The following is a 111,606-nucleotide window of genomic DNA, read 5'->3' as shown; positions in this document are numbered from 1 at the left end:
TGATGCTGGTCGGACCCTGGTCGAGCTTGACGTCGGCGATCACCGAGAGCGGCACGCCACCCTTCTCGCCGTGCTCGCCGAGCGGGACGCGCAGCTGCTCGAGCGTCTTGAGATTGCCGCGCGCGGCGTCCTCGAGCTGCACGCGGATCGGCACCAGGCGGTCGCCGACATCGAACTTGGCGAGCGCGGGGCCGACGTCGCCGATGGTCGCGACGCGGATGGTCTGTGACAGACTTTCGGTCGAGACGCCGAGCCGCGCGGCGAGATCGGCGCGCGGCTCGACGCGCAGCTCTGGGCGCTCCAGCGAGGTTTCCGAGATCACATTGGAGATGATCGGAATCCGCTTCATCTGCGTCGCAAGTTCGCTCGCGACGTTGTTGACGATGTTGGCGTCGGCGCCGGTGACCACGAGCGCGATCGCGCGCAGCCCGTTTTCGTCGAGGAACCAGAAGCGGATGTCGGGAACGTTCTCCATCTCCTTGCTGATCGAGAATTCGAGCTCGCGCTGGGTGATGTCGCGGTCGGCCTTGGGCACGTAGTTGATGATCAGGGCGGCGCGCCGGACTTCCTGAGTTCCCGGTGGAACGCGCCCGCCGTCGACGAAGATGCTCTTGACCTCGGGCCGCTTGCGCAGGCGCGCGACGATGTCCTCGGTGACCTTTTCGGTATAGGCGAGCTGGGTGCCCGGCGGCAGTTCGAGGGCAAGCAGCGAGCGCGCGCTGTCCTGCGCCGGCAGGAAGCCCTGCGGCAGCAGCGTGATGCTCCAGATCGAGGCGGCGAAGACACCAAAGCCGATCAGCACTGTGATGAAGTAGTGTTTCACCGACCAGGCCACGATCCTGTGATAGGACCGCAACACGCGGCCGGGCGGCGGCTCCTCATGCGTATGGTGCTTGAGGAAGTAGGCGGCCAGCACCGGCGTGACGAAGCGCGCCGCGAGCAGCGAGAAGAACACTTGCACCGACACGGTGATGCCGAACTGCTTGAAGAACTGTCCGGCGATGCCGGACATGAAGCTCGCGGGCGCGAAGATCGCGATGATGGTCAGCGAGATCGCGATGACAGCGAGGCCGATCTCGTCGGCGGCCTCGAGCGCGGCACGGTAGGGCGATTTGCCCATATTCATGTGCCGGACGATATTCTCGATCTCGACGATGGCGTCGTCGACGAGGATACCCGTCGACAGCGTGATGGCGAGGAAGCTGACGAGGTTGAGCGAGAAGCCGAGAATGTCCATCGCCCAGAAGGCCGGGAAGATCGACAGCGGCAGCGAGATCGCGGCGATGATGGTTGCGCGCAAATCGCGCAGGAACAGCAGCACGATGACGACGGCGAGGATGGCGCCTTCGAACAGGGTCGAGATAGCCGCCTCGTAATTGCCCTTGGTGTATTCGACCGATGTGTCGATCACCTTGAGGTCGACGTCGGGATAGGCGGCTTTCAGCGCGGCGACGCGCTTCTCGACGGCCTCGGCGACCTTCACGTCGCTGGCGCCCTTGGAGCGCTTGATGCCGAGCGCGACGATCGGCTCGCCGTTAAAGCGGGCGAAGGTGCGGCGGTCGGCGATGGTGTCGGTGACGGTGCCGAGATCGTCGATCCGGACCTCGCCGCCGCCGAACAGCGGGATCATGGTGCCGGCGAGGTCGCTCAACGTCTTGGCACCGGCCAGCGTGCGGATCGCCTGGTCGTTCTTGCCGATCTCGGCGCGGCCGCCGGCGACGTCGACATTGGTGCCGCGCAGGCTCTGGCTGACGTTGACAGCGGTCAGCCCCATCGCCTGCAGGCGGTCGGGATCGAGCGAGACCAGTATCTCGCGCTCGACGCCGCCGATGCGCTCGACCTGGGCGACGCCGCGCACGCCCTGCAGCGCGCGCTTGACCACGTCGTCGACGAAATAGGAGAGCTGTTCCGGCGTCTTGCCGGGCGAGATCGCGGCATAGGTGACGATCGGCAGGCCGATGACGTCGACTCGCTGGATCAGGGGCTCGGTGACGTTCTGCGGCAGGTTGGAGCGCACGCGCGTCACCGCGTCCTTGACGTCGTTGAGCGCGCGGTCGGTGTTGGTCTCCAGCGCGAACTGGATGGTGGTGACCGACAGGCCGTCGGTAATCTGCGAGGTGATGTGCCTGACGCCCTCGACGCCGGAGACCGCGTCTTCAACCGTCTTGGTGACCTGGGATTCGAGCTCGGCGGGCGCCGCGCCGAACTGCGACACCGCGACCGAGATCACGGGAATGTCGGCCGAAGGCAGCCGCGTCACCGCGAGCTTGGTGAAGGACACCCAGCCGAGGATCAGGAGGATGATGGAAAAGACGACCGACGGCAGCGGATTACGGATCGACCATGCCGAGATATTGAGAGCCATCAGCGTACCCGCGTGCGATCGAGTTCATCGGCGAACATGGTCTTGATCTGGTCGCCGTCATGGAGCGAAGAGCCGGCGTCGGCCACGACGATTTCGCCGACGTCGAGCCCTTCCAGAATTTCGGTCGCGCTGTCGGACGACAGTCCGACCCGCACCTTGCGCGTCTCGATCGTGTTGCCTTTGACGACCTGTACGATGAGATGGTCGATCGCGGTCTTGGGGACCGCGACGCCGCAGCTCCGCTTGGCGTCGATCGAGGCACGGGCGAACACGCCGACCTTCAGCGACGGATTGTTGGTGACACTGATGCGGACGCGGCCGAGCTGGGTGGCGCGGTCGATCTCCGGCGCAACCAGCCGGACCCGTCCGATCAGGTCAGTCGCGTCGTCGCGGCTGATGCGCACGGTCGCGCCGGGGCTGAGCTTGGGCATGTGCACGGCGGGGACCTGGGCGTCGAGCTCGATCTCGTTGTTGACGGCTATGCGGAACATCGGGCCGGCCTGCGGTGAGGCGGGCGCGCCGACGATGGTGCGAACTTCGGTGATGAGGCCCGGCGCAGGTGCCTTCAGCGAGACCGGGCCTTGCGGACCAGGCCGCTGCGGCTGGCCCGGGATCTGCGGTGGCGCCGTCAGGCGTGCCAGTTCCTGATTGTCGGTGACCATGGCGCCCTCTGTGACGAAGAGGTCGGTGACCCTGGAGCCTTCCTGGTCGGCGACGACCACGGCCTCGCGGCGAGGCACGAAAAAGCCGGTGACCCGCACCAGGTCGGAGAAGCAGGCATTGGTCGATTTCGTCACAATGACGAGCGCCTCGCTCGGCGTTTCCTTCGCCTCGGGGCGATGCCGATGCTCGAACAGATAATAGCCGACGCCGAGCGCAACGACGAACACTACGGTTCCGGCAGGCTTGAGATATTCGGAGACGTTCATCGCCGGATTGTCCTGGCCTGGCTCACGGCCATCCGCACGAGGCCTGCTGAGAGTGTTTCCCTGAAATGAAGCGGCGTCCCGCAAGGCTGCGGGACGCGCTCTGGTAGCAAGACTTTACACCACATCACGACTTGTCACTTCGATAGGATTGGGTCGTGCTTACTTCGATGCGGTGGTCTTGTTTTCCATGTTGACGACCTGCACGCGGCGATTGACCTCCGCCATCGGCTGGCTCGGGTCCTTCAGCTTGCTCTTGCCGTAGCCGACGGTGACCAGATCCGTCGCCGAGATGCTGTACTTGTCGACGAGGTAGCGCTTGATTGAATCCGCGCGGCGCTCGGACAGGTCCTGATTGTAGCCCTCGCTGCCGGCGGCGTCGGTGTGGCCGGCAACCACGAAGGTCGAGCCCTTCAGGTCGGGGCTGGTCAGCGCGCGGCCGAGCGCCTGCACCGAAGCCAGCGACTTGGCGCTGATATTGGCCGAGTTGTAGTCGAAGGTGATTTCGAGATCGATGTTCGGCTTGTCCTTGGCGGCCGAGGCGATCTCCTCGCGCTCAGTCGACGACAGCGAGCGCGTCGAACGGCCGCGCACGGACTGGATCAGCTTGGTCTCAACCGCGGTCGGCGCGGGATCGGCCTGCGGGGCAATCGAGAGGCCGCGGGTCAGCGGCTTCTTCGGCGGCGGCGCCAGTGCGCGGACGATCTCGTCCTCGGTGACGTTCTTGCTGTTGCCGTCGTCGCCGGCGAATGCTGGGGAGGCCGGCAGCGACAGGGCGGCGCCGATGGCCATGATGGACAGGATTGCGGTAAGTCCTCTTGCAGCCGATCTCATTGCCAGTCCCTCCTGCGCAGCCGACCTGCGCGGTTCTAAAATTCCTGCAATAGGCCCCCGAAAAGGCCGCCTGCGGCATCCGATTGTTAGTCTTCGCAGGGCCGCCGAGGGTTCGAGGCGTCGTCTGCCTCATTTCAAAAAAATACTAGCGTACTCCGTAGCTTGCGAATTCCTGAACGATGTTCGGGTCCATCGCCTTGGCATTGGCGATGTCGAGCGCGCCTTCCTGGACCGAGCCGTTGCGCTGCTTGGCGATTCCCCGCCCGAAGAGCGAGGAGGTCAGGCGCGGGTTGATCCTCAAAGCCGCGTCGAAATCGGCAATGGCGTTCTTGACCGCGCCCGATTTCAGATTCACGAGCCCCCGGCTGTCCAGCGCATCGACGAAATTCGGGCGGAGCCGCAGAGCCTCGTTGCAATCCTTCAGGGCGCCCTGGAGGTCGCCGATCACGGTGCGGGTCCAGCACCGGTTGTTGAGTGCCTCGACGTCCTTCGAGTTGATGCGGAGCGTGTCGTCGAAATCCTTGATGGCGAGGTTGTAGGCGCCCTTGCTGGCATAGACCTGGCCGCGCCGGTATAGCGCGTTCACGTCGTCCGGGTTGGCCGCGATCTTGGCCGTCAGGCCCTTGATGGTTGGGTCTTCCGCCAGCGCGGCCGCGCTCGGCCCGCTATCCATGCTTGGAGCGGGGGGGGTCTCGGCCGGTTTCACCGGCGGTGGCGGTGGCGGCGGAGGCAGGGCGGCCTCGACCTGCGGTTTCGGCGCCGGGGCCGGTGCGGGAGGAGGGGCAGGCGCCGGTGCAGCCGCCGTATCGGCCGCCTTCGGCGGCGAAGGCGGTGATGGCGGCGCGGCCGGAGCCGGAGGCGGGTTGTTGGCGACGACCGGCGGCGGGGGAGGCGGCTGTGTCGTCGCCGGTGGGCGCGATCCGCCGGCTCCCGGAATGAACGAGAAGTCTTCGGCGAGCGACGAGGATATCCACGGCACCTGCTCGCCGCGGGAAGCGCGGGTGACGCCCATCTTGGTGCGGTTCAGCGTCTCCTCCGCCATCAGATCGGGGACTCGGATTTCCTTCAGGAGCTCCTGGACGAACAGGCTGTGGTCGCCGCCGGCGTCGGATACCACCGAGGCCAGCGCCGCCGAGTACATCACCAGCGTGCCATTCGGCGCGATGACCGGGGTCAGGCCGGCCGAGAAGCTGCGGAACCGGCGCTCGAACGGGTTGCGCCTGGAGGCGTCGATCAGCGCGATCTTGACGCCGGCGCCGCGGGTGTTGAGCTCGCCGAGCACGGTTTCGAGGCTGATGCCGTCGCGGCGCACGTCGGATTCGGTCCAGATCTGCGCATCGACCGGCAACATGTAGCTCTGGCGCGCCGACTGGATGCCGAAGCCGCTGAAGAACACCAGCGCCACCGAGCCCGGCTTGATCTTGCCGTAGAGCTTGTCGAAGGCGCGGCGCATGCCGTCGCCGGTCAGGTTTTCGCCGATCTCGACGGAGAAGCCGTCGCGCTTGAGCTCGTCGGCGACGTCGCGCGCATCGTTGAGCGGTTCCTTCAGCGGGGCATCCGCATCAGGATATTTCGCGTTGCCGATCACCAGCGCAAAACGGTCGCTGGCGGCCAGCGACGACGCAGTCGGAACGAGCGAAACGAGCAAGGGCAGAAGAAAAAGGAAGCGAATTTTCATAATGAGCGCGGTCCAGCCAAAAAGGCGCCGTTACCAGCTTGCGCCGCGGCGACCTTAACTTACGCAATGTCCATTATCAAACCGGGGAAGGGGGGCGTCAACCGCTTGGAGATTCGGCGGTATCGCGACAATAGACTGCGACCCTCGAGAACGCTGCGAGGGGAATAATAGAGGGATTGTCACTGTTGCGCTCGACACGCTTGGGGTTGGGTCTTGCGGCGGACTTGCGAGGGCCGCCAAATCTTGAGGCAGCTACGTTTTAGGGCCGTTTTGGCGAAGCCAGTGTGATTGGTCTCACATTGCAGCTCTGCCCTTGTCGCAACGCGCGGTGTTTGACCTTTGCGGCGGACAATGGCTTGGTGCGCGCGATCATCCCGCACGATCCAAATTCAGAAAAAGAAAGACCATGGGAAACGCCTACGAAATCTACGCCCTGCGCTATGCGACAATGACGCCGCGCACCCCCAACATGAATTTCCTTCAGCCCGATCCGCACGATAGCGCAGCGCAGGACCTCGACTACTTCGTCTGGCTGATCCGCGGCGGCGGCCGCGATATCCTGGTCGATACCGGCTTCAATGCCGAGGAGGCGAGCGCGCGGGCGCGCAAGCTGACGCTCAATCCGGTCGACGCGCTGGAGCGCTTCGGCGTCGCGGCGCCGGCCATTCGCGACATTATCGTGACACATCTGCACTACGATCATGCCGGCAATCTCGACCGCTTCCCGAACGCGCGCTTCCATCTCCAGGAGCGCGAGATGGCTTACGCGACCGGACGCTGCATGTGCAACGGACTGTTGCGACATCCGTTCTCGGTCGAGCACGTCACGCAGATGGTGCGCCACGTCTATGGCGAGCGTGTCACCTTCTACTCCGGCGACGGCGAGGTCGCGCCCGGCGTCACCGTGCATCGTGTCGGCGGCCATTCGGACGGTTTGCAGGTGGTCAAGGTCGAGACCGCGCGCGGGCCGGTGGTGCTGGCGTCCGACGCTGCGCACTACTACGCCAATCTGCAGCGGCGCAGCCCGTTCCCGATCGTCCTTGATATCGGCGACATGGCGCAGGGCTGGGAGACGATCGAACGTCTCGCGGGGCATCCTGACCGGTTCATTCCCGGCCATGATCCGATCGTCACGGAGATCTATCCACGCGCCAGCGACAAGGTCGACGCCTGGGCGCTGCACCTGCCGCCGTCGCGGTCGTTTGCGAAATGATGCGATAGCGTCATTCCGGGCTCGCCGCTTTGCGGCGCCCCGGAATGACAGCGGAGACTAATACGCCTGCTTGGCGTCCGCCTCTTCGCTGGTCTGGATCAGGTCGAGGCTGTCCTCGATCTTGCCGAGCAGAGCCGATAGCAGCTTACGCTCTTGCGCGGACAGGCAGGCGAGGATCTCGTCTTCCCGCCGCAGCAATTGCGGGAACAGCTCCTCGTAGAGGGCGCGGCCCTTGGCCGTCAGTTGCAGGCGGAATTCGCGGCGGTCGGCCTCGTTCTCGACCCGCTCGATCAGCTTTTCGTGCAGCAGCGTCGTCACCGCGCGGCTGATGGTCGATTTGTGCGTGCGCGTGCATTGCGAGATGTATTGCGCGCTGCATGCGTCGTTGCGGAAGCCGAGCGTGGCGATCACGCGCCAGGCCGGAATGTCGAGGCCGTGGCGCTCCTGATACTCGACCGAGAGCGCGGCGCTCACCTCCGCGGCGAGCCGGTTGAGGCGGAACGGTACGAACTTGAACAGATCGAGCCGGGTTTTTTCTCGCGGAGAAGCCTCGCGAGCCTGCCGTGTCTTCAGGGCGATGTCGCTGGATGTCCTCGCCAAGCAGAGCGCTCCGAATTCCAGTTGACGGCCGGCTGGCTCCGGTCCAAAATAGTTGCACGTGAGACTATCTAGCAGATCAGTCTTGTTCTGACCAGAGCCGAGGTTAGTGTATGGCGCCGGCCAATACGGATCAGGCCAAAACCCAGTTCGGCTATCGCCGTCATCCCGACCAGGACCGAGCCGGCCAAAATCCGGCGGAGCATCCGGTCGTGATCGTCGGCGCGGGCCCGGTCGGGCTGTCGCTGGCGATTGATCTGGCCCAGCGCGGCCAGCACGTCGTTCTTCTGGATGACGCCGACCGCATCGGCGAAGGCTCGCGCGCGATCTGCTTCTCGAAACGTTCGCTGGAATATTGGGACCGGCTCGGCGTCGGCGACCGCATGGTCGACAAGGGCGTGGTGTGGAGCGTCGGCCGAATCTTTCACGGCGAGTCCCAGCTCTACCAGTTCAACCTGCTGCCGGAGGATGGTCACAAGCGGCCGGCCTTCATCAACCTTCAGCAATATTACGCCGAGGCCTATCTGGTCGACCGCATCGGCGATCTGCCTGCGATCGACCTGCGCTGGCGCAACAAGGTGACGGCGCTCGAGCAGCGTAACGACTCCGTCGCGCTGACCATCGAGACGCCGGAGGGCGCCTATCGCCTGCACGCGCAATATGTCATCGCCTGCGACGGCGCACGCTCCTCGCTGCGGCAGATGGTTGGCGCCGAGTTCGCCGGCCAGGTGTTCGAAGACCAGTTCTTGATCGCCGACGTCAAGATGACCGCGGAATTCCCGACCGAGCGCTGGTTCTGGTTCGATCCGCCGTTCCATGCCGGACGTTCGGCCCTGCTGCACCGCCAGCCCGACGACGTCTGGCGGATTGACCTCCAACTCAATCGCTATGCCGATCCGGTGGTCGAGAAGAAACCCGAGAACGTACGGCCGCGGATCGCGCGCATGCTCGGCCACGACAAGTTCGAGTTCGAGTGGATCTCGCTCTACAAATTCCAGTGCCGACGAATGGACCGCTTCATCCACGGCCGTGTCATTCTCGCCGGCGATTCCGCGCATCAGGTCTCGCCGTTCGGTGCGCGGGGCGCCAATTCGGGTCTCGAGGACGCCGAGAACCTGTCCTGGAAGCTCGATCGCGTGCTGCGCGGCAAGTCGCCCGCGAGCCTGCTCGAGAGCTACCATGTCGAGCGCAGCATGGCGGCCGACGAGAACATCCGCGAATCCACCCGCTCGACCGATTTCATGGCGCCGAACTCGCACCAGGAAGCAAGGCTGCGCAAGGCGGTGCTGTCGCTGGCCAAGGAGACGGAGTTCGGCAAGCGAATGGTCAACGGTGGCCGGCTCTCGGTGCCGTGCGGCTATGACTCGCCGCTGTCGTCGCCCGATGCGGATGCGTGGCGCGGCGGACCGTCGCCGGGACGTTCGATGCTCGATGCGCCGATCGCGGGCGAGAGCGCCTACTTGACGGACGCGTTCAGCAAGGGCGGAACGGAGTTCACCTTGCTGTCGTTCAGCAATGGCGCGGCGATCGAGACGCCCGATGGCGTCAGGGATATCCGCATCGGCGGCGCAGGCGGACTGGCCGATCCCTCGGGCCTCGTCGCGAAGCGCTACGACGCCGGGGCCGAGGCAGCCTATCTGCTGCGGCCCGATGGCTACGTTGCGGCGCGCTTCCGTCATCCGACGCGCGAGCTGGTTGCGGCGGCGTTGTCGCGCGCCCAAGGTTTGAATTGAGGACTGGCATGCCGCTCTCCACCAACTCCAATTTCGCGCGTCCTGACGATGCCTTCCGCGCCATCGTCGAAGCGCATCGCGGCCTCACCGATGAGCAGAGCGCGGATTTCGACGCGGCCTTGGTGTTGATCCTCGCCAACCACATCGGCGACCTCGACGTGCTCCGTGAGGCGATCGGGCTTGCAAAGCGCCGAATGATCGACGGCCAGCAGCAACAACAGCAACAACAATAACCTCGTGACCTAAGGATGAATTGATGGCGAAGAATTTCGCATCCACCGGCGATCTCTCCGAGAAGAAAATCACCTTCTCCGAGATTGGCCCCGATCTCTACGCCTTCACCGCCGAGGGCGATCCGAACACGGCGATCATCGTCGGCGACGACGGCTGCCTCGTGTTCGATGCGCAGTCGACGCCGGCGATGGCCAACAAGGTGATCGAGCGCGTCCGCACCGTCACCGACAAGCCGATCAAATATGTCGTGCTGTCGCATTATCACGCCGTGCGCGTGTTGGGGGCGTCCGCCTATAAGGCGCAAGGCATCGTGGCCTCGCAGGAGACCCATCGGCTGATCGCGGAGCGCGGCCAGCAGGATTGGGATTCCGAATACGGTCGTTTCCCCCGCCTGTTTCAGGATGCCGCCAGCATCCCGGGCCTGACCTGGCCGACTCTGACCTTCGAAGGCGAGATGTCGATCTATCTGGGGAAACGCGAAGTGCGCCTGATGCAGCTCGGCGCCGGCCACACCTCCGGCGACATCGTCGCCTGGGTGCCGGATGCCGAGGTCATGTTCTCCGGCGATCTCATCGAATATCACTCGGCCTGCTATTGCGGCGATGCGCATTTGCGGGAATGGCCGATGACGCTGAACGAGATCCGCAACTTCAATCCCAAGGCGATCGCGCCGGGTCGCGGCGATGCGCTCAAGGGCACAGCCACGGTGCGCGAAGCCATCGCGATGACGCGCGACTTCGTCACCTCGCTCTATGGGGCCGCCGAAATCTCCGTCGCCAGGGGGCGCACGCTGAAGGAGACGATGGCGGCGACGCGCGAAGTGATGGATCCGAAATTCCACAGCTTCGCCATCTATGAGCACTGCCTGCCGTTCAACGTGTCGCGCGCCTATGACGAAGCGTCGGGGATCGACGATCCCGTGATCTGGACCGACAAGCGCGACCAGGAAATGTGGGCCGCCCTGCAAGGAGGAGGATAGTCATGAACATCAATACCTCGCCTGATCAGATCATCCGCAGCTCGGCGCAGGTCACGCCAGGCTACATGTCAGGCTTCGGCAACAGCTTTGAGACCGAGGCGCTTCCGGGCGCCCTGCCGATCGGGCGCAACTCGCCGCAACGCTGCGCCTATGGCCTTTATGCCGAGCAGCTCTCGGGCTCGCCCTTCACTGCGCCGCGCGGCACCAACGAGCGCTCCTGGCTCTATCGCATCCGTCCATCGGTCAAGCACTCCGGACGTTTCGAGAAGGCCGATGATGGCTTGTGGCGCTCGGCGCCGTGCCACGAATACGATCTGCCGATCGCGCAATTGCGCTGGGACCCGGCGCCGATCCCGAAGGAGGACGTGACTTTCCTCGGGGGCGTGCAGACGATGACGACCGCGGGCGACGTCAACACGCAGGCCGGCATGGCCGCGCATGTCTATCTCATCACCAAGTCGATGGTGGACCAGCATTTCTACAATGCCGATGGCGAGCTGATGTTCGTGCTTCAGCAGGGCAATCTCCGCCTCGTCACCGAGTTCGGCCGCATCGACGCCGAGCCCGGCGAGATCGTGGTGATCCCGCGCGGCGTCAAATTCCGCGTCGAGATTCCGAGCGGACCGGCGCGCGGCTATCTCTGCGAGAACTATGGCGGCGCCTTCACGCTGCCGGAGCGCGGGCCGATCGGCGCCAATTGCCTCGCCAATGCGCGCGATTTCCTGACGCCTGTCGCCTATTACGAGGACAAGGACACGCCAACCGAGCTCTACGTGAAGTGGGGCGGCGCGCTGTTCAAGACGAATTTGCCGCATTCGCCGATCGACGTGGTTGCCTGGCACGGCAATTACGCGCCTTACAAATACGATCTGCGCACCTTCTCTCCGGTCGGTGCGATCGGCTTCGATCATCCCGATCCCTCGATCTTCACGGTGCTGACCTCGCCGTCGGAGACCGCGGGCACCGCGAATATCGACTTCGTGATTTTTCCAGAGCGCTGGATGGTCGCCGACAACACCTTCCGCCCGCCCTGGTATCACATGAACATCATGAGCGAGTTCATGGGTCTGATCTACGGTGTCTACGACGCCAAGCCGCAGGGCTTCGTACCGGGCGGCGTCAGCCTGCACAATTGCATGCTGCCGCACGGTCCCGACCGCGACGCCTTCGAGCATGCGAGCAATGGCGAACTCAAGCCGGTGAAGCTGACCGGCACCATGGCCTTCATGTTCGAGACCCGCTATGCGCAGAGGGTCACGGAGCATGCCGCGAAGTCGTCCACGCTTCAGGACGACTACGCGGATTGCTGGAAGGGTCTGGAAAAGCGGTTCGACCCGAACAGGCCGTAGTCAACTCCCACCGTCGTCATTCCGGGATGGCCTGAAGGGCCAGGCCCGGAATCCATAGCCACGATCGTGAGTATGGATTCCGGGCTCGCGCTCCGCGCGCCCCGGAATGACGGCGGAGCCCCTTTCAAGGAAATTCGGCAGGACACCAATGCCTCACCCCAACGATCCCAGCCTCCGCTCCTTCATCGAGGTCGATCCTGCCTCCGACTTTCCGATCCAGAATCTGCCCTATGGTGTGTTCTCGACCTCGGCAAATCCGACGCCGCGCGTCGGCGTGGCGATCGGCGATCACGTGCTCGATCTCTGGGCGCTGGAGCAGGATTCGCGGCTCGATGTCGGTCCGCTCGGGGTGTTCTCGGGGCCCTCGCTCAATCCGTTCATGGCGTTGGGGCCGAAGGTTTGGGCGAAGACGCGGGCGCGGATCAGCGAGCTATTGCGTCACGATCATCCGGAGCTGCGCGACAATGAAGAGCTGCGCAATTCGGCGTTAGTGCCGATGCGCGAGGCGAAGCTGCATCTGCCGTTCAACGTCTCCGGCTATACCGATTTCTATTCTTCCAAGGAGCACGCCACCAATGTCGGCGTGATGTTCCGCGGCAAGGACAACGCGCTGCAGCCGAACTGGCTGCATATGCCGATCGCCTACAACGGTCGCGCCTCAACCGTCGTCGTCTCCGGCACCGGGGTGAAGCGGCCGCGCGGGCAACTGAAGCCGCCGAATGTCGAGCTGCCGAGCTTCGGCCCGTGCAAGCGGCTCGATTTCGAGCTGGAGATGGGCGTCGTGGTCGGCCAGTCGTCGCCGATGGGCGGCATGCTGACGGAGCAACAGGCCGAGGAGATGATCTTCGGCTTCGTGCTGCTCAACGACTGGAGTGCGCGCGACATCCAGCAATGGGAATATGTGCCGCTCGGCCCGTTCCTGGCAAAAGCGTTTGCGACCTCGATCAGCCCCTGGGTGGTGACGCGCGAGGCGCTGGAGCCGTTCCGCCTGAAGGGGCCGGAGCAGGAGCCGGTGCCGCTCGACTATCTCAAGCAGACGAGACCCCAGAATTACAACGTTGAACTTGACGTCTCCTTGCGCCCCGGCGGCGCGAATGCTCCTACCAGCATCAGCCACACCAATTTCAAATACATGTACTGGTCCTCGGTGCAGCAGCTGATGCACCACGCCTCCTCGGGCTGTGCGATGAATGTCGGCGATCTCCTGGGCAGCGGCACCATCTCCGGCCCGGAGAAGGATCAACGCGGCAGCTTGCTCGAGATCAGCTGGAACGGCACCGAACCGGTCGAGCTTCCCGGCGGGGTCAAGCGCTCGTTTCTCGAAGATGGCGACAGCCTCGTCATGCGCGGCTGGTGCCAGGGCAACGGCTATCGCATCGGGTTCGGCGAGGTCGAGGGGACGATTCTGCCGGCGGAGTGATTGATCTTCGTCGTTCCGGGATGGTCCGAAGGACCAGACCCGGAACCTCGAGATTCCGGGTTCGATGCCGCGCATCGAGCCGGAATGGCGCCCTAAACTACCGCCTCTCCGGCGGGACATCCTTGATCTTCGCGCAATGCACCGCGACATCCTCCACGCTGTATTTCAAATGCACGCGCTTGTCCGACGGCACCTGTTTCGTCGTGCATACGCCCGGCCGCCATTCCTGCGTTGGCCTGATCGGGCGCGGCGCAAAGCCGCCACCGCAGTTCGGGCAGACGTTCGACAGCTTGGTCTCCACGCAGTCCGCGCAGAACGTGCATTCGTAGGAGCAGATCCGCGCATCCTTTGCATCAGGGGGCAGGTCGCGGTCGCAATATTCGCAGTTCGGTCGAAGCTGGAGGGCCATGGTTGAATCTCCGCAAGATGCCCTGATCATCGCAGACGGGGCGTGGCGCGCGAAGGCCGTAGTTCCCTCGATTTCAGCCAGCCTTCAAATCCTTCAGCGGCAGCCGCGAGCTCTCCTTCAGCCGATCGAGCACGATCGACGAGCGCACATGCGCTACGCTCTGGTGCGGCATCAAGACGTCATTGACGAGATTGGAGAGCCCCTTGAGGTCGCGCAGCACGGCCTTGAGCACGTAATCGGCGTCGCCCGTCAGCGAATAGGCCTCTTGGATCTCGTCGATGCGGTTGACCAGCGTGCGAAACCGCTTGGAATTGTCGGGCGAGTGGGTCGCGAGCCCCACCTGGATGAAGGCGATCACACCGAATCCGAGCGCTTCGCTGGAGAGATCGGCGTGGTACCCTGAGATCACCTTCTCCTCCTCCAGCCGCATCCGCCGCCGCGAGCATTGCGAAGCGGAAAGGCCTGCGATGTCGGCAAGCTCCTGGTTGGTGAGGCGGCCGTCATCCTGGAGCGCGGTCAAGATCTTGAGATCGAAGGCATCGACCGACATCATGCGCTATTTATCCATTTAATGCATAGATCGTGCATAGGATAGCCAATACGCGCCCCATTTGCACGCTCCTTGCGCGCCCAATGAAGGATAGTTCATGGCAACAGCAATCTGGAGAACACCATGGGTCCGTTTCCGCACGATGCACCGCCGGCCACGATCACCGCCGACAATCCGATGGGCACCGACGGGTTCGAGTTCGTCGAATACGCCCATCCCAATCCGGAAGAGCTGCACGCATTGTTCAAGCTGATGGGCTATGCGCCCGTCGCGCGCCACAAGAGCAAGCGGATCACCGTCTATCGCCAGGGCGACATCAACTATCTCGTCAACGAGGAGCCCGGCACCCACGGCCATGATTTCGTCGCCGCGCACGGCCCCTGCGCGCCGTCGATGGCGTTTCGCGTCGTCGATGCGAAGGCGGCCTACGACCGTGCGATTTCGCTCGGCGCGGAGCCTGCCGATGCTTCATCGGCGCAGAAGACGCTCGATGTGCCAGGGATCAAGGGCATCGGCGGCAGCCTGCTCTATTTCGTCGATCGCTTTGGCGCCAAGGGCTCGGCCTATGATGCCGAGTTCGAGTGGCTCGGCGCGCGCGACCCGCGTCCGGTCGGCGCGGGCCTGTTCTATCTCGATCACCTCACCCACAACGTCCATCGCGGCCGCATGGACGTGTGGACGGGCTTCTACCAAAAGCTCTTCAATTTCCGCCAGATCCGCTTCTTCGACATCGAGGGCCGCGCCTCCGGCCTGTTCTCGCGTGCGCTGACCAGCCCGGACGGCAAGATCCGGATCCCGATCAACGAGGACGCCAGCGATTCCGGCCAGATCGAGGAATATCTGAATATCTATCGCGGCGAAGGTATCCAGCACATCGCCTGCGGCTGCCGCGACATCTACGGCACGATCGAAGGCCTGCGTGCAGCCGGCTTGCCGTTCATGCCCTCGCCGCCAGAGACCTATTTCGAGCGGATCGACGCGCGCCTGCCCAAGCATGGCGAGGATCTCACCCGCCTGCAGAAGAACGGCATCCTGATCGACGGCGAAGGCGTGGTCGACGGCGGCCAGACCAAGGTGCTGCTGCAGATCTTCTCGGCGAACGCGATCGGCCCGATCTTCTTCGAGTTCATCCAGCGCAAGGGCGACGACGGCTTTGGCGAAGGTAACTTCAAGGCCTTGTTCGAATCGATCGAGGAGGACCAGATTCGGCGCGGGGTGCTGAAGGTGGATACGGCGGCTTAGGTCGCACTGCCGTAGGGTGGGCAAAGCGAAGCGTGCCCACCACGTCTTTCATAACTTTGAAAAACGGTGGGCACGGCGCTTTGCGCCTTTGCCCACCCTACGCAATCTTTGCCGCAGCTCGATCTATCGCTTCCACGCGCTCGTCACCGCGCCGATCTCCGCTCCCTCCGGCTCACGCACTGACGACGGCGTTCGCGAGAACCTTGGCGCCGGCGCGGGCTGCTTCACGCCGTGGCGCTCGACGAAGACGTTGCGGGCGACCATGTGCGGATGCTCGGTCGCCTCAGACATGGTCAGGACCGGCGCGAAGCAGATGTCGGTGCCTTCCATGATCTTGCACCAGTCCTCGCGCGTCTTGCTCTTGAAGACGGCCTTCAACTTCTCCTTCAGCGCGGGCCAGGCCTTGGGGTCCATCTGCGCGTCGAAATCGGCGTCGGTGAGGCCTGCGTGCTCGCGCAGCAGCGCGTAGAATTGCGGTTCGATCGAGCCGATCGAGACGAAATGGCCGCAGGCGCATTCATAGACGCCGTAGAAGTGAGCGCCGCCGTCCAGGAAGTTCCGGTTGCGGCCTTCGGTCCAGCGGCCGAGCGTTTTCATGTCGAAGAAGAACGACATCAGCGATGCCGCGCCGTCGCACATCGCTGCATCGACAACCTGGCCCTTGCCGGACTTCTGCGCTTCGAGCAGCGCCGCGAGCACGCCGACGACGAGATAGAGCGCGCCGCCGCCGAAATCGCCGACCAGGTTGAGCGGCGGCACCGGGGCCTCCTTGGTGCCGATCGCGGCGAGCGCGCCGGTGATCGAGATGTAGTTGATGTCATGGCCTGCAGCGTTGGCGAGCGGGCCTTCCTGGCCCCAGCCGGTCATGCGGCCGTAGACGAGTTTCGGGTTGCGCGCGAGCACGACATCAGGGCCGAGCCCGAGCCGCTCCATCACGCCGGGGCGAAAGCCTTCGACCAGCGCGTCGGCATTCGCAAGCAGGTCGAGCACCTGCGCAATCGCCGCCTTGTCCTTGAGGTCGAGCTCGATCACCTTGCGGCCGCGGCCCGCCACCGACTTCATGCTCTTTTCGCACCGACGCGGTCGAGCGTGACGACATCGGCGCCCATGTCGGCCAGCATCATGCAGGCAAACGGACCGGGTCCGATGCCGGCGAATTCGACGACGCGGAAACCGGAGAGCGGGCCGGAGGTGCGGACGGAAGCGGTCTGGGCTGGTTTGTCGAGCACGTTGTTGTTTCCTCGGGTCGCGGGCGTATGCCAGATGTTCTGGCAAATGCCTCTGACGTTCCTCTGCGGGGCGAGTTAATTGGCTGATTAACTTTTCCCGCCTTCGCGCCAGCGAGGCAAGCGCTTTTCATGCATGGGCGCATAATAAAAGCGGCGCGCATTGCTGCGCGCCGCGGAGGATTTGTGTTGAGACGCTAGAGCGCGACGCTGCGTCGCGCTTGAGCTAGGCGATCAGCCGGCGGCGGCCACCGCGCGCTGCGCCATCACCTTGATCAGGTTCGCGCGATACTCCGCCGTGCCGTGGATGTCGGCCAGCAGATTGCTCGCCGAAATGCTGACGCCATCGATCGCCGATGGCGACCAGTTCGCCTTCAGCGCCGCTTCGATCGCGGGCACCCGCATCACGCCGCTCTGCGAGGCGCCGGTGGCGGCAACACGAACCTCGCCTGACTTCGTCTTTGCGACGAAGACGCCGGTGAGCGCGAAGCGCGAGGCCGGATGCCGCATCTTCTCGTATCCGGCCTTCTCCGGAACCGGGAACGACACGGCTGTGATGATCTCGCCGTCTTCGAGGGCCGTGGTGAACAGGCCCTTGAAGAAATCCTCCGCCGCAATCGACCGCTTGTTGGTCTTCACGGTGGCGCCGAGCGCGAGCAGGGCGGCGGGATAATCCGCGGCGGGATCGTTGTTGGCGATCGAGCCGCCGATCGTGCCGCGATAGCGCACCGCGGGGTCGCCGAGCACCGAGGTGAGATAGGTGATCGCGGGGATCGCCTTCTTCACGTCGGCATTCTGCATGATATCGAAATAGGTCGTGCCGGCCTTGATGGTCAGCACGTCGCCCGAGAGCTCGACACCCTGCAGCTCCTTGATCTTGCCGAGGTCGATCACATCGGAGGGGCTGGCGAGGCGCTGCTTCATCACCGGCAGCAGCGTCTGGCCGCCTGCGAGGAACTTTGCTTCGCTGCCCTTGGCGAACAGGCTTACGGCTTCGTCGACGGAGGAAGCGCGATGATAAGTGGTCTGGTACATCTTTGATGTTCCTCTTAAGCCGCGTGGATCGTGCGCCACACCCTGTCAGGGGTTGCGGGCATTTCCAAATTGTTCGTGCCGATCGCATCCGTGATCGCGTTGATCACGGCCGCGGAGGCGCCGATCGCGCCGGCCTCACCGCAACCCTTGATGCCCAAGGGATTGCCCGGACACAGCGTCGTGGTGTGGGAGAGATTGAACGACGGCACATCGTCGGCGCGGGGCATGGCGTAGTCCATGAACGAGGCCGTGACCGGCTGGCCGCTGGCGTCGTAGATCGCGTGTTCCAGTAGCGCTTGCCCGATGCCTTGCACAAGGCCGCCATGAACCTGGCCTTCGACGATCATCGGGTTGATCAGCCGGCCGAAATCATCGGCCGCGACGAAGTTGACGAAGGAGGTCTTGCCGGTGCCGGGATCGACCTCGAGCTCGCAGATATATGTACCGGCCGGGAAGGTGAAGTTGGTCGGGTCGTAGAAGGCGCTTTCCTTCAGGCCCGGCTCCATCCCGTCAGGCAGATTGTGCGCGGTGTAGGCCGCCAGCGCGACCATCGGCAGTGCGATCGCCTTGTCGGTTCCGGTCACCTTGAACTCGCCATTCTCGATGACGATGTCGGCTTCGGAGGCTTCCAGCGCGTGCGCCGCGATCTTCTTGGCCTTGGATTCCATCTTCTCCATCGCCTTCAGGATCGCGGTGAGACCGACAGCCGCCGAGCGCGAGCCGTAGGTGCCCATGCCGAACTGCACCTTGTCGGTGTCGCCATGGACGATCGAGACCTGGCTGATGGGAATGCCGAGGCGTTCCGAGACCAGCTGGCAGAAGGTGGTCTCGTGGCCCTGGCCGTGGCTGTGCGAGCCGGTGAGGATCTCGATGGTGCCGACCGGGTTGACGCGCACTTCGGCCGATTCCCACAGGCCGACGCCGGCGCCCAGGCTGCCGACGGCCTTCGACGGCGCGATGCCGCAGGCCTCGATGTAGCAGGACACGCCGATGCCGCGCAGCTTGCCGTCGGCTTTTGCCTTGGCTTTGCGGGCAGCGAAGCCGGCATAGTCGATCGCCTTCATCGCGGCGTCGAGCGAGGCATTAAAGTCGCCGACGTCATAGGCCATGATCACGGGCGTCTGGTGCGGAAACTCGGTGATGAAGTTCTGCCGGCGCAGCGCGGTCGGATCGACCTTCAACTGCCGCGCCGCCGTCTCCATCAGGCGTTCGATCAGATAGCTCGCCTCGGGGCGGCCCGCGCCGCGATAGGCGTCGACCGGCGTGGTGTTGGTGTAGACGCCGATCACCTCGGCATGGATTGCCGGGATGTTGTACTGGCCCGACAGCAGCGTCGCGTAGAGATAGGTCGGGACCGACGACGAGAACAGCGACATGTAGGCGCCGAAATTGGCGTAGGTCTTCACCTTCAGGCCGGTGATCTTGTTGTTGGCGTCGAACGCCATCTCGGCATGGGTCACATGGTCGCGGCCATGCGCGTCGGTGAGGAAGGCTTCGGTGCGGTCGCCGGTCCACTTCACGGGACGGCCGACCTTCTTCGAGGCCCAGAGCGCCACCATCTCCTCGGGATAGATGAAGATCTTCGAGCCGAAACCGCCGCCGACGTCGGGTGCGATCACGCGCAGCTTGTGCTCGGGGGCGATGTTGTAAAACGCCGACAGCACGAGGCGGGCGACGTGCGGGTTCTGCGAGGTCGTGTAGAGCGTGAAGTGCTCTTCCGCCTCGTCGTAATCGGCGATCGCCGCGCGGGGTTCCATCGCGTTCGGCGCGAGGCGGTTGTTGGTGACGTCGAGCTTCACGACATTGGCGGCCTTCGAGAACGCGGCATCCGTCGCGCCTTCGTCGCCGATCACCCAGTCATAGACCTGGTTGCCGGGAGCTTCGGGATGCAGCTGCACCGCGCCGGCCTTGATGGCGGCGTGGACGTCGGCGACCGCGGGAAGTTCCTCATAATCGACGACGACTGCTTCGGCCGCGTCGCGCGCCAAATTCTTGCTGTCGGCGATCACGACCGCGACGGCCTGACCGACGAAGCGCACCGTTTCCGGCGCCATCGCCGGCCAAGCGCCCATCTTCATCGGGCTGCCGTCCTTGGACGTGATGGCCCAGCCGCAGATGAGGTTGCCGACCTTGTCGTCGACGATCTGCTGGCCGGTGAGCACCGCGACCACGCCCGGCATCTTCAGCGCGGCGGAGGAGTCGATTCCCTTCACCTTGGCGTGCGCGTGCGGACTGCGGATGAAATGGGCATGGGTCATGCCCTGCAATTTGATGTCGTCGACGTAGCGGCCCTTGCCGGTAATGAAACGCTTGTCTTCCTTGCGCACGACTCGCGCGCCGATGCCTTCAACACCCATTGTCTGGTCCTCCCGACCGGAATTGTCTTGACTGCGCTTTCCCTCGAAAGCGGCAGCGGTTGTTCTTTTTTCGAGGCGAGCCGCTTTACTCGGCCGCCTGCGAGACCTTCATGCGTCCGGCCGCGTCCAGCACGGCCTTGACGATGTTGTGGTAGCCGGTGCAGCGGCAGATATTGCCTTCGAGCTCGTGGCGGACGGTAGCCTCGTCGAGCTGGCCGCCGTGACGCTGAACGATGTCGATCGCCGACATGATCATGCCGGGCGTGCAATAGCCGCACTGCAGGCCGTGATTGTCGCGGAAGGCGGCCTGCATCGGGTGCAGCTCGTCGCCCTTGGCGATGCCTTCGATGGTGGTGATGTTGGCGCCGTCAGCCTGGCCCGCCAGCATGGTGCAGGATTTCACTGCCTTGCCGTCGACGTGGACGATGCAGGCGCCGCACTGGCTGGTGTCGCAGCCGACATGGGTCCCGGTGAGATTGAGGGTATCGCGCAGAAGCTGGACCAGCAGCGTGCGGTCCTCGACATCGACAGCAACGGCCTTGCCGTTCACCGTCAGTTTGACTGTAGACACGGAATATACCTCCCGGGGATTGATTTTGATTGTTTCTAATTAGAGACCGCCGCCCCCGGACTTTGCAACTAGGATTTTGGTCGCCCCGGTCATGGAAAGGTCATTGATCCGGTTGCGGGTGCAATGATTTGCCTTCGGGACTGTCCGGTGGCATGGCCGCCGGGGTGGGATGCCAGCCATCAGCGGGGCCGGTCGGCCTTTGGCCGATGAAGCCCAGGATTGCACCGGGCCTGCCGAATTTACCGCCCTTTATCCATTGTGCCCTAGTTTTGCGCAGCCGGGTTTGGAGGCGGGGCGCCTCCGAGCCACGGCTGAATAGAATAAATGGGGGTTGGGAATGTCCGGGCGTACCGCGTCGCCGTTGAAGCGTACAATATTTCCAACACTCCGGTTCCGCGCCAAGATCATTCTGGGCTTCGCCGCAGTGCTGGTGATCTCCGCCGGCAGCATGGCTTTCGCCTATTTCGGCTTCGAACGGGTTTCGGCCGGGGTCGGGTCCTACCGTAGCAGCGTTTCGGAGGCCGACCTCGCCCGCAACATCGACCGCGAGCTGCTGGCCTACCGCTCGGCCGTGAAATATTTCGTCGTCACCGGCAAGGAGGACGACGCCAAGGCGGCGCAGGACGCTCAGGCCAACCTGAAGAACGCCATCGACGAGGCCGTCAAGAGCGCCAAGCAGCCGGCGCGGCAGGATGGCCTCAACAAGCTCGCCAAGGAGTTCTCCAATTTCTCGACTACGTTTGCAAAGGTTCTTCAGGCCAAGCGCGACAGCACGCTGCTGGTCCAGAACCAGCTCATGCGCAATGCCAACCTCTTGAAATACAAGCTCGACGACATCGGCAACAACGCCTCCGATTCCGAGGCGCAGGCGATCGAGTTCGGCACCAAGCAGGTCAACGCCCAGTTCCAGACCGCGAGCGCCGCGGCGACCAATTTCGTGCTGACGTCCGACCAGGCGATCGCGACCAGCGCGCTGGCGCGGCTGAAATTCGTCGAGAACTCGCTCGGCGCAATCTATTCCATGGACGACAAGATCGTCGCCGGGCTGAAGGACGCCAAGGCGCTGCTCGTCGCCTATCGCGAATCGCTGGAGAAGCTGATCGCAAATGCCAAGCTGGTCGATGGACTCGTCACCGAGATGACCGGTTCGGCTGGTGCGATCCTCCAGGGCGCCACCGCCATGAAGGCGGACCTCGTCGCCGAGCAACAGCGGCTGGATTCCGAATCGGAAGCGACCATCGGGAAGACCGAGCAACTGGTGCTGATGCTGGCCTTTGGCGGTACGCTGCTCGGCGTGATCCTCGCCTTCCTGCTCGGCACCGGCATCTCGCGTCCGATGATCGCGATGTGCAAGGCGATGCGCGAGCTGGCCTCGGGTAATTTCGACGTCGTGCTGCCGGGTTTGGGGCGCAAGGACGAGATCGGCGAGATGGCCGGCGCGGTCGAGGAGTTCAAGGTTCAGGCCGTCGCCAAGGCCGAGCGTGACGCCGCCGCCAGTGAAGCCCAGAACAAGGAGGCGAGCGCCGCGCGCCGCTCCGAGCTGATTCGCTTTGCCGATGATTTCGAGAGCGCGGTAGGTGCCATCGTCTCCAACGTCTCGGCGTCGGCCGTGCAACTCGAATCGGCCGCGTCCACGCTGACCCGCACCGCCGAGACCACGCAGAGCCTGTCGAGCCAGGTCGCCGACGTGTCCGAACAGGCTTCTTCGAACATGCAGTCGGTTGCGACCGCGACCGAAGAGCTCTCGGCCTCGGTCGAGGAGATCGGCCGCCAGGTCCGTGACTCCAGCCGCATCGCCGAAGCCGCCGTGGTGCAGGCCAAGGAGACCGACAGTCGCATCGGCAAGCTCTCGCACGCCGCCCAGCAGATCGGCGAAGTCGTCAAGCTCATCACCGCGATTGCCGAGCAGACCAATCTTCTCGCGCTCAACGCCACCATCGAGGCGGCGCGCGCAGGCGAAGCCGGTCGCGGCTTCGCTGTGGTCGCAAGCGAAGTGAAGTCGCTGGCGAGCCAGACGGCGAAGGCGACGGACGAAATTTCATCGCACATCACCGGCATGCAGGGTGCGACGGCCGAATCGGTCGCCGCGATCAAGGAGATCGGCGCGACCATCGGCCAGATCTCGTCGATCTCGACCTCGATCGCCAGCGCCGTCGAGCAGCAGGGCGCGGCGACGCAGGAGATCGCACGCAGCGTCCAGACCGTCGCGCAGGGTACCCAGACCGCGGCCACCGACATCGGCCAGGTCAACCGCGGCGCCGCCGAGACCGGCTCGGCCTCGGAGGAGGTTCTGAACTCCGCCAAAACCCTCTCCAGCGAGAGCACGCGCTTGCGTGCCGAGCTCGATCGCTTCATGGGGAATATCCGGGCGGCATAAGGCTGCATTTTACTGCGTCTGCTCCAGCCGGATTTTCAGCATTGCTCGCGGGCGGCCCTCCCCGCGTCACCTAACCGCAAGTTGCGGCGCCGTAAATTTACCGCCGCTTATCCTTTGCCAATTACCGTGCGTACGAGTCGGGGAGCAGGCTGCTCCCAGGCTGCGCCTGGTTTTCCGCGAATGGAATGGGGTGGGGAATGTCCGCCAAGTCGAAGCCGAACAAATGGAAGCTGCTCACCTTGCGTTTTCGCGCAAAAATCATCCTCGGTTTCGTGGCGGTGCTGGCCATCCTCGCCGTCAGCATGGCTTTCGCCTATTTCGGCTTCGAGCGAATCGCCGGCGCCGTGGCCTCCTACCGCACCAGCGTGGCCGAAGCTGACCTCGCGCGGACGGTCGATCGCGATCTGATCGCCTACCAGGGGCTGGCCCGGGCCTACACACTTACCGGCGCGGTCGATGACGAGACCGCGGCCAAGGCGGCCGAAGAGAATCTGAAGGGCGCGATCACCAAGTCGATGGCCGCGACCACCGGCGCCGCGCGCCGCGAGCAGGTCGGCAAGCTCGAGGCCGAGTTCCAGCGCTTCACGAAGGTGTTCAGCGAGATCATCACGCTGACGCGCGAGAACAACAGGATCGCGACCGACGAGCTCAATAGCGTCGGCAACAAGATCCGCTTCAAGTTCGACGATCTCGCCGATACCGCGGCCCTGGCCGGCCTGAACTCGGTTCAGACCACGGCCAAGGACGTCACCTCGCAATATCTGGCGGTCTCCACCTCGGTGAGCGCCTTCGTCGCCAAGCCGGAGCCGAAGACCGCCGACGGTGTGATCGCCCGCATCAAGTTCCTGGAGACCCTGCTGGTCTCGATCTATGCCAACGACCAGAAGATCAGCGACCGCGTCACCGAGATCGGCAATCTCCTGAAGCAGTACCGCGCCTCCTTCTCGAAGCTGACCGAAAACGTGAAGATCATCGTCAAGTCGAATGGCGAGATGACCAAGACGGCGGGGACCATCCTGAAACTCTCGGCCGAGCTGCGGTCGGACCTGACCGCCGATCAGCAGCGCATCGAAGTGAGCGCCAACGCCACCATCGTCGACACCGAGCATCTGATGCTGATGCTGGCGCTGGGCGGCCTCGCCGTCGGCGCGGTGCTGGCCCTGATGCTCGGCAACGGTATCTCGCGTCCGATGATCGCGATGTGCAAGGCGATGCGTGAGCTGGCCTCGGGTAATTTCGACATCGTGCTGCCGGGTTTGGGGCGCAAGGACGAGATCGGCGAGATGGCCAGCGCGGTCGAGGAGTTCAAGGTTCAGGCCGTCGCCAAGGCGGAGCGCGACGCTGCCGCCAGCGAAGCTCAGAATAAGGAGCAGGAGGCCGCACGTCGCTCCGAGCTGATTCGCTTTGCCGATGATTTCGAAAGCGCCGTCGGTGCCATCGTCTCCAACGTCTCGGCTTCCGCCGTGCAACTCGAATCGGCCGCGTCCACGCTGACCCGCACCGCCGAGACCACGCAGAGCCTGTCGAGCCAGGTCGCCGACGTGTCCGAACAGGCTTCTTCGAACATGCAGTCGGTTGCGACCGCGACCGAAGAGCTCTCGGCCTCGGTCGAGGAGATCGGCCGCCAGGTTCGCGATTCCAGCCGCATCGCCGAAGCCGCCGTGGTGCAGGCCAAGGAGACCGACGGCCGCATCGGCAAGCTCTCGCACGCCGCCCAGCAGATCGGCGAAGTCGTCAAGCTCATCACCGCGATTGCCGAGCAGACCAATCTTCTCGCGCTCAACGCCACCATCGAGGCGGCGCGCGCAGGCGAAGCCGGTCGCGGCTTCGCTGTGGTCGCAAGCGAAGTGAAGTCGCTGGCGAGCCAGACCGCGAAGGCGACGGACGAGATTTCCTCGCACATCACCGGCATGCAGGGTGCCACCGCCGAATCGGTCGCCGCGATCAAGGAGATCGGCGCGACCATCGGCCAGATCTCGTCGATCTCGACCTCGATCGCCAGCGCTGTCGAGCAGCAGGGCGCTGCGACGCAGGAGATCGCACGCAGTGTCCAGACCGTTGCGCAGGGTACCCAGACCGCCGCCACCGACATCGGCCAGGTCAACCGCGGCGCCGCCGAGACCGGCTCGGCCTCGGAGGAGGTTCTGAACTCCGCCAAAACCCTCTCCAGCGAGAGCACGCGCTTGCGTGCCGAGCTCGACCGCTTCATGGGCACGATTCGGGCGGCGTGAGGCTCAGGCCGAGACTCATTCCCTCCCGAAGGCCCGTTTCAGCTCCGCCTTCGCCCGTTCCAGCCGCGTGCGCTGCGCCTTTGGCAGCGTCTTGCCCGCGCGGTTGATGTAAAAGGTCAGCATCGACAGCGCCGAGCGATAGGCGCCGGTCTTGCGGCGTGAGCTGCGCTCGGCCGAGTGCTTGAGCGAGGCGGCGATCTTCCTCGCGCTGGTCAGCTTGAACACACCTTGCTTGAGGTCGAGCGCGTCGCTCTCCTTTGTCACGCGCTGCGACCAGCGCTTTGGCGCATCACGCTTCGCGCTCTTGCGGGTCGTCGTGCTGCGACCTGTGCTTGTCGTACGGCGCGCTGTCTTGTGCCCGCCCCGCTTTTTCAAATGTGTCGTCTTTCTGACATGAGCCATGCGTCAACTCCTTGCGGCTCCATGGAAAACAGGCAGCCTCCCGCGCCGTTCCTGCGGGAACCTGCCCTTGCCGCAGACGTTGTCGCAGGTGGCAGGCGGAATGCCGCACCCGCGTGATCGGAACAACCCTGTCCACGTCATGTGAAGCGGGGCCGCTTTCATTTGGTCAAACCCAAAACGTGATGGAATTGCAGCAAAGCCCGGCGCTGAACTATGGATCTGACGTCTCGATGGCGGCCGCGGCCGATCGCATCATCGAGACCAGCATTCCTGCGCGGCTCGATGCGCTGCCGTGGAGCGGCTTTCACACCCGCGTCGTGCTGGCGCTTGGCATCACCTGGATTCTCGATGGGCTCGAGGTGACGCTGGCCGGTGCGCTCTCGGGCGCGCTGAAGCAGAGTCCCACGCTGCACTTCTCCAATCTCGATCTCGGTATCGCCAACTCTGCCTATCTTGCGGGTGCGGTGCTCGGTGCACTCGGCTTTGGCTGGCTCACCGATCGCATCGGCCGCAAGAAGTTGTTTTTCATCACGCTCGCGCTCTATCTGTCGGCGACAGCCGCGACAGCCTTCTCCTGGAGTGTCGCGAGCTACGGGCTGTTTCGTTTTCTCACCGGCGCCGGCATCGGCGGTGAATACACCGCGATCAACTCGACCATCCAGGAACTGGTGCCGGCGCGCTATCGCGGCTGGACCGATCTGGTCATCAACGGCAGCTTCTGGATCGGCGCGGCGATGGGCGCAGTGGCGGCCATCGTGCTGCTCGATCCCGGCGTGATCGGTCCCGATCTCGGTTGGCGGTTGGCCTATCTCATCGGCGCGAGCATCGGCCTCGTCGTACTGCTGATGCGGATGTGGATTCCGGAAAGTCCGCGCTGGCTGATGATCCACGGCCATCTCGATCAGGCCCACGAGATCGTCGACGAGATCGAACGCTCGGTGATTGGGCACGATCAGGATGCGAGTGACGGACGCTTCGCCAAAATCCGCCTGAAGATGCGCGACCATACGCCGATCAGGGAGGTCGCGCACACGCTGTTCTCCGCCTATCGCAAGCGTGCGCTGGTCGGCCTCGTGCTGATGAGCGCGCAGGCGTTCTTCTATAACGCGATCTTCTTTACTTTCGCGTTGGTGCTGACGGACTTCTACGGGATCAGCGCCGATCATGTCGGCTGGTATCTGCTGCCCTTCGCCGCCGGGAATTTCCTCGGCCCGCTGCTGCTCGGCCGGTTGTTCGATACGCTCGGCCGCCGTGTCATGATCATGTTCACCTATGGCATGTCGGGCGTGCTGCTGGCGTTGTCGGGTTATCTGTTCTCGATAGGGGCGCTGAGCGCACAGGGGCAGACCGTCGCCTGGATGGTGATCTTCTTTTTTGCGTCGCCCGCCGCGAGCGCGGCTTATCTCACGGTCAGTGAGACCTTCCCTCTGGAAGTTCGCGCACTGGCGATCGCGGTGTTCTATGCGGTCGGCACCGGCATCGGCGGCGTCGCGGGGCCCGCGCTGTTCGGCGTACTGATCGACACGGGATCGCGCAACAGCGTGTTCGCCGGCTATTTGCTGGGGGCGTCTTTGATGATCGCGGCTGCGATCGTGGGATGGCGCTATGCCGTCGCCGCGGAACGAAAAACACTCGAACAAATCGCGCGGCCGCTCGCCTTTATGGAGTAAGCTCATGAAATCGGAACTGGCGGAAATGCCGATGGTCGACCAACAAGCCGGGCGCAACGACAATGAGAGGCCGGAATCGGTGCCGGTGCCGCATGCGCTCGTCCCGCATCTCCACGAGACCGCGATCCTGCTCGACATCGACGGCACGCTGCTCGACCTGATGCCGACGCCGCGCGAAGTGTGGGTGCCGCCGGGCCTGTCGGAGACGTTGAGCCGGCTGACCGAACGCACATCCGGCGCGCTGGCGATGGTCAGCGGCCGCTCGCTCAACGACATCGACCTGATCTTCGCGCCCGAGGTGTTTCGCGCGGTCGCAGGTCACGGCGCGGAGATGCGCCTGTCGGTGGGCAACGAGGCTGACGAGGTGAACGCGCCGCCGATGGACAAGGAGTTGAAGCGACGACTCGCTGCGGTCGCAAAGCTCAGCCCCGGGATCCTGCTCGAGGACAAGGGCTATTCGCTGGCGCTGCACTATCGCCTCGCGCCCCATGCGGAGAAGGCGATCTATGAAGCGGTCTCGCTGATACGCGCCGACCTGCCCAATGCGCCGATCGAGGTGCTGCCCGGCAAGTTCGTCTGCGAGATCAAGCATTCCGGCTTCACCAAGGCGACCGGCGTGCGCGAATTGATGAAGCACGAGCCGTTCAGGGGACGCCGCCCGATCTTCATCGGCGACGACGTCACCGATGAAACCGTGTTCGCGATCATGCCTGACATGAACGGCCTCTCCTTCTCGGTCGGCCGCCGCGCCATCGGCGTCGATGGCCACTTCGATGCGCCGAGCGATGTACGCGCGTTCCTGGCACGGCTGCTCGACGACACAAGGTTGGAATAAGGCGTCGTCACCCCGCAGCCACATTGTCGTTCGCGAAACTCCTGCGAGCGCGCAATTCATGCTGCGCATCTCGGCCGGAAAAACCGCCTTTGTCGAGCTATATCGCCGGGTTCCGTCGATGGAAAACTGGTTCCAACGCGCATGCCTGATTTTGGTTTCAATCGGTAGAAATGATGACAGGAACCATATTGATGAACGGCAGTTAAATGGGGTGGAATGAACAGGAGGGGACGACCTGTGAACTTGATCGTCGTTTCAAATCGAGTTGCGCGCGGTAAACCCAACGAGCCGATGACGGGCGGCCTCGCTGCGGCCTTGCTTCCCGTCGTGGAAAATTCAGGTGCGATCTGGGTGGGTTCCTCCGGCCGCGTGCGCGACGGCCATCAGAAAGAGCCGTTCGCCGAGATCGAAGCACTCGGCTCGGGCGCGATCGCGACGTTGGATCTGCCGGCGGCGCATTACGGCGGCTATTATGAAGGCTTTGCCAATTCGGCGCTGTGGCCGGCGCTGCACTCGCGCAGCGATCTGATCCGGGTCTCGCGCGACGACTATGTCAGCTACCGCGAGGTCAACGCGTTCATGGCGCGCGCCTTGATGCGCTTCCGGAAAGACCAGACCGCGTTCTGGGTGCAGGACTATCATTTCCTGGCGCTCGGCGCGGAGTTGCGCGATCTCGGCGTCGATGATCCGATCGGCTTCTTCCTGCACACGCCCTGGCCCGTGGCTACGGTGATGCAGGGCGTGCCCAATCATCGCGAGCTGGTCACGGCGATGCTGGCTTATGATCTCCTCGGTTTCCAGACCGGCGAGGATTGCCAGAATTTTCTCGGCTATGCCGGCGGCGAACTTGGTCTCACCGTCGAGGATGGCGTCGTCATCTCGCAGAACGGCCGCACCCGTTGCGAAGTCTTCCCGATCGGCATCGATGCCGAGAAGTTTGCGCAATATGCCGCGAAGTCCGCCTCGCATCCGGACGTGTCGCGGTTGCGCCGCAGCCTCAACGGCGAACGGCTCGCGATCGGCGTCGACCGGCTCGATTATTCCAAGGGCCTCGTCAACCGTATCAGTGCGTTCGACCGGCTCTGGACCGAGCATCCGCAGTTCGCACGCAGCATCTCGCTGCTCCAGATCGCCAACCCGTCGCGCGGCGCGATCGAGGCGTATGGCAATCTGCAGAACGACGTCGCCCGGCTCGTCAGCGACGTCAACGGCCGCCATGGCGAAGTCGACTGGACGCCGATCCGCTACCTCAACAAGGGTTTTAGCCAGGCCGTGCTCGCGGGCCTTTACCGCACCGCGCAGGTCGGCGTGGTGACGCCGCTGCATGACGGCATGAATCTGGTCGCCAAGGAATATGTCGCCGCGCAAAACCCGGCCGACCCCGGCGTGCTGGTGTTGTCGAAGTTCGCGGGCGCCGCCAACGAGCTCGACACCGCGTTGCTGGTCAATCCGCACGACATCGACGGCATGGCCCGCGCGATCGCGGTCGCCGCCGCGATGCCGCTGACCGAGCGCAAGATGCGCTGGGAAGCGATGATGAAGAAGCTGCGCGGCCACACCATCCAGCAATGGTCGGCGGATTTCGTCGCGGAGCTGGAAAAGTGCCGGACCGAGAAGGCCGCAGTAGCCCCGCTGGCCGCCCAGCCGCCGCAGGCGCTGCGCTGGCTGAAGTCGGCGATTTCCGGTGTAAGGCTGATTTAGTTCTGTTCTCCCTCGCCCCATTCTTACGGGGAGAGGGGGAACGAGATCCTCAATAGCAATAAGACACGCCGTCCAGGATCGCGCATTGCCGCTTGTTCGGCGCGTTCGGATCATCCAGCGGCACGATGCCCTTGCCCTGGCCGACGAACACGCCGGGCCCGACATGCACCGAGCTCTTGTTGCCGATGATCACACTCTGATGCGGCGTCGAGCTCGATCGCGTCCCGTCGGGCCAGAGAATGGCATCGCCCGAAAGCATCCCGCGCCTTCCGTCGTCGCAGCTCACATCGACGCCCTGCCGGGTGCAGACCTGCGCCAGCGCGGGCCCGGCGAAGGCGGAGCCAAGAGCCGAAATCAAGCCCAGAGCAGCTATCGTCTTGCAGATGGTCATGGCGTCCCCGGTCGTGGTTGATGGCCTCGAGTGAATCGTCGCGCCATACCCGCCTCGGGTTCAGCCAAAGATCGGTTCCGTTGCCTCGACGTGCGCCATATATTCTCTTTAAAATACAATGGCTTGCGGAAAATTCGTCCGATTTCCCTGCGATCCCTTGCAAAATCCCCGGCGCCCCTTCAAGAGAGGGCGCTCCGGAGAGATGGCCGAGTGGCTTAAGGCGCACGCTTGGAAAGCGTGTGTGCGGGAAACCGTACCGTGGGTTCGAATCCCACTCTCTCCGCCATCAGCCCACCCAGCCACGATATTTCAGGCTGTCGGTACCGTTCCTCCATCGATGACATATTCGGTGCCCGTGATTGCACTGGCGCGTGGCGAAACGAGGAACGCGATGAGGTTGGCGACCTCGCGTGGGCTCGCCGGCCGACCGAGCGGAATGCCGCCGAGCCCCTGCATGATCATCGCTTTGCTGCTTTCGTAGTCCGTGCCGGCCTCTGCGGCGAGACGCTTAACGAAATGGACGGCAGCTTCGGTCTCGACCCAGCCTGGCGAAACGCGAACGACGCGGACTCCCTTTGGAGTCATCTCCTTCGAGAGGCTCTTGCTGTAGGTGGAGAGCGCCGCCTTCGCGGCCGCATACGCGGTCGTCGATTGCGGAAGCGGCAGCTGATGTTGGATCGATGTCACATGGATGATGACGCCGGAGCCTTGCGCGATCATCGTTGGCAGCAGCGCGCGATCGAGCCGAACCGCCGGCATGAGGTTGAGATTCATCTCACGCTCCCATGCATCGTCGTCAATGACGGCAAAACCACCTGCCGGCGTGCTCGAACCGCCGACGACGTTGACGACGATATCGATGCCACCAAGCAGATCGAGAACGCCTTTGGCGACACGCGCACAGCCCTGGCCTGTGGTCAGATCTGCGGCAATGCAGCTAACGCCGGGCGCAGACGTCGCCGGGACGGAGCGCGCCGTCGTCACGACGAGCGCGCCGGCCTGGTGCAGGGTTTCGACAACGGCAGCGCCGACGCCTTTCGTGCCGCCCGTGACGAGAACACGACGGCCGCGCAGTTCGAGGTCGAAATTCATGCCACGATCTCCAAATGGGCGATCTTGTCGCCTTCAAGAATGAAGCTGTAGCGCAGGTCGACCGGACTGCCGGGGAAGTTACCTGTGACGCGACTTGTCACGATCGTCCTCTCCGTGTCCTCCACGACGGCGAAGGGTTCGCTGACATAGGTGTATTTGGTGGACGCTTCCGCCTTCCAGCGACGGATCGCCTCGCGGCCGGCGTGGGTCTTTCCCTCATCTTTCACGACGGCGCCCTCGGTGAAGCAATCCGCAATGCTGGCGCGCTCCGTGCGGTCGGCGGCAAAATAGGCGGCAATAGGCTGTGGCAAGGTGACGGACATGGAAACTTCCCTCATGGCGCGTGGACCGTCCCGGTGACGGCGTTGCATGGCATGAGAGCTCGTCCTAAACTTGCCAGATGGCAAGAACGGACGAAAAAGTAAGGTACTCACCCGAAGGTAAGCAGTCTTCCGGCTACACCCGCGAAACAGCGGCTGAAGGCGTTGAACAGGCATTGAAGCTGCTCGAAGGGCGATGGAAGCTGACCATTCTCTTCCACCTGTTCGGTGGCAGGGTGCTGCGCTTTTCGGATCTCGAACGCGCCATCCCGGCGGTGTCCCAGAAGATGCTGATCCAACAATTGCGGCAGATGGAGCAGGGCGGCATCGTGCGCCGGATCGTCCACCATCAGGTGCCCCCGAAGGTCGAATACGCGCTGACGGATTGGGGGCAGGCGCTGTGCCCGGCGCTCGACGCGCTACTCACCTGGGCCGGACAGCGGAAGCCAGTTGGCGTTGCGAACGCGGCCGGAAACGACAGCGACGGCAGATGACGCGCGCAGCGCGCGGCCTCACTTCACCACCCTCCACCTCCCATCCCCCGCACGCTTCAGCGCCGGATCGCTCACCCGCACATGCTCCGCCAGAAAATCGATGAACGCGCGGACGCGCGCGGGCAGTGGTGCGGTGTGGCCGACATAGACGGCGTGGATGTCTTCGCGGTCACCGGGATTGTAGTTTTGCAGCACAGGCACGAGGCGGCCGGCTTCGATGTCGGGGCCGATGTGGAAGAGGGCGAGGCGGGCGAGCCCAACGCCGCCGAGTGCGAGCCGGCGTGCGGCTTCGCCGTCGCTGGCGCGCGCGGCGGGCGGCGGCCCAGCCTCTTCGGAATGGTCGCCGCGCTTGAACGGCCAGCCACGGATCGAGCGCGGAAAGGTCCAGCCGATGCCGCGGTGATCGGCGAGATCCGCTGGCGTCTTTGGTGTGCCCCAGCGCGCCAGATAATCCGGTGCGCCGACCACGACCATACGACTGCTGCCGAGCTTTCGTGCGACGAGGCGTGAGGCGCGCAGCGGTCCGACCCGGATGGCGACATCGGCGCGCTCCTGCATCAGGTCGATCAGCGTGTCGGTCAGCACCAGATCGAGCGTGACGTCGGGATGCTGTTCGAGGAAGCGCGGGATCAGGGGCATCACATGCAGCATGCCGAAGGGGACGTTGCTGTTCACGGTGAGGCGGCCACGCGGAGTGGCGCCTGAGGCGGCTTCGCGCTCCGCTTCCTCCATCTCGGCGAGGATGCGCACCGCGCGCTGATAGAAGGCCTGGCCTTCCTCCGTCAGCGTGAGCTTGCGCGTGGTGCGGTTGATCAGCCGCGAGCCGAGCCTCGCTTCCAGCCGCGAGATCAGCTTGCTGACGCCTGACGGCGTCAGGCGTAGTTTCCGCGCGGCCTGGGTGAATCCGCCGAGATCGACGATGCGGACGAAGACCTCCATCTCGGCGGAGCGGTTGGTGTCGAAACGGGCCATGTTGAATTCACGTCACAAATGATTGGATTGCGGACATTCTAATGCTTTTGCCGCGGCGCAGCTATCTGCGTGGCTCGTCTCATCCCTTGGAGCCACGCATGCCTCCCGCCGTTCTTGCCCTCACCGCCGGTGCCTTCGGCATCGGCACCACCGAATTCATCATCATGGGCCTGCTGCTCCAGGTCGCCGCCGACATGCACGTCTCCGTGCCGGTCGCGGGCCTGCTCATCTCCGGCTATGCACTCGGCGTGTTCGTCGGCGCCCCCGTGCTGACCCTGGCGACGCGGCGGATGCCGCGGAAAACCGTGCTGCTGGCGCTGATGGCGATCTTCACGCTGGGCAATGCCGCCTGCGCGCTGGCGCCGAACTACGAATTGCTGATGGCCGCGCGCGTGCTGACGTCGCTCGCTCACGGCACCTTCTTCGGCGTCGGCTCGGTGGTGGCTACCAGCCTCGTCGCGGAGGACAAGCGGGCCTCCGCCATTGCCACCATGTTCATCGGCCTGACGGTCGCAACCCTCCTCGGCGTGCCCTTCGGCGCATGGTTCGGCCTGATGCTCGGCTGGCGCGCGGCGTTCTGGGCGGTGACGGTGATCGGCGTGGTCGCCTTTGCCGTGGTGGCCGCATTCGTGCCCGGCCATGTCGGCAACGGCGATAAGCGGATCTCGCTCGCTGAAGAAGTGGCCGTGCTCGCCCGTCCGCAGGTGCTGCTCGGCCTTGCCATGACCGTGTTCGGCTTCGCCGGCCTGTTCGTCGTCTTCACCTACATCCAGCCGATCCTGACCCGCTTCACCGGCTTCTCGGAAGCTGCGGTCTCGCCGATCCTGCTGGTATTCGGTGCAGGTCTTGCGATCGGCAATGTCGCCGGTGGCAAGCTCGCCGATCGCGGCCTTGCACGCGCCCTGATCGGCACGCTCGCGGCGCTCGCCATCGTGCTGCTTGGTCTCGCCGCCGTGCTGTCGGTCAAGATCGCGGCCGTCGCGCTAATCCTGCTGCTCGGCATCGCGGCCTTCGCGACGGTCGCGCCGCTCCAGCTTCGCGTGCTCGAAGCCGCCGGCCCGAGCAGCCGCACGCTCGCCTCCAGCCTCAACATCGCCGCGTTCAATCTCGGCAACGCGCTCGGTGCATGGGCCGGCGGCGTCACCATCGATCGGGGGTTCGGCCTCTCCGCGCTGCCTCTGGTCGCCATCACGGCCGTCGGCCTCGCGCTGGCGCTGTGGAGCCTCCAGCTCGACCGCAGGCAGGCCGCTGTCGCTGCATGCCCGGCGGAATAGCCGGCTGCGACTTTCGCCGGGGCACCGGCTGCTGACGATTCGTCGCATTGGCAGCTGCCGCCAACGCGCCATGCAGAAACGCACCTGTACACGGTCGCGTGACCTCCATAACCTCCGCCGCGCAATTTCAGGAGATGCGACGTGGCGAAGAAGACGGCGACCAAGAAGAAAACTGCTTCGAAGAAGGCAGTGAAGACCTCGCGGAAGACGAGCACGGTCCGCAAGGGAGCTGTAGCGAAAGCGGCTCGGAAGACGGGCAAGCCGGCGGTGAAGAGGGCCGCGCCGCGCAAGCCGGCAGCGGCGCGCCGCCCGAAGGGGGCGGCCTGGCAATGGTCGGCGGTGGAGACCGCGGCGGCGATCCGCTCCGGCGCAATCTCCGCGATCGAAACCGTCGAAGCGCATCTCGAGCGGATGCGCACCGTCAATCCGAAGCTGAACGCGGTCGTCGTCGATCTCTCGGAGGAGGCTCTGGCCGCAGCGCATGCGGCCGACAAGCAGCGCGCCAAGGGCGGCGAACTCGGCTTGCTGCACGGCGTGCCCATCACGATCAAGGAGAACGTCGACTACGAGGGCCGGCCGAATTTCAACGGCGTTCCCGCCAACAAGGATTTCATCGCCCCCTCGGATTCGCCCGTCGTCCGCAACCTGAAGAAGGCCGGGGCGATCGTCATCGGCCTCACCAACACGCCGGAATTCTCCTTCCGCGGCTTCACCGACAATCCCCTGCACGGGCTGACGCTCAATCCCTGGGATCCGAACATCACCTGCGGCGGCTCGTCGGGCGGCGCGGGTTCGGCGGTCGCAGCCGGCATCGGGACCATTGCGCATGGCAATGACATCGGCGGCTCGTTGCGCTGGCCGGCGCATTGCAATGGTGTCGCCACCATCAAGCCGACGCAGGGCCGCATTCCCGCCTTCAATGCCAGCGCAACGGCCGAGCGGCCGATGCTGGCGCATTTGATGTCGGCGCAGGGGCCGCTCGCCCGTCACGTTGCCGACGTCCGCCTCGCGCTGGAGGCGATGAGCCAGCGTGATCCGCGCGATCCATGGTGGGTGCCGGCGCCGCTGGTCGGACCGAAGCCGAAGGGACCGATCAAGGTCGCGCTGGCCAAGATCCCCGAGGACATGGACGTCGATCCGTCGGTGCGCGCGGCGCTGCGTCAGGCTGCCGATCATCTGGAGCGTTCCGGTTATCGCGTCAGCGAGGTCGATGTGCCCGATATCAACGGCGTCTGGCAGACCTGGTGCGACATCATCACCAACGAGACGGTGGTGATGCAGGAAGCCGGCATGCTGAAGGTCACCTCCGAAGACTTCCACAAGGCGTGGAACGGCATGAAGAGCAAGGCCAATGTGCTCGACCTGCCGGCCTGGATGCGGGCTACCGCGGCGCGCAGCGGCCATATCCGCGCCTGGCAGCTGTTCTTCGAGGACTATCCGGTGGTGCTGGCGCCGACCACGGTGAAGCCGACGCCGGGGCCGCGCGACGACACCGTCAGCGCCGAGCGCGTGCAGGAGATCTTCTGGGGCGAGATACGCTTCATCTCCGCGATCAACGTGCTGGGCCTGCCCGGCGCGGTGGTGCCGGTGGCCTTGCATGATGGCAAGCCGATCGGTGTGCAGCTCATCGCCGGGCGCTATCGCGAGGATCTCGCGCTCGATGCGGCGGCCGCGATCGAGAAGCGCGCCGGCGTGCTCAGCCATCGGCTCTGGGAGACGATGGGCTGATCCAGCGTTCGAGGGCTTCGCGCGCTTGCGCGAGCCCTCCTGGCTGGATTTGGTCGCCAAATGCGAGGCTGCCTTCTCCAAATTGACTCAAATTTGAGCCAATTCACCAATAACCGTTAGGGTTACTTCCTCGATCTCTAAGCGAATTATTGTCCGCTTTACCCCCCGCCTCTAACAGGGGACGGCGGACAACGCACATGCCTCATACAGGCCAATAAGTGCGGCCCGCTCCACGCGGAGGTGGCACGATGCGCAACGAGACGATCGCTATTCACGCCGGCTACGAGCCCGAGGCCACCACGCACGCGGTTGCCGTGCCGATCTACCAGACAGCGGCCTACGCCTTCGACAGCGCCGATCACGGCGCGGCGCTCTTCAATCTCGAGGCCGAAGGTTACCGTTACAGCCGCATCGCCAATCCGACCAGCGCGGTGCTGGAGAAACGCATCGCCCAGCTCGAAGGCGGCGTCGGCGCGCTCGCGGTCGCGACCGGGCAGGCGGCGTTGCATTTCGCCTTCGTCAACGTCGCCGATCACGGCGGCAACATCGTTTCCGTGCCGCAGCTCTACGGCACCACGCACACGCTGCTCTCGCACATTCTGCCGCGACAGGGCATCAACGGCCGTTTCGCCGAGAGCGACCGGCCCGAAGCGGTCGAGAAGCTGATCGACGAGAACACCCGCGCCGTGTTCGCCGAGACCATCGGAAATCCCGCCGGCAATGTCTGCGACATCGAGGCGCTGGCGAAAATCGCCCATAAGCATGGCGTGCCGCTGATCGTCGACAACACGGTCGCAACGCCGATCCTGCTCAAGCCGTTCGACTACGGCGCCGACATCGCTGTGCATTCGCTGACCAAGTTCCTCGGCGGCCACGGCACCACGCTCGGCGGCGCCATCGTCGATTCCGGAAACTTCCCGTGGGCGAACCACGCGGATCGCTTCCCCGGCTACAACAAGCCGGACGCCTCCTATCACGGCCTTGTCTATGCCGAGCGTTTCGGCAAGACGGCTTATATCGAGCGCGCGCGCAGTATCTATCAGCGCACCATGGGTTCGGTGCTGTCGCCGTTCAACGCCTTCTTGCTGCTGCAGGGCATCGAGACGGTGGCGCTGAGGATGGAGCGCCACTGCGAGAACGCCCGCAAGGTCGCGGAATTCCTGCGCAAGGATCCGCGCGTCGCCTGGGTCAACTACACCGGATTCCCGGACAGCCCGTATTATCCGCTGGTCCAGAAATATCTCGACGGCAACGCTTCCTCACTGTTCACCTTCGGCATCAAGGGCGGCATGGAAGCCGGCAAGACCTTCTACGATGCGCTCAAGCTGATCACGCGCCTTGTCAATATCGGCGATGCCAAGTCGCTGGCCTGCCATCCGGCATCGACCACGCATAGGCAGATGTCGGCGGAGCAGCAGCGCGCTGCCGGTGTCCTGCCCGAGACGATTCGCCTCTCGATCGGCATCGAGCATTCCGCGGATATCATCGGAGACATCGACCAGGCGCTGGAAAAGGCCTGTCCGTCGGCGCGCCTCCAGGCTGCGGAGTAGGCGGCTGTTCCGATGACGATCTTGATCGACAGGGATCAAGGTATTTCGAGCCCGGCGCTGGTGCCGGCCGAAGGCGATCTCGCGCGCGATCATGGCGGCGCGGATCTCAACATCGGCCTGATCAACAACATGCCGGATCCGGCATTGAAGGCGACCGAACGGCAGTTCATGAAGCTGCTCCAGGCCGCCGCAGGCCCGCGCCGCATCCGCTTCCACTGCTTCTCGCTGCCCTCGGTGAAGCGCTCGCCCGAAGCCAAGTGGCATGTCGAGAGCGAATATTCGGAGCTCACTGAACTCAGGCGCCACAAGTTCGACGGGCTTATCGTCACCGGCGCCGAGCCGGTCGCGCCCGCACTCGACCAGGAGCCGTATTGGCGAGATCTGACCGAGCTGATCGAGTGGGCAAAGATCAACACCCGTTCGACGATCTGGTCGTGCCTTGCCGCCCATGCGGCGGTGCTGCATCTCGACCGGATCGAACGGCGGCGGCTGCCCGCCAAATGCCACGGCATTTTCGACTGCGATACGGTCACGAACGATCCGCTGACGCGCGCCGCGCCCGCCCCGCTCAAGGTCTCGCATTCGCGCCTGAACGAGATCGCCGAGGGCGACCTCGACGCGGCCGGCTACCAGGTGCTGACGCGTTCGGCAAAGGCCGGCGTCGATATCTTCGTCCGGCAATATGCCAGCCGCTTCGTGTTCTTCCAGGGTCACCCGGAATATGACGCGCTGTCGCTCCAGCGTGAATATCTGCGCGACGTCGGCCGCTATCTCGCGCGCGAGCGCGACGATTATCCGCACCTGCCCGTGAGCTATTTTGACGCAGCGACCGAAGAGAAGCTGGTCCGATTCGAGAAGCAGGCGAGGCACCAGCGCCATCCGGCGCTCACCAACGACCTCCCTGCGCTGAATTTGCGCGCCGATATCGCGGCCGGCAGCGTGGCGGCGGCGCTATTCCGCAATTGGCTGCAATTTCTCGGCTCGGAGGCCGAGGCGTCGGTGCTTGCGTGCTAGCCGTGGTGGCGTTGGTTCCGTGTTAGGATTACCCAAGCGTTAAGCTTGCCTCAACCGGCGCGCGAATGTTTCAGTACAGAAATACGGAATCACAGGAAATGCGGTCGTGTGGTCGGCACTTCAGGGACGCGTGAGCAATCGGCTGGCCCGGCATTTCCGGGCCGCGCCGCACCGGCTGCCTGCGCATGCGCCGATGGTGAGTTTCACCTTCGACGACGCACCTGATAGCGCTGCGGGCGAGGGCGCGTCGCTGCTCGAAGCGCACGGCGGCCGCGGCACGTATTATATCGCCGGCAGCCTGATCGATCGGCCTTCGGATCACTGGCACGGCCTCTCGAACGACGCCGTCGTCCGGCTCCACCGTGCCGGACACGAGATCGCCTGCCACACTTTCTCGCATCAGAGCGCGGTCAATCTCGACGAGGCCACGATGGCCCTTGAGATCGAGCGCAATCGCAATCATTTTCGCGACATCGATTCCTCGATCAAGCTGGAGAATTTTGCCTATCCGTATGGCCTCGCCTCGGTCTGGCGCAAGCCGCAGCTTGCCAAAATCTTCCGATCGGCCCGCGGCATCCTTCCGGGCGTCAATCGCGACGTGATCGACCTCCAGTTCCTGCGGGCCGCGCCTTTGGTCAATTTCGAGATCGATGCCGCCGGCGTCGACCGGCATTTCGACGAGGCGGCCGCGAGCGGCGGATGGCTGATCTTCTACAGCCATGACGTCGTCGATGCGCCGAGCCCCTATGGCTGTACGCCGGCCCTGATGCGTCACGCGCTGGAATCGGCCCAGCGACGTGGCATGCCGATCGTGACGGTTGCCGAAGCGCTGCGGCGAATCGGGGCGTAGCTTTCTGCCCTCTCTCCGCAAGCGGGGAGAGCGAGAAGATAGTCTTGCCATGCCCGCGCGGTCATGCGACTGGCCTTGTGACGAATCTCCTGGCCCGGTCCGCCACCCCATGTCTCCTCCGTCCACCGCTCCGCTTCCTGCGCCGTCCAACGGCCGCGATGCGCTGTCGGTGCTGCATTCGGTGTTCGGCCTGCCGGGGTTCCGCGGTGCGCAGGGCGAGATCATCCGGCATGTCACGAATGGCGGCAATTGCCTGGTCCTGATGCCGACCGGCGGCGGCAAGTCGCTGTGCTACCAACTCCCCTCACTGCTGCGCGAAGGCTGCGGCATCGTGGTGTCGCCGCTGATTGCGCTGATGCGCGACCAGGTCGCGGGCCTGCTCGAGGCCGGCGTCAATGCCGCGGCGCTGAACTCGTCGCTGACGCTGCAGGAAGCCTCCGACATCGAGCGGCGCCTGATCGCAGGCGATCTCGACCTGCTCTATGTCGCGCCGGAACGGCTGGTGACGCCGCGCTGCCTGTCGATGCTGGCGCAGGCCAAGGTGGCGCTGTTCGCGATCGACGAGGCGCACTGCGTCTCGCAATGGGGCCACGACTTCCGTCCCGAATATGTCGGTCTCTCCGTCATCGCTGAGCGCTTTCCAAATGTCCCGCGCATCGCGCTGACCGCGACCGCCGACGATCTGACGCGCAAGGAGATCGTCGAGCGGCTTAAGCTTGGCGGTTCCCCGCAATTCGTCTCCAGCTTCGACCGGCCCAATATCCGCTACGAGATCGTCGACAAGCGCAATGCGGTGTCGCAGCTCAAGGAGTTCATCCGGGAACGGCATGCGGGCGATGCCGGCGTGGTCTATTGCCTGTCGCGCAATCGCGTCGAGGAGGTCGCTGCCGCACTCGCGGATGCCGGCATCGCGGCGCTGCCCTACCACGCCGGGCTCGACAGCAGCGTGCGCTCGCGCAACCAGGACCGCTTCCTCAACGAGGACGGCATCGTCATCGTCGCCACCATCGCCTTCGGCATGGGCATCGACAAGCCCGACGTGCGCTTCGTCGCGCATCTCGACCTGCCCAAGAGCATCGAGGCCTATTACCAGGAGACGGGGCGCGCCGGCCGCGACGGCAAGCCCTCCGCGGCGTGGATGGCCTACGGTCTCTCCGACATCGTGCAGCAGCGCCGCATGATCGACGAATCCACTGCGTCCGACGATTTCAAACGCGTCTCGATCGGCAAGCTCGATGCGCTGGTCGGGCTCGCCGAAACCGCGCAGTGCCGGCGCAAGCGGCTGCTCGGCTATTTCGGCGAGACCCTCGATGGCGCAAACTGCGGCAATTGCGACAATTGCCTGACGCCGCCGCAGATGCGCGACGGCAAGGTGCTGGCGCAAAAGCTGCTCTCCAGCGCCTATCGCACCGGGCAGCGGTTCGGCGCGATGCACCTGATCGACGTGCTGATCGGACGCCTGACCGAGAAGGTCACTCAGTTCGGCCACGACAAGCTGTCGGTGTTCGGCATCGGCCGCGAGCTCAATGAGAAGCAGTGGCGCACGGTGCTGCGGCAATTGGTGGCGATGGGCCATCTGCAGAGCGACAGCGAAGCGTTCGGTGCGCTGAAGTTGACGGATTCCGCGCGCGGGGTGCTGCGCGGAGAGACAGAGGTGTGGCTGCGCGAGGAAGCCCCTAGCACCCGCATCCGCTCGAGCCGCGCCAAATCCCGCCGTGGCGATCTCGCGCCCGCCGCCAACACACCGCAGGGCGACGTCGATCCCGAGTTGCACGCGCGGCTGCGGTCTTGGCGCTCGGACATCGCGCGCGAACGCGGCGTGCCGGCCTATGTGGTGTTGCACGATGCCACCATCGACGGCATCGTCCGGGCCTGGCCGACGACGCTGGACGAGTTGCGCAACGTGCCGGGAATCGGCGACAAGAAGCTCGAGCATTACGGCGACGAACTGCTGCAGATTGTCAGGACGCGGTAGGCGCGCCGATTTCTCCACGCCGTTATCCCGGACAAGCGCAGCGAAGCGGAGCGCAGATCCGGGATCCATACCGCGGAATCTATCGATTGCGGTCGGTAGGAGTACCGAACGGCAAGTCTTCGCCAAACACCTCCCTGTGGCTATGGGTCCCGGGTCTGCGCTGACGCTTGCCCGGGACGACAGCGGAGAGGAGGTGAGCGCTACGCAGCCTCACCCGTTCCGGAACGCATAACCGTAGCCGTTCAGCGCCGGCGCGCCGCCGAGATGGGCGTAGAGAATCTTTGCACCCTTCTCGAAATGGCCCTTCTGGGTCAAGTCGATCAGGCCCTGCATCGATTTGCCTTCATAGACGGGGTCGGTGATCATTGCCTCTAGCCGTGCGGTGAGGCGGATCGCCTCCTTGGTCTCCTCCGACGGTACGCCATAGGCGGGATAGGCGTAATCCTCGATCAGCACGACGTCGTCTGCAACGATGTCCTTGCCGAGCTCGACCAGCTTTGCTGTGTTCTGCGCAATCGAGAGCACCTGCGCTTTCGTCTGCGCCGGCGTGAACGAGGCATCGATGCCAATCACCTTTCGCGCGCGGCCGTCGGCCGCAAAGCCGACCAGCATGCCGGCATGGGTCGAGCCGGTGACAGTGCAGACGATGATGTAATCGAACTTGAAGCCGAGCTCGGCTTCCTGCTTGCGCACTTCCTCGGCGAAGCCGACATAGCCGAGCCCGCCATATTTGTGCACGGAGGCGCCGGCCGGAATTGCGTAAGGCTTGCCGCCCGCCGCCTTCACCTCGTCGATCGCGTGTTCCCAGCTCTTGCGGATGCCGATGTCGAAGCCGTCGTCGACCAGGCGCACGTCGGCGCCCATGATGCGCGAGAGCATGATGTTGCCGACGCGGTCATAGACGGCATCCTCGTGCGGCACCCAGGCTTCCTGCACCAGGCGGCACTTCAAGCCGATCTTGGCGGCAACGGCAGCGATCATGCGGGTGTGGTTGGACTGCACGCCGCCGATCGACACCAGCGTGTCGGCGTTGGAGGCGATTGCGTCGGGAATGATGTATTCGAGCTTGCGCAGCTTGTTGCCGCCATAGGCGAGGCCGGAATTGCAGTCCTCGCGCTTGGCATAGATCTCGACATTGCCGCCGAGATGCTTCGACAGCCGCTCCAGCTTCTCGATGGGCGTCGGGCCGAAGGTCAGCGGATAGCGCGCGAATTTGTCCAGTATCATGGGGCACCCCGATTGGCGTTGCTGTCTGGGACCTGGCTAGCATTGCTCCCGGAGAAGGTGCTCTCGAATATTGCGCTGATGTTGCGCGTCATCTTGCGGTAAATTGGCAATATGATAGGGTTTCTTCCGGAAAACTGCTAATCTCCGGAAGATTCATTCATGTCGACCCGGCTCGACCGCATCGACCTCAAGATGTTGAGATTGCTGCAAAATAACGGCCGGCTCAGTAACGCTGAGCTGGCTGAAACCGTCGCCATCAGCCCCGCTACCTGCCATCGCCGAACCCAGCGCCTGTTCGAGGACGGCTTCATCGCCGCCGTCCGGGCGATGGTGGCGCCGAAGAAGGTGGCCAAGGGCACGCTGGTGATGGTGGGCGTCGTGCTCGACCGCTCGACCCCGGAGAGTTTTGCCACTTTCGAGCAGGCGATCGCGAGGCTGAAATTCGTGCTCGACTGCCATCTCGTCGCCGGCGATTTCGACTATTTCCTCAAGATCCGTGTCGGCGACATGGAGGATTTCAACCGCATCCACGGCGAGCAGCTGATCGCGCTGCCCGGCGTGCGCCAGACCCGCACCTTTTTCGTGATGAAAGAAGTGGTCGACAACGCGCCGCTGGAATTCTGAGCCGTAGCTATTGATGCGCAATTCGCATCATGAGAGATTCGTCCGATGCAGCCGCTTCCCTTCCGTCCGCACGATCCCGCCACGCCGGCCTACAGGCGCGGCTGGGTCGACGAGGCCGTGGCCGCGATCGAAGCCGACCAGTGCCGTACGGCCGACACCCATCTGATCCGGCTGTTCGTGCCGGCGCTATCAGGCATCGACCTTTATCTGAAGGACGAGTCCACGCATCCGACCGGCAGCCTGAAGCACCGGCTGGCCCGCTCGCTGTTCCTCTATGCGCTCTGCAACGGCCATATCCGCGAGGGCACGCCCGTCGTGGAGGCGTCGTCGGGATCGACCGCGGTGTCGGAGGCCTATTTCGCGGAGATGATCGGCGTTCCCTTCTACGCCGTCATGCCGCGTACAACTTCGGCGGAGAAGATCGCCGCGATCAAGCATTATGGCGGAAATTGCCATCTGATCGACGACGGTCGCGCGCTCTATGCAGAGGCTGCCATGCTCGCGGCCCGGCTGGGCGGTCACTACATGGACCAGTTCACCTTCGCCGAGCGCGCCACCGACTGGCGCGGCAACAACAACATCGCCGAATCGATCTTCTCGCAATTGAAGGGCGAGCGGCGCCCGCTGCCGGACTGGATCGTGATGGGCGCGGGCACCGGCGGCACCTCGGCGACGATCGGCCGCTACCTGCGCTACCGCCAGTATCCGACCCGGCTGTGCGTCGCCGATGTCGAGAACTCCGCCTTTTTCGACTGCTTCCGCTCGCAGGACCGGTCCCAAGTTTGCGAGCGCCCTTCGCTGATCGAAGGTGTCGGCCGCCCCCGCTGCGAGCCATCCTTCGTGCCGGGCGTGGTCGACCGCATGATGAAGATCCCGGATGCGGCGTCGATCGCGGCGATGAACGTGCTGTCGCGCCGGCTGCGCCGCACGGTCGGCGGTTCGACCGGCACCAATTTCCTGGCGTTGTGCCGACTGGCCTCGGAGATGCTCAAGGCCAATACGGCGGGATCGCTGGTGACGCTGATCTGTGATTCCGGCGAGCGCTACCGGCAAACCTATTATGAACCCGCCTGGCTCGCCGCGCGCGGTCTCGATCCGGCGCCGTTCGAGGCTGCGCTGGCGTCGTTCCTCGATACAGGACAGCCCTTGGCACTCACGGTCGAAGACGTCGTCAATCCGCAGAGCGCACGAAGCGTTGAGGCCTGATAGCTGACGTCTCCGTGCGGATTCGCAAAAGGGCACGGTCGTCACGGCAACTTCACTTGCCATGCGCACGGGCGCGGGCGACCTTTTGTCTTCTCAACGAGGAGACCTCCACCGTGCGCCTTCCCATTCTCGATCCGAAAGATCTGAGCGCCGAACAGAAGCCGCTCTATGACGACATGCGAGCCGGCATCACGGACCACTTCAAGGGCTTCGTGAACATGCGCGACGACGGCGCGCTGCTCGGGCCCTGGAATCCCTGGATCCGCGAGCCGCGTTTCGGCAAGCCGGTGTGGGAGCTGGTCAAGGCGATCGCGTCGAACCCGCTGCTGCCCGCGCCGGTGCGCGAGGTCGCGATCCTCGTCACCGGCTCGCATTTCCGTTCCGGTTACGAGCTCTATGCCCATGTGCTGGTCGCCGAGCAACGGGGCCTCTCCGACGAAAAACTCGCGACCATCGTCGCCGGCCAGCGGCCGGTGGATCTCACCAGGCAAGAGGCGATCGCTTATGACATGGCGTCCGCGCTGGTGAGCGGTGGCGTGCTGCCGGAGCTGACCTGGCGAGCCGCGGTCAAGGAATTTGGCGAACACGGCGCGGCCGAGCTGTCCTATCTCGTTGGGGTCTATTGCATGGTTTCGGTCACGCTCAACACCTTCGACGTGCCGGTGCCGGATTAGTTGCGCACGGCGTAGAGCGGTGTCCGCAACGTCACCTGATAGGACGGCTTTGGCATCCACGCGATCTGGGCGGTGATGCCGAACAGGCGGTTGTCGTTGTCGTCCATGCGGTCGAGGTCGAGCCGCAGGATCGGCTGGGTGAAGGACTCCGCCAGCGTCCGGCCGGCGATCTGTGCGCCGCCGAACGACTGCACGCCAAGGCGTCCCGTGAACTTCCAATTGCTCGGCCATTGGTAATAGCCGCCGGCATAAAGGATCGTGTTCGGCTTGATGCTGGCGAGCTGGCTGGCAATTTCGGTGTAAGTATATTGCATGCCGGCAAGCCAGCCGCGGGTCTCGTCCTCGTTCAGCGCGTAGTCGAGCTCCAGGATATTGTTGAACGTCGTCGTCATGCCCTGCTCGGTCGGCACCGACTGGGTCAGGGTCGATTGCAGCGTGATCGTCGGGATCCTGCCGCCGTTCTGCTGATAGAGGTCGGCCTGCACGCCGATGTTCCAGCTGGTGATGTCGAACGCCGACCAGCCGCCACCGATATCGGTCGTCGAGCCCGACACGCCGCCATAGAGCGACACGCGCTCGCTGACATCGACCGTCAGTGGCAGATCAATTGCGATCGATTTTGCCGCGGGCAGGCCACTGGGCATCGTGGCGCCGCGTCGTGCCGCCAGGGCTTCGAACGCCGCCGACAATGACGTGTTACCGAAACCGAGTCCGAGAGTGCCCGCCGGAATCGTCGCATAGGTCGTGCGCAGATCGAGGTAGATGTTCGGCGCAGTCGGCTTAGCCGGTGCGTCCCCATCGTCGACGGCAAAGGCGGCGCCCGCCGACAACGTTAGACAAAACAGTCCGATCGCAGTCGCGCGCAAAGCCTGAAGATGCGATGGGCCGTGATGGGGCACGTGACAATCCGACGCGTGACGATTTGATGGCGGAACGGTGGCTAGATGGGACGTGATCGCTCGTGCGGTCAAGCACTATCGCGTAAGCGATGGACTGTAGGGATGCGCGCGGTTACCCTGTCATGATCGCACTGACACACGCACCGGCCAGAGTACAAGCCGGACATTGGAAGGACATCAGCCCATGAACACGTCACGCCGCATCCTGCTCGCTGGTCTGGCTGGGCTCGCTGTTGCTCCGACCGCCGTGGCTGCTGCCGTGCCGTCTCCCGAGCCTGGCGACGTGACGGTCGCCGAGGAACGCTTCGCGCGCACGATCGCTGCAGCGCATGCACCCGACGTCACGTGCGCGCGGCAGGCGGAGCGGTATGCGGATGCGCACTGGCCGGAATATGTCGTGGCAGCCAGGGCCGTCCTCGACGCGCGCGTCTGATTCGCGCTTTTACCTCTCCACCGCCCGCCGCACCTGTTCGCCGATCTGCGACAGCACGAGCTGCGCCTGAGGCAGGATCGCGCCCATGGCGTGGAAGTTGTGGACCATGCCGTCATGGCAGACGTGCTCGACCGCGACGCCCGCGGCGAGCAGCTTGCGGGCATAGGCATTGCCCTCGTCGCGCATCGGATCGAATTCGGCGGTGTGGATGATCGCGGTCGGCAGGCCGGCAAGCCGCGTCGCCCGCAAGGGCGAGATGCGGGGATCGGCGGCATCGATGCCTTCAGGCAGATAGTCGGCGAGATCCGCCTCGATCGTGGCGCGATCGATCAGATGGCCCTCGGCAAAGGTCTCGCGCGACGGCGAGGTCTCCTCGAAATCCAGCACCGGGCAGATCAGGCATTGCGCGACGATGGAGAGGCCGGCGCTCTGCGCCGCCTCCTGGCACACGATCGCGGCGAGCGTGGCGCCGGCGGAATCGCCGCCGACCACCAGACGCCCGGCATCGATGCCGAGCGATGGGGCTTGCCGTGCCACCCATTCGGTGGCGGCGATCGCATCGTCGGCGGCCGCCGGAAATTTGTGCTCGGGCGCGAGCCGGTAGTCGACCGAGACGAGGCGGCAACCGGTCACATGCGCCAGCGCCGCGGCAATGCGGTCGTGCGTGGCGATGCTGCCGGCAACGAGGCCGCCGCCATGAAAGAACACAAAGCCCGGTGCACGCTCGCCGGCAGACGCGGGTGAATAGAGCCGATAAGGCAGCTCGCCGCCGGGACCGGGCAGCATGCCGTCGGACGTCGTCACATCTGGCGCATCAGCGCGCGCAAACTGCATCAGCTTCGCGAGCGATTGCCGCCGCGCCTCCACACTCGGCCGACTCCGTGCCTGCGGCGCAGCCGCAGCCATCATGGTCAATAAACGCTTTGCGAGCGGATCGAGCGGCATGGACCTATCCTCATCCCACGAGCCGAGAGGGTAACTCACCATTGCTCCGCAGGAAATCCTTTAGAAATTGGGAGAATAGTGCCCGGATAATTTCCAAGGGGAGGCCGGTCGTGGCCAACATCGCAAAACCCATCGCATATTCGCCGAGCTGGACGTTCTTCGAGGGCAAGTGGCACGACGGCAACGTCCCGATCATGGGGCCGCGCACGCATGCAGCCTGGCTCGGCTCCGTCGTGTTCGACGGTGCGCGCGCGTTCGAAGGCGTTGCGCCCGATCTCGACCGTCACGTCGCCCGCGCCAATCAATCCGCGATCAACTTCGGCCTGAAGCCGGTGGTCGATGCCGGCACCTGGCTCACGCTCGCAAACGAAGGCATCGCGCGTTTCGCAGCGAATGCCGAGCTCTATGTCCGTCCGATGTACTGGGCGCAGAACGGCTCGGGCGGCGGCGTGCTGTTCGACCCCGAGACCACCAATTGGTGCCTGTGCATCTACGAGGCGCCGATGCCAAAGCCCGTCGGCAATGCGATTACGCTGTCGCCGTTCCGCAGGCCCACCGCCGAATGCGCGCCGGTCGAGGCCAAGGCGGCCTGCCTCTATCCGAACAATTCCCGTGCGCTTTCGGAGGCAGCTTCCCGCGGCTTCCAGAATGCGCTGATGCTCGACATGCTCGGCAACGTCGCCGAGTTCGGCAATTCAAACGTGTTCATGGCCAAGGACGGCGTGGTCTTCACGCCGGTGGCGAACGGCACCTTCCTCAACGGCATCACGCGCCAGCGCGTCATCAATCTGCTGCGCGGCGATGGCGTCACCGTTGTCGAGAAGACGCTGCGCTATGCCGACTTCCTCGCCGCCGACGAGATCTTCTCAACCGGCAATTTTGCCAAGGTCGCGCCGGTAATCCGCATCGACGAGCGCGAGCTGAAACCGGGTCCGTTCTACACCAAAGCGCGAAAACTCTATTGGGATTTTGCGCATGCGGTGAAGCTGGCGGCCTGACGGAGCTAGCCTCGTCTGCGAAACCGGCTGAACTGAAACGCCTGCGTCGAATCCCACGGCGTGCGATGTGTCTCGCTCCGCGTTTCGACGGGCTCGAACTCCGGTCCGAGTTCTGCCGCGAGGCTCGCGCTGTCATGTCGCTGCACCGGCAGTCCGCTGCATTTCTCCGGGCCGTCGGGCGCGAACGTCGCGATGATGACCTGGCCGCCGGGTGCAACGGCCGACTCCAGGCGGTCGACGTAAGCCGCTCTGTCGCGCGGATCGATCAGGAAATGAAACGCCGCGCGGTCGTGCCAGACATCGTAGGTCCTGGCCGGCCGCCATGTCGTCGCGTCGGCAACGATCCAGTCGACCAGTGAAGCGGTCGGACCGATGCGTTTCCTCGCTGCATCAAGCGCGTTGGCTGAGAGATCCAGCACGGCGACATTGCAATATCCGGCTTGCAGGAGCGAATCGACCAGCCGGGATGTCCCGCCACCGATATCGATGACGGCCGCGCCATGATCCGGATTTGCGGCGCGGATCATCTCGATCGAGATCGTCGGGCGGTCCTGAAACCAGCTGACCTCGGCCTCGCTCTTGGCGGCGTAGACATTGTCCCAATGTGAGCTGCGGTTGGACATGGCGGCTCCGGCCCCTACCGGGACGAGAGCATGCAAGTGGTGGCACCCCCATACACCGGCAGCTTGCGCGCCCGCCGCGAGCGGACGCGTCGGTACGAACGTAAGGCTCTACTCTTCCTTCTTCGACATCTTCTCGAGGCGTTCCTGCATATCCTTCATCTGCTGGCGCAGATCGTCGATGTTGGTGTCCTTGGCCGGCTCAGCGCTCGCATCGGGCTCGGCCTCCGTGGTCGCCGTCGCCGGACGGCCCGCGGTGGGGACAAACGGCTTGAACATCGAGAAGGTCTGCTGGAACAGCTCCATGTTACGGCGAACCTGTTCTTCCAGCGGCGCGAACGGGGTTCCGGAGAGTGAGGTGGCGATCTGCTTGCGGAACTTCTCCTGCTCCTGGGTCAGCGACGCGATGGCCTGCTCCAGATATTTCGGCACCACCATCTGCATGCTGTCGCCGTAGAAGCGGATCAGCTGGCGCAGGAAGGTGGTTGGCAACAGGTTCTGGCCGGCCTTGTTCTCCTGCTCAAAGATGATCTGGGCGAGCACGGAGCGGGTGATGTCGTCGCCGGTCTTGGCGTCGTAGACCAGGAAATCTTCGCCGTCCTTAACCATGGAGGCGAGGTCTTCCAGCGTTACGTAGGTGCTCGTTCCGGTGTTATAGAGCCGTCGGTTCGCGTATTTCTTGATGGTGGTGGGTTGGTCTGATTTCGCCATGGGCTCTCACTTGCAAACGCTGAGAACGGGAACCTGCCGGGCTATGCCGCAGGGCGGGAAGAGTACGCAACGCAACAAAATAAGCATTTTCAACGGGCTCACGCTACCGTTTTGTGCGCCACGGTTAATTGCACAGCAAAAACGTGCTTGCGAAATCGCCAAGAACGCTATTTTGAATGCGGTGCGGCATGAATTCGGTCACCCGCCAATTGACATGCCGCAACGACGTTAACAGGATGCCGTCCGAGACTGGCGAGCCGTTTCCCCAGCCCCGTCTGCCCCATTCAACCTCTCAGGAGATGCCCATGTCAGACGATGTCGTCATCGTCAGCGCCGCCCGCACCCCGGTCGGAAGCTTCAACGGAGCGTTCGCGACCCTTCCCGCCCACGATCTCGGCGCCATCGCCATCAAGGCCGCGCTGGAGCGCGGCGGCATCGAGCCCGGCCGGGTCTCGGAAGTCATCATGGGCCAGATTCTGACCGCTGCTCAGGGCCAGAACCCGGCCCGCCAGGCCTCGATCGGCGCCGGTATTCCGGTGGAGAGCCCGGCCTGGGGCGTCAACCAGCTTTGCGGCTCGGGCCTGCGTACGGTCGCGCTCGGTTATCAGGCGCTGCTCAATGGTGATTCCGAAATCGTCGTCGCCGGCGGCCAGGAATCCATGAGCATGGCTCCGCACGCCCAGTATCTGCGCGGCGGCGTCAAGATGGGCCCGGTCGAGTTCGTCGACACCATGATCAAGGACGGGCTGTGGGATGCCTTCAACGGCTACCACATGGGCAACACCGCCGAGAACGTCGCCCGGCAGTGGCAGATCACCCGCGCTCAGCAGGACGAGTTCGCGGTCGCCTCGCAGCAGAAGGCCGAGGCCGCGCAGAAGGCCGGCAAGTTCAGCGACGAGATCGTCCCCGTCACCATCAAGACCCGCAAGGGCGACATCGTCGTCAGCGCCGACGAATATCCGCGCCATGGTGCAACGCTCGAGGGGATGGCGAAGCTGAAGCCCGCCTTCGAAAAGGAAGGCACGGTCACCGCGGGTTCGGCCTCCGGCATCAATGACGGCGCCGCCGCCGTGGTGCTGATGACGGCGAAGCAGGCTGCCAAGGAAGGCAAGAAGCCGCTCGCGCGCATCGTGTCGTGGGCGCAGGCTGGCGTCGATCCGAAGATCATGGGCTCGGGCCCGATCCCGGCCTCGCGCGCGGCGCTGAAGAAGGCCGGCTGGAGCGTCGGCGATCTCGACCTGATCGAGGCCAACGAGGCCTTCGCGGCGCAGGCCTGCGCCGTCAACAAGGACCTCGGCTGGGATACCGCCAAGGTCAACGTCAACGGCGGCGCGATCGCAATCGGCCATCCGGTCGGTGCGTCCGGCGCGCGCGTGCTGGTGACGCTGCTGCACGAGATGCAGAAGCGCGATTCCAAGAAGGGCCTCGCCACGCTGTGCATCGGCGGCGGCATGGGTATCGCGATGTGTCTGGCGCGTGACTGAAGGCAGCTTGCGCGTCGTTGACGCGTGCGCTGCACACAGCAGTGCGTGCGTTGCACGCGACTAAAAAGGCGGCGGTTGCAAATCAAATATTCTTCGCAACCGTACTAGCCTCGACTAAAGAGAAACGCCCGGCTCAACGCCGGGCGTTTTGTTCTTGATGTCCGTCAAACGTCCCCCATAATCCGTAGCTAAAAACGACACCCAGAAGCGTCCGAAGAGTCCAAGGGAAGGAATACGAAATGGCACGTGTTACGTTGGTGACGGGTGGTACGCGGGGCATCGGAGCTGCAATCAGCAAGGCGCTGAAGGCGTCCGGCTACAAGGTCGCGGCGAGCTATGCCGGCAACGATGCGGCGGCGGAGAAGTTCAAGGCCGAGACCGGCATCGCCGCCTACAAATGGGACGTCAGCAATTTCGAGGCCTGCGCCGAGGGCGTGAAGAAGGTCGAGGCCGAGGTCGGTCCCATCGACGTGCTCGTCAACAATGCCGGCATCACCAAGGACGGCGCCTTCCACAAGATGAGCCTCGAGCAATGGAACGCCGTGATCGGCACCAATCTCGGCTCGCTGTTCAACATGTCGCGCCAGGTGATCGAAGGCATGCGCGGACGCAAGTTCGGCCGCATCATCAACATCTCCTCGATCAACGGACAGAAGGGCCAATTCGGCCAGGTGAACTATTCCGCGGCCAAGGCCGGCGAGATCGGCTTCACCAAGGCGCTGGCGCTGGAGAACGCCAAGGCCGGCGTCACCGTGAACGCGATCTGTCCGGGCTATATCAACACCGAGATGGTGCAGGCGGTGCCGAAGGACGTGCTGGAAAAGGCCATCCTGCCGCTGATCCCGATCGGCCGTCTCGGCGAACCCGAGGAAATCGCGCGCGCGGTCGTGTTCCTCGCCGCCGACGAGGCCGGCGCCATCACCGGCTCGACGCTGACCGTCAACGGCGGCCAGTACATGGTGTGATGCGATCGCATCACGTTCGCCGCCGATCTCAGTGACGCCGTCATACCCGGGCTTGTCCCGGGCATCCACGTCCTTACAACGTCCCCGACAAGAACGTGGATGGCCGAGACAAGCCCGGCCATGACGAGAGTATCTGGCCGATGACTCCCCGCACCGCGACGCTGATCGGATTGACCGCGATCCTGATGTGGTCGCTGCTCTCCGTGATGACGGTGGCGACCGGAAAGATCCCGGCGTTTCAGCTCGCCGCGATGACCTTCGCGATCGGCGGCCTCGTCGGCCTCCTGACCTGGATCGGCCGCGGCGAGGCGGCGAAGAGCCTGCGTCAGCCATTCGCAGTATGGGCGGTCGGTGTCGGCGGCCTGTTCGGCTATCACGCGCTGTATTTCCTCGCGCTGCGTTTCGCGCCGCCGGCTGAAGCCGGTCTGCTCAACTATCTCTGGCCGCTGTTGATCGTGCTGTTCTCGTCGTTCCTGCCGGGCGAACGGCTTGCTGTTCATCACATCATCGGCGCCGTGCTCGGTCTCGTCGGCACCGTGCTGCTGTTCGCCGGCAACACCTCCGGCTTCACGCCGGGGCAATTGCCGGGATTGATCGCGGCCTTCGTCGCCGCGTTCGTCTGGGCGACCTATTCGGTGCTGTCGCGCCGATTGAAAGCGGTGCCGACAGATGCGGTCGCGGGATTCTGCCTCGCCACCGCTGTGCTCGCCACTTTGATACATGGTCTGCTCGAAACCACGGTCTGGCCGGAGACGACGCTGCAATGGCTTTCCGTCATCGCGCTCGGCATCGGACCCGTCGGTGCCGCCTTCTACGCCTGGGACATCGGCATGAAGCGGGGGGATATCCGCGTGCTCGGCGCCGCCTCCTATGCAACGCCGCTGCTCTCGACGGGCTTCCTCATCGCCGCCGGCTTTGCCAAGGCCAGCGCCAACATCGCCATCGCCGCGATCCTGATCGCCGGCGGTGGCCTGATCGCCGCGAAGGATATGGTGCTGCGGAAACGATGACGGTTTTGCCTACGGCTCCCAGCCCTTTGGCGCGAGCTCGAACTTCGCGAATTCGAACGCCGGCGCCACGGTGCAACCGACCAGTGTCCATTCGCCCGTCGTCTCCGCCATCTGCCACGCATTCGCCGGCACGATTCCCTGCGGCCGCTCGCCACCCAGCAGGTCCGTGCCGAGCCGCACCTCGTGCTGGGAGCAGCCGTCATGCGCGATGCGCAGGGTCAGCGGGCTGCCCGCATAATAGTGCCAGGTCTCGACCGCATCGATCCGGTGCCAGTGCGAACGCTCGCCGCGCGCGAGCAGGAAGTAAATGAGGGTTGACCGCGACCGGCCGTTGGTGTCGCTGGTCTGGTCGCGAAACGTCTCGCGGTAATGTCCGCCTTCGGGATGCGGGCGGAGTTCGAGGCGTGCGATGATCTCGGCTGCGGTCGGCATCGATCCCCGTCAGGATTTGTTTTTGCGCTCGCGCAGTTCGCCGAACACCGCGGCGGCATCCGCGCCCTTCATGTGTAGCCTGGCTGCGACCTCGGGCGCATCAGCCCGCAGGAACACGTTTGCTCGCTTCTCGTCACCAAGCAGTGAGGGAATCGTCGGCTTGTTATCGGCCCGCAGCTTCGTCACCTCCGCGGCGCGCGCCTGCAGCGCCGCGTTGTCCGGATCGACCGTGAGCGCGAACTTGACGTTCGACGCCGTGTATTCGTGACCGCAATAGAGCTTGAAGTCGTCGGGCAGCGCCCGCAGCTTCAACAGCGAGTCCCACATCATCGGGTAGTCGCCTTCGAACACGCGGCCGCACCCGATCGAGAACAGCGTGTCGGCGGCGAACAGCGTCTTCTCGTTGTCGAACACATAGGAGATGTGATCGAGCGTGTGGCCGGGCGTCTCCACGACGCGCGCGAGCAGATTGCCGATCTTGACCACGTCAGCATTGGCGACGCGCAAGTCGACGTTGGCGATCTTCGTCGTCCTGTCATGCGGCGCGACGACGCGGCAATTGTACTTCTGCTTGAGCTCGGCGACGCCCCCGACATGATCGCCGTGATGATGGGTGACCAGGATATCGGTGAGCTGCCAGCCCTCGCGCTCCAGCGCCTTCAGGATGGGGCCGGCCTCAGGCGCATCGATCGACGCCGTCGCCTTGGTTTCCACATCGTGGATCAGATAGCCGAAATTATCGTTTAAACAGGTGAAAGTACGAATTTCGGCGGCCATGTCATCTCCATCGGGCTCAGCCCCGTCAGACAAATATGGCGTTAACGTTGCGCAGGCAATGCAATATTCCGCGCGCGGCGCCGCCCCCGTGCATGTTACATTGCCACCATGACCATCGACGTCGTCGACCTCCGCGAGTTCTATTCCCGCCGCCTCGGGATCGTGGCGCGGCAGATGATCAATCGCGGCATCCGGGAGCGCTGGCCGAACGCCAAGAGCCAGCGCGTGCTCGGCGTTGGCTATCCGACGCCCTATCTCGGGTTGTTCCGCGAAGATGCGGAGCGCTGCATCGCCTTCATGCCGGCGGCCCAGGGCGTTCTGAAATGGCCGACGGGACGGCCGGCGCTGGCCTCGCTGGTCGATGAATTCTCGCTGCCGCTTCCCGACGCCGCGGTCGACCGCATCCTGCTGGTCCATGCGCTGGAGATGTCGGACGATCCGGCCGCGCTCTTGCGCGAGGTGTGGCGCGTGCTGTCGCCGTCCGGCCGCGTCATCGCGGTGATCCCGAACCGGCGCGGGGTGTGGACCCGCAGCGACAACACGCCGTTCGGTCACGGCCGGCCCTATTCCCGCTCGCAGATCACGGACCTGTTGCGCCAGACCTGGTTCACCCCGACCTCATGGGGCGAGGCGCTGTTCATGCCGCCCTATGCGGGCGGATGGGTGCTGAAATCGGCGCAGATGTGGGAGCGCGCCGGTGCAGCGCTGTCGCTGCCCTTTGCGGGCGTGCACATCGTCGAGGCTTCCAAGCAGGTCTATCGCGCGATCCCCGCCAAGCGCGAGCGGGCACGGTTGATTCCCGCGCTGACCAAGCCGGTGCTGGTGCCGTCCTCGACGACGGTTGGGCGCAACTGAAAACAAAACGTCCCGGCGAGGCCGGGACGTTTGCGGTCGGTAAAATCGGAAGACGCGCTGGGGCCTACTCGCCGGGGGCGACTTCGTCGCTCGAGCCGGCGGGAGCGGCTTCGCGCTCGGGACGCGGGCCATGCGGCCGGCGACGCCGGCGCGGGAAGCGCTCGCCACCGCCACCGCCCTCGAAGCTGCCCGGACCGCCATTCGGGGCGCCGTTCACCTGCGGCTGCGGGCCGGTGATGAAGGATGGCAGGCGATCGACGCTGCCGGTGTCGGCAACGACGGGCTGGGGCTGGTTCAGCGGCTGCGGCGGTTGATATTGCGGCTGCGGAAGGTGGTCGCGTTCGCGATGTTCGCGCGGCTGCTGGTTGTCGCGCTGATATCGCGGCTGGTTGTCACGCTGCTGATGATCGCGCTGGCCGTCACGGACGAAGGGCTGCGGCGGCGGCTGCGGGACGAAGCCCGGCTCCTGTCCGAAGTTGGAGAAATTCTCGCCGTCGTCCTCGCCGTCGTCGCCGCTGTTGCTGTTGATCGGCTCGTCGCCGCGCGGCTGCTGGTTCTGGCGGAACTGTTCCTGGGCCGTCGCGATCAGGCGGAAATAATGCTCGGCGTGCTGGTAGTAGTTCTCGGCTGCCACGGGGTCGCCGGAGGAGCGCGCATCGCGCGCGAGCTGGAGATACTTTTCGGCGATGTGCGAGGCGGTGCCGCGGATCTTGATGTCGGGTCCGTTGGACTCGTAGACCCGGGTCATCGGGTTCTGACCGCGCCGGTTGTTATTGTTGTTGTTATTATTGTTGTTGCGGTTGCGCATCCGCTGCTTGTTCTGACCGTTTCTCATGTCCTGCCTTTAATTCCAGCCCTAAAGGTTGCACGCATTACTGATTGCAGAGATTGACCTGATGACAGCGGTTCGCATGTCCTCGCGCGCACTGCGCACGAGAAGCGGCTTGAACCCTGCCGATGTTCGTCGACCGTCGCGTTCAACAAGGACGCGTTCCCCACCCGCCAGCAGTCATTGCCAGCGAACCCATTCATATTGCCTGCCAAAACAAGCCCTGGTTTCTTGCGTTAGTCTTCGCGCGCAATATCAGGCTTTCGTTCACTTTGCGGTCGGAAAGCAGCGCACCTCAATGGGCCATCGCGCTTAACAGGACCTGCGGCTTGGAACCTAAAATCAGTGAAGCTCTCGCTTGAGCCCGGCTTTCGCCCGTAAGTCTACGGGGCCGACACTGATGTGCTGGAGGGAAGGTAGTCGTTCCCAAGGGATATTCCAAGAGGTTTTTACAGGCCAATCCGGCTTTTATGGGGGCATTTTTCGGGCCGAAACCGCCCGCGCAATGCCTGCCAGATCCGCCCTGGGCGGCCTGTCCACCGTTAACCCGGCGGCTGTCATCAAGGCCCCGATATCCCGGGCCTGGCCCTGTCCGGCCTCGACGATCAAGGCTCCGCCGGACGCGAGCCGTTCGGCCGCCTGCGGGATCAACGCGCGATAGGCATCATAGCCGTCATTGCCGCCGTCGAGCGCCAGATGCGGATCATGCTCGCGCACCTCGATGCTCAAGGTCGGAATTTCCCCAGAGGGAATGTAGGGCGGGTTCGACACGATGAGATCGAACGGGCCACGCAGCGCCGCGGCATAGGAGCAGGCCACGAAAGCCGAGCGGCCGGCGAGGCCGAGAGAGGCGGCATTGCCTTTCGCGGTTTTGAGCGCGGTGAGGCTGAGATCGGTGCCGACACCGAAGGCGCTGGGAATTTCATGCAGTAGCGCGAGCAGGATTGCGCCGGATCCGGTGCCGATGTCGGCGATGCGCGGCGGGTGAGGTGTCTTCCGTTCGCGAAAAATCTCGAGTGCGAGCTCGACCACGGTCTCGGTATCGGGACGCGGGACCAAGGTTGCTTCCGAGAGCCGGAACGGCAGGCCCCAGAACTCCCTGACACCGAGAATCCGCGCCACCGGCTCGCCGGCGATGCGGCGCTGCGCATGCTGCGCGAGACGCGATGCCTCGGTCGCAGTGAGGGGCCGGGTGGCCTGTGCAATCAGGCCGGTGAGGTCGAGGCCGACCGCCGCGCCGAGCAGGATACGGGCATCGAGCTCGGCTTCGTCGAACTGCGCGGCTTTCAGCTGCACGGCCAGCGCGCGGCGCGCGCCCTCGATCGATAGTCCGGTGAAGGGAGTGCTCACGCGCCCGTCACGCTGCAACACCCTGCGCGGCAAGCTGGCCGGCCTGGTGCTCCGTGGTCAGCGCGTCGATCAATTCGCCGAGCGCTTCACCGGCGATCACCTGCGGCAGCTTGTAGAGCGTCAAATTGATGCGGTGATCGGTGACGCGCCCCTGCGGAAAATTGTAGGTGCGGATGCGCTCGCTGCGGTCGCCGGAGCCGACCTTCTCCTTGCGCTCGGCCGAGCGCGCGGCATCGAGGCGCTGCTGCTCGGCGTCGTAGATGCGCGAGCGCAGGATGTTCATGGCCGAAGCCCTGTTCTTGTGCTGCGAGCGGCTGTCCTGCATCATCACCACGATCCCGGTCGGGATGTGGGTGATGCGGATCGCCGATTCGGTCTTGTTGACGTGCTGGCCGCCGGCGCCCTGCGCGCGCATGGTCTCGATGCGCAGATCGTCGTTCTTGATCTCGACGTCGACCTCCTCGACCTCAGGCATCACGGCCACCGTTGCCGCCGAGGTGTGGATGCGTCCCTGCGTCTCGGTGTCGGGCACGCGTTGCACGCGGTGCACGCCGGATTCGAACTTCAGTTTCGAGAACGCGCCGCGGCCCTGCACCTCCGCGATGATTTCCTTGTAGCCGCCGACGGTACCCTCGCTGGCCGAGATCACCTCGACCTTCCAGCCCTGCAGGCTCGCGAAGCGCTCGTACATCCGGAACAGATCGCCGGCGAACAGCGAGGCCTCGTCGCCGCCGGTGCCGGCGCGGATTTCCAGCACCACGTTGCGGTCGTCCATCGCGTCCTTGGGCAACAGCGCAACGCGGATCTTCTGGACGAGGTCCTCGATCCTCGGTTTGAGCTCGTCGCGTTCGGCCTCGGCCATGCCGCGCATCTCGGCATCCGTTGCGGGATCGGCGATCAGCGCCTCGGTGTCGGCGAGCTCTTTAACAGCAGACCGGTAGGTCTTCACCGCCTCGATCAGCGGCGTGATCTCGGCGAGCTCGCGCGTGACCTGCACATAACGCTCGGAGGAGAGTTGCCCCAGCGATTCGGCCTCGAGCGAGGCATGATGCGCGAGCAGGACGTCCAGTTTGGTTTCGGGGAGTGACGACATCGGTTTGGTCTCAAAAAAGCGGGGAAGCGAGGCGGCGAAGGCGAGCGGACAGGCCCGCTACAACGCCAGGCCTTCGGCCTCGGCAAATTCCGTCAGCTTCTGCCGGATCGAGACGCTGCCGGAGGGCGCATCCAGCAGCGGATCGAGCATCGCCTCGGCCTTTTTCGCGTCGAGGTCGATGACCAGCGCCTTGACCGGGCCGAGCGCGGTCGCTGACAGCGACAGCGAGCGATAGCCCATCGCGATCAGGGCGAGCGCGCCGATCGGCTTCGAGGCCATCTCGCCGCAGAGCGACAACGACTTCTTCGCGGCGTTGGACTTGCGTGCGATCTCGCGCAGCACGCGCAGGATGGGTGCCGACATGGTGTCGAAGCGCTCGGAGACCTTGGCGTTGCCGCGATCGACCGCGAACAGGAACTGGAACAGATCGTTGGAGCCGACCGAGATGAAGTCGACCTTCTTCAGGAGCTCATCGAGCTGGTAGAGCAAAGCGGGCACCTCGACCATGGTGCCGATGTCGATTCTTTCAGGCAGCGTGTGGCCGTGCTGGCGCAGGTAAGTCAGCTCGCGCTCGACCAGTGCTTTGGCCGAGTCGAATTCGGCGACCTCCGAGATCATCGGGAACATGATGCGCAGCGCGCGGCCGCCGCCGGCGCGCAGCAGCGCGCGGATCTGGCCGCGCAAAAGGCCCGGACGGTCCAGCCCGAGCCGGATCGCGCGCCAGCCGAGCGCTGGGTTCTCCTCGATCACCGCTTCCATATAGGGCAGCGCCTTGTCGCCGCCGATGTCGAGCGTGCGGAAGGTGACGGGCTTGGTGCCGGCAGCATCCAGCACGGTGCGATACAGCGCGAGCTGGTCGCTGGTGCGCGGCAGGCTCTGGCCGACCATGAATTGCAGCTCGGTGCGGAACAGGCCGATGCCGGCGCTGCCGGTGTCCTCGATATGCGGCAGGTCGATGGCTAACCCTGCGTTGATCATCAGCTCGACCTTCTGGCCGTCCCTGGTGACGCAGGGCCGATCGCGCAGCGCCAGATATTGCGCCTGGCGGCGGGCGCGGAAGCGCACGCGCTCGGCGAAGGCCGCCTCGACCTCCTGCGACGGGCGCACATAGATCGCGCCCGAGGTGCCGTCGACGATGATGGCGTCGCCGGGATCGGCGATGCCGGGCGCGTTCGGCACCTCGCCGACCGCGGGGATTCCGAGTGCGCGCGCCACGATCGAGACGTGGGAATTGGCGGTGCCTTCCTCCAGCACGATGCCGCGCAGGCGCTTGCGGTCGTAGTCGAGCAGCGCCGCCGGTCCCATCGCGCGGGCGATGACGATGGCATTGTCGGGCAATTGTTCGCGTGACGGCGCGTGATCCTGCCCCACCAGCTGCCGCATCAGGCGGTAGCCGAGGTCTTCGAGGTCATGCAGCCGGTCGCGCAAATAGGGGTCGGTCGAGCGCAGCATGCGCGCGCGGGTGTCGGACTGCACGCGCTCGACGGCGGCTTCCGCGGTGAGGCCGGTGGCGACCGCCTCGTGCAGCTTGTGCGACCAGCCCTGGTCGTTGGCGAACATGCGGTAGGCTTCCAGCACCTCGCGGTGCTCGCCGCCCTCGGCGACGTCGCCGCGCTCCAGCATGCGGTCGAGATCGGCGCGCAGCTTGGCCAGCGCGGTGTCGAGCCGCTTGATTTCCTTCGGCAGGTCCTCGGCGATGTAGTCCTTGATGACGACGCGCGGCTCGTGCAGCACGACATGGCCAAGCGCGATGCCTTCCGACAGGATCGCGCCGACCTTCTGCGCGGAATGGCGCGCGGCGGGCTCCTGGCCCGGCTGGGCCAGTGCGGACAATTCGCCGGAGGCGATCAGCTCCGCCAGCACCATCGCGGTGGTCTGCAGCGCCTCGAGCTCTTCCTCGACATAATTGCGCTTGGCGCGGTTCTGCACCACCAGCACGCCGAGCGTGTTGCCGGCGCGCAGGATCGGCACGCCGAGGAAGGAGTGGTAGATTTCCTCGCCGGTCTCGGGGCGGAACGAGAAGGCCGGGTGGCTCTGCGCATCGCTCAAATTGAGCGGGGTCGCCTCGCTGGCGACGAGGCCGACCAGGCCCTCATGGGCGCTCAGCACGGTGTGGTGGACGGCCTCGCGGTTGAGGCCCTCGGTGGCGTAGAGCTCGAGCGTGTTGTCGATGCGCAGCACATAGACCGAGCACACCTCGGCCACCATGTTGGCGGCGATCAGCACCACGATCTTGTCCAGCCGCTCCTGGGCCGAGACCTGCTCCGCCATGGTTTCGCGGAGCCGTCTCAACAAGACGCGGGGACCTCCCGACGCGCTCCGCATGAACCGTCAATCTCCTCCGTGTGCCTGGCCCGGCGATATTGGCCGGCGGCTGGCCCAAAATTCCAGAAAAACAACCAAATTGTCTGTCCGGCGCAGGCGCAAACGACCGCTTGCACCGAATCAGCAGCCTGAACTGGGACACAGTCTGCGGCAGCCCACCCTGTTCGCCGTATAGCGAATTGAGGCTTGTTTTGCCAAGCAAAACGCCTGCCAGACGCGAAGGTGTGTACACCTTCGCGTTTGCTGCGGCCGCTAAGAGAAAATTAGTCCAAGCATGGTCCGGAAAAGTGCGAAGCGGTTTTCCGGAAAGACCATGCTCTAGCAACAATCTAAAGCGCGACGACGGCCGCGCTTTAGGCCTGATCGAGCCCGTAGAGCGTGTGCAGGGTGCGGACCGCGAGTTCGGTATAGGCGGTGTCGATCAAAACCGAGAATTTGATCTCGGAGGTTGTAATGGCCCGGATGTTGATATTCCGTCCCGCGAGGGCCGAAAATGCCTGGGCGGCGACGCCGGCGTGGCTGCGCATGCCGCTGCCGATCACCGAGATCTTGGCGACGTCGGTGGCGGAATCGAGCCTGCTATAGCCGATCTTGGCCTTGGCGGCGGTAATCGTGTCCTTGGCGCGGGTGTAGTCCGCGGCCGGCACCGTGAAGGTGAGGTCGGTGGTCTTGCCGTCCTCGGACACGTTCTGGACGATCATGTCGACGTTGATGTTGGCATCGGCCAGCGGGCCGAAGATCGACGCGGCGACGCCTGGCTTGTCCTCGATCTGGCGCACCGAGATCTGGGCCTCGTCCTTCGAAAAGGCGATGCCTGTGACGACGTGGCTTTCCATGATCTCCTCCTCGCTGCAGATCAGCGTGCCGGGCGGCTGGTTGGCATGCGGGTCGATATCCTCGGGCTTGTCGAAGCTCGAGCGGACGAAGATCGGCATGTTGTGGACCATGCCGAGTTCCACCGACCGAACCTGGAGCACTTTGGCGCCCTGGGAAGCCAGTTCCAGCATGTCCTCGAACGCGATCTTGTCGAGCCGCTTGGCCTTCGGCACGATTCGCGGGTCGGTGGTGTAGACTCCGTCGACGTCGGTGTAGATGTCGCAGCGGTCCGCCTTGACGGCGGCGGCGATCGCCACGGCCGAGGTGTCGGAGCCGCCGCGGCCGAGCGTGGTGATGCGGCCCGTCTCGGGATTGACGCCCTGGAAGCCGGCGATGACCGCGACTTCCTTGCGCTCCTGAAAGCGCTTGATGATCTCGCTGCCATCGATGTCCTCGATCCGGGCCGAGGCATGGGCGTCGCTGGTCTTGATCGGGATCTGCCAGCCCTGCCAGGAGCGGGCCTGGATGCCCATGCTCTGGAGCACGATGGCCAGAAGGCCCGAGGTCACCTGTTCGCCGGAGGCGACGACGGCGTCGTATTCGCGCGCGTCGTGCATCGGCGAGGCCTCGGTGCACCAGGCCACCAGCTCGTTGGTTTTTCCGGACATCGCCGAGACGACCACGGCCACTTCATGGCCGGCGTCGACCTCACGCTTCACATGGCGTGCGACGTTGCGGATACGTTCGATGTTGGCGACGGATGTGCCGCCGAATTTCATCACGAGGCGGCTCATGACGACGCGTGCATTCCTTCATAAGGATCAGTATGGTGACCCGCACCGGACGGGTGCCTGCGGACACCGACCGCGCGTATACATAGCGGCGGGGCCGGGGGCAAGCGGGTTCCTGCGGGGCCGGTTGTGGGGTAGTGGGTTAACCGGATCATGGCGCGCTATATCGACGAGATTCTTCAGCCCGGCGAGAAGGTGCTGTATTCGACCAATGCGCACTGGATTTTCTATATCCCGGCGATCGTGGCCTGGGTCGTGGCCTTGGCGTTCTTCGTCGCGTCCCGGCAAACCATCGTCGAGGGGCTCGTGCTGCTCTGTCTCGTCGCCTCCGGCCTCGCGGCTCTGGCCGCGCTGTACTGGACCGTGAAGGGCTGGTTCCATCGCTTCACCACCGAGACCGACGTCACCAACCTCAGGGTTGTGCACAAGACGGGCTTCATCAAGCGCCGCACCTTCGAGATGGCGCTGGACAAGGTCGAGAGCGTCGACGTCGACCAGTCGATTCTTGGACGTATTCTCAATTATGGCGACGTGACAATCCGGGGTGTCGGCGAGGGGATCGAGAAGATCACCACCATCTCCTCGCCGCTCGCCTTCCGCAGTTCGATCACCACGCGGTAGGACCGCGCGCAACCATGAGCATGCAGCAAAATACTCCCGTACCCGCAAGCCCTCAGCCCGGCTCGACCGTCGACGCCGCCGAGATCGCGAAATTCTCAAAGCTCTCGGCCGAGTGGTGGGACCCCAACGGCAAGATGGCCCCGCTGCACCGGATCAACCCGCTGCGGCTCGGCTACATTCGCGACGCCGCCTGCCGCAAGTTCGAGCGTAACGTGCGCAGCCTCAACAGTCTCGGCGGCCTGCGCGTGCTCGACATCGGCTGCGGTGCCGGCCTGCTGTGCGAGCCGCTGTCGCGGCTCGGCGCGCAGGTCATCGGCGTCGATCCGTCGGCGAGCAACATCGCGGCGGCGAAGCTGCATGCCGACAAGGGCCATCTTGCGATCGACTACCGCTGCACCACGGTGGAGGAGATCGATCCGCGCGAGCGCTTCGACATCGTGCTGGCGATGGAAGTGGTCGAGCATGTCGTCGATGTCGGCGTCTTCCTGAAACGCTGCGCGGCGATGCTGAAGCCGAACGGCCTGATGGTGGTCTCGACGCTGAACCGGAACTGGAAGAGCTTCGCGCTCGCCATCGTCGGCGCCGAATACGTCCTGCGCTGGCTGCCGCGCGGCACCCACGAATGGAACAAGTTCGTCACCCCCGACGAGCTGACGAAATACCTCCTCGACAACCGCCTCGTCATCACCGAGCAGACCGGCGTCGTCTACAGCCCGTTCGCCGACAAATGGTCCCTCTCGTCGGACATGGACGTGAACTACATGGTGGTGGCGGAAGGCATGGTCTGAGGGGGTGAGCAGTGCGCGAGCATCGCTCCTATGACGTGGGCCTGATTGACCTGCTTCGCCGCTAGCGGCAGGTTGGCCGGAATCTTTCAGTTCTCCAGCCCCCACCCCATGCTCACCGTTACCAGCCTCTGGATTCCCTTCACTGTCATCGCCGCGCTCGGCCAGGTTGCGCGCAATGCGATGCAGCGGTCGTTGACGAAGCCGCTGGGGACGTGGGGGGCGACCAATATCCGCTTCCTGTTCGGCTTCCCGTTCTCGCTGCTGTTTCTGGGTGTGGTGTTGGTGGCGACCGGCGATCACCTCAATGCGCCGCCGACCGTGTTCTGGCCGTGGCTGCTGCTGGGCGCGCTCAGCCAGATCGTCGCGACCGGCCTGATGCTGCTCGCCATGAACGACCGCTCCTTCGTGGTGACGACCGCGTACCTGAAGACCGAGGCGATCCAGACCGCGATCTTCGGATTCGTCTTCCTCGGCGATCACCTGACTTGGCTCAAGGTGCTGGCGATCGTGGTCGCGACCATCGGCGTCGTCACCACTGCGCTGCGGCCCGGCGGCGAGAAGAGTTTTGCCGAGCTGAAGCCGACCATCACCGGTCTCGTCGCCGCCGCGGCATTCGCGATGTCTGCGGTCGGTTTTCGCGGCGCCATCATCAACGTTCCCGGCGTCTCCTTCGTGACCTCGGCCTCGTTCACGCTGGTGCTCGGCCTGTTCGTGCAGACGCTGATCCTGACGATCTATCTGCTCTGGCGCGCGCCAAAGGTGCTGCAGGCGATTCTGGGATTGTGGAAGCCGTCGCTGCTTGCGGGCTTCATGGGTGCCTTCGCCTCGCAATTCTGGTTCCTGGCGTTCGCGCTGACGGCGGCCGCCAATGTCCGCACGCTCGCCTTGATCGAGGTGCTGTTCGCGCAAGCCGTGGCCTACTACTCGTTCAAGCAGCCGATTGCCGCGCGCGAGATTTTTGGCATCGCGCTGATCGTGGTCGGCGTCGCAGTGCTGGTCGGGGCCTAATTCCGGTCTTCGGGCAGCGTCGGCAACGGCGACACCTCGATGCCCTCGTCGATCAGCGACTTCGCCTCGTCCGGCGAGGCCTCGCCATAGATCGGGCGATGCTCCTTGTCGCCGTAATGCATGGCGCGGGCTTCGTTCGCAAAGCGCTCGCCGACATTATCGGCATTCTTGACGATATGATCGCGCAGCTCCTTCAGCTTGGTGCGAAGCTCGCGCTCCTGCGCCATCAGGAGTGAGGTCGGTCCGGACGGCATCGCCTCGGGCGCAGGCGCAGCGGTCGGCTCGGGCGGCGGCGTTGCGGGTCCGCGGCCCTTCTTGCCGACGATGCGCGGGGCCATGATCGCCTTGCCGACCTTGGCCGAGCCGCAGATCGGACAGGTCACCAGCTTGCGCTTCACCTGGGAATCATAGGCCGACGAACTCTGGAACCAGCTTTCGAATTCGTGGTTTTTGTCGCAGTGGAGCGCGTAGCGGATCATGCCGATCCCCGCACCAGGTGCAGATGGTCGGGCCCGGCCTTGGGATCGGCGACGCCAAAGCGGCGGCCGTGCTGGAGCGAGGGGATGGCGCGGCGGGCGGTCTCGACCTTGGCCGGATCGATCTTGGCCATGATGATGCCGGGCTCGACATCGCCCTCGGCGAGGATCTCGCCCCAGGGATCGATGATCAGGGAGTGACCGAACGTCTCGCGCTTGTTCTCATGCAGCCCCGCCTGCGCCGCCGCGAACACGAAGCAACCGGTCTCGATGGCGCGCGCGCGCAGCAGGATGTGCCAATGCGCTTCGCCGGTTTTGCGGGTGAAGGCGGAGGGCACCGTGAGGAAGGCCGCCCCGCTCTCGGCCAGCGCGCGGTAGAGCGCGGGAAAGCGGACGTCGTAGCAGATCGTCAGCCCGATGCGGCCCCAGGGCAGGTCGGAGATCACGGCGGTCTCGCCCGGCTGGTAATTGGCGGATTCGCGATAGCTCTCGCCGTCCGGAAGCACGATGTCGAACATATGGATCTTGTCGTAGCTCGCGAGCACATTGCCCTCGGGCCCGATCAGGAACGAGCGGTTCACCGCCTTCTCTTCCGAGAAGCGCAGCGCCAGCGAGCCGACATGGATGTGGATCTTCAGCTCGGCCGCGAGCGCGCGATAGGCCTTCAGCGAGGTGTCGTCCTCTTCGCTCTGGAGGTGCTCGAACAGCGCCGTGCGGTTCAGCTGCATCATGTTGCTGACTTCGGGCGTCTGCACGTAGTCGGCACCGCTCGCCGCCGCCTGCCGGATCAGCTGGGTGGCCTGCGCGAGGCTCGGCCCGGGCAGCAGGCCGGTGCGCAGCTGGATCATGGCCGCAGTGAAGGTGCGATCCTGAGCTTGATCCTGGCTCATGATACCGCCTTCACGCTCTCGAGCATCTCATCGAGTTTGCCCTCGCGGTCGAGCGCGTAGAGGTCGTCGCAGCCGCCCACATGGGTGCCGCCGATCCAGATCTGCGGGAAGGTCGAGCCTTCGCCGGCGCGGTCGTACATCTCGTCGCGCCAGAACGGGTTCTTGGCGACGTCGAACTCGGCGAAAGTCGCCTTCTTGCGGGTCAGCAGCGATTTGGCGGCGGAACAATAGCCGCAGCCGGGCCTCGTGTAGATCTCGACAGCAGCGGTCATGTTGGCTGGCGCTCTCGTGTCATGAATTCATTGAATTATATGGGACTTCACCTGATCTCCACAACCCGGGCAAAGACCAGCACGTCGACCTGGGCTGCCTTGGCGCGGAGCAATGCCCGTGCGCAGGCATCCAGCGTCGCGCCCGAGGTCAGGACATCGTCGATCAGGATGATGCGGCGGCCCTGGACCTCGGCCTGACGGTCGGCGGATACCTGGAATGCACCCTGCACATTGGTGGCGCGCTGGGCCCGCGACAGGCCGATTTGCTGCTCTGTGGCGCGCACCCGGCGCAGCACCTCGCCGCGCACCTTGACCCCGCTCTGCCGCTCGATGATCCGCGCCAGCGCCCCGGACTGGTTGTAGCGGCGGCGCCAGGCCCGCCGCCAATGCAGCGGCACCGGCACCAGCATGTCGGCGCCGGTGAGCAACTCGCTGCCCGCGCGCGCCATCCAGCGGCCCATGGCGGGCGCCAGATCGGTGCGGTCCTGGTATTTTAGAGCGTGTACGAGCGTGCGAGCGACGTCGTCATAGCGAACCGCCGCGCGCGCCCGCTGGTAGGCCGGCGGGCTCGCGATCGCCTCCATCGACAGCATGTCGGGGCCGGGATCATAAACAAAGGGAATACCGAGCCGCGGGCAATAGGGCCGTTCGATGAACGACAGCCGCGCCCAGCACGCCGCGCAAACGCCCTCGCCATCGACCGGCTCGCGGCAGGAGACGCACAGCGTCGGCAGCGCAATGTCGAGCGCGAGCCGTGCTGCGCGGGACAGCACGTGGCGGCCAACGCCCAGCGCGCCGCGCAGATAGCTCGAAATGAAGCGTGATGCCTCAACGTCCATCGGCCTGCTGCTCATTCGGGAGCACGGGTCGGAAGAATGATCGCTCATAACGTCGGAAGCAGCGCGTCTCCTTTGCGAAGGCGATCGCCTTCTGAACGTCCGGATCTTCGGCGCTGTCTTTCCGATATTGCTCGTAGGCCGCGAAGCTCGGGAAGCTGAACATCGCCAGCGCGACGTCGCTGGCCCCTTCCGAGGACAGGAAGTACCCGTGGTGGATGCCGCCGAATCTAGGCAGTAGTTCCAGCCACATCCTGCCGTAAGCCTCGAATTCGGCGAGCTTGTCCGGCGGGACCTCGTATCGCAGATAACAAGTGACCATCGTCGGATACTCCGGCGCGCCGCGCACCTGGCGCGGACTATTGGCTTGGAACGCGAGGGCCGTTGTCGGCTTCCATCAGGGAAGCTAGCGCCACACGCAGTGGATTGCCAGAACCGCCGTGATCGGCGTAACCAGCATCATGGCTTCGACCCCGCAAACCCCGCCCGCCCTGTTCGACCGCGCTTTGCTGCATGCGCGGCAGCGGCGCGCGCAGGCGCAAGGTGCCGTGAGTTTCCTGCTCGATCGGGTCGCCGAAGACATGTCGGATCGGCTGGCCGCAGTGATGCGAGAATTTCAAGCACCGGCCGATCTCTGGACGCCCGGTGAAGGGCTCGCCGGACTGCGCACGCAACTTCCTTCCATTGAGCGGATCGCACTCGATCCGGCGGGCGCCGAGAAGCTGCCCTTCGCTCCCGAAAGGCTCGATCTCGTCGTCTCGGCCCTGGCACTGCAATTCGTTAACGACCTGCCAGGCGTGCTCACGCAAATCCGTCGTGCGCTGAAGCCGGATGGCTTGCTGCTCGCCGCGATGATCGGCGGTGACAGCCTGACCGAGCTGCGTCAGGCCTTTGCCGCGGCGGAAGCCGAATGCGAGGGCGGCGTGTCACCGCGGGTGGCGCCGTTCGCTGATCTCAGAGACATCGGCGCACTGCTGCAGCGGGCGGGCTTTGCGTTGCCGGTGACCGACGTCGATCGCGTCGTAGTGCGTTATGGCAATGCGTTCGCGTTGATGCAGGATCTCCGCCGCATGGGCGCGGCCAACGTGCTGATCGAGCGGCGCCGCACACCCAGCCGCCGCGCGACACTGCTGCGGATGGCCGAAATCTACGCCGAGCGCTTCGCCGATGCCGACGGCCGTATCCGCGCAACGTTCGACATCATCTGGCTCTCCGGCTGGGCCCCGCATGCGAGCCAGCAGCAGCCGTTGAAGCCGGGGTCGGCGAAAGCGAGCCTGGCGGAGGCGGTGAAGAAGGCTGGGAAAGAGTGATCCTCATGGTGAGGAGGCGCGTCAGCGCCTGGCGGACGATGCTTCGCATCGCCGCGCGAACCATGCAGCGCCGTCGCTTGCCGTGTGGCCATCCTTCGAGACGACCGCTTCGCGGTCTCCTCAGGATGAGGTCCGATCTCACATCAACAAGTCAATCAAATGCGGGATCAGCGGAATGTCCGCGGGCGGCATCGGATAGTCGCGCAGCTTGTTGGCGCGGACCCAGGCAAGGGTCTGGCCTTCGCGCGGCGTCACCTGCCCTTCCCAGCGACGGCAGATATAGAGCGGCATCAACAGGTGAAAGGTCTCGTAGCCGTGGCTCGCAAACGTCAGCGGCGCCAGGCACGGCTCGGCGACGGTGATGCCGAGCTCCTCGTGGAGCTCGCGGATCAGGCTCTGCTCCGGCCGCTCGCCGGGCTCACACTTGCCGCCGGGGAATTCCCAGAGGCCGGCCAGCGTCTTGCCCTCGGGGCGCTGCGCGATCAGGACGCGCTTGTCGGCGTCGACGAGCGCGCAGGCCACGACGAGGGTAAGCTTCAGCTCAGCCATCAGATCAGGACCGGTAATCGCCGTTGATCGCGACGTATTCCTTGGTGAGGTCGCAAGTCAGCACGCGGTCGCGGCCCTTGCCGAGGCCCAGCGAGACCTTGATCGCAATCTCCGGCGCCTTCATCGCTTCCGACACCTGCGCCTCGTCATAGGATGGGTCGCGCGCGCCGCTCTTGGCGACGCGGATGCCGTTGAAGGAGATCGACAGCTTGTCGCGATCGGCCGGCTCGCCGGCCTTGCCGACCGCCATCACCACGCGGCCCCAATTGGCGTCCTCGCCGGCGATCGCGGTCTTCACCAGCGGCGAGTTGGCGATCGACATCGCAATCTTGCGTGCGGAGGCCTTGGTCTTGGCGCCTTCGACGGTGATCTCGACCAGCTTGCGCGCGCCTTCGCCGTCGCGGGCGACCTGCTCGGAAAGATTGGCGAGCACTTGGTTGAAGGCCTTGACGAAGGCCTTCAGCCCGGGATCGCTGGCGCGGCTGATCTTGGGCGCGCCGTGCTCGGCGGCGGCGCCGGTCGCGAAGGCCAGCAGCGTGTCCGAGGTCGAGGTGTCGCCGTCGATCGTCACCGCGTTGAAGGTGTCCTCGACTCCGGCCTTCAGCAGCGCCTGCAGTGCGGCCGGTGCGATCGGCGCGTCGGTGAAGATGAAGGACAGCATCGTCGCCATGTCGGGGGCGATCATGCCGGCGCCCTTGGCCATGCCGTTGATGGTGACCTTGGCCTTGCCGAGCTTGACGGTCGCGGTCGCGACCTTCGGGAAGGTGTCGGTGGTCATGATCGCCTTGGCGGCGGCAAGATAATCGCCGGCCTGGGCGGTCTCGGCGAGACCGCCCAGCACGCCGTCGAACTTGGTCGCATCCAGCGGCTCGCCGATCACGCCGGTCGAGGCCAGGAAGATTTCGCTCTCGCTGCAACCGACGGCCTTGGCCGCGATCTTCGCGGTCAGCGCGGTGGAGGAGCGGCCGGTCTTGCCGGTGAAGGCATTGGCGTTGCCGGAATTGACGACGAGGGCGCGCGCCTTGCCGCCCTTCAGCTTGGCGCGGCACCATTCCACCGGCGCGGACGGGCATTTCGACTTGGTGAAGACGCCGGCGACCGCGGTGCCCTTGTCCATTACCGCCAGCAACACGTCGGTGCGGTTCTTATAGCGGATGCCGGCCTCTGCCGTCGCGAGACGAACGCCCGCGATGGTGGGCATGTCAGGAACAGATTTGGGGGCGAGGGGAGAGACGGCTGAGGACATCGTTGGGCGCGCCTTGATGGGGTCTGAATATGCAGATGGCCGGGCTTTTGCCCGGCCATTGCGACGTTAGATACTATTGGCGTCCGCGAAGTGACAGCGAATTCTTACTTCTTCGCGGGCGGCGCCATCTTGCTGTCGGACGGCTTGGCGGGGTCGGCCGGCTTGGCATCCGACTTGGCATCCGGTTTGGCGTCCGCCGCCGGCTGGTCCGTGCGCTCGACCTTGGCTTCCGCGCGCAGCTTGGCGACGTAGTCGGCCTGGGCCTTGCGGGTGACGTACTGTTCGATCTGGGCCTTGACCTGCTCGAAGTCCGGCGCCTTGCGGCTGCGCTTTTCCTCGACCTTGATGATGTGCCAGCCGAACTGCGACTTCACGGGGTCGGAGATCTTGCCCGGCTCGAGCGCGAAGGCCACCGTCGAGAATTCCGGCACCATCTGCTCCTTGGTGAAGAAGCCGAGGTCGCCGCCGTCGGCGGAGCCCGGATCCTTGGACTTCTTCTTGGCGAGTTCGGCGAAATCGGCGCCCTTGTCGAGCTCGGCCTTCACCGCCTTGGCCTCGTCCTCGGTCTCGACCAGGATGTGGCGGGCGCGCACTTCCTGCTCGCCGGTGATCTGCTTGGAGGCCTCCTCATAGACCTTCTTCATGGCGTCGGGGGTGGTGGCGGCCTTGCCCTCCTGAGCCAGCAGATTGTCCATCAGCAGGCGGTTGCGGGCGAACGCCAGGCGCTTCTTGAACTCCTCGCTGTCGGCGACCTTCTTGTCCTCGGCGGCCTTGGACACGATCTTCATATCGATCAGGAACGACAGGACGTTCTCGTCCTTGGTCGCCGGGTCCATCTGGGCGAGGCTCGGCCCGAGTTCCTCTTCGGCCATGGCGACGTCGCTCTTCTTGATTTCCGCGCCATTGACCTTCGCCAGGACCGGATCGTCGGCAGCCCGGCCGGGACCCGCGATCAGCGCCAGCGCAAGGCAGCCCACGAGGGCGGTGGCGAGGCCGAAGCGCAGGCCGGTTTTGGTTACCGGGAACGAGGTGGTCATGGAAAATCCTTTTGTTGAAGCAGGGGGCTGCTCGAAGCGGGCGGACACTCGCCCAATTCAGGGGGGCTTGGCAACGCGAAAAGTCTGTCAAAATGATGAATTAGCCGCAATGCGGCTGCCGTTGACAAGGCCCTGACCGGGCCATATCTCTGCCCGGTCGCGACCATGGCGATGGCGTTTATTTTGCTGCGTTTTTGGCCGTTGAACCCAGGCTTGCCCAATTCCCACCCATATGGCGGATGACCCCCCGCAGTCCGGGCTCTGGCGCCATAAGGCGTCACGGTGAGTTGATAGGCAGGCGGGTGACAACTTCTTGGCTGCAACGCGGTTGAATCGCGAACACAGGAACTAGGCATGATCGGCGCGCTCGCCCGCAAGTTTTTCGGCTCCGCCAACGACCGGCGGGTGAAGGGATATCAGTCCCGCGTCAACGCGATCAACGCGCTGGAACCAGAGGTCTCGAAACTCTCGGACGAGGCGCTCAAGGCCCGCACCGCCGAGTTCAAGCAGCAGCTCGCCGAGGGCAAGACGCTCGACGACCTCCTGGTGCCCGCCTTCGCCACCGTCCGCGAGGCCGCCAAGCGCACGCTCGGCCAGCGCCATTTCGATGTCCAGCTGATCGGCGGCATCGTGCTTCACGAGGGCGACATCGCCGAGATGAAGACCGGCGAAGGCAAGACGCTGGTCGCAACGCTCGCGGTCTATCTCAACGCGCTCGCCGGCAAGGGCGTCCACGTCGTCACCGTCAACGACTACCTCGCCAGCCGCGACTCCGGCTGGATGGGCCAGATCTACGGCTTCCTCGGCCTTACCACCGGCGTCATCGTGCATGGCCTCGACGATGCCGAGCGCAAGGCGGCCTATGCCTGCGACATCACCTACGGCACCAACAACGAATACGGCTTCGATTACCTGCGCGACAACATGAAGTACCGGCTCGAGGACATGGTCCAGCGGCCGCACTTCTATGCGATCGTCGACGAAGTCGACTCCATCCTGATCGACGAGGCGCGCACGCCGCTGATCATCTCCGGCCCGCTCGACGACCGCTCCGACTTCTACAACACCATCGACTCGTTCCTGCCCAAGCTCGACAAGACCGATTACGACGTCGACGAGAAGCAGCGCACGGTGACGCTCACCGAAGCCGGCATGGAGAAGATCGAGGGTCTGCTGCGCGATGCCGGCCAGCTCAAGGGCGAGTCGCTCTACGACGTCGAGAACGTCTCCGTCGTGCACCACATCAACCAGGCGCTGCGCGCCCACACGCTGTTCACCCGCGACAAGGACTACATCGTCCGCGACGACGAGGTCGTGATCATCGACGAGTTCACCGGCCGCATGATGGCCGGCCGGCGCTATTCCGAAGGTCTGCACCAGGCGCTGGAAGCCAAGGAGCATGTCCAGGTCCAGCCGGAAAACCAGACGCTGGCCTCGATCACCTTCCAGAACTATTTCCGGATGTACGAAAAGCTCGCCGGCATGACCGGCACGGCGCTGACCGAAGCCGACGAGCTGTTCGACATCTACAAGCTCGAGGTCGTGGAAATCCCGACCAATCTGTCGGTCGCCCGCCTAGACGAGGACGACGAGGTCTATCGCACCCAGAACGAGAAATACGCAGCGATCCTGGCCGAGATCGAGCGCGCCAATGCGCGGCTGCAGCCGGTGCTGGTCGGCACTGCGTCGATCGAAAAGTCGGAAGTGATTGCCGAGTACCTCAAGAAGCATGGCTACCGGCAGATCGATTTCGGCAGCGAGAATTCGATGCAGAAGCTGTACGCCGCGGCGCGCGCCAACAAGCCGGCGAAGCTGTTCGCGGTCCTGAACGCGCGCTTCCACGAGCAGGAAGCCTATATCGTCGCCGAAGCCGGCGTTCCCGGTGCGATCACGATCGCGACCAACATGGCCGGCCGCGGTACCGACATCAAGCTCGGCGGCTCGCTCGAGATGCGCATCCAGCAGGAGACTGCTGGCATCACCGACGATGCCGAGAAGGCCAGGAAGATCGAGCAGATCAAGGCCGACATCCAGCATTTCCGCGACATCGTGCTGAAGGCGGAGGAGACCGTCGAGATCGAGCCGGCGAAGGGCTCCAAGCCCGCCAAGACCGTGAAGAAGCCCGGCGGCCTCTACATCATCGGCTCCGAGCGTCACGAATCCCGCCGCATCGACAACCAGCTCCGCGGCCGTTCCGGCCGTCAGGGCGATCCCGGCCGCTCGAAGTTCTTCCTGTCGCTGGAAGACGATCTGATGCGCATCTTCGGCTCGGACCGTCTCGACAGCATGCTGCAGCGTCTCGGCCTGAAGGAAGGCGAGGCGATCATCCATCCCTGGATCAACAAGGCGCTGGAGAAGGCGCAGCAGAAGGTCGAGGCGCGCAACTTCGACATCCGCAAGAACCTGCTCAAGTTCGACAACGTCCAGAACGACCAGCGCAAGGTGATCTTCGATCAGCGCGTCGACCTGATGAAGGACGAGAGCGTCGTCGAAACGGTCACCGACATGCGCCATGCCTTCATCGACGACCTCGTCGCCAAGCACGTGCCCGAGCATGCCTATGCCGAGCAGTGGGACGTCGCCGGCCTGAAGGACGAGCTGACGCGCGTGCTCGGCCTCGACCTGCCCGTCGACGAATGGGCCAAGGAAGAGGGCATCGCCGACGAGGAGCTGCTGACTCGCATCGAGACCAAAGCCGACGAGCACATGGCGGCCAAGGTCGCGCAATGGGGTCCCGACGTGATGCGTTACGTCGAGAAGACCATTCTGCTCCAGACGCTGGACCATCTCTGGCGCGAGCATCTGGTCATGCTCGACCATCTGCGTCAGGTCATCGGCCTGCGCGGCTACGGCCAGCGCGATCCCTTGCAGGAGTACAAGACTGAGGCCTTCAATCTCTTCCAGGAGATGAGCGCGCATCTGCGCGAGGCCGTCACGGCGCAGCTGATGCGCGTCGAGATCGTCCCGCCGGAGCAGGAAGCACCGGTGTTGCCGCCGATGGAAGCGCACAAGTTCGATCCGAACACCGGCGAAGACGAAATGGCCGTCGCCAACGTCTCGCTCGCGCCGCAGGCTACCGACGCGGCGCTGCGCGATCCGAAGAACCCTGCCAGCTGGGGCAAGATCGGCCGCAACGAGGACTGCCCATGCGGCAGTGGCAAGAAGTACAAGCACTGCCACGGGCGGTACGGCTAAGGCTTAGGGCCGATGAGGTGCGGCACCGCCGGCGCCTCATTCTCCGCTGCCGTCGCCCGGTTTAACCGGGCGCCCCAGTGCGGCGTGGCTTCTCGGTTCAATCAGATCAGTCTCTGGAATACTGGATCGCCCGATCAAATCGGGCGATGACGGCGAGTATTTGGCTCGCGCCATGCGCTCCGCTGCGCTTGTCCGGGACGACGTGCGGAAAGGGAGTTTGTGCTGCTTGCGCGCTCAATTCGAGCTGTCGATCAAGCTCTCCAGCAACCGCTTCAGCTCACTCGTCGACTTGTCGCCGTAGCTCTCCAGGATGTGCTCTTCCTGGTCCACCGCGAGTGAGTTGAGCTTCCTGCACAGTACGTTGCCGCGGTCGGAGATGAACATCAGCACCTTGCGGCGGTCGTTGGGGTCCTGCACGCGATAGACCAGCGTGTCGGAGACCATGCGGTCGATCATCTTGGTCAGCGTCGGATGATTGAGCAGCACGGCGTCGGCAAGCTCGCCCATCGAATGGCCGTTGCCATCCGACAGCACCTTCAGGATGCGCCACTGCTCGACGGGAACGCCTTCCTTGCTCAAGCGCAGTTCCAGCTGCCGGTTGATCTCCCGGTTGGCCTGCGCGAGCAGGTAAGCGAGGTGTTCGGTGATCGGAGAGTTCGGTTTTGCCACGGCTAAGACTTCGTCTTGACCCAAATGAGTGAATGTCTTGCAATCGATGCTGCTTCTATATGCACTTCAATTCTTGAATATTCAATATTTTCAAAATAGGATCATTGCACAACAAAAGGGCGGAAGCCGCGGCCGCCTGCTCATTGTGCTTTCAGGTCTGGTACCGGACAGGAGTTGGCGTGCGCGCGACGGTAAACTTCCCGGCTCACGGCGGTCCGGCGTTGCCGCCGTCCATGCTGTTCAGGAATCTGTCGTCGTCGGCAGCGGATTTCGACCTGTCGCCAATCGATGCGCATTTCATGAAGCGCCGCGGCGCGCGCAACAAGCTCCGCATCGGCAATTTCCTCACCTTCACCGGCTCGCCCGGGATCTGGGGCCCGACCTCCACCAACAGCGCGATGCTGGCGGTCGCCGAGATCAACAAGCGCGGCGGCATCCTCGGCCGCGAGCTGGAGCTGTCGATCTACGATTCCGGCGGGCCGATCGACGAAGTCGTGCGGCGCGCCGAGCAGGCGATCGCCTTCGATGAGGTCGATCTCATCATGGGCTCGCATATCAGCGCCGTCCGCGTCGCGCTGCGCAAGGTCACGGGCAACCGCATCCCCTACATCTACACGCCGGTCTATGAAGGTGGCGAGCGCACGCCGGGTGTGATGGCGATCGGCGAGACGCCGCGCTGGCAGAGCCGCCCCGCCATCCACTGGCTTGCCGACGTCAAGAAAGCGGCGCGCTGGTACCTGATCGGCAGCGACTATGTCTGGCCCTGGCAGTCGCATCGTTCGGTGAAGCGCTACATCAAGGCAGCCGGCGGCCAGGTCGTCGGCGAGGAGTTCGTCCCCGTCGGCGAGGACAATCACGAGGCGCATCTGGCGCGCATCCGCGCCGCCAAGCCGGATGTCGTGCTGATCTCGCTGATCGGCACCGACAGCATCACCTTCAACCGCGCCTTCGCGGACGCGGGTCTCGACACGTCGACGCTGCGGCTCGCGGGCGCGATGGACGAGACCGTGCTGCTCGGCATCGGCGCCGACAACACCGCGAATCTGTTCTGCGCCTCCGGCTATTTCAACGGCATGGTCTCGCGTGCCAATGACGAGTTCCTCGGCGCCTATTATTCCATGTTCGGTCCGCATGCCCCGCCGGTCGGCTCGGTCGGCCAGTCCAATTACGAAGGGCTGCGCTTCCTGGAGTCGGTCGCCAATCGGGCCGGTTCGCTGGGGTTGCGTCCGCTGCTGAAGGCGGCGCGCAACACGGTCTACACGGCCGCCCGCGGCCCCGTGACCCTGCGCGACGGTCGTGCCGAGATGCCGATGTATCTCGCCGAAGCCGACGGCCTCGACTTCAAGCTCGTCAAGACGCTCTGAGAGGCGGCCGCGCATCCGTCGCGGCCGATCTGCGAAATAATACTTGAAAAGGAAAATATTTCCGTCTGTAATATCGACGCGAAGCCGATTGGCCCGCGCTGTGCAAGCGCGACCGGGAGGCTTTCGTCCAAAGCCAGGGATCAAGAAGCCTCAAGGAGAGCCCCGTGACCGTTGCCCTTCCCACGCCAGCCCAATTGCGCACCGTCGCCGAGCAGTGCGGCCTCGCGCTGTCCGATGAAGACGTCACCTCGTTTCGCGGCCTGATGCAGGGCTCGATCGACGCCTACAATCTCGTTGGCGCGATGCCGGACGAAGTGCCGGAGGTCAAATACCCGCGCACGCCGGGCTATCGGCCCTCGCCGGAGGAGAATCCGCGCAACGCCTGGTATCGCAAGTCGACCGTGAAGGGCGCAGCGAGCGGCAAGCTCAAGGGCAAGACCGTCGCGCTGAAGGACAACATCATGCTCGCCGGCGTGCCCATGATGAACGGCTCGGCGACGCTGGAAGGCTATGTGCCCGATTTCGACGCCACGGTCGTCACCCGCATTCTGGACGCCGGTGGGGAAATCCTCGGCAAGACCCACTGTGAATCCTTCTGCATGTCCGGCGGCAGCCACACCGGGGCGGTCGGCCCGGTGCACAATCCTTACAAGATGGGTTACTCGGCCGGCGGCTCGTCTTCGGGAAGCGGCGTCGTCGTCGCGCTCGGCGAAGCCGACATGGCGATGGGCGGTGACCAGGGCGGCTCGATCCGGATGCCGTCCTCGTTCTGCGGCACCTACGGCATGAAGCCGACCTGGGGCCTCGTCCCCTACACCGGCATCATGCCGATCGAGGTTTTCGTCGATCACACTGGTCCGATGACGGCCACCGTTGCCGACAACGCGCTGCTGCTCGAAGTGCTGGCCGGCGACGACGGCTACGACCCCCGCATCAAGGCGCCCAAGGTCGAGGAGTACACCAAGGCGCTCGGCCAGGGTGTCAAGGGCATGAAGATCGGCATCCTCAAGGAGGGCTTCGAGCAGGCGACCGCCGAGTCCGCCGTGAATGAAAGCGTGCGAGAAGCCGCCAAGCGCTTCAAGGATCTCGGCGCCACCGTCGAGACCGTGTCGATCCCGATGCATCTGGTGGGACCTGCGATCTGGACGCCGATCGGCACCGAGGGCATGACCCAGACCATGATGTATGGCGACGGCTATGGCCTCTCCCGGTCCGACCTCTATTCGACCTCGCTGATGGATTTCCATCGCGGCTGGCGCCGGCAGGCGGATTCGCTGTCGGAGACGACGAAGCTGTTTCTGCTGCTCGGCACTTACATCAACAACACCTTCGGTCCCCGCTACTATGGCAAGGCGCTCAACATCTCCCGCCGCCTCACCGCGGCCTATGACAAGGCATTCGGCGAATACGACCTGTTGCTGCTGCCGACGACGCCGATGAAGGCGACGAAATTACCGGAGCCGACCGCCAGCCGCGAGGATTACGTCGCCCGGGCGCTGGAGATGATCTCCAACACCGCGCCGTTCGACATCACCCATCATCCCGCGATGTCGCTGCCTTGCGGCATGGTTGACGGCCTGCCCGTCGGCCTGATGCTGGTCGGCCGCATGTTCGAGGAATCCACCATCTACCGCGCCGCGCATGCCTTCGAGCAGATCGGCGACTGGAAGAAGATGTGAGGGAAGAACCAATGCAGACGGACGGAACAGCAAAGCATGGCTAACGCGTTCGTCGCGGCGTTCGAGATCCTGAGCTTCGGCGCGATCATCGTCCTGATCGTGCTGGGGCTCGGGATCATCGCCAGCATGATGGGGATCTTCAACTTCGCGCAGGGCGAGTTCGTCCTGCTTGGGGCCTACATCACCTATCTCGCCTACGCCAAGGGCATGCCGATCTGGACCGGCATGGTCGCGGCGCCCTTCGTGGTCGGCGCGCTCGGCTTCGCGCTGGAGGCTCTGATCATCCGCCGCTTCTACGCGGCGCCGATCGTGGCGATGCTTGGTACCTATGCGCTCGGGCTGATCATCCGTGAGGCCGTGCGCGGGCTGATCGGCGGCTTCTATCTCACCGTGCCCGAGCCGATCGGCGGCTCCATCGATATCGGCGCCATGCACATCTCGGCCTGGCGCTTCACCATCATCGTCATCACGCTGCTGGTGATGGCGGGCTGCTATCTCCTGCTGTCGCGCACGAGCTTCGGCCTGCGCATGCGCGCCACGCTGGAGAATCCGTCGCTGGCGCGCGCCTCGGGCATTTCAACGCCCCTGATGTACGGCGCCACCTTTGCGTTCGGTTCGGCGCTCGCCGGTCTTGCCGGCGCGCTGATCGTGCCGGTGTTCAGCCTCTATGCCGATCTCGGCCTGCGCTTCCTGATCCAGGGCTTTGTCGCTGTCATGGTCGGCGGCGTCGGCTCCTTCATCGGGCCGGTCGCGGGAGCCGGCGTCATCGGCACGCTCAGCGCCGCGCTGCCATGGGTGATGGCGCCCGTCGTCGCCGACGTCCTCGTCTTCGTTCTCGCCATTGTCTTCATCAAATTCCGGCCACAGGGCCTCATCGCTGGAAAAGGGGTTTAAGCATGTTTGCTGATCGTACCAATCTCACGCGTCGTCGTTTCCTCTCCAATTTTGCCTTTGCGACCGGCGCGGTCGCGACCGGCGTCGGCAGCTGGGTGATTCCGGCGCCCTGGGCCAACGCGGCGGAAGGCCCGATCAAAGTCGGAATTGCCACCGACCTCACCGGCCCGATCGCCTATGCCGGCACGGCCGACGCCAACGTGGCCAAGATGCTGGTCAAGGAGATGAACGCTGCCGGCGGCCTGCTCGGCCGTCCGCTCGAGCTTTACATCGAGGATACCGCGTCGAACGAATCCGTCGCCGTCGGCAACGTGCGCAAGCTGATCCAGCGCGACAAGGTCGACATGGTGCTGGGCGGCATCACCTCCTCGATGCGTAACGCCATCAAGGATCCGATCGTGGCCCGCGGCAAGACGCTCTACATCTATCCGCAGCTCTACGAAGGCAAGGAGTGCACGCCCTACCTGTTCTGCACCGGTCCGACGCCGGCGCAGCAGTGCGACGAATTCATTCCCTGGCTGATCAAGAACGGCGGCAAGAAGTTCGCGCTGCCGAGCGCCAACTATGTCTGGCCGCACACGCTCAACGTCTACGCCCGCAAGGTGATCGAGGCGAACGGCGGCGAAGTCGTGTTCGAGGAATATTACCCGCTCGACCAGGTCGACTTCTCCTCGACCGTCAACCGCATCATCTCCAACAAGGTCGACGTCGTCTTCAATACCGTCATTCCGCCGGGCGTCGGTCCGTTCTTCAAGCAGCTCTATGAAGCAGGCTTCCTCAAGAACGGCGGCAGGCTCGCCTGCGTCTACTATGACGAGAACACCCTCAACATCAATCAGGCCGCCGAGATCGAGGGCCTGGCCAGCTGTCTCGATTACTTCAAGGTGCTGACCAAGGAGAACCCGTTCGACGCCAAGATCCAGGCGGCCTACGAGAAGGATTTTCCGGGCAACTTCCTGTTTGCCGCCGGCAGCGCCGCGACCGGCACCTATCGCGGCCTGAAGCTTTGGGAAGCCGCCGTCAAGGAGGCCGGCAAGGTCGACCGCGATTCGGTTGCCGCCGCGCTCGACCATGCCAAGATCGCCGAAGGTCCGGGCGGACCCGCCGAGATGGTGCCGGGCAAGCGGCACTGCAAGATGAAGATGTACACCGCGGTCGCCAAGGCCGGCAACTACGAGATCGTCGGACGCAGCGACGGGCTCGTCGATCCCAAGGAATGCTGAGGCGGAATGCCGAAATCGATGGGCGCAGTGGAGCAGGCGGTCCCCGCCGGGATCGGCGGGGAGGCGGGCGTTGCAATGAGTAGCAGCGGCACGGCAGGGCAGGCCGCGGCGGGACGAAAGATCCTGCCGATCGTGGAGGGCGTCGTGCTTGTCGCAGCGCTGCTCGCGCCGCTGGTGCTGCAGGACTATCTCACGGTGTTTGCGACGCGCGTGATCATCCTCGCGCTGTTCGCGCTGTCGTTCGACCTGGTCTGGGGCTATGCCGGCATCATGAGCTTTGGTCAGGCCCTGTTCTTCGGCTCGGCCGGCTATGGCGTCGCGCTGCTCGCGCGTGACCTCGACATCACCAACATCTTCCTGGTGCTGCCGGCAGGCACGCTGATCGGCCTCGCCTTCTCGCTGCTGCTCGGCGGCTTCCTGCTGCTGGGCCGGCATCCCTCCAGCGTGATCTTCGTGTCGCTCGGCACGCTCACCGGCTCCTACGCTGCCGACCGCCTCGCGCGCGGCTGGTACTACCTCGGCGGCCAGAACGGCATCCCTTCGATCGCGCCGATGACGCTCGGCAGCTACGAATTCACCGAAGGGCCGCCCTTCTACTATCTCGTGCTCGGCATTCTCGTCGTGGTCTACCTGCTGTGCCGCTTCCTGGTGCGCTCGCAGTTTGGCCTCGCGCTCGCAGGCCTGCGCGAGAACGAGCAGCGCATCGCCTTCTTCGGCTACAAGGTCCAGCATCTGAAGGCGATCATCTTCACCATCGGCGGCGCCGTCGCCGGCCTTGCCGGCAGCCTCTATGCCTTCCACGAAGGGTTCGTCTGGCCCAACATGGTCGGCGTCGTGGTCTCGACCCAGGTCGTGCTTTACGTCCTGTTCGGCGGCTCTGGCACGCTGATCGGCGCCGTCATCGGCGCCATCATCGTCGAAGGTGTCAGCTTCTGGCTCTCCGACAATTACCGTGACATCTGGCCGATCATCCTGGGCCTGCTGCTGCTGCTCGTGATCCTGTTCCGGCCGCTCGGCCTGATCAGTTTCGTGCTCGGCGAGCGCGAGCGGGTCGGCAGCTTCGGTGCGACACCCAAGACGGACAAAAAGGAGAAGCGCAATGCCGCTCCTTGAAGCCGCCGGCATCAAGAAGATCTTCGGCAAGCTCACCGCGCTCGACGGCGCCGCGCTCACCGTCGGCGAGAACGAGTTTCACGGCCTGATCGGCCCGAACGGCTCCGGCAAGAGCACGTTGATGAAGTGCATCGCCGGCGCCGAGGTGCCGACGCAAGGCAAGGTCTCCTTCGTCAACACCGACATCACCACGTTCACGCCGACCGAACGCGCGCGGGCCGGCATGAGCCTGAAATTCCAGATCACCAGCGTGCTGCCGTCCTTGACGCTCTACGACAACATCCTGCTCGCGCTCCAGGCGCAATCCTCGCTGCTAGACTTGGTATTCTCGCGCACACGCGGCGCGCTGCACGACCAGGTCATGACCATGTTGACCCAGTTCCGTCTCGCCGATCGCGCCTTCGACGCGGCGGCTGCGCTGTCGCACGGCCAGCAGCAATGGCTGGAGATCGCGATGGCGCTCGCCGGCAAGCCGAAGCTTCTGCTGCTGGATGAGCCGACCGGCGGCATGAGCCTGGAGGAACGCCGTGTCACCGGCGAGTTGCTGCAGCCGATCAAGCAACATTGCTCGCTCGTCATCGTCGAGCACGACCTCGATTTCATCCGCGACATCTGCGATCGCCTCACCGTGCTCGACCAGGGCAAGGTGCTGGCATCGGGCACCGTGTCCGAGATCCAGGCCAACAAAGCCGTCCAGGAGATTTATCTGCGCCGTGCCTGAATTTTTGGACATCAAGCATCTCGACGCCGGCTATGGCCGCAGCCAGGTCCTGTTCGACGTCAACCTCGGCATTCCCTGGCGCGGCGGCGTCGCCGTGCTCGGCCGCAACGGCGCCGGCAAGACCACGCTGATGAAGACCATCGTCGGCGAGCTGCCGGCGTGGAAGGGCGAGGTCGCCTTCGACGGCCGCGACATCAGCCGCCGCGCCACCCAGGAGCGCGTTCGCGCCGGCATCGGCTACGTGCCGCAGGAGCATTCGGTGTTCGCGCGCCTGTCGGTGCGCGACAATCTCGCGGTCGGCTCGCTCGCGAGCAAGAAAGCCGACGCCGTCGACCACGTGCTGGCCATCTTCCCGAAACTCGGCCAGCGCCTCGACCAGCCCGCCGGCACGCTCTCCGGCGGCGAGCGCAAGATGCTCGCCATCGGCCGCGCCATGCTGGGCGATCCGAAATTGTTGCTGCTCGACGAGCCGACCGAAGGCGTCTGGATCGGCGTCATCGAGGAAATCACCGAGCGCCTGATCGAACTGGCCAAGAACATCGCGGTCATCATCGTCGAGCAGCACCTCGACCTTGCGCTGCGCGTCGCCGACTACGCCTACGTGCTGGACCGCGGGAGGGTCGCGCTGCAGGGTCAGGCGAAAGAGGTGAAGGACAATCCGGAGCTGGTGCGGTATCTGGCGCCGTAAGATGCGGCGCGGCTGAAGCGCGCCGGCCTTACTCCGATCTCAACTGTCATGCTCCGCGAAGGCGGGGCATCCAGTACGCCGCAGCTTATCGGTTCAATCACAACTGTTTCTGGAATACTTGATCGCCCGCTTTCGCGGGCGATCACAGCTGAGGGCAGGGCGAGAGCGAAAGTCGCCGCCGCCCTTACTTCACCGCCCCAAACCGGCTGTCGAACGAGTTCGACTGCACCACCGGCGCGGCGCCCATGATTTGCGTTGCTTCACCGGCGCCATCCGACACCGACGGCTTCAGCGCGGGACGCGTCGCGGCAAGCCGCGTATCGGGCTTCGTCGGCTCGACCGGCTTCGCTGCAACGGCCGGCTTCGGCGCATCCTTCGCTGCATCCTTGGACTTGTCATGCCCCGGTACGAACCGGGTCACCGCGGCCTTCAGCCTCGATGCTGCGGTGGTCGGCGTGGTGGTCGTCGTGGCCGGAGCGACGGACGCGGTGGCTTGCGGCGGCGGCGTGGTCGCCGTGGTCTCCGCGGCGCCCATACCCATCTTGCGGCCGAGGCTCGAGAAGAAGCCGGATTTCTCGGTCGGCGCGGTTGCGGCGACGCGCGTGTTGGCGGCGGGGGCGCTGACGGCGACGACCGGCTCTTCCTGCGGCGAGGTCGTGGCCGCGTCGAGATTCGGCTTCGGCGGATTGACATGTCCGGGGATGGTGCCCGGCGCCTTTGCCATCGCCAGCATCTGCAAGGTGGTGCCCTCGGCGCCTTCGGAGAGACCGGTCGATCCTTCCGGAATCTTCGCGGCAAAAATCTTGTTCATGCCGCCGTCGATACCGGTGTTCATGCGCGCCACCGGCGTGCCGCGCGAGACCAGCTTGGCGTATTCGACCTGGTCGCGCGCATCCTTCTCGCGCACGGCGCTGGCGATCTCCTCGGGGATCACATAGGCCGGACACTTTGCGGAGGCGTCGAACACGGGGTCGCGCTTGGAATCGGGCGGCCTGGCGGCGTCGAACACGTATTTGCGCTCGCAGAAATCGACCTTCGGCTCCTTCCGCGTCACCTCGAAATGATCATAGCCTTCCTTGATCATCTTCCAGAACGGCATGTTCGGATTGTTCCGGTGCTTGGCCATGTTCACCGGCGTCATCTTGAACGGATAGGCCTGCAGCTGGAACGCCTTCTGGCCGCCGAAGAACGACTCGCGGCCGAGCGAATAGATTTCCGCGATCTGCTCGTCGGTCATCGCGTAGCAACCGCGCGACGAACAATCGCCGTGCACCATCAGCTGCGAACCGGTGCGCCCCAAAGCCTTGTCGAACGCGTTCGGATAGCCGGTGTTGAACGAGAGATAATAGGCCGACTGCGGATTCATCTGGCTCGGATTGATCGAGTAGAATCCCTCCGGCGCCTGGCGGTCGCCCTCGCGCACCTTCGGCCCGAGATCGCCCGACCATCGGCAGATCGGATAGGTCTTGAGCAGCGCGAACTGGCCGTTGCGGGCCTGCTTCCAGACCTCGAGTTCGGCCTCCTGCTTGAACAGGCGCACCAGGATCGGCGATTGCAGGTCCATGTCCTTCTCGACCATCGCGGCGAGAAGTTTTGGCGGCACCGGCTGGTTCGCCTTGGCGTTGGCTGCGAGCGAAACCTGATCGGTGTCGCAGCCGGCCAGCAGAACACTGGCCGTCATCAGCGCAACCGAAGCCAAGAGCGCGCGAGCAAGCGAACGAGAAATCAAGATGGACCCCACACCGTCCCGGGCATCGCGCGAACCCCAATTCGAAGCATGGACCGACCGGACATCCGGACCCGTTAGCTGCGGGTTTTTCAGACCACGCTCCAGCGCTTATGCCCTGAAGCCATTGATTAAAATTCTAACCTCTGGGTCATGTGGTCGCAACCCGAGTAGGGATCACGAGCCCGTTGGCCCAGTCACATGGTCAACAGAGACTAAATGGACGCGACTTCAGGCTTTACTTGGGCCTTTGGACCCTATCGGACTCAGATCGCTGATTTGGGCAAAAAAAGGGTTAACGCGGGGTTACCGGGGGCAGCTGAGTAGGGTGGCTTAGCGAAGCGTAACCCACCTCTTCTTGTTCCGCGGAGACGAAAAGTGGTGGGTTACGCCTACGGCTAACCCACCCTACCGTAGCCGCAAACGACCAAAACAGTCCGAATCAGCCCAGTTTCCGGCCGATATCGAGGAATTTCTGCCGCCGCTGCTTGCGGATGGCGTCGCCGTCGAGGCCACGGAGCTCGTCGAAAGCCTTGGCGATGGCGTCGCCCGTGGTGGCGATCATGGCGGCGGGGTCGCGGTGGGCGCCGCCGACCGGCTCTTTCAGAATGCTGTCGATCACCCCGAACCGGAGCATGTCCTGGGCGGTGATCTTCATGTTGTTGGCGGCTTCCTGCGCCTTGCTGCCGTCGCGCCAAAGGATCGAGGACGCCGCTTCCGGCGAGATCACGCTGTAGATCGCGTGCTCCAGCATCAGGACCCTGTTGGCGGTAGTGATGGCGATGGCGCCGCCCGACATGCCCTCGCCGGTGATGATGGCGATGTTCGGCACGGTCAGCGCCATGCAGGCATCGGTCGAGCGCGCGATCGCCTCGGCCTGGCCGCGCTCCTCCGCGCCGATGCCGGGATAGGCGCCGGCGGAATCGGCCAGCGACAGCACCGGCAGTCCGAACCGCTCGGCCATCTCCATCAGCCGCACGCATTTGCGATAGCCCTCGGGCCGCGCCATGCCGAAATTGTGCTTGATGCGGCTCTCGGTGGAATCGCCCTTTTCCTGGCCCATCACGCAGATCGCCTCGCCGCGGAAGCGGCCGAAGCCGGCGACCAGCGCCTCGTCCTCGCCGAACTTGCGGTCGCCGGCGAGCGGGGTGAATTCGGTGATCAGGCCCTTGATGAAGTCGTTGAAATGCGGCCGCTGCGGATGCCGCGCCACCAGCGTCTTCTGCCACGGCGTCAGGTTCGCATAGAGGTCGGCCAGCGCCTGCGCCGCCTTGTCCTCGACCCGCCCGATCTCCTCGCCGATGTCGCTGCCGGAGGCAGCTAACGTGCGCAGCTCGTCGAGCTTGGAATCGAGCTCGGCGACGGGCTTTTCGAAGTCGAGATAGCTGCGCATCTGGTCTGGCATCAACTCAATATAGGGGGACGGGGCGAGAGAGCGAAGCGAGGTCGGGGTCGCGGAAAGAAGTGTAGCTTCTTCAATGAGTTGGCTTGTGGGCTGTTAGTGAGTGGGCCAAATCATGCGGGAGGCCACGGCTCTTTCTGCGGAGATGTGGCCGAAGTCAAGGCGGTTTCATCGGTTGCCGGTCCGGGGCACGAGGCCTGCTTACTTCTCCGCCAGCGGGTGCAGGTCGCGCACGAGGCTCTTCAGCCGCTCCTCGACCACATGGGTATAGATCTGCGTGGTCGAGATGTCGGTGTGGCCGAGCAGGGTCTGCACGATGCGCAGATCGGCGCCGTTGTGCAGGAGGTGGCTGGCGAAGGCGTGGCGCAGCACGTGCGGGGACACCAGCCGGGCCTGCAGCCCGGAGGCGACTGCAAGCTCCTTGAGGTCGCGGGCAAAGTGCTGCCGCGTCAGATGTCCGCTCTCGCCGAAGGAGGGAAACAGCCATTTCGAGGCGGCGAGGCTGTTCTTCTTGTCGGCTTTTGCCGCTTCCGTTGCGCTGAGATAATCCGCCATTGCCTGCCGCGAGGCCTCGTTGAGCGGCACCAGGCGTTCCTTGTCGCCCTTGCCGCGCACCACGATCATGCGGGCATCGCGCTTGGCCGCCGTGCGTGGCAGCGCCACCAGCTCGGAGACGCGCAGGCCTGTGGCGTAGAGCACCTCGAGCAGGCAATAGAGCCGCAAAGCGCGTAGCCGCTCCGCGGGCGAGGCCTCCGCCGCCTCGCTCAATTCCTTGGCGCGGCGGAGCATGCGGTCGACATCCGCGATCGACAGCACTTTTGGCAGGCCGCGGCCGCGCTTGGGGCCCGACAGGATCGCGGCGGGATCCTCATTGCGAATGCGCTCGTTGAGGAGAAAGCGGTAGAGATGCCGCATCGCCGACAGCCGCCGCGCGACGCTGGTGGATTTGAAGCCGCGCGTGTCGAGATCGGCGAGATAGTCGCGCAGCGTCTGCGTCTCCGCATCCGCAAATGTATGTCCGGTGCGGCTGAGAAACCCGGAGAAATCGGTGAGGTCGCGGCGATAGGCATCGAGCGTATTGGGCCCGGCGCCCTGTTCCGCCGCGAGCATGTCGAGGAACAGGCCGGTGAGTTTTGCATCTGAGGGCTTTGCACGCATGCCCAGGAGGCTAGCCCCTATTTCTTGAGAAACTTATCCGGCGGGATCGTCACCGTCATTTCCCGCGACTTCGGGCTGACGAAGTTCGCCAGCGCGAAGACCACGCCATAGACGATGCCGGCGATCACGGCGACGACCGTCAGGAAGCGGAACAGGCTGGGCATCGTGCAGGGTCTCGGTAGGGCTCTTGGCGGGCAAATAAACCAATGAAATCATCCAACATGTTCGCCGTTTCGTGGCAAGAGTCCTCTGGCGAGGCCCCCTGCGGGGTCGTATAGGTGGCGAAAGGATGCCGCCTTTGGCGGCAGGTTGAGCGAGATTCAGAGCGAGTTTCATGTCCGACGCCGCGTTGCCGATCCAAGCTGCGCCTGAGGCCGACATCCTGTCGGCGCTCGGGTCGCGCTCGATCGTGCTCGTCGGCATGATGGGGGTGGGAAAATCCACCATCGGCCGCCGCCTGGCTCTCCGGCTCAAGCTTCCCTTCGTCGATGCCGATACCGAGATCGAGGCGGCGGCCGGCATGACCATACCGGAAATTTTCGAACGCCACGGCGAGCCGCATTTCCGCGACGGCGAGGCCCGGGTGATCGCGCGCCTGCTCGACGGCGGGCCGATCGTGCTGGCGACCGGCGGCGGTGCCTTCATGCGCGAGGAGACGCGCAGCCGCATCGCGGCGAAGGCGATCTCGATCTGGCTCAAGGCCGATCACGACGTCATCATGCGCCGCGTGCGCCGCCGCGCCGACCGCCCGCTGCTGCAGACCGCCGATCCCGAAGGAACCGTCACCCGCCTGCTCACCGAGCGCGAACCGGTCTATGCCAAGGCCGATCTCACCATCGCCTCGCGCGACGTGCCGCACGACAAGATCGTCGAGGAGTGCATCGAGACGCTGCGCGCCCATCTGTGCGGCGAGCAGGCCGCCCAACCACCTGCCGACGTCGCGAGTGCCGTACAATGACTGCCCCCTTGAAACATTCCGACCCCGTCAACGTCGACGTCGCGCTCGGTGACCGCGCCTATGACATCGTCATCGGCCGCGGCGTGCTGACCTCGCTTGGCGAACGGGTCGCGCGTTTACGCCCGGGCGTGCGCACCGCGATCGTGACTGACCGGACCGTCGCAAAGCATTGGCTCGAGCCCGCCGAAGCGTCGCTCGCAGCAAGCGGCATCCCGACCTCGCGAATCATCGTCGAGGAAGGCGAGATCTCCAAGACCTATGCCGGCCTGGAAAAGGTCAGCGAGGCCCTGATCGCTGCAAAAATCGAGCGCAACGATCTCGTCATCGCGCTCGGCGGCGGCGTGGTCGGCGATCTCGCCGGTTTTGCGGCGGCGATCCTGCGCCGCGGCGTCGATTTCGTGCAGGTCCCGACCTCGCTGCTGGCGCAGGTCGATTCCTCCGTCGGTGGCAAGACCGGCATCAACTCGCCGCAGGGCAAGAACCTGCTCGGTGCCTTCCATCAGCCGGTGCTGGTCATCGCCGATACCGCCGTGCTCGATACGCTGTCGCCGCGGCAGTTCCGCGCCGGCTATGCCGAGGTCGCCAAATACGGTGTGCTCGGCGACCAGGCCTTCTTCACCTGGCTGGAAAAGAACCACGCTGACATTTTCAAAGGCGGTCCCGGCCGGGAGCATGCGATCGCGACCTCCTGCCGCGCCAAGGCCGCCGTGGTCTCGCGCGACGAGCGCGAGACCGGCGAGCGCGCATTGCTCAATCTCGGTCACACCTTTGGTCACGCCCTGGAGGCCGCAACCGGCTTCTCCGATCGTCTGTTCCACGGCGAGGGCGTCGCCATCGGCATGACGCTGGCGGCGCAGTTCTCGGCCAAGCTCGGCATGATCGGGCAAGCCGATGCGGCGCGCGTCGAGCGGCACCTCATCGAGGCGGGCCTGCCGACGCGGTTGCAGGACATCGCCGGCTTCACGCAGGAAGGTCTCGCCGATGCCGACGCGCTGATGGCGCTGATGGCGCAGGACAAGAAGGTCAAGCGTGGCAAGCTCACCTTCATCCTGCTGGAGGCCGTGGGCCGCGCCGTCATTGCCAAGGACGTCGAGCCGGCGCCGGTGCGCGATTTCCTGCAAGAGAAACTCGCGCAAAAGGCCTGACGCGCGGCTGAACCGATTTCTGTTGAGTGTTGCATGGACTGGCTCGGCTTCACCATCGTCATTCTCTGCCTGCTCGTCTCGGGCTTCTTTGCCGCGAGCGAGACGGCGCTGACCGGCGCCTCGCGCGCCAGCATGCTGCGGCTCTCCAAGCAGGGCAACCGCGATGCCGACGTCGTCTCGCAGCTGCTCGACATGCGCGAACGCCTGATCGGCGCGCTGCTGCTCGGCAACAACATCGCCAATATCAGCGCGTCCGCGCTTGCGACCTCGATCTTCACGGCCTGGTTCGGCGATGTCGGCGTGCTCTATGCCACTGGCTTGATGACCGCCCTGGTCGTGATCTTCGCGGAGGTGCTGCCCAAGACCATCGCCATCAACGCGCCCGATCGCATGGCGCTGGCGGTCGCACGGCCGATGCGATTGACGATGTACGTGCTGGGTCCGCTGCTCAAGATCGTCGAAGTCATCGTGCGCGTGTTGATGCGGCTGTTCGGCCTTGCCGGCGAGCATCAGGCGATCCTGTCGCCGACCGAGCGCCTGCGCGGCGCGGTCGATCTGCTGCATCACGAGGGCAAGGTCGAGAAGCTGGACCGCGACATGCTTGGCGGCCTCCTGGACCTGCGCGAGCTCCAGGTCTCCGACGTCATGATCCATCGCACCGAGATGATGATGATCAACGCCGACCTGCCGGCGGAGGAGCTGGTGCGCGAGGTGCTGGCGACCGAGTACACCCGCATCCCGCTCTGGCGCGAGAAGCCGGAAAACATCATCGGTGTGCTCCACGCCAAGGATCTCTTGCGCGCGATCCGCGCCGCCGACGGCGACACCTCGCGCATCGACGTCTCCACCATCGCGCTGCCGCCCTGGTTCGTGCCGGAGATGCGCCCGGTGTCCGAGCAGCTGAAGGCGTTCCGCCGCCGGAAAACCCATTTCGCGCTCGTCGTCGACGAGTACGGCGAGGTCGAAGGTCTGGTGACGCTGGAAGACATCCTCGAGGAGATCGTCGGCGACATCTCCGACGAGCACGACGTCGTGGTCGCGGGCGTGCGCGCCCAGCCGGATGGCTCGGTCGTCGTCGACGGCTCGGTGCCGATCCGCGATCTCAACCGCGCTATGGACTGGCACTTGCCCGACGAAGAGGCAACCACGGTTGCCGGCCTCGTCATTCACGAGGCGCGCTCGATCCCCGATCGCGGCCAGAGCTTCACCTTCCACGGTTTCCGCTTCCGCGTTCTGCGCCGCGAACGCAACCGCATCACCGCGCTCCGTATTTCACCGGTGCCGCGCGAGGCGGAGACGGAAGGGGCCAGGCCGAAGCGGGCCGGGACGTCGTTTTGACTCTTACCCTACCCTGGAGGGGGAGGGTCGGCTCATATTGAGCGCAGCGAAATATGAGACGGGGTGGGGTGACGGTCTGTCGGCATCGAGCGCTGCCCGAGTTGAGAGCTCACCCCACCCCGCTTCACATCTCGCTGCGCTCGCTGTGAATCGACCCTCCCCCTCCAGGGGAGGGTGAGCTAAGTCCCGCCTTCCCCCGGCGCCTGCGCATGGATCGCGAGCGCGTGAACGCTGCCGGCGAGTTCCGCGGCCAGCGTCGAATTTATCATGCGGTGGCGGTCGACCCGGCTCTTCCCTTTGAAGGCCTGCGACACGATATGTACGCGAAAGTGCGTCTCGCCACTCGGCCGATGGCCGGCATGGCCCTCATGCAAATGTGACTCGTCGACGACTTGCAGGCTTTCCGGCGTGAAAGCTTCCTGCAACTTGTTGCTGATAGTGTCTTTCATAACCATGAGTGCCATTAAAGCCTGCGCAAGCGCCCCGTCAATTGCCGGGGTGAGTAGCTAATTGCAATGTCAAGACTTGAAGGTTTTTGCATTGCGTAGTCAAAGTTGGTCATGCCGATCGATTCATCAAAGTTCTTCGACTCCATCCGCGTCAAGCCGAAAGGCAAGCAGGCGGAAGTGAAGCCGCGCGACACCGTGGTCAATTGCGAATGGACCGGGTGTCAGAACAAGGGCGCCCACCGCGCGCCCAAGGGCCGCGAGAATTCGCGCGAGTACTGGCATTTCTGCCTGAACCACGTACGCGAGTACAACCAGAACTACAATTTCTTCTCCGGTATGAATGCCGACGCCGTCGCGCGCTACCAGAAGGATGCGCTGACCGGTCACCGTCCGACCTGGAAGATGGGCGCCAATGGCGGCGTCAAGAAAGGCGCGGAGGCCGAGATCGACGGTGCCTTCGATCCGTTCAGCATGTTCGCCGAACTCAACGGCCGCACCGGCTGGCGGAAGGGTCCGGAGGCCCAGCCCAAGGTCGAAACGCGCAAGATCATGAACGCCGAGCGCAAGGCGCTCCTGGTCATGGGCCTCGGCCCCAGCGCCACGCTCGCCGACGTCAAGTCCAAGTACAAGGCGCTGGTGAAGCAGCACCACCCTGACGCCAATGGCGGCGACCGCTCCACCGAAGACCGCCTGATCGAGATCATCAAGGCGTATAATTATCTGAAGACGGTGGTGCGGGAGGCGTAAGGCCTCGCTCGCCCCACACCCTCGGTGTCGTCCCGGACAAGCGAAGCGCAGATCCGGGATCCATAACCACAGGGTTGGGTTTGGCGAAGACTCATCGTGAAGAGGTCTTCCCGGTACCAGTACCGCCTGTCACAGATGGATCACGCGGTATGGGTCCCTGCGTTCGCAGGGACGACAGCGCAGTAATTGGCCCCGCAGTCACACGCCACGCCTCACGCCTCCGGCATCGCCCCCACATACGACGAGCTCGGCCGGATCAACCTTCCGGTCCGCTGCTGCTCGCGCGCATGGGCGCTCCAGCCCGCCGCGCGCGCCACCGCGAAGATCGGCGTGAAGGCCTGTCTTGGAATGGCCAGCGCATCGAGCAGGATCGCGGTGAAGAATTCCACATTGGTCTCCAACGGCCGCTCCGGATTCTTCCTGCGCAACGCGCTGCGGATATAGGCCTCGACCTCGCCGGCGAAGGGCAGGTCGGCTCCGTCCGAGGCGAGCGCCTCGATCGCGGTCTTGAGCACATCGGCGCGCGGATCGCGCACGCGGTAGACGCGATGGCCAAAGCCCATCATCCGCTCGCCGCGTGCCAGCGCCGCATCCACCCAGGGCTGGATGCGCTCGCGCGAGCCGATGGCGTCGAGCATTTCCAGCACCGGCTCCGGAGCGCCGCCATGCAGCGGCCCCGTGAGCGCGCAGTAGCCCGCGGTCACGGCGGCAAACAGATCGGCCTGCGTCGAGGCCACCACGCGCGCGGTGAAGGTCGAGGCGTTCATGCCGTGGTCGCTGGCGGTGACGAGATAGGCGTCGAGCGCGGTGACCTCGCGCGTTTCAGGCGCGCGCCCATGCAGCATCCGAAGCGTATCGGCGGCGTGGCTTGCGCTCGGATCGGGCGCGACCGGATCAAGACCCTTGGCGCGGCGGACCAGCGCGCCCGCGATCACCGGAAACGCGCCGACGATCGTCGCTTCGTGCGCAAGGCCGTGCTCGGCGCGAAGTCCGGCGACTGCAGCGCGAAATCCGTCGACGATGCCCATGCTGCCGGTCGCCGCCAGCAGCTCCGGCAGGCGGGCGAAGGCGCGCGCGCGAGCTGCACCCAGGCTGGCCCGCACGTCGGCCTCGCTCAGCGTGGTCTTGCTGGCGCCGTTCCAGAGCCGGGCGGTAACGCCCTCGAAGCTCGATGTGGCGGCGAGGCGTCCGACATGCTCGCCGGCGATGATCAGCTCGCCGCGCTCGCCATCGACATGGCTGAGCACGGTCTCGGCCGCGGAAACGCCGTCCAGCCCGATCTGGCTTTTGGTGAGGTGGATGTTCATGGCCCAAATCTCCTTTGCAGGACGGGAAATTCGGGCCTCTCGACAGATTGATCAATCTTGATTATATAAATCAATATGAAAAATTCCAGTGAGCTCTACCTCTCCGCCCCGGAAGCCGCGGCCGAGCTCGCGATCTCGCCGGCGACCCTCTACGCCTATGTCAGCCGCGGCCTGATCCGCTCCGAGCCGACGCCGGATTCCCGCAAGAACCGCTACCGCGCCGAGGACGTCCGCGCGCTGAAGGAGCGCCGGGTGCCGTCGCCGGAGCCGCGCGGCCTGCGCAGCTTTGATGCCGACCTGCCGGTGATGGATACGGAGATATCGACCATCACCGAGGACGGCGCGATCTACCGCGGCGTCAATTGCGTCGACCTCGCCGAGAACGACACGCTGGAGCACACCGCGACGCTGCTATGGGACGTCTCCGGCGTCGACCCCTTCGCGCCGGACAATCAGCCCGAGATCTCCGACGAGATGCGCGCGATCGCGGAAGCCGCGCGCCGCGCCGCGCCAATCGACCGCGCCATCGCCGTGCTGGCGCTTGCCGCGAGCGCCGATCCCCGCGCCTTCACCCGCGCGCACGATGGCCGCGCGCTGGTCGGCGGACGCATCGTCCGGCTGCTGGTGGCGACCATGCTCAACGCCGAACCATCGCCTTCATCGCTGCACCAGCAGATCGCGACGGCCTGGGCGCCCGACAACAGGCATGCGGGCGATCTCATCCGCCGCGCACTGGTGCTGCTCGCCGATCACGAATTGAATGCCTCGACTTTCACCGCGCGCTGCGCGGCCTCGACCGGCCTCAACCTCTATGATTCCGTCATCGCCGGCCTCGCGGCGCTGAAAGGCCCCAAGCACGGCGGCGCTGGCGTGCTGGCCTCGCAGCTCGTCAAGACGCTGATTGATCGCGACGTCGAGCCGCTGGTGCGCGAACGCGTCGCACTCGGCGAGCGCTTCGCCGGCTTCGGCCATGGCGTCTACAAGCGCGGCGACCCGCGTGCGCAGTCGTTGCTGAACGCGCTCTCGCGTGCCGGCGCGCCGCGAAAGTTCACACGGGAAGTGCCGGAGCGGATCGTCGAGGCGACCGGCGAGCTCGTCAATATCGACTACGCGCTCTCGGTGCTCGTGCACGCGCTGCGCCTGCCGGCGGGCAGCGAGCTCGCCCTGTTCGCGATGGCCCGCAGCGTCGGCTGGATTGCGCATGCGAGCGAGCAATTGCAGTTCGGGAAGCTGATCAGGCCGCGGGCGCGATATGTGGGCCCGGCACCGGGGCGGAGAGGGACGGCTACCGCGTTCAAGAGCTAAGGAGTGCCGCGCCGGTTCACTCGCCAAGGCAACGGCACCATTCCAAAAGCCGGAACAAATACAAGTTGTTTTCGTGGAACTATCTGCCGTTTTGGTTGTTGCCAACGTGGTCCCCGAAAGTGGCGGGACCGAACATCAAAAAGTCAGCAGCCCAAAATGGTCAGATTACTCTCGGCGGCGGCGATGTTCTCGCTCTTCGGAGCTTTGGTTATCGCCCTCCCGGGTTTCACCCCCCAGGTGCAATCGAGTGAGGTCGTCGCGATGGCCAAGGGGGACCGGCTTGAAGTCCGGGCAGCAGCTTCGCATTGCTCCACACAGACCTGGCCCGATTTCTCCGCCTCTTGTTTGCAAGACAGGGGCTCGGGCGGAAAAATCGTGGAAGCTCGTCTTGTGACCGCCCGGCGATAGGCCGGATCCCCTTCGTCCGTTCATCGGAGGTGACGCGCTGACGGAAGCCGCGAATGCCCGTCGTCTCGTGCGACAGACGCAGTCATCACGCACCACGTCGAGCCGCTGAGTGGCTGGGTAAGTCCCTTTCGCCGTCCGCGAACAATCTTCCTGACCGATCCAGCTCCTTTCGAAAGAGTGAGGCCGCCCATGTCAGCAGATCCAAATTCGGTGCCGAATGTGCTTGTCGTCGAGGACGAAATGGTCCTGCGCATGCGCGCAGTCGACATCGTGGAGGATGCCGGCTTTCATCCAGTCGAGGCCGTCAACGCCGACGAGGCGATATCGATTCTTGAGTCCCGCTCGGACATCTCGCTGCTATTCACCGACATCCAGATGCCCGGAAGCATCGACGGCTTGAAACTCGCGCATGCGGTGCACGAGCGCTGGCCCTCGATCAAGATCATACTGGTTTCAGGTCGGGTGAAGCCATCTGACGCGGAAAGGCCGGAGAATAGCCGCTTCTTCGGCAAACCGCTTGGCGTCGATCAGATGATTGCCGAGTTGCAGAAGATGGTGGGTGCGGGGGCGCTCAGGATTGTTCCGGGACCAACCGACTGGCCGGCGGATCAGGCGCTTCACGCCCTGGCGACGGCTGATTCCGCGGCCCGCCCCGCGCAGGAGGCCGTCCTTTCCGCGGAGAACGACAGCCTTCGCCTGCTGCTCGAACAGGCCGGGATTGACGCGCAGGCCCTCCTTGTCCAGGCCGGGATCGACGCCGAGCAGCGACAAGCCGCAGACAAATTGCAGAAGCTGATCCTCGGGGAGCTTCATCACCGCGTCAAGAATACTCTGGCGATGGTCAGCGCTATCGCGTCCCAGAGCTTCCGCGCAGCCCCCAGCATTGAGCACGGGCAGAAGGCAATGGAGGGAAGGCTGACTGCATTGGGACGAGCGCACGATCTGCTGATGCAGGTCAGTTGGGCAGATGCCAGCCTTACTCACACGCTGAGCAGTGCGACAGAGCCCTATGATGGTCAGCGCGACAGGCGTTTTCATTTCAACGGACCCGACATCAGTATTACCTCCGCGGCGGTCATCGCGCTCGCCATGACCGTCAACGAGCTGTGCACCAACACCACCAAGTTCGGGGCGTTGTCGGTTCCGACGGGTCGCGTCGAAATTGCGTGGACGATCGACGAGCTGAAGCAGAGGCTCCGCCTGGTCTGGATGGAAAGAGGCGGTCCGGCCGTCGAGCCGCCAACCCGGCGAAGCTTCGGCACCCGAATGATGGAGTCTCTCGGCCAGCAGCTGAGCGGTCGGGTGCAACTTGCCTACGAACCCGGTGGGTTCATCTATTCATTGGATGTGCCGCTTGGCTCGGTCGCGGTGCCGCCCGAAGCGGTCCCCTTGCGCTAGCGGCAACAAGCGCGGTCAACGGCGTAAGGGAAGCAAGCGCGATATCTCCGGGGGGTCTAAGCTCGCGGCTTGGCTTCCGCGACGACGCCATTCTGCCGACGGCGATAGTACCAGACGCCCAGACCGCCGACGATCGCGACGCCGACCACGGTCAGCATCCAGATGTGCTTGCCAACGTGCGCATGATGCGGCAGCCCGGCATATTCATGCAGCGCTGACACCGCCAGCACCCCTGGCAGCACATGCGCGGGCGCCCAGACCAAAATCGCCGGGATATTGATCGCATAGAACCGCGCCGGCGCCATCCCGAGCGCGCCGGCGGTCACGGGCACGAAGGCGCGGATCGGCGGCACGAAGCGGGCGAAGAACACGGCCCAGGTGCCGAAGCGGTTGAAAAAGCTCTCGCTCTCGGCGACCACGCGCGGATAATTGGTCAGCGGCCAGGTGTTGAGGATTTCGCGCTGCTGGCGGTGCCCGATCCAGTAGGCCGAGCCGTCACCCAGCATCGCGCCGAGGGCGGCGGCCAGCAGCACCCATTGAAGCTTCAATTCCCCGCCCGGAATCAGGGCGCTCAGCGCCAGGATGAGGGTCGAGCCGGGGATCACCGATCCCACCACTGGAACGGCCTCGAGAAGCGCTGCCAGGAACAGGGTCAGATAGGCCAGCCACGCATGGGCCGAAACGAAGGATATGAGGGGATCGAGAAAGGACGTCACGTCGTCTCTATGTTGGCGGCGGGCATGGGGCTTCAGACCCTACATAAGTAAGGAGCGGAGGTAAAAGTGCCATTCGCGCCGGCAGATCGCGCCTCAGGGCGTGAAATTCGAGCGTGATTCGCAGGGCAGCCTTCCAAAAATCGCGTTCCTTACCTATCTCAATGAAAAGACAACGGAACTTTGATTGAGGGGCGGGCTTCTGCCAGCCCGTTGTCTCTGATAGGTTGATTTTCAGCACCCAGCCGCAGCCAACGTGCGAATAACCGGTTTCGGGACCGCCCGGGACCTCGGAGGATTGATGACGACCGCCGCCATGTCCAAAGTTGAGGAAGTTTCCGGTCTGCCCGACATGAAGGTGTCGGTCCGCCAGGTGTTCGGGATCGACACCGATCTCGAAGTGCCGGCCTATTCCGAAGTCGATCCTCACGTGCCCGATGTCGATCCCGATTACCGCTTCGACCGCGCCACAACGCTCGCCATTCTCGCCGGTTTTGCCCGCAACCGCCGCGTGATGGTGACCGGCTATCACGGCACCGGAAAATCCACCCATATCGAGCAGGTCGCGGCGCGCCTGAACTGGCCCTGCGTGCGCGTCAATCTCGACAGCCATATCAGCCGCATCGACCTCGTCGGCAAGGACTCGATCGTGGTCCGCGACGGCAAGCAGGTCACCGAATTCCGCGACGGCATTTTGCCGTGGGCGCTGCAGCACAACGTCGCGCTGGTGTTCGACGAATACGATGCCGGCCGCCCGGACGTGATGTTCGTGATCCAGCGTGTGCTCGAAGTCTCGGGCCGCCTGACGCTGCTCGACCAGAACAAGGTGATCAAGCCGCACCCGTCGTTCCGCCTGTTCGCGACCGCCAACACGGTCGGCCTCGGCGACACCTCGGGCCTCTATCACGGCACCCAGCAGATCAACCAGGGCCAGATGGACCGATGGTCGATCGTCACCACGCTGAACTATCTCAGCCATGACGAGGAAGTGGAGATCGTGCTGGCCAAGGCCAAGCACTATCGCACCAGTGAGGGCCGCGACATCGTCAACAAGATGGTGCGTCTGGCCGATCTCACCCGCAACGCCTTCGCCAACGGCGACCTGTCGACGGTGATGAGCCCGCGCACGGTGATCACCTGGGCCGAGAACGCCGACATCTTCGGCGATATCGGCTTCGCGTTCCGCGTCACCTTCCTCAACAAGTGCGACGAGCTCGAGCGTCCGCTGGTTGCCGAATTCTATCAGCGCTGCTTCAACGCGGAGCTGCCGGAATCCTCGGTGAATGTGGCGCTGAGCTAAGGTTCGAGATGTCGTCCCGGATAAGCGCCAGCGCAGATCCGGGACCCCAGCGCGAGCGCTTCCGCTCGTCGCGAACCACAGGCCGTGGCTATCGCGAAGATCGGGGCCGTCAGTGTGCTCACTAACTGCTCCCTGTGGCTATGGGTCCCCGCCTTCGCGGGGACGACGGTGAGATCCAGATGACCACCTCCAACTCCAAGTTCCGCAATACCAAGGAAGCCCCGACTGAGCCGTTCAAGCGATCGGTCGCGGCCTGCCTGAAGGCGATCGCGAAGTCGCCCGAGCTCGATGTGAGTTTTGCCGCCGAGCGGCCGGGCCTTGCGCCGGGCAAGGCGCGGTTACCTGAGCCTGCGCGCAAGATGACCAAGCGCGACGCGGCAATCGTGCGGGGACACGCCGATTCCATCGCGCTCAAGCTCGCCTGTCACGATGCAAAGCTGCATCGCAAGCTGATGCCCGGCAATCCGCAGGCGCGCGGCGTGTTCGAGGCGGTGGAGCAGGCCCGGGTCGAAGCGATCGGCGCGCGCCGCATGGCCGGCGTTGCCAAAAACCTCACCGCGATGCTCGACGACCATTTTCATCGCGGCAAGTTCGACGAGATCACCGACCGTGCCGACGCGCCGCTCGCCGACGCGCTGGCGATGCTGGTGCGCGAGCGCCTGACCGGACTGGCGCCGCCGACGGCTGCGAAAAAGGTGGTCGATCTCTGGCGGCCGATCCTCGAAGACAAGATCGGCAAGCGGCTCGACCGGCTCGACACCCTGGTCGAGGACCAGACCAGGTTCGGCGATGCCGTGCATGATCTGCTGACGGCGCTCGAACTCGGCGACGAGCGCAACGCCGACAGTGAAGACAATGACGACAACGACGAGAACCAGGACGGCGACAACGACCAGTCCGGCGCGGAAGGGTCGCCCGATTCCGATGCCGCCCAGGAGATGAGCGCGGACCAGGCGCAGGCCTCGTCAGAGGAGATGAGCGACAGCGCGATGGAAAGCGCGCAGGCCTCGACTTCCGACACGTTCGACGACGGCGAGCTCGGCGACGACGAGACGCCCGGCGAGGCGACGCGTCCGAACTCGCACGGCAAGAACGAGCCGCGCGGGCCGGAGTACCACGCCTTCGCGCCGAAATTCGACGAGGTCATCGCCGCCGAGGACCTCTGCGACCATGACGAGCTGGAGCGCCTGCGCGCCTATCTCGACAAGCAGCTCGCGCATCTGCAGGGCATCGTCGCCCGTCTCGCCAACCGGTTGCAGCGCAAGCTGATGGCGCAGCAGAACCGCGCCTGGGAGTTCGACCTCGAAGAGGGCATCCTCGACCCCGCGCGGCTGTCGCGCGTGGTGACCGACCCGCATCATCCGCTGTCCTTCATGCACGAGAAGGAAGCGACCTTCCGCGACACCGTGGTGACGCTGCTGCTCGACAATTCCGGCTCGATGCGCGGACGCCCGATCACGGTGGCCGCGACCTGCGCCGACATCCTCGCGCGCACGCTGGAGCGCTGCGGCGTCAAGGTCGAGATTCTGGGCTTCACCACCCGCGCCTGGAAGGGCGGGCAGTCGCGTGAAGCGTGGCTTGCCGCCGGCAAGCCGGCCAATCCGGGCCGTCTCAACGACCTCCGCCACATCATCTACAAGTCGGCCGACGCCCCTTGGCGTCGTGCGCGAAAGAACCTTGGCCTGATGATGCGCGAGGGCCTGCTGAAGGAGAATATCGACGGCGAGGCGCTCGACTGGGCGCACAAGCGCCTGCTCGGACGTCCCGAGCAGCGCAAGATCCTGATGATGATCTCCGACGGTGCGCCGGTCGACGATTCCACGCTGTCGGTCAATCCCGGCAATTATCTCGAGCGGCACCTGCGCCATATCATCGAGGAGATCGAGACCCGCTCGCCGGTCGAGCTGATCGCGATCGGCATCGGCCATGACGTGACGCGCTATTATCGCCGCGCGGTGACGATCGTGGACGCGGAAGAACTCGGCGGCGCCATCACCGAGAAGCTGGCCGAGCTGTTCAGCGAGACCAACACCGCGCCGACGCAAGCGGCCGGCCGCCCGCGACGCAAACTGCATTCGTGAGCACCCATCGATCCCGCCGCAGCTTCCTTGGCCACGCGGCGGCGGGATTTTCCACTCTCGCACTCTCCCGGCTCGCGCAAGCTCAGGTTACGACCGAGCCGCCGCCGCGCGTCCCGCAGATCGAGCACGCCGTCACCGCGCCGGTCAGCGTCGAGGTCAACGCGCGGCCGATTCCCCATTTCGAGCCGCGCGATCGCTCGCGCGTGCGTTTCGGCTCACTGCAATATCGTAGCGGCCTGGTGCTGACCTCGCCCTATCGCGGCTTCGGCGGCCTGTCCGGCATCCGGCTCGATCCCAAGGGCGAGCGCTTCCTCGCGATCTCCGACCAGGGCGGCTGGTTCACCGGGACCATCCGCTATTCCGGTGGCAAGATGGTCGGGCTCGACGACGTCGAGGCCGCGCCGGTGCTGGGTGCCGAGGGCCGGCCGATCACGGAAAAGCGCCAGTGGTACGATACCGAGTCGCTCGCGCGCGACGGCTCCACCGTTTATGTCGGGCTCGAGCGCGTCAACCAGATCATGCGCTTCGATTTCGCCAAAGGCGGCACGCGCGCCCGCGGCGAGGTGATCCCGTCGCCGGCCGCGATACGCAAGCTGCCGAGCAACAAGGGGCTCGAAGCGCTGGTGTTCGTGCCGAAAGGCAAAGACCAGAACCTGCCGCTCGCGGGCACGCTGATCGCCTTCTCCGAGCGCGGGCTGGACGCCGACGGCAATCTGGTCGCCTTCCTGATTGACGGCCCCGCGCCGGGCCAGTTCAGCGTCCGCCGCATCGACAAGTTCGACATCAGCGACGCGGTGCTGCTGCCTTCCGGCGAGCTGCTCATCCTCGAACGCAAATTCTCCTGGTTCACCGGCGTCAACATCCGGATCCGCTCGATTCCCCTGAAATCGATCGCGCCGAACGCGCTGGTGGACGGTCCTTCGCTGTTCGAGGCTGATCTCGGCCACGAGATCGACAACATGGAAGGCATCGACGCCCACGTCACGCCGGAGGGCGAGACGGTGCTGACGCTGATCTCCGACGACAATTTCTCGCTGCTCCAGCGCACGCTGCTGCTGCAGTTCACGCTGGTGGAGTAGTTTCCGCTGTCGTCCCAATTTCCACCGTCGTGCCTGTGCAGGCAAGGACGACGGCGGAATATGCGGTGCGGGCTTGTGACTACATGACGCGCACAATGCATGGCCGTGCCAGCGGTCATGCCTGCCGCGCGGCTGGCAATTCGCCGTTCACCGACTAAACTTCATGCAATCGCTTCCATTCCTCTCATCCCCCGGAACCCCCGCATGAGCGCTCTGTTTTCCCCGATCAAGCTGCGCGGCCTGACCTTGAAGAACCGTCTCGTGGTGTCGCCGATGTGCCAGTATTCGGCCGACGACGGCGTCGCCACCGACTGGCACTTCACCCACATCAACAATCTGGCGCTGTCGGGCGCCGCGATGTTCTGCATCGAGGCGACCCATGTCGAGGCGATCGGCCGCATCACGCCGGGCTGCCTCGGGCTGTACAGCGACGCCGCCGAGGCCGCGCTGAAGCAGATCCTCACCTCGGTACGAAAGCATTCCTCCACGGCGATCGCGATGCAGCTCGCCCATGCCGGCCGCAAGGCTTCAAGCGCGCGGCCCTGGGACGGCGGCCAGCTCATTCCCGTGAGTGAAGGCGGCTGGCAGACGGTGGCGCCGTCGGCGCTGCCGCACAAGGACGGCGAGGCCGCGCCGTTGGCGCTCGATGCCGCGGGCATCAAGCGTATCCGCGACGCCTTCGTCGACTGCGCCAAGCGTGCCGCGCGGCTCGGCATCGACGCCATCGAGCTGCACGGCGCGCACGGCTATCTGCTGCACCAGTTCCTGTCGCCGCTCTCGAACAAGCGCACCGATGAATATGGCGGTAGCTTGCAGAACCGCATGCGCTTCCCGCTCGAAGTGTACGATGCGGTGCGCGCGGTGTTCCCGCACGACAAGCCGATCGGCATGCGGGTGTCGTCGACCGACTGGGTCGAGGGCGGCTGGGATCTGGCGCAGACCATTGAATTTTCCAATGCGCTGAAGGCGCGCGGCGTCGACTGGATCGACGCCTCCTCCGGCGGCGTCTCGCCGCTGCAGAAGATCACGCTCGGTCCCGGCTACCAGGTGCAGTTTGCCGAAGCCATCAAGCGCGAGACCGGATTGCCGACCATCGCCGTCGGCCTGATCACGGAAGGCAAGCACGCCGAGGAGATCGTCGCGAGCGGCAAGGCCGACATGGTCGCGCTCGCCCGCGGCATGCTCTACGACCCGCGCTGGGGCTGGCACGCCGCGGCCGAACTCGGCGGCGAGGTCGAAGCCCCGCCGCAATACTGGCGCTCGCAGCCCTCGACGCAGAAGGCGCTGTTCGGCAAGACCACGTTCGGGGCAAGGTAGGCTGTTCGCCTCCCGCCCCTGACGCATCCGTAAATCCCCTTAGCTTCCACCCCCCGCAAAACTGGCCTAACCTCCGTGCACTCGCGGCAACACGGAGGCTGGCCATGCGGTTTCGGGTTCGGAAGGCTGCCCACGTTTTCGAACGCGTGGGTCTTGCGGTCGCGGGAGCGGCGTGCGGGCTGTTCGTCGGCGCCTATGTCGGCTCGGCCATCGCCGTGCTCACCACGCAGGGCTTTCTGCTGCTGATGATGGTGCTCGGCTTCGTCGGCTTCTATCTCGGCATCGACACGCCGCAGCTTCCCTTCGACGAGGCCCACAGCCACATCGACGCCGCGGAATTGCTCAGCTCCGCCGGCACGCTGTGCGCCACGGTGACCGCGTTCGCGTCGGTGGCCGTCATCGTGCTGCGACTCGATCCGCACATGGTCTGGACCTGGCTTGCCCTGATCGGCTGGATCGGCGGCGTCGCCATGCAGATTGTCGCCGGCGCCAAGGCGCGGATGCGGAAGTAGCTTGGTTACCCTCCAGGGGAGGGTAAGAGGTTACTCGCTAAAACACCACGCCCACCCGCGTGCCGCGCTTCCAGGCGATGCGGCAGCGCTTCTTGGTGTTGACGTGCAAGAGCTCGAACCTGTCGGGAATGTTCACCTGGCCGCCGAGATCGACACAGGCCCCGCCCGCCGAATAGTCGATCAGCGTGCACGGGATCACCGGCGCGCGCGGGTCGGTGATGATCTTGGCCTGGCGGGACACCAGGCCTGCCGGTTTGACGCGGGCATGTCGGCGCGGATGCATTGGCACTCTCCTCCAATTCCGCAGATCGCGGCGGGCTTGAGGGCGATGATGCGGGGCAGATGATGCGATCAGGCTAAAGCGGGCGGGAGAATTTTAACGAAAAGTAGCGGCGAAGCGTGAAAGCGGGGGGGCGCGGGATGCCCACCCTCGCCTGGAGGGGGAGGGTCGATCGCGCGCAGCGCGAGCGGGGTGATCTCTCCACACGGGGACTGCAGGTGTGGAGAGACTGTCACCCCACCCCGTCCCGCCTCGCTACGCGATGTGAGCCGACCCTCCCCCTCCAGGCGAGGGTGGCAGTGTGCCCGGATCGACCTCACCATGCGGCCCCACCGGCATCGGCACCGTCTGATACGCCTTCGGCAAATTCACCGGCCGATAGTCCGGGTCCACTTCCATCCGCTTCACCACGCTCTCATGCACATGCGCGCCTTCGGGGATCACGCGCGGCTCGCAATCGGGGATGTAGAAGCCGAGAAATACCTTCCGTTCCGGCCATTCCTTGTACTTGGCGCTCTTCGGAACATATTCCAGCACGCGCCAGGCCGCGTTCATCGAATTGTGCAATTGGCCCGTCGTGCCGGTGCGGGCCGGCGGGACATATTGGAACGGCGAGTTCTTGCGCTGGACGCCCCAGGCAAGCTGGTTCACCGTGCGCGGGTTGAAGTTCAGCCCGGCCTTCGCCGCCTCGTCGATCATCCACACCAGCGGATATTTCGATTCCCCGCTCTCGGTCTCCGGATAGCCGCCGCCGACGTCGCAATGCACGCCGGCGAACCACACCTGCATGATGTCCTGCGGCCGTTTCCTGTCGTCGGGCACGAAGCGGTTGCTCCAGAACTCCTGCGGCTCGCGCCATTGTTTGAGGCGGAACATGCAGCGCCGCTCGTCGATCGCGATCGCCTGCCGGAAGATGTTGACGCTGGGATTGCGCAGCGTGAAGGCGAGTTCCTCGAAGCTCGGCCAATACAGCCGGTCGGGGCGCGGCACGATCACGCTCGCCACGGTGTCCCAGACGCCGATGAAGTGGATGGTCGGCCAGCGCGAGGAGGTGATGCGCGCGAACTGCGCGGCGAGATCGAACTTGTCCTTGGGCAGCGGCCCGTCGTCGTCGAAGCCGGAATCCGTGAGGGCCGCGAGGTCGTTGCCGCGCCCCGAGCCGGAATATTGCTTGTAGGAGACGAGGCCGCTTCCTGCGAGGTTGGCCTGCTCCGGCGAGATCAGGCCGATCTTGTGGATCAATCCCGCCAGCACACGCACGGTGTAGGCGCCGCGCGAAAAGCCGAACAGATAGATCCTGTCGCCCGGCGCGTACTGCTCGACCAGGAAGCAATAGGCTGACAGCACGTTGTCATCGAGCCCGTAGCCGGTGGCGAGCCCCAGCACCAGATTGACGTTGGCCTTGAGCCGGTGCCACGTCGTCGGCTCCGTCACCGTGCCGACGCCGGGATCGTAGAACACCATCTGCCGCGGCTGTGTCTTGTCGGTCTTGCGCAGGCAGCGGTACAGCTTCAGGACGTTGGAGATGTTTTCGGAGATCTCGTTGCCGGTGCCGTCGCAGCAGATGACGAGATGTTTCGGCGCAGCCTTGTGTTCGTGCTCCACAGGTCAACCCCTCCCGGTGATGCTACCCGGGCGAGTATAGCCGAAAAGCGCGACGGCGAGGAGACGGTGGCCTTTCTTACCCGCCCCTGGAGGGGTCCGGGACGAGCGCAGCTCGCCCGTGGGTCGGCTCACGTTGAGCGCAGCGAAACGTGAGACGAGGTGGGGTGAAGGTCTCTCCGCATCCAACAGTGCCTGAGTGGAGAGATCACCCCACCCCGCTCGCGCTGCGCGCGATCGACCCTCCCCCTCCAGGGGAGGGTGAGCATCGTCGGGCCCGTTCGCTCTTCCTACTTCTTCTTCCCCGGCCCGAAATCCGGCTGCCAGCCCGCTTCCTTGCGGTTCGGGGCGGCGGCGATCACCTTGGCTTTGTCCTTCTTCGGCTTCTTGGTTTCGCGATTGCCCTTTTGCTGTCCCTTGGCCATGACGTCAGTCTCCTCTTGGGGTTCGAGTCTTGGGGGTTCAAGTCTTGGGGGTTCAAGTCTTGGAGGTTCGAGTTCGTCCGATTGCAGCACCCGCGCGCGGACGGGCAGTTCAGCCCGTGCAGCCTTTGCGTCGAAATTCGTCGCGCGAGACATTTTCGCGCCGGCTCGTTCGCCGGTCGCGCTGACGAGACAGGCGCACGCATGCTCCTGTCGCACGTAACTTCTAAGGTCGCCGCGCGACGCCGTAGGGCGGACGCAGGCGGTGCTACCCGCAAGCCTACGCCCGCCCCCCGCCGATAGCGAGGCCTAAAACGCCGCGCGCGCGAGGCCGCGCTGCGGCCACAATGCACGCGTCGCGCGCGTGATAGTGCTGGCTATTGCCGTGCATTGGGCGCATGTTGGTCCCAGCAGCGTCGGTTGGGGCCTGACCAGCGAAAGGGAGGCTTTCATGACCATTCGCTCGCGGCGAGAAACCATCACATTCAAGCATCCGGTCCACATTCGCGGCATCGCACGCGAATTGCCGGCCGGCGCCTATGAGGTCGTCACCGACGAGGAGATGATCGAGGGCCTGTCGTTCGCATCCTGGCGCCGCATTGCCACCATGATCACTGTGCCGTCCGAAGGCGTGCGGGGCGCCACCGAGATGCTGTCGATCGGCTCGGTCGACCTCGCCGACGCGCAGGCGGCCGATGCGCAATCTGCCGATGTTCAGGCCACGGAGGCGAGCCTCGCCCATGACTGACGTCCCGGTGGATCTCGACAAGCATCGCGGCATGGCCGCCCAGAAGGCGACCGATCTGCGCCGCGCGCTGGCCGACGTCGAGGCCCATGTCCGGGAGCTGCGCGAGCGCGAGGCCGATCTCGAAAACCGCATGATGACGGTGCCCGCCACCTCGTGGCCGGAAGCCGCGGTGAAGGCGCGCCATCTGCTCAATCTCTATGCCGCCAGCCTGCCCAGCGAAGACACCCGCCACCGCGCGCTGGTGGCCGCGCTGTTCGACGATTTCGCCAGGCTCTCGGCGGAAGACGGAAGTTAGTCGCAGACACAGCCGTCGTCCCGGCCTGGTGCGCAATTGCGCAAGGGGGCCGGGACCCATCACCACAGGGAGCGGTTTGGCGCGAAGGCGGTCAATCCCGAGTCCCCGTAACCACTCTTCCCTGTGGTGATGGGCCCCGGCTTCCGCCGGGACGACGCGCACAGCAAAGGAGTACCCCATGACACTCACGACCAGCCGCTTCATCGGCCACGACCAGGACCGTGGCATCGTCCAGTTCTCGATGCAGGACGGCCCTAAGGAATTCGCCTGCGCGATCTCGACCTCCGCCATGGACGACCTCGAACGCGGTCCTCGCGCCAGGCCCAGTGAGCGCGAAGCCCAGTTCACCCGCCTGCGCGAGCGCATCGAAGCCTGCGTGGAGCGAAAGTATCAGGCGACGGAGTTCGAAGGCACCCCGCCGGGGATCGTGCTGCGGAGCATTGATTTTCGGGGGTAGACTAATCGCTCTTGAAGGAGGCTAGCTCACGTCGATAGGAGAAGATTTATTCTGTTCAATGGTCAGAGGATTTATTTCCTGCATTGCACCTAGAGCCGCTTCGCCCTTCCAGGTCGGGTCGATTTTTTTCTGGATCTGATCGAATGCTTTACGAGCAACGATTTCATTCTCTCCAGCTTCCATCCAAAGCCGGAAGAGGACCATGAACATTTGGCCAGGCTCAAATCCACAACTCTTTGCGAGGTCAATAAACCAGTCGTGGTGGTCTTTGCCTTGAAGAGCAAAGAGGGCCTCTTTGACATTGCCAGACCCAACCGCCGCCTGCAGTTCGTCTTGCTTTTCTTCCGCCAAAGTCTTGAACAATTTTTCAACTGGCTCGTTTCCCGGAAGAAAGCAAGCCTTGCCGGCAATTTCGCCAGGTACCTTGCCGACGATATCACCGTCGAAAATCCCCAGAATCCATAGAGTACCGTACTGGTTCTCGACCTGCCTAAGCAGGTTGATAACTTCGCCATCTCCTTTTTTGGGAACGATGATCATACGCCGCGACAAGGAGGGCGCGAACTTTTCGGCAAGGAAGCGGCAGAATTTTGCAGCTGCTTCATCTTCGACAAAAGCGATGATATCACTCTGCTGCCGAATGCCGATTGTCTCGAGCAATATCGGCGATGGGCGCTCAGTGACAAGCGCGATACCCTTCTGCTCGCGTCGGAAGAATCGAATGCATTCTGTAGGCAGAGGAGTGATGATTTCAGAGGAATGACTGCTAACCACCGCGCAAATTTTCTTAGAATAGAGGACCTTAAGGAGAAAATCTGTGAAGGCAGCCTGTGATCCTGGCGAAAGGAAGCACTCAGGCTCTTCTATAAGAACAATCGATTTTGGGGTCGCGCGCTGAAGTCGCCACCAGAGAAAGAACGCAGCGAATTCGCCCGAGCCCATAGACCTGCTGTCGTAGCGGTCTGGGCCAAAAGAGACCTCGAAAAATGGAACAACCTCTTCCCCGAGCTCAACCTCGTAGAGATTAACCTGCCTATAGTTTCGCATGGTAAGGAAGTTGATTTCGGTTAACTGCTCCGGGTTGAGCTCTATAGGTCCAGCACCGTTGATTATGTCTTCTGGGCTATCGGAATTGGAGAATTCACTTTGAATTCGCGGACCCTCGTTCGCAGTATCGATAAAGGCGATCTCTAACTCTAACCCGTCTCGTAATGAAATGGCCGAGGCTTCTCGACTTCCAAAGTCCAGGCCGAATTCAAATGAATTGTCCGGCCCCGCAACCTCGACAGTGGCGGTGCCGCTCTTCAGTCGCGCAAAGCCCGATGGCTTTCTCTTTGCCGCATCAGGATCAAGGACTGACCATAGCAGGCGGAGTAGCGTGGTCTTTCCAACACCATTCGGCCCGCACAAAACACTTAGTGGAGAAAGTAGCGGTATATCTCCCTCGCCTAGGCTTGGGACAGACGAAAACGAAACTCGCTTGATCTTTATCGGCCACGAGTTAGCCTTCTCGTGCAGCCTCCGACGGAAATCTTGTGCTCTCGCCAACCTCACAGCGAGCGTCCCCATTTATCAACTTGCAACACTTGAGATAGAACGGCCTCTAGAGTCGCATCGGTTTGCGCGGAGTGGATGGACTGCACTTCCTGCAACTGATTTTGAGGAATGATTTTCGGGAGGGGGCCTCCATTAGTTAACCAAAATGCGTACCAGAGACAAAAGTCGCGATAAACCACGGAGGCTACGTCAGCGACGCGCAAACTCGAACGGTTTTCGAATAGCGCGAACGTCTCAGATAAGAACGCCTTGTGAGATTTGCGAAGTTTCTCTGAAGTGAAATCTCTGAGAAAATAAGGGTTTGGAGGCGTTTCAAACCTTGAGAAGAATAGAAGCCATGAGAGAACGCTAGCTTTGTTGAAGCGTGAAGAACCTGCCTGTTCTCGACTTTGCGAAAAATACTCTACTGATTTTTGCGCGTCGTCCACGACCGACTGGCTAAATCCCTCTTTCGTCTTGAATCTTTCAGATATTAGAGTTTCGCTCGCTCTGATGCCGAAATTCCGTTTGTCTAGAAAGAACAGAAGTTTTGCAAAAATGTCATCATAGGCCATCCGCGCATTCGAAAAGCCGATTGTTTCTTTGGTGTTCTCAAGCGCTTGAAAATTGTCTACGAGCCGCTTCAGCTGTTCGCGGGCAGGGCCAAACAAGGCATTTCGCTGTTCGCCAGCCGTGAGGCTTGTGGGCTGGTTCAGTCGATAGAACAGTTCGTTAGGTTCTTCGGGATCGTATTCGCTAATTCGGAATCCTCTTAGCGGATAATTGTCGACCTTCCTCTTCGTTGGTGGGTCGAGCTGACTGTAAAATTTCCCATGAAGTATCTTGAGTGTCTCATCGACGGGGCTAATGGTTGCATCGATCGAAAATCTGTCATGCAAAAAGTCGCGTAACGCCGCAAGGCGTTGCTGCCCGTCGAGTACTTCGAGGCGATTGTCGGAAGTCACAACGAAATGAACTGGCGGTATTGACCATTCGCGAAGCACGGTGTCGATCAGCCGTCTTTTCTTCGCGATTGGCCAGACCTCTTGCCGCTGAAAATCAGGCTGGAGGTCGACGTCGCCTGCGTCAATCCGGTTAACGAGACTCCGGATGTCCGGGTCCCAAGCACTGAGCTTCATGAGCTAAGATATTCCCGCGAAAGTGGGCATTAGAAGTGAAGGCCGGTATGCCGACGCAATATTCTATGATCGCGCGCCGGTAGCAATATCGACTTGCGGATATCCAATTGGTTGTCCGTCATCCCAAAAAACAAAAACGGCCGGATCTTCCGATCCGGCCGTCATGCAAACTCTACTTGGCTAAGCCTACGCCACGCGACGCAACCTAGCCCTCGCCCAATTCAAAAAATTCGCTTAGCTCGCCTTCTTCTCCGGCGCGACCGACGGGCCGACCTTCTTCTGGATGGCGCGCTTCAGCTCGAGGGCGCGCGGCGACAGCAGGTCGGCCTTGGCCTTGAGCAAATAGGTGTCGAGGCCGCCATTGTGGTCGACGCTCTTCACCGCGTTGGTGGAGACGCGCAGGCGCACGTTGCGCTCCAGGGCTTCGCTGATGAACGTCACGTTGACGAGGTTCGGCAGGAAGCGGCGCTTGGTCTTGATGTTGGAGTGGCTGACCTTGTTCCCGACGAGGGGGCCCTTGGCCGTCAGTTCGCAGCGGCGAGACATGGCATCAATCCTTAGGTTCGAGCCCCCAACGATTTGCGGCCGCCATTCGGGGCGCCACGGGGGGCTAATTCTCTGTCCTTGCAGGGAGCGGGCGGACGTATAGGGGGGAAGGGGCGGGTAGTCAAGGATTTGGGCTGCCCTTTCGCCTCTCCCCGCGTGCGGGGAGAGGCCGGAATGCGCGCGATTAGCGCGGATTCCGGGTGAGGGGGAGTCTCCGCAAGGGAGGGGCCGGCCGAGTGAGCAACTATGACCGCCCCCGGAGAGAGTCCCCCTCACCCCGGCCCTCTCGGCGCGAGCGAAGCTCGTCGCGGCCCCGCAAGCGGGGCGAAGGGGAAGGGGGCAGCGGGAGAGGCGAAGAGCCCCGATCACCAAAACGGCAGTGTTTGCCGCACCTTACCATCACATAAAGGGCGTATTCACCATCGAGATAACAGGTGGAGTTCCGCGCCTGACATGTCCAGACGCATTGTTTGCCGAGGTTTTTGGCTTAAGTAACCTGCGTCTGCACTCCGATTGGATCGTTTCGTGCCCGCATCCTCCCGACATCTGCCCCGGCCAGCGTCTGCCGGCCGGCTGGCTGTGGCGGCCCTTTGCGGGCTCGCCGTGGCGTGGGGAGCCGCGCCCGCGGCGGCGCAGGGCAAGCTCGAGGCCCAGTATGAGGCGACGCTGGCCGGCATTCCCGTCGGCAAGGGCGTCTGGAACATCGATATCGGCGACGATGTATTCTCGGCCGCGGCCTCGGGCGGCACCTCGGGCCTGTTGAAATCGATCGCCAACGGATCCGGCAGCGGCGCCTCGCAGGGCCGGGTCGTCAACGGCGCGCTGGTCGCGACCGGCTACCAGGCCTCCACCACCACCTCGAAGAAGACCGAAGAGATCCACATCACGCTCGACAAGGGCAATGTGAAGGAGTTCGGCATCGTGCCGGAGCCGCCGGTCGATCCCGACCGCATCGTCGTCACCGAAGCGCATCGCCGCGGCGTCTGGGACCCGATGACGGC

105 protein-coding genes, 1 tRNA gene and 1 pseudogene (2 of these 107 cut by a window edge) are annotated in these 111,606 nt (G+C 64.4%); 57 read left to right on the top strand and 50 right to left on the bottom strand.

Annotation, left to right across the window (positions count from 1 at the left end):
• The 4 genes from WHZ77_RS32085 to WHZ77_RS32070 all read right to left on the bottom strand — a co-directional run.
• On the bottom strand, positions 1-2,365 hold the 5' portion of the coding sequence (locus WHZ77_RS32085) for an efflux RND transporter permease subunit (RefSeq protein WP_375311590.1). Its footprint begins 800 nt before the window's first position; the window shows 2,365 of its 3,165 coding nt (coding positions 1-2,365); the start codon lies at positions 2,363-2,365; the stop codon falls past the left edge of the window.
• Positions 2,365-3,294 carry an efflux RND transporter periplasmic adaptor subunit gene (locus tag WHZ77_RS32080; RefSeq protein ID WP_375311589.1) on the bottom strand — a complete coding sequence of 310 codons (930 nt, stop codon included), beginning with the start codon at positions 3,292-3,294 and terminating at the stop codon, positions 2,365-2,367. The genes WHZ77_RS32085 and WHZ77_RS32080 overlap by 1 nt, the downstream gene beginning before the upstream one ends.
• 159 nt (positions 3,295-3,453) lie before the next feature.
• Positions 3,454-4,125, bottom strand: coding sequence for an OmpA family protein (locus WHZ77_RS32075; RefSeq protein WP_375311588.1), 672 nt, complete (start codon positions 4,123-4,125; stop codon positions 3,454-3,456).
• A gap of 145 nt (positions 4,126-4,270) precedes the next feature.
• Positions 4,271-5,803: a caspase family protein gene (locus tag WHZ77_RS32070; protein WP_375311587.1), complete on the bottom strand. Its 1,533-nt coding sequence runs from the start codon at positions 5,801-5,803 to the stop codon at positions 4,271-4,273.
• Positions 5,804-6,209: 406 nt separating this feature from the next.
• Between WHZ77_RS32070 and WHZ77_RS32065 the strand changes: the two genes are divergently transcribed.
• Positions 6,210-7,016 (top strand): N-acyl homoserine lactonase family protein, encoded by an 807-nt coding sequence (locus WHZ77_RS32065; protein ID WP_375311586.1) that lies wholly within the window; start codon positions 6,210-6,212, stop codon positions 7,014-7,016.
• A gap of 57 nt (positions 7,017-7,073) precedes the next feature.
• Here WHZ77_RS32065 and WHZ77_RS32060 read toward each other — a convergent pair whose 3' ends face one another.
• Positions 7,074-7,616, bottom strand: coding sequence for a MarR family winged helix-turn-helix transcriptional regulator (locus tag WHZ77_RS32060; RefSeq protein ID WP_375311585.1), 543 nt, complete (start codon positions 7,614-7,616; stop codon positions 7,074-7,076).
• Positions 7,617-7,726: 110 nt separating this feature from the next.
• Here WHZ77_RS32060 and WHZ77_RS32055 point away from each other — a divergent pair, with 110 nt between their 5' ends.
• From WHZ77_RS32055 to fahA, 5 genes are all read left to right on the top strand, one after another.
• Entirely contained in the window at positions 7,727-9,346 is a 1,620-nt protein-coding gene (locus tag WHZ77_RS32055) for an FAD-dependent oxidoreductase (protein ID WP_375311584.1), read from the top strand.
• A gap of 8 nt (positions 9,347-9,354) precedes the next feature.
• A complete protein-coding gene (locus tag WHZ77_RS32050; protein ID WP_375311583.1) occupies positions 9,355-9,579 on the top strand; it encodes a DUF2783 domain-containing protein in 225 nt (74 codons plus the stop codon).
• Between the two features lie 23 nt (positions 9,580-9,602).
• On the top strand, positions 9,603-10,559 hold the full coding sequence (locus WHZ77_RS32045; RefSeq protein WP_375311582.1) for an MBL fold metallo-hydrolase: 957 nt from the start codon (positions 9,603-9,605) through the stop codon (positions 10,557-10,559).
• A 2-nt stretch (positions 10,560-10,561) separates the two neighbouring features.
• Positions 10,562-11,908, top strand: coding sequence for a homogentisate 1,2-dioxygenase (gene hmgA / locus WHZ77_RS32040; RefSeq protein WP_375311581.1), 1,347 nt, complete (start codon positions 10,562-10,564; stop codon positions 11,906-11,908).
• Positions 11,909-12,056: 148 nt separating this feature from the next.
• Positions 12,057-13,328 (top strand): fumarylacetoacetase, encoded by a 1,272-nt coding sequence (gene fahA, locus WHZ77_RS32035; protein WP_375311580.1) that lies wholly within the window; start codon positions 12,057-12,059, stop codon positions 13,326-13,328.
• Between the two features lie 97 nt (positions 13,329-13,425).
• Here fahA and WHZ77_RS32030 read toward each other — a convergent pair whose 3' ends face one another.
• Positions 13,426-13,737 carry a DUF1272 domain-containing protein gene (locus WHZ77_RS32030; protein ID WP_375311579.1) on the bottom strand — a complete coding sequence of 104 codons (312 nt, stop codon included), beginning with the start codon at positions 13,735-13,737 and terminating at the stop codon, positions 13,426-13,428.
• A gap of 73 nt (positions 13,738-13,810) precedes the next feature.
• Complete coding sequence (locus WHZ77_RS32025) at positions 13,811-14,290, bottom strand: Lrp/AsnC family transcriptional regulator (RefSeq protein WP_375311578.1); 480 nt, start codon at positions 14,288-14,290, stop codon at positions 13,811-13,813.
• 120 nt (positions 14,291-14,410) lie between these two features.
• On the opposite strand from WHZ77_RS32025, the gene hppD reads away from it, so the two are divergent.
• A complete protein-coding gene (hppD, locus tag WHZ77_RS32020; protein ID WP_375311577.1) occupies positions 14,411-15,529 on the top strand; it encodes a 4-hydroxyphenylpyruvate dioxygenase in 1,119 nt (372 codons plus the stop codon).
• A gap of 123 nt (positions 15,530-15,652) precedes the next feature.
• On the opposite strand, the pseudogene WHZ77_RS32015 reads toward hppD, so the two are convergent.
• From WHZ77_RS32015 to WHZ77_RS32000, 4 genes and pseudogenes are all read right to left on the bottom strand, one after another.
• Positions 15,653-16,650: pseudogene (locus WHZ77_RS32015) on the bottom strand (CaiB/BaiF CoA transferase family protein).
• Positions 16,651-16,989: 339 nt separating this feature from the next.
• Positions 16,990-17,790, bottom strand: a complete 801-nt coding sequence (locus tag WHZ77_RS32010) for an FAD binding domain-containing protein (RefSeq protein WP_375311576.1) — start codon at positions 17,788-17,790, stop codon at positions 16,990-16,992.
• Between the two features lie 14 nt (positions 17,791-17,804).
• Complete coding sequence (locus WHZ77_RS32005) at positions 17,805-20,147, bottom strand: xanthine dehydrogenase family protein molybdopterin-binding subunit (protein WP_375311575.1); 2,343 nt, start codon at positions 20,145-20,147, stop codon at positions 17,805-17,807.
• 85 nt (positions 20,148-20,232) lie between these two features.
• Positions 20,233-20,718, bottom strand: coding sequence for a (2Fe-2S)-binding protein (locus tag WHZ77_RS32000; RefSeq protein ID WP_375311574.1), 486 nt, complete (start codon positions 20,716-20,718; stop codon positions 20,233-20,235).
• A 337-nt stretch (positions 20,719-21,055) separates the two neighbouring features.
• Here WHZ77_RS32000 and WHZ77_RS31995 point away from each other — a divergent pair, with 337 nt between their 5' ends.
• The gene (locus WHZ77_RS31995) at positions 21,056-23,095 is read left to right on the top strand and encodes a methyl-accepting chemotaxis protein (protein ID WP_375311573.1); all 2,040 of its coding nucleotides are present in this window, start codon (positions 21,056-21,058) and stop codon (positions 23,093-23,095) included.
• A 197-nt stretch (positions 23,096-23,292) separates the two neighbouring features.
• Positions 23,293-25,326 carry a methyl-accepting chemotaxis protein gene (locus tag WHZ77_RS31990; protein WP_375311572.1) on the top strand — a complete coding sequence of 678 codons (2,034 nt, stop codon included), beginning with the start codon at positions 23,293-23,295 and terminating at the stop codon, positions 25,324-25,326.
• A 15-nt stretch (positions 25,327-25,341) separates the two neighbouring features.
• On the opposite strand, the gene WHZ77_RS31985 is transcribed toward WHZ77_RS31990, so the two are convergent.
• Positions 25,342-25,728, bottom strand: coding sequence for a DUF3175 domain-containing protein (locus WHZ77_RS31985; RefSeq protein ID WP_375311571.1), 387 nt, complete (start codon positions 25,726-25,728; stop codon positions 25,342-25,344).
• Positions 25,729-25,910: 182 nt separating this feature from the next.
• On the opposite strand from WHZ77_RS31985, the gene WHZ77_RS31980 reads away from it, so the two are divergent.
• From WHZ77_RS31980 to WHZ77_RS31965, 4 genes are read left to right on the top strand one after another with little or no spacing between them, the layout of a single operon-like run.
• The gene (locus tag WHZ77_RS31980) at positions 25,911-27,398 is read left to right on the top strand and encodes an MFS transporter (RefSeq protein WP_375311570.1); all 1,488 of its coding nucleotides are present in this window, start codon (positions 25,911-25,913) and stop codon (positions 27,396-27,398) included.
• Between the two features lie 4 nt (positions 27,399-27,402).
• On the top strand, positions 27,403-28,233 hold the full coding sequence (gene otsB, locus WHZ77_RS31975; RefSeq protein WP_375311569.1) for a trehalose-phosphatase: 831 nt from the start codon (positions 27,403-27,405) through the stop codon (positions 28,231-28,233).
• 58 nt (positions 28,234-28,291) lie between these two features.
• Positions 28,292-28,453: a hypothetical protein gene (locus WHZ77_RS31970; RefSeq protein WP_375311568.1), complete on the top strand. Its 162-nt coding sequence runs from the start codon at positions 28,292-28,294 to the stop codon at positions 28,451-28,453.
• Between the two features lie 17 nt (positions 28,454-28,470).
• Complete coding sequence (locus WHZ77_RS31965; RefSeq protein ID WP_375311567.1) at positions 28,471-29,934, top strand: trehalose-6-phosphate synthase; 1,464 nt, start codon at positions 28,471-28,473, stop codon at positions 29,932-29,934.
• 49 nt (positions 29,935-29,983) lie between these two features.
• Here WHZ77_RS31965 and WHZ77_RS31960 read toward each other — a convergent pair whose 3' ends face one another.
• A complete protein-coding gene (locus WHZ77_RS31960) occupies positions 29,984-30,325 on the bottom strand; it encodes a hypothetical protein (protein ID WP_375311566.1) in 342 nt (113 codons plus the stop codon).
• A gap of 196 nt (positions 30,326-30,521) precedes the next feature.
• Here WHZ77_RS31960 and WHZ77_RS31955 point away from each other — a divergent pair.
• Positions 30,522-30,611 (top strand) — tRNA-Ser (locus WHZ77_RS31955).
• Positions 30,612-30,634: 23 nt separating this feature from the next.
• Here WHZ77_RS31955 and WHZ77_RS31950 read toward each other — a convergent pair.
• A complete protein-coding gene (locus tag WHZ77_RS31950; protein ID WP_375311565.1) occupies positions 30,635-31,417 on the bottom strand; it encodes an SDR family oxidoreductase in 783 nt (260 codons plus the stop codon).
• Positions 31,414-31,740, bottom strand: a complete 327-nt coding sequence (locus WHZ77_RS31945) for a nuclear transport factor 2 family protein (protein ID WP_375311564.1) — start codon at positions 31,738-31,740, stop codon at positions 31,414-31,416. Before WHZ77_RS31945 ends, WHZ77_RS31950 begins: the two co-directional genes overlap by 4 nt.
• 77 nt (positions 31,741-31,817) lie before the next feature.
• Between WHZ77_RS31945 and WHZ77_RS31940 the strand changes: the two genes are divergently transcribed.
• Positions 31,818-32,231, top strand: a complete 414-nt coding sequence (locus WHZ77_RS31940; RefSeq protein ID WP_375311563.1) for a winged helix-turn-helix transcriptional regulator — start codon at positions 31,818-31,820, stop codon at positions 32,229-32,231.
• An 18-nt stretch (positions 32,232-32,249) separates the two neighbouring features.
• Here the strand turns inward: WHZ77_RS31940 and WHZ77_RS31935 are convergent, their stop codons facing one another.
• Positions 32,250-33,203, bottom strand: a complete 954-nt coding sequence (locus WHZ77_RS31935; RefSeq protein WP_375311562.1) for a LysR family transcriptional regulator — start codon at positions 33,201-33,203, stop codon at positions 32,250-32,252.
• 98 nt (positions 33,204-33,301) lie between these two features.
• Here WHZ77_RS31935 and WHZ77_RS31930 point away from each other — a divergent pair, with 98 nt between their 5' ends.
• The 6 genes from WHZ77_RS31930 to recQ all read left to right on the top strand — a co-directional run bounded on the left by WHZ77_RS31930 (position 33,302) and on the right by recQ (position 41,594).
• Entirely contained in the window at positions 33,302-34,477 is a 1,176-nt protein-coding gene (locus tag WHZ77_RS31930; protein WP_375311561.1) for an MFS transporter, read from the top strand.
• 141 nt (positions 34,478-34,618) lie between these two features.
• Positions 34,619-36,205 carry an amidase family protein gene (locus WHZ77_RS31925; protein WP_375311560.1) on the top strand — a complete coding sequence of 529 codons (1,587 nt, stop codon included), beginning with the start codon at positions 34,619-34,621 and terminating at the stop codon, positions 36,203-36,205.
• 248 nt (positions 36,206-36,453) lie between these two features.
• Entirely contained in the window at positions 36,454-37,755 is a 1,302-nt protein-coding gene (locus WHZ77_RS31920; protein WP_375311559.1) for an O-acetylhomoserine aminocarboxypropyltransferase/cysteine synthase family protein, read from the top strand.
• A gap of 12 nt (positions 37,756-37,767) precedes the next feature.
• Positions 37,768-38,769, top strand: a complete 1,002-nt coding sequence (locus WHZ77_RS31915; protein WP_375311558.1) for a homoserine O-succinyltransferase — start codon at positions 37,768-37,770, stop codon at positions 38,767-38,769.
• Positions 38,770-38,875: 106 nt separating this feature from the next.
• A complete protein-coding gene (locus WHZ77_RS31910) occupies positions 38,876-39,619 on the top strand; it encodes a polysaccharide deacetylase family protein (RefSeq protein WP_375311557.1) in 744 nt (247 codons plus the stop codon).
• 109 nt (positions 39,620-39,728) lie between these two features.
• On the top strand, positions 39,729-41,594 hold the full coding sequence (gene recQ / locus WHZ77_RS31905) for a DNA helicase RecQ (RefSeq protein WP_375311556.1): 1,866 nt from the start codon (positions 39,729-39,731) through the stop codon (positions 41,592-41,594).
• A 210-nt stretch (positions 41,595-41,804) separates the two neighbouring features.
• On the opposite strand, the gene WHZ77_RS31900 is transcribed toward recQ, so the two are convergent.
• The gene (locus tag WHZ77_RS31900) at positions 41,805-42,818 is read right to left on the bottom strand and encodes a 1-aminocyclopropane-1-carboxylate deaminase (RefSeq protein WP_375314860.1); all 1,014 of its coding nucleotides are present in this window, start codon (positions 42,816-42,818) and stop codon (positions 41,805-41,807) included.
• A gap of 162 nt (positions 42,819-42,980) precedes the next feature.
• Between WHZ77_RS31900 and WHZ77_RS31895 the strand changes: the two genes are divergently transcribed.
• The 3 genes from WHZ77_RS31895 to WHZ77_RS31885 all read left to right on the top strand — a co-directional run bounded on the left by WHZ77_RS31895 (position 42,981) and on the right by WHZ77_RS31885 (position 45,325).
• Positions 42,981-43,445: an Lrp/AsnC family transcriptional regulator gene (locus WHZ77_RS31895; protein ID WP_375311555.1), complete on the top strand. Its 465-nt coding sequence runs from the start codon at positions 42,981-42,983 to the stop codon at positions 43,443-43,445.
• Positions 43,446-43,490: 45 nt separating this feature from the next.
• Positions 43,491-44,651, top strand: coding sequence for a PLP-dependent cysteine synthase family protein (locus tag WHZ77_RS31890; protein ID WP_375311554.1), 1,161 nt, complete (start codon positions 43,491-43,493; stop codon positions 44,649-44,651).
• 113 nt (positions 44,652-44,764) lie between these two features.
• A complete protein-coding gene (locus WHZ77_RS31885) occupies positions 44,765-45,325 on the top strand; it encodes a carboxymuconolactone decarboxylase family protein (protein WP_375311553.1) in 561 nt (186 codons plus the stop codon).
• Here the strand turns inward: WHZ77_RS31885 and WHZ77_RS31880 are convergent.
• On the bottom strand, positions 45,322-46,191 hold the full coding sequence (locus WHZ77_RS31880; RefSeq protein WP_375314859.1) for a hypothetical protein: 870 nt from the start codon (positions 46,189-46,191) through the stop codon (positions 45,322-45,324). The genes WHZ77_RS31885 and WHZ77_RS31880 overlap by 4 nt on opposite strands.
• Positions 46,192-46,408: 217 nt before the next feature.
• On the opposite strand from WHZ77_RS31880, the gene WHZ77_RS31875 reads away from it, so the two are divergent.
• On the top strand, positions 46,409-46,657 hold the full coding sequence (locus WHZ77_RS31875) for a hypothetical protein (RefSeq protein ID WP_014439202.1): 249 nt from the start codon (positions 46,409-46,411) through the stop codon (positions 46,655-46,657).
• Between the two features lie 9 nt (positions 46,658-46,666).
• Here the strand turns inward: WHZ77_RS31875 and WHZ77_RS31870 are convergent, their stop codons facing one another.
• Positions 46,667-47,602, bottom strand: a complete 936-nt coding sequence (locus WHZ77_RS31870) for an alpha/beta hydrolase (protein WP_375311552.1) — start codon at positions 47,600-47,602, stop codon at positions 46,667-46,669.
• A gap of 110 nt (positions 47,603-47,712) precedes the next feature.
• On the opposite strand from WHZ77_RS31870, the gene WHZ77_RS31865 reads away from it, so the two are divergent.
• The gene (locus WHZ77_RS31865; RefSeq protein WP_375311551.1) at positions 47,713-48,600 is read left to right on the top strand and encodes a branched-chain amino acid aminotransferase; all 888 of its coding nucleotides are present in this window, start codon (positions 47,713-47,715) and stop codon (positions 48,598-48,600) included.
• A gap of 5 nt (positions 48,601-48,605) precedes the next feature.
• On the opposite strand, the gene WHZ77_RS31860 is transcribed toward WHZ77_RS31865, so the two are convergent.
• Positions 48,606-49,223 (bottom strand): class I SAM-dependent methyltransferase, encoded by a 618-nt coding sequence (locus WHZ77_RS31860; RefSeq protein ID WP_375311550.1) that lies wholly within the window; start codon positions 49,221-49,223, stop codon positions 48,606-48,608.
• 108 nt (positions 49,224-49,331) lie between these two features.
• Positions 49,332-49,931 carry a polyhydroxyalkanoate synthesis repressor PhaR gene (phaR, locus tag WHZ77_RS31855; RefSeq protein WP_014439206.1) on the bottom strand — a complete coding sequence of 200 codons (600 nt, stop codon included), beginning with the start codon at positions 49,929-49,931 and terminating at the stop codon, positions 49,332-49,334.
• Positions 49,932-50,236: 305 nt separating this feature from the next.
• On the opposite strand from phaR, the gene WHZ77_RS31850 reads away from it, so the two are divergent.
• The 3 genes from WHZ77_RS31850 to WHZ77_RS31840 all read left to right on the top strand — a co-directional run bounded on the left by WHZ77_RS31850 (position 50,237) and on the right by WHZ77_RS31840 (position 53,390).
• Positions 50,237-51,415, top strand: coding sequence for an acetyl-CoA C-acetyltransferase (locus WHZ77_RS31850; protein WP_375311549.1), 1,179 nt, complete (start codon positions 50,237-50,239; stop codon positions 51,413-51,415).
• Positions 51,416-51,654: 239 nt separating this feature from the next.
• Positions 51,655-52,380 carry an acetoacetyl-CoA reductase gene (gene phbB / locus WHZ77_RS31845; RefSeq protein WP_375311548.1) on the top strand — a complete coding sequence of 242 codons (726 nt, stop codon included), beginning with the start codon at positions 51,655-51,657 and terminating at the stop codon, positions 52,378-52,380.
• A gap of 140 nt (positions 52,381-52,520) precedes the next feature.
• Positions 52,521-53,390: a DMT family transporter gene (locus WHZ77_RS31840; RefSeq protein ID WP_375311547.1), complete on the top strand. Its 870-nt coding sequence runs from the start codon at positions 52,521-52,523 to the stop codon at positions 53,388-53,390.
• 9 nt (positions 53,391-53,399) lie between these two features.
• Here the strand turns inward: WHZ77_RS31840 and WHZ77_RS31835 are convergent, their stop codons facing one another.
• Entirely contained in the window at positions 53,400-53,822 is a 423-nt protein-coding gene (locus WHZ77_RS31835) for a cupin domain-containing protein (RefSeq protein ID WP_375311546.1), read from the bottom strand.
• 9 nt (positions 53,823-53,831) lie between these two features.
• Positions 53,832-54,599, bottom strand: a complete 768-nt coding sequence (gene gloB / locus WHZ77_RS31830) for a hydroxyacylglutathione hydrolase (protein ID WP_375311545.1) — start codon at positions 54,597-54,599, stop codon at positions 53,832-53,834.
• A 108-nt stretch (positions 54,600-54,707) separates the two neighbouring features.
• On the opposite strand from gloB, the gene WHZ77_RS31825 reads away from it, so the two are divergent.
• A complete protein-coding gene (locus tag WHZ77_RS31825) occupies positions 54,708-55,454 on the top strand; it encodes a methyltransferase domain-containing protein (RefSeq protein WP_375311544.1) in 747 nt (248 codons plus the stop codon).
• Between the two features lie 64 nt (positions 55,455-55,518).
• Here WHZ77_RS31825 and WHZ77_RS31820 read toward each other — a convergent pair whose 3' ends face one another.
• From WHZ77_RS31820 to WHZ77_RS31800, 5 genes are all read right to left on the bottom strand, one after another.
• Positions 55,519-56,289: a DUF4167 domain-containing protein gene (locus tag WHZ77_RS31820; protein WP_375311543.1), complete on the bottom strand. Its 771-nt coding sequence runs from the start codon at positions 56,287-56,289 to the stop codon at positions 55,519-55,521.
• A 462-nt stretch (positions 56,290-56,751) separates the two neighbouring features.
• The gene (prmC, locus tag WHZ77_RS31815) at positions 56,752-57,633 is read right to left on the bottom strand and encodes a peptide chain release factor N(5)-glutamine methyltransferase (protein WP_375311542.1); all 882 of its coding nucleotides are present in this window, start codon (positions 57,631-57,633) and stop codon (positions 56,752-56,754) included.
• A gap of 7 nt (positions 57,634-57,640) precedes the next feature.
• Positions 57,641-58,726 (bottom strand): peptide chain release factor 1, encoded by a 1,086-nt coding sequence (gene prfA / locus WHZ77_RS31810; RefSeq protein ID WP_375311541.1) that lies wholly within the window; start codon positions 58,724-58,726, stop codon positions 57,641-57,643.
• A 57-nt stretch (positions 58,727-58,783) separates the two neighbouring features.
• Positions 58,784-61,051: a phosphoenolpyruvate--protein phosphotransferase gene (ptsP, locus tag WHZ77_RS31805; RefSeq protein ID WP_375311540.1), complete on the bottom strand. Its 2,268-nt coding sequence runs from the start codon at positions 61,049-61,051 to the stop codon at positions 58,784-58,786.
• Positions 61,052-61,404: 353 nt separating this feature from the next.
• The gene (locus WHZ77_RS31800; protein ID WP_375311539.1) at positions 61,405-62,661 is read right to left on the bottom strand and encodes an aspartate kinase; all 1,257 of its coding nucleotides are present in this window, start codon (positions 62,659-62,661) and stop codon (positions 61,405-61,407) included.
• Positions 62,662-62,811: 150 nt separating this feature from the next.
• On the opposite strand from WHZ77_RS31800, the gene WHZ77_RS31795 reads away from it, so the two are divergent.
• The 3 genes from WHZ77_RS31795 to WHZ77_RS31785 all read left to right on the top strand — a co-directional run bounded on the left by WHZ77_RS31795 (position 62,812) and on the right by WHZ77_RS31785 (position 65,075).
• Positions 62,812-63,279, top strand: a complete 468-nt coding sequence (locus WHZ77_RS31795; protein ID WP_375311538.1) for a PH domain-containing protein — start codon at positions 62,812-62,814, stop codon at positions 63,277-63,279.
• A 14-nt stretch (positions 63,280-63,293) separates the two neighbouring features.
• The gene (gene ubiG / locus WHZ77_RS31790; protein ID WP_375311537.1) at positions 63,294-64,067 is read left to right on the top strand and encodes a bifunctional 2-polyprenyl-6-hydroxyphenol methylase/3-demethylubiquinol 3-O-methyltransferase UbiG; all 774 of its coding nucleotides are present in this window, start codon (positions 63,294-63,296) and stop codon (positions 64,065-64,067) included.
• 108 nt (positions 64,068-64,175) lie between these two features.
• Positions 64,176-65,075, top strand: a complete 900-nt coding sequence (locus WHZ77_RS31785; RefSeq protein WP_375311536.1) for an EamA family transporter — start codon at positions 64,176-64,178, stop codon at positions 65,073-65,075.
• Here the strand turns inward: WHZ77_RS31785 and WHZ77_RS31780 are convergent.
• The 5 genes from WHZ77_RS31780 to WHZ77_RS31760 are packed head-to-tail and all read right to left on the bottom strand — an operon-like array spanning position 65,072 to position 67,871.
• On the bottom strand, positions 65,072-65,554 hold the full coding sequence (locus tag WHZ77_RS31780; RefSeq protein WP_375311535.1) for a DUF1178 family protein: 483 nt from the start codon (positions 65,552-65,554) through the stop codon (positions 65,072-65,074). The genes WHZ77_RS31785 and WHZ77_RS31780 overlap by 4 nt on opposite strands.
• The gene (locus tag WHZ77_RS31775) at positions 65,551-66,441 is read right to left on the bottom strand and encodes a carbon-nitrogen hydrolase family protein (protein WP_375311534.1); all 891 of its coding nucleotides are present in this window, start codon (positions 66,439-66,441) and stop codon (positions 65,551-65,553) included. Before WHZ77_RS31775 ends, WHZ77_RS31780 begins: the two co-directional genes overlap by 4 nt.
• Positions 66,438-66,713, bottom strand: a complete 276-nt coding sequence (gene grxC / locus WHZ77_RS31770; protein ID WP_375311533.1) for a glutaredoxin 3 — start codon at positions 66,711-66,713, stop codon at positions 66,438-66,440. The genes WHZ77_RS31775 and grxC overlap by 4 nt, the downstream gene beginning before the upstream one ends.
• Positions 66,714-66,760: 47 nt before the next feature.
• Positions 66,761-67,552: a ComF family protein gene (locus WHZ77_RS31765; RefSeq protein ID WP_375311532.1), complete on the bottom strand. Its 792-nt coding sequence runs from the start codon at positions 67,550-67,552 to the stop codon at positions 66,761-66,763.
• Complete coding sequence (locus tag WHZ77_RS31760) at positions 67,542-67,871, bottom strand: NIPSNAP family protein (protein ID WP_375311531.1); 330 nt, start codon at positions 67,869-67,871, stop codon at positions 67,542-67,544. The genes WHZ77_RS31765 and WHZ77_RS31760 overlap by 11 nt, the downstream gene beginning before the upstream one ends.
• 139 nt (positions 67,872-68,010) lie before the next feature.
• Between WHZ77_RS31760 and WHZ77_RS31755 the strand changes: the two genes are divergently transcribed.
• On the top strand, positions 68,011-68,859 hold the full coding sequence (locus WHZ77_RS31755; protein WP_375314858.1) for a methyltransferase domain-containing protein: 849 nt from the start codon (positions 68,011-68,013) through the stop codon (positions 68,857-68,859).
• Between the two features lie 138 nt (positions 68,860-68,997).
• On the opposite strand, the gene WHZ77_RS31750 is transcribed toward WHZ77_RS31755, so the two are convergent.
• The 3 genes from WHZ77_RS31750 to WHZ77_RS31740 all read right to left on the bottom strand — a co-directional run bounded on the left by WHZ77_RS31750 (position 68,998) and on the right by WHZ77_RS31740 (position 71,691).
• The gene (locus WHZ77_RS31750; protein ID WP_375311530.1) at positions 68,998-69,408 is read right to left on the bottom strand and encodes a (deoxy)nucleoside triphosphate pyrophosphohydrolase; all 411 of its coding nucleotides are present in this window, start codon (positions 69,406-69,408) and stop codon (positions 68,998-69,000) included.
• A 4-nt stretch (positions 69,409-69,412) separates the two neighbouring features.
• Positions 69,413-70,654: a bifunctional glutamate N-acetyltransferase/amino-acid acetyltransferase ArgJ gene (gene argJ, locus WHZ77_RS31745; protein ID WP_375311529.1), complete on the bottom strand. Its 1,242-nt coding sequence runs from the start codon at positions 70,652-70,654 to the stop codon at positions 69,413-69,415.
• A gap of 104 nt (positions 70,655-70,758) precedes the next feature.
• Complete coding sequence (locus WHZ77_RS31740) at positions 70,759-71,691, bottom strand: peptidylprolyl isomerase (protein WP_375311528.1); 933 nt, start codon at positions 71,689-71,691, stop codon at positions 70,759-70,761.
• A 354-nt stretch (positions 71,692-72,045) separates the two neighbouring features.
• On the opposite strand from WHZ77_RS31740, the gene secA reads away from it, so the two are divergent.
• Positions 72,046-74,886, top strand: a complete 2,841-nt coding sequence (gene secA / locus WHZ77_RS31735) for a preprotein translocase subunit SecA (protein ID WP_375311527.1) — start codon at positions 72,046-72,048, stop codon at positions 74,884-74,886.
• Positions 74,887-75,120: 234 nt separating this feature from the next.
• Here secA and WHZ77_RS31730 read toward each other — a convergent pair whose 3' ends face one another.
• On the bottom strand, positions 75,121-75,555 hold the full coding sequence (locus WHZ77_RS31730; protein WP_375311526.1) for a MarR family winged helix-turn-helix transcriptional regulator: 435 nt from the start codon (positions 75,553-75,555) through the stop codon (positions 75,121-75,123).
• 179 nt (positions 75,556-75,734) lie between these two features.
• Here WHZ77_RS31730 and WHZ77_RS31725 point away from each other — a divergent pair, with 179 nt between their 5' ends.
• The 7 genes from WHZ77_RS31725 (at position 75,735) to WHZ77_RS31695 (ending at position 83,237) form a co-directional block, all read left to right on the top strand.
• Positions 75,735-76,919 (top strand): substrate-binding domain-containing protein, encoded by a 1,185-nt coding sequence (locus WHZ77_RS31725; RefSeq protein ID WP_375311525.1) that lies wholly within the window; start codon positions 75,735-75,737, stop codon positions 76,917-76,919.
• Positions 76,920-77,083: 164 nt separating this feature from the next.
• Entirely contained in the window at positions 77,084-78,598 is a 1,515-nt protein-coding gene (locus WHZ77_RS31720) for an amidase (RefSeq protein ID WP_375311524.1), read from the top strand.
• 36 nt (positions 78,599-78,634) lie between these two features.
• Positions 78,635-79,492: a branched-chain amino acid ABC transporter permease gene (locus WHZ77_RS31715; RefSeq protein WP_014439235.1), complete on the top strand. Its 858-nt coding sequence runs from the start codon at positions 78,635-78,637 to the stop codon at positions 79,490-79,492.
• 2 nt (positions 79,493-79,494) lie between these two features.
• Positions 79,495-80,715 carry a substrate-binding protein gene (locus WHZ77_RS31710; RefSeq protein WP_375311523.1) on the top strand — a complete coding sequence of 407 codons (1,221 nt, stop codon included), beginning with the start codon at positions 79,495-79,497 and terminating at the stop codon, positions 80,713-80,715.
• A 6-nt stretch (positions 80,716-80,721) separates the two neighbouring features.
• The gene (locus tag WHZ77_RS31705; protein WP_375311522.1) at positions 80,722-81,828 is read left to right on the top strand and encodes a branched-chain amino acid ABC transporter permease; all 1,107 of its coding nucleotides are present in this window, start codon (positions 80,722-80,724) and stop codon (positions 81,826-81,828) included.
• The gene (locus WHZ77_RS31700; RefSeq protein WP_375311521.1) at positions 81,815-82,549 is read left to right on the top strand and encodes an ABC transporter ATP-binding protein; all 735 of its coding nucleotides are present in this window, start codon (positions 81,815-81,817) and stop codon (positions 82,547-82,549) included. Before WHZ77_RS31705 ends, WHZ77_RS31700 begins: the two co-directional genes overlap by 14 nt.
• On the top strand, positions 82,542-83,237 hold the full coding sequence (locus WHZ77_RS31695) for an ABC transporter ATP-binding protein (protein WP_375311520.1): 696 nt from the start codon (positions 82,542-82,544) through the stop codon (positions 83,235-83,237). The genes WHZ77_RS31700 and WHZ77_RS31695 overlap by 8 nt, the downstream gene beginning before the upstream one ends.
• Before the next feature lie 184 nt (positions 83,238-83,421).
• On the opposite strand, the gene WHZ77_RS31690 is transcribed toward WHZ77_RS31695, so the two are convergent.
• From WHZ77_RS31690 to WHZ77_RS31675, 4 genes are all read right to left on the bottom strand, one after another.
• A complete protein-coding gene (locus WHZ77_RS31690) occupies positions 83,422-84,918 on the bottom strand; it encodes a L,D-transpeptidase family protein (protein ID WP_375311519.1) in 1,497 nt (498 codons plus the stop codon).
• 487 nt (positions 84,919-85,405) lie between these two features.
• Positions 85,406-86,368, bottom strand: coding sequence for an acetyl-CoA carboxylase carboxyltransferase subunit alpha (locus tag WHZ77_RS31685; protein ID WP_375311518.1), 963 nt, complete (start codon positions 86,366-86,368; stop codon positions 85,406-85,408).
• Between the two features lie 198 nt (positions 86,369-86,566).
• Entirely contained in the window at positions 86,567-87,523 is a 957-nt protein-coding gene (xerD, locus tag WHZ77_RS31680) for a site-specific tyrosine recombinase XerD (protein ID WP_375311517.1), read from the bottom strand.
• A 17-nt stretch (positions 87,524-87,540) separates the two neighbouring features.
• A complete protein-coding gene (locus WHZ77_RS31675; RefSeq protein ID WP_014439243.1) occupies positions 87,541-87,687 on the bottom strand; it encodes a hypothetical protein in 147 nt (48 codons plus the stop codon).
• A 170-nt stretch (positions 87,688-87,857) separates the two neighbouring features.
• Here WHZ77_RS31675 and WHZ77_RS31670 point away from each other — a divergent pair, with 170 nt between their 5' ends.
• The 3 genes from WHZ77_RS31670 to WHZ77_RS31660 are packed head-to-tail and all read left to right on the top strand — an operon-like array spanning position 87,858 to position 90,964.
• Positions 87,858-88,481 (top strand): shikimate kinase, encoded by a 624-nt coding sequence (locus tag WHZ77_RS31670; RefSeq protein ID WP_375311516.1) that lies wholly within the window; start codon positions 87,858-87,860, stop codon positions 88,479-88,481.
• The gene (aroB, locus tag WHZ77_RS31665) at positions 88,478-89,626 is read left to right on the top strand and encodes a 3-dehydroquinate synthase (RefSeq protein WP_375311515.1); all 1,149 of its coding nucleotides are present in this window, start codon (positions 88,478-88,480) and stop codon (positions 89,624-89,626) included. The genes WHZ77_RS31670 and aroB overlap by 4 nt, the downstream gene beginning before the upstream one ends.
• A gap of 33 nt (positions 89,627-89,659) precedes the next feature.
• Positions 89,660-90,964 carry an HlyC/CorC family transporter gene (locus tag WHZ77_RS31660; RefSeq protein ID WP_375311514.1) on the top strand — a complete coding sequence of 435 codons (1,305 nt, stop codon included), beginning with the start codon at positions 89,660-89,662 and terminating at the stop codon, positions 90,962-90,964.
• 179 nt (positions 90,965-91,143) lie between these two features.
• On the opposite strand, the gene WHZ77_RS31655 is transcribed toward WHZ77_RS31660, so the two are convergent.
• Positions 91,144-91,419, bottom strand: coding sequence for a BolA family protein (locus WHZ77_RS31655; protein WP_375314857.1), 276 nt, complete (start codon positions 91,417-91,419; stop codon positions 91,144-91,146).
• A 105-nt stretch (positions 91,420-91,524) separates the two neighbouring features.
• Between WHZ77_RS31655 and WHZ77_RS31650 the strand changes: the two genes are divergently transcribed.
• A complete protein-coding gene (locus WHZ77_RS31650; protein ID WP_375311513.1) occupies positions 91,525-92,160 on the top strand; it encodes a J domain-containing protein in 636 nt (211 codons plus the stop codon).
• Between the two features lie 212 nt (positions 92,161-92,372).
• Here the strand turns inward: WHZ77_RS31650 and WHZ77_RS31645 are convergent, their stop codons facing one another.
• The gene (locus WHZ77_RS31645; protein ID WP_375311512.1) at positions 92,373-93,467 is read right to left on the bottom strand and encodes a citrate synthase/methylcitrate synthase; all 1,095 of its coding nucleotides are present in this window, start codon (positions 93,465-93,467) and stop codon (positions 92,373-92,375) included.
• 75 nt (positions 93,468-93,542) lie between these two features.
• On the opposite strand from WHZ77_RS31645, the gene WHZ77_RS31640 reads away from it, so the two are divergent.
• Together WHZ77_RS31640 and WHZ77_RS31635 are read left to right on the top strand one after the other, a co-directional pair.
• Entirely contained in the window at positions 93,543-94,772 is a 1,230-nt protein-coding gene (locus tag WHZ77_RS31640) for a citrate/2-methylcitrate synthase (protein ID WP_375311511.1), read from the top strand.
• 597 nt (positions 94,773-95,369) lie between these two features.
• The gene (locus WHZ77_RS31635; protein WP_375311510.1) at positions 95,370-96,578 is read left to right on the top strand and encodes a sensor histidine kinase; all 1,209 of its coding nucleotides are present in this window, start codon (positions 95,370-95,372) and stop codon (positions 96,576-96,578) included.
• A 56-nt stretch (positions 96,579-96,634) separates the two neighbouring features.
• Here WHZ77_RS31635 and WHZ77_RS31630 read toward each other — a convergent pair whose 3' ends face one another.
• Positions 96,635-97,294 (bottom strand): DedA family protein, encoded by a 660-nt coding sequence (locus WHZ77_RS31630; protein WP_375311509.1) that lies wholly within the window; start codon positions 97,292-97,294, stop codon positions 96,635-96,637.
• 298 nt (positions 97,295-97,592) lie between these two features.
• On the opposite strand from WHZ77_RS31630, the gene cobS reads away from it, so the two are divergent.
• From cobS to WHZ77_RS31605, 5 genes are all read left to right on the top strand, one after another.
• Positions 97,593-98,591 carry a cobaltochelatase subunit CobS gene (cobS, locus tag WHZ77_RS31625; RefSeq protein ID WP_375311508.1) on the top strand — a complete coding sequence of 333 codons (999 nt, stop codon included), beginning with the start codon at positions 97,593-97,595 and terminating at the stop codon, positions 98,589-98,591.
• Positions 98,592-98,770: 179 nt separating this feature from the next.
• A complete protein-coding gene (gene cobT / locus WHZ77_RS31620; protein WP_375311507.1) occupies positions 98,771-100,672 on the top strand; it encodes a cobaltochelatase subunit CobT in 1,902 nt (633 codons plus the stop codon).
• Positions 100,669-101,751 (top strand): esterase-like activity of phytase family protein, encoded by a 1,083-nt coding sequence (locus tag WHZ77_RS31615; protein ID WP_375311506.1) that lies wholly within the window; start codon positions 100,669-100,671, stop codon positions 101,749-101,751. Before cobT ends, WHZ77_RS31615 begins: the two co-directional genes overlap by 4 nt.
• Before the next feature lie 204 nt (positions 101,752-101,955).
• Positions 101,956-103,068, top strand: a complete 1,113-nt coding sequence (locus tag WHZ77_RS31610; protein WP_375311505.1) for an NADH:flavin oxidoreductase/NADH oxidase — start codon at positions 101,956-101,958, stop codon at positions 103,066-103,068.
• A 104-nt stretch (positions 103,069-103,172) separates the two neighbouring features.
• A complete protein-coding gene (locus WHZ77_RS31605; protein ID WP_375311504.1) occupies positions 103,173-103,580 on the top strand; it encodes a hypothetical protein in 408 nt (135 codons plus the stop codon).
• A gap of 37 nt (positions 103,581-103,617) precedes the next feature.
• On the opposite strand, the gene WHZ77_RS31600 is transcribed toward WHZ77_RS31605, so the two are convergent.
• From WHZ77_RS31600 to WHZ77_RS31590, 3 genes are all read right to left on the bottom strand, one after another.
• Complete coding sequence (locus WHZ77_RS31600; protein ID WP_168213379.1) at positions 103,618-103,863, bottom strand: PilZ domain-containing protein; 246 nt, start codon at positions 103,861-103,863, stop codon at positions 103,618-103,620.
• 252 nt (positions 103,864-104,115) lie between these two features.
• The gene (locus tag WHZ77_RS31595; RefSeq protein WP_375311503.1) at positions 104,116-105,465 is read right to left on the bottom strand and encodes a DUF2235 domain-containing protein; all 1,350 of its coding nucleotides are present in this window, start codon (positions 105,463-105,465) and stop codon (positions 104,116-104,118) included.
• Between the two features lie 287 nt (positions 105,466-105,752).
• Positions 105,753-105,887: a hypothetical protein gene (locus WHZ77_RS31590; protein ID WP_375311502.1), complete on the bottom strand. Its 135-nt coding sequence runs from the start codon at positions 105,885-105,887 to the stop codon at positions 105,753-105,755.
• 448 nt (positions 105,888-106,335) lie between these two features.
• Between WHZ77_RS31590 and WHZ77_RS31585 the strand changes: the two genes are divergently transcribed.
• From WHZ77_RS31585 to WHZ77_RS31575, 3 genes are all read left to right on the top strand, one after another.
• Positions 106,336-106,632 (top strand): hypothetical protein, encoded by a 297-nt coding sequence (locus tag WHZ77_RS31585; protein WP_375311501.1) that lies wholly within the window; start codon positions 106,336-106,338, stop codon positions 106,630-106,632.
• Positions 106,625-106,927, top strand: a complete 303-nt coding sequence (locus WHZ77_RS31580; protein ID WP_375311500.1) for a hypothetical protein — start codon at positions 106,625-106,627, stop codon at positions 106,925-106,927. The genes WHZ77_RS31585 and WHZ77_RS31580 overlap by 8 nt, the downstream gene beginning before the upstream one ends.
• Before the next feature lie 178 nt (positions 106,928-107,105).
• Positions 107,106-107,384, top strand: coding sequence for a DUF1488 family protein (locus WHZ77_RS31575; protein WP_375311499.1), 279 nt, complete (start codon positions 107,106-107,108; stop codon positions 107,382-107,384).
• A 21-nt stretch (positions 107,385-107,405) separates the two neighbouring features.
• Here WHZ77_RS31575 and WHZ77_RS31570 read toward each other — a convergent pair whose 3' ends face one another.
• The 3 genes from WHZ77_RS31570 to rpmB all read right to left on the bottom strand — a co-directional run bounded on the left by WHZ77_RS31570 (position 107,406) and on the right by rpmB (position 110,605).
• Positions 107,406-108,953: an ATP-dependent endonuclease gene (locus tag WHZ77_RS31570; protein ID WP_375311498.1), complete on the bottom strand. Its 1,548-nt coding sequence runs from the start codon at positions 108,951-108,953 to the stop codon at positions 107,406-107,408.
• A complete protein-coding gene (locus WHZ77_RS31565) occupies positions 108,935-110,059 on the bottom strand; it encodes a DUF262 domain-containing protein (RefSeq protein ID WP_375311497.1) in 1,125 nt (374 codons plus the stop codon). Before WHZ77_RS31565 ends, WHZ77_RS31570 begins: the two co-directional genes overlap by 19 nt.
• Before the next feature lie 234 nt (positions 110,060-110,293).
• Positions 110,294-110,605, bottom strand: a complete 312-nt coding sequence (gene rpmB, locus WHZ77_RS31560) for a 50S ribosomal protein L28 (protein WP_375311496.1) — start codon at positions 110,603-110,605, stop codon at positions 110,294-110,296.
• 525 nt (positions 110,606-111,130) lie between these two features.
• On the opposite strand from rpmB, the gene WHZ77_RS31555 reads away from it, so the two are divergent.
• Positions 111,131-111,606, top strand: the 5' portion of a protein-coding gene (locus WHZ77_RS31555) for a DUF3108 domain-containing protein (protein ID WP_375311495.1). Its footprint extends 388 nt past the window's final position; the window shows 476 of its 864 coding nt (coding positions 1-476); its start codon is at positions 111,131-111,133; the stop codon falls past the right edge of the window.

Source organism: Bradyrhizobium sp. A5 (assembly GCF_042076515.1).
Classification (GTDB): Bacteria; Pseudomonadota; Alphaproteobacteria; order Rhizobiales; family Xanthobacteraceae; genus Bradyrhizobium; species Bradyrhizobium cosmicum.
This window is presented reverse-complemented; position numbering and strand designations above follow the sequence as displayed.

Bases quoted from the DNA above. Each gene is read 5' to 3' on its own strand.
- WHZ77_RS31585 (WP_375311501.1), top strand. From the start codon at position 106,336: ATGACCATTCGCTCGCGGCGAGAAACCATCACATTCAAGCATCCGGTC.
- WHZ77_RS31670 (WP_375311516.1), top strand. From the start codon at position 87,858: ATGTCCGACGCCGCGTTGCCGATCCAAGCTGCGCCTGAGGCCGACATC.
- WHZ77_RS31935 (WP_375311562.1), bottom strand. From the start codon at position 33,203: ATGGCCCGTTTCGACACCAACCGCTCCGCCGAGATGGAGGTCTTCGTC.
- WHZ77_RS31705 (WP_375311522.1), top strand. From the start codon at position 80,722: ATGCCGAAATCGATGGGCGCAGTGGAGCAGGCGGTCCCCGCCGGGATC.
- WHZ77_RS31660 (WP_375311514.1), top strand. From the start codon at position 89,660: ATGGACTGGCTCGGCTTCACCATCGTCATTCTCTGCCTGCTCGTCTCG.
- WHZ77_RS31870 (WP_375311552.1), bottom strand. From the start codon at position 47,602: ATGCCGCTCGATCCGCTCGCAAAGCGTTTATTGACCATGATGGCTGCG.
- WHZ77_RS31985 (WP_375311571.1), bottom strand. From the start codon at position 25,728: ATGGCTCATGTCAGAAAGACGACACATTTGAAAAAGCGGGGCGGGCAC.
- WHZ77_RS32025 (WP_375311578.1), bottom strand. From the start codon at position 14,290: ATGATGTCGGTCGATGCCTTCGATCTCAAGATCTTGACCGCGCTCCAG.
- WHZ77_RS31565 (WP_375311497.1), bottom strand. From the start codon at position 110,059: ATGAAGCTCAGTGCTTGGGACCCGGACATCCGGAGTCTCGTTAACCGG.
- WHZ77_RS31825 (WP_375311544.1), top strand. From the start codon at position 54,708: ATGACCATCGACGTCGTCGACCTCCGCGAGTTCTATTCCCGCCGCCTC.
- WHZ77_RS31650 (WP_375311513.1), top strand. From the start codon at position 91,525: ATGCCGATCGATTCATCAAAGTTCTTCGACTCCATCCGCGTCAAGCCG.
- phbB (WP_375311548.1), top strand. From the start codon at position 51,655: ATGGCACGTGTTACGTTGGTGACGGGTGGTACGCGGGGCATCGGAGCT.
- WHZ77_RS31960 (WP_375311566.1), bottom strand. From the start codon at position 30,325: ATGACCATCTGCAAGACGATAGCTGCTCTGGGCTTGATTTCGGCTCTT.
- WHZ77_RS31920 (WP_375311559.1), top strand. From the start codon at position 36,454: ATGCGCAACGAGACGATCGCTATTCACGCCGGCTACGAGCCCGAGGCC.
- WHZ77_RS31600 (WP_168213379.1), bottom strand. From the start codon at position 103,863: ATGCATCCGCGCCGACATGCCCGCGTCAAACCGGCAGGCCTGGTGTCC.
- aroB (WP_375311515.1), top strand. From the start codon at position 88,478: ATGACTGCCCCCTTGAAACATTCCGACCCCGTCAACGTCGACGTCGCG.
- recQ (WP_375311556.1), top strand. From the start codon at position 39,729: ATGTCTCCTCCGTCCACCGCTCCGCTTCCTGCGCCGTCCAACGGCCGC.
- WHZ77_RS32050 (WP_375311583.1), top strand. From the start codon at position 9,355: ATGCCGCTCTCCACCAACTCCAATTTCGCGCGTCCTGACGATGCCTTC.
- WHZ77_RS32080 (WP_375311589.1), bottom strand. From the start codon at position 3,294: ATGAACGTCTCCGAATATCTCAAGCCTGCCGGAACCGTAGTGTTCGTC.
- grxC (WP_375311533.1), bottom strand. From the start codon at position 66,713: ATGACCGCTGCTGTCGAGATCTACACGAGGCCCGGCTGCGGCTATTGT.
- hmgA (WP_375311581.1), top strand. From the start codon at position 10,562: ATGAACATCAATACCTCGCCTGATCAGATCATCCGCAGCTCGGCGCAG.
- WHZ77_RS32005 (WP_375311575.1), bottom strand. From the start codon at position 20,147: ATGGGTGTTGAAGGCATCGGCGCGCGAGTCGTGCGCAAGGAAGACAAG.
- WHZ77_RS31610 (WP_375311505.1), top strand. From the start codon at position 101,956: ATGAGCGCTCTGTTTTCCCCGATCAAGCTGCGCGGCCTGACCTTGAAG.
- WHZ77_RS31760 (WP_375311531.1), bottom strand. From the start codon at position 67,871: ATGGTCACTTGTTATCTGCGATACGAGGTCCCGCCGGACAAGCTCGCC.
- WHZ77_RS31690 (WP_375311519.1), bottom strand. From the start codon at position 84,918: ATGACGGCCAGTGTTCTGCTGGCCGGCTGCGACACCGATCAGGTTTCG.
- WHZ77_RS31800 (WP_375311539.1), bottom strand. From the start codon at position 62,661: ATGAGCCGCCTCGTGATGAAATTCGGCGGCACATCCGTCGCCAACATC.
- WHZ77_RS31700 (WP_375311521.1), top strand. From the start codon at position 81,815: ATGCCGCTCCTTGAAGCCGCCGGCATCAAGAAGATCTTCGGCAAGCTC.
- WHZ77_RS31635 (WP_375311510.1), top strand. From the start codon at position 95,370: ATGTCAGCAGATCCAAATTCGGTGCCGAATGTGCTTGTCGTCGAGGAC.
- WHZ77_RS31795 (WP_375311538.1), top strand. From the start codon at position 62,812: ATGGCGCGCTATATCGACGAGATTCTTCAGCCCGGCGAGAAGGTGCTG.
- WHZ77_RS31740 (WP_375311528.1), bottom strand. From the start codon at position 71,691: ATGACCACCTCGTTCCCGGTAACCAAAACCGGCCTGCGCTTCGGCCTC.
- WHZ77_RS31875 (WP_014439202.1), top strand. From the start codon at position 46,409: ATGAACACGTCACGCCGCATCCTGCTCGCTGGTCTGGCTGGGCTCGCT.
- WHZ77_RS31710 (WP_375311523.1), top strand. From the start codon at position 79,495: ATGTTTGCTGATCGTACCAATCTCACGCGTCGTCGTTTCCTCTCCAAT.
- WHZ77_RS31580 (WP_375311500.1), top strand. From the start codon at position 106,625: ATGACTGACGTCCCGGTGGATCTCGACAAGCATCGCGGCATGGCCGCC.
- WHZ77_RS31990 (WP_375311572.1), top strand. From the start codon at position 23,293: ATGTCCGCCAAGTCGAAGCCGAACAAATGGAAGCTGCTCACCTTGCGT.
- ptsP (WP_375311540.1), bottom strand. From the start codon at position 61,051: ATGCGGAGCGCGTCGGGAGGTCCCCGCGTCTTGTTGAGACGGCTCCGC.
- phaR (WP_014439206.1), bottom strand. From the start codon at position 49,931: ATGGCGAAATCAGACCAACCCACCACCATCAAGAAATACGCGAACCGA.
- WHZ77_RS31915 (WP_375311558.1), top strand. From the start codon at position 37,768: ATGACGATCTTGATCGACAGGGATCAAGGTATTTCGAGCCCGGCGCTG.
- WHZ77_RS31570 (WP_375311498.1), bottom strand. From the start codon at position 108,953: ATGGGGACGCTCGCTGTGAGGTTGGCGAGAGCACAAGATTTCCGTCGG.
- WHZ77_RS31590 (WP_375311502.1), bottom strand. From the start codon at position 105,887: ATGGCCAAGGGACAGCAAAAGGGCAATCGCGAAACCAAGAAGCCGAAG.
- cobT (WP_375311507.1), top strand. From the start codon at position 98,771: ATGACCACCTCCAACTCCAAGTTCCGCAATACCAAGGAAGCCCCGACT.
- WHZ77_RS31895 (WP_375311555.1), top strand. From the start codon at position 42,981: ATGTCGACCCGGCTCGACCGCATCGACCTCAAGATGTTGAGATTGCTG.
- WHZ77_RS32045 (WP_375311582.1), top strand. From the start codon at position 9,603: ATGGCGAAGAATTTCGCATCCACCGGCGATCTCTCCGAGAAGAAAATC.
- hppD (WP_375311577.1), top strand. From the start codon at position 14,411: ATGGGTCCGTTTCCGCACGATGCACCGCCGGCCACGATCACCGCCGAC.
- WHZ77_RS32010 (WP_375311576.1), bottom strand. From the start codon at position 17,790: ATGTACCAGACCACTTATCATCGCGCTTCCTCCGTCGACGAAGCCGTA.
- WHZ77_RS31675 (WP_014439243.1), bottom strand. From the start codon at position 87,687: ATGCCCAGCCTGTTCCGCTTCCTGACGGTCGTCGCCGTGATCGCCGGC.
- otsB (WP_375311569.1), top strand. From the start codon at position 27,403: ATGAAATCGGAACTGGCGGAAATGCCGATGGTCGACCAACAAGCCGGG.
- ubiG (WP_375311537.1), top strand. From the start codon at position 63,294: ATGAGCATGCAGCAAAATACTCCCGTACCCGCAAGCCCTCAGCCCGGC.
- cobS (WP_375311508.1), top strand. From the start codon at position 97,593: ATGACGACCGCCGCCATGTCCAAAGTTGAGGAAGTTTCCGGTCTGCCC.
- WHZ77_RS31890 (WP_375311554.1), top strand. From the start codon at position 43,491: ATGCAGCCGCTTCCCTTCCGTCCGCACGATCCCGCCACGCCGGCCTAC.
- WHZ77_RS31780 (WP_375311535.1), bottom strand. From the start codon at position 65,554: ATGATCCGCTACGCGCTCCACTGCGACAAAAACCACGAATTCGAAAGC.
- rpmB (WP_375311496.1), bottom strand. From the start codon at position 110,605: ATGTCTCGCCGCTGCGAACTGACGGCCAAGGGCCCCCTCGTCGGGAAC.
- WHZ77_RS32055 (WP_375311584.1), top strand. From the start codon at position 7,727: ATGGCGCCGGCCAATACGGATCAGGCCAAAACCCAGTTCGGCTATCGC.
- WHZ77_RS31930 (WP_375311561.1), top strand. From the start codon at position 33,302: ATGCCTCCCGCCGTTCTTGCCCTCACCGCCGGTGCCTTCGGCATCGGC.
- WHZ77_RS31575 (WP_375311499.1), top strand. From the start codon at position 107,106: ATGACACTCACGACCAGCCGCTTCATCGGCCACGACCAGGACCGTGGC.
- WHZ77_RS32070 (WP_375311587.1), bottom strand. From the start codon at position 5,803: ATGAAAATTCGCTTCCTTTTTCTTCTGCCCTTGCTCGTTTCGCTCGTT.
- WHZ77_RS32075 (WP_375311588.1), bottom strand. From the start codon at position 4,125: ATGAGATCGGCTGCAAGAGGACTTACCGCAATCCTGTCCATCATGGCC.
- WHZ77_RS31605 (WP_375311504.1), top strand. From the start codon at position 103,173: ATGCGGTTTCGGGTTCGGAAGGCTGCCCACGTTTTCGAACGCGTGGGT.
- WHZ77_RS31980 (WP_375311570.1), top strand. From the start codon at position 25,911: ATGGAATTGCAGCAAAGCCCGGCGCTGAACTATGGATCTGACGTCTCG.
- xerD (WP_375311517.1), bottom strand. From the start codon at position 87,523: ATGCGTGCAAAGCCCTCAGATGCAAAACTCACCGGCCTGTTCCTCGAC.
- WHZ77_RS32030 (WP_375311579.1), bottom strand. From the start codon at position 13,737: ATGGCCCTCCAGCTTCGACCGAACTGCGAATATTGCGACCGCGACCTG.
- WHZ77_RS31945 (WP_375311564.1), bottom strand. From the start codon at position 31,740: ATGTCCGTCACCTTGCCACAGCCTATTGCCGCCTATTTTGCCGCCGAC.
- WHZ77_RS31685 (WP_375311518.1), bottom strand. From the start codon at position 86,368: ATGCCAGACCAGATGCGCAGCTATCTCGACTTCGAAAAGCCCGTCGCC.
- WHZ77_RS31655 (WP_375314857.1), bottom strand. From the start codon at position 91,419: ATGGTTATGAAAGACACTATCAGCAACAAGTTGCAGGAAGCTTTCACG.
- WHZ77_RS31755 (WP_375314858.1), top strand. From the start codon at position 68,011: ATGGCTTCGACCCCGCAAACCCCGCCCGCCCTGTTCGACCGCGCTTTG.
- WHZ77_RS31645 (WP_375311512.1), bottom strand. From the start codon at position 93,467: ATGAACATCCACCTCACCAAAAGCCAGATCGGGCTGGACGGCGTTTCC.
- argJ (WP_375311529.1), bottom strand. From the start codon at position 70,654: ATGTCCTCAGCCGTCTCTCCCCTCGCCCCCAAATCTGTTCCTGACATG.
- WHZ77_RS32065 (WP_375311586.1), top strand. From the start codon at position 6,210: ATGGGAAACGCCTACGAAATCTACGCCCTGCGCTATGCGACAATGACG.
- WHZ77_RS31970 (WP_375311568.1), top strand. From the start codon at position 28,292: ATGCTGCGCATCTCGGCCGGAAAAACCGCCTTTGTCGAGCTATATCGC.
- WHZ77_RS31785 (WP_375311536.1), top strand. From the start codon at position 64,176: ATGCTCACCGTTACCAGCCTCTGGATTCCCTTCACTGTCATCGCCGCG.
- WHZ77_RS31835 (WP_375311546.1), bottom strand. From the start codon at position 53,822: ATGCCGACCGCAGCCGAGATCATCGCACGCCTCGAACTCCGCCCGCAT.
- WHZ77_RS31995 (WP_375311573.1), top strand. From the start codon at position 21,056: ATGTCCGGGCGTACCGCGTCGCCGTTGAAGCGTACAATATTTCCAACA.
- WHZ77_RS31765 (WP_375311532.1), bottom strand. From the start codon at position 67,552: ATGGACGTTGAGGCATCACGCTTCATTTCGAGCTATCTGCGCGGCGCG.
- WHZ77_RS31840 (WP_375311547.1), top strand. From the start codon at position 52,521: ATGACTCCCCGCACCGCGACGCTGATCGGATTGACCGCGATCCTGATG.
- WHZ77_RS31850 (WP_375311549.1), top strand. From the start codon at position 50,237: ATGTCAGACGATGTCGTCATCGTCAGCGCCGCCCGCACCCCGGTCGGA.
- WHZ77_RS31750 (WP_375311530.1), bottom strand. From the start codon at position 69,408: ATGGCTGAGCTGAAGCTTACCCTCGTCGTGGCCTGCGCGCTCGTCGAC.
- WHZ77_RS31640 (WP_375311511.1), top strand. From the start codon at position 93,543: ATGAAAAATTCCAGTGAGCTCTACCTCTCCGCCCCGGAAGCCGCGGCC.
- WHZ77_RS31950 (WP_375311565.1), bottom strand. From the start codon at position 31,417: ATGAATTTCGACCTCGAACTGCGCGGCCGTCGTGTTCTCGTCACGGGC.
- secA (WP_375311527.1), top strand. From the start codon at position 72,046: ATGATCGGCGCGCTCGCCCGCAAGTTTTTCGGCTCCGCCAACGACCGG.
- WHZ77_RS31860 (WP_375311550.1), bottom strand. From the start codon at position 49,223: ATGTCCAACCGCAGCTCACATTGGGACAATGTCTACGCCGCCAAGAGC.
- gloB (WP_375311545.1), bottom strand. From the start codon at position 54,599: ATGGCCGCCGAAATTCGTACTTTCACCTGTTTAAACGATAATTTCGGC.
- WHZ77_RS31715 (WP_014439235.1), top strand. From the start codon at position 78,635: ATGGCTAACGCGTTCGTCGCGGCGTTCGAGATCCTGAGCTTCGGCGCG.
- WHZ77_RS31775 (WP_375311534.1), bottom strand. From the start codon at position 66,441: ATGAGCCAGGATCAAGCTCAGGATCGCACCTTCACTGCGGCCATGATC.
- prfA (WP_375311541.1), bottom strand. From the start codon at position 58,726: ATGTCGTCACTCCCCGAAACCAAACTGGACGTCCTGCTCGCGCATCAT.
- WHZ77_RS31820 (WP_375311543.1), bottom strand. From the start codon at position 56,289: ATGAGAAACGGTCAGAACAAGCAGCGGATGCGCAACCGCAACAACAAT.
- fahA (WP_375311580.1), top strand. From the start codon at position 12,057: ATGCCTCACCCCAACGATCCCAGCCTCCGCTCCTTCATCGAGGTCGAT.
- WHZ77_RS31940 (WP_375311563.1), top strand. From the start codon at position 31,818: ATGGCAAGAACGGACGAAAAAGTAAGGTACTCACCCGAAGGTAAGCAG.